The sequence below is a fragment of the Aequorivita sp. IT1183 genome (genome assembly GCF_058068265.1).
Map to the genome: position 1 here is coordinate 208,866 of NZ_JBYRHS010000002.1, position 115,343 is coordinate 324,208.

Genomic DNA, 115,343 nt, shown 5'->3' on the forward strand with positions numbered 1-115,343 from the left:
GCAAACAATTCGCCTTTAATTGTGGTTGATGGTATTCCATTAGATCAAAGAGGAGTACAAGGGGTTAGAAATCAACTTAACTCTATTAACCCTAACGAAATTGAAAACTTTGTTATTTTAAAGGATGCATCTGCTACTGCTATTTATGGTTCAAGAGCGTCAAACGGGGTAATCCTTATTACTACAAAATCTGGAAAAAAAGGAGCTCCTTTAAAGGTTGAATACGGCTTCCAATTTTCTGCAGACCAGATAACAGACCAAGTGTCTGTTTTTAACGCAGATGATTTTCGAAAATTAATTGCAGATAATCCTGCTCAAGATGCTACAAAATTAGGAAATAGCAATACAGATTGGCAAGATGAAATTTACAGAACTGCCAATGGCGGAATACATAACCTTACACTTTCACAAGGTTTCAAAAACTTTTCATATCGAGTAAATTATAACAATACCAATAAACAAGGTGTGTTGCTAACAGATTTATATACTCGTAACGCCATTACTTTAAATCTTGACGGTAGTTTGCTTGATAATAGTTTAAAATTGAGACTTACGTCCATCGGTAGTTTTGATGATAATACGTATGCAGATAATGGTGCAATTGGAGCAGCTACTAATTTTGACCCAACTCAGCCAATCTACGATGCAAACAGTCCATTTGATGGATACTTTGAATACACGCAACCAAATGGCGATCCAATTAAATTGGCTCCTAGAAACCCTGTGGCACTTTTGAAACAAAATCAAAATAAAGCGCGTAATAAAAGAAATATTTCAAACTTAAATGTTGATTATCGTTTTCCATTTTTGCCAGAACTTAGGTTTATTTCTAACGCAGGTTTTGATTATTCTGAAATTGATGGACAACAATATATACTCGGTACTTCAGCTTCTCAAGAATTCGGAACCTATAAAAACTTTTATACAGGTTTTAACCGAAATACCAATTTAGATTTACTCTTAAATTATAAGAATACTATTTCGGCAATTAGCACTGAATATGATTTAACCGGAGGGCATACCTATCAAGAATTCTATATTCAATCTGATAGACAACAAACAGAACAAGGAATTCTAGTAACAAGACCTACCGTTATTGACAGAAACAGTTTGGAGTCTTATTTTGGAAGAGCCAGTTTTAATATTCTAGATAAATACTTGATTTCTGCTAGCTACAGACGGGATGGTTCATCACGTTTTAGTGAAGACAATCGTTGGGGTAACTTTCCTGCCGTTTCTGTAGGTTGGAAAATTAATAACGAGAGCTTTATGAAAGACAGTAGCACGTTTTCCACTTTAAAGGTTCGCGGTGGTTATGGTATAACAGGTAATCAAGAAATTGGTCAGAATTATGGCTATCTTGGTATATATACCCCAGGTTTAAATTCTGCTAGTGTTCAATTTGGAGATGAATTTTACAATACACTTCGACCAGAAGAGTTTGATGAAAATTTGAAGTGGGAAGAAACTACACAATATAATGCAGGATTGGATTTTGGTTTTTTCAACGATAGATTAAATTTTAGTGTTGATGGTTATTACAAACAAACCAAAGATTTATTGGCACGTATTCCTACCGCTGCAGGATCTAATCTTTCAGACTTTTTAACCACCAATGTAGGTGAATTAGAAAGCCGTGGTCTTGAATTAGGTATTGATGTGGCACTAGTTAACTCAAAAACTTTTCAATGGGATGTAAATGCAAATGCTACCTTACAGGAAGTTGAAATAACAAAACTTAATTTGAGTGGCGACCCAGACTACTTTATTCCGCAAGGAACAATTAGTGGTGGGGTGGGTAATAAAATCCAACTTTGGAAACCGGGATATGATCCAACTACTTTTTTTGTTTTTCGTCAAGTTTATGACAATGCTGGAAACCCAATTGAAGGTGCTTACGTAGATGTAAATGGTGATAATCAAATTACAGAAGCAGACAAGCAAGCTTATAAAAAAGCAACTCCAGATGTTTATCTTGGATTTACATCTAGTATGAGTTATAAAAAGTTTGATTTTAGTTTTACTTTACGAAGTGGACTAGGAAACTATGTATACGACAACGTAAAATCAAGTACTGGATATTACAGAAAATTCTTTGAATCTGCTGGTAATGTATTTGAAAATGGTAGCACTAGTGTTCTTGATTCAAATTTTGACGATGCGCAGTACTTTTCAGATTATTATATTAAAAGAGCTGATTTCGTAAAAATGGATAATATTTCGATTGCATATACAATTCCATTCGAAAAAATAACATTAAGAACTACGGCAACAGTAACTAATGTTTTTACTATTACTGAATACGACGGCTTAGATCCTGAAATTTCTAGCGGGATAGATAATAACTTTTACCCAAGACCTCGTGGTTTTGTTCTTGGATTTAATTTCACATATTAATAAACAATAACTATGTACAACAATTTAAAAAAGGCTTTATTCTTCCTTTTTGCCGCACTTGTTTTTGTGTCTTGTAGCAAAAATTTAGATCTTGCCCCCGAAGATGGTAGAAATACGTCTGACAATGCTTTTAACGATCCCGCTTCCTATAAGGCTTTTCTAGCAAAAATATATGCTGGTCTTTCACTTAGCGGACAAGAAGGGCCTGCCGGCCAACCAGATTTGGAAGGTCTTGACGAAGGTTTTTCAAACTATGTTAGACTTTATTGGATGATGCAGGAGCTTACTACAGATGAAGCTGTAATGGGCTGGAACGACGGTACTATTCGTGACCTTCACGGACAAAACTGGACTTCTGGTAATGAATTCATCAGAACAATGTATGCTCGTATTGCGTATCAAGTTGCGCTCTGCAACGAATTTTTAAGACAGACAACTCCAGATTTATTAGACAGTCGAGGTGTGAGTAGCGAGTTACGCGCAGAGATTCAAACCTATAGAGCTGAAGCTCGTTTTATGAGAGCTTTAAGTTACTGGCACTTTATGGATCTTTACGGAAACCCACCATTTGTAACCGAAAACGATGCTGTTGGAGCCTTTTTACCTCCTCAAATTCAGCGGTCAGATTTGTTTAATTATGTAGAAACTGAACTTCTAGATATAGAAGCCAGCATGATTCCTGCAAAACAAAATGAATACGGAAGAGCAGATAGAGGTGCACTTTGGACATTATTGGCTAAAGTATATTTGAATTCTGAAGTCTACACAGGTAATGACCGTATGGTTGACGCTTTAACGTATTGCAACAAAGTTATTGGAGCTGGTTACAGTATTGCACCAATACCTTATGAAAATTTATTTTTAGCAGATAATAATAGTAATGGCGCCCAAGCCGAATCAATTTTTGTAGTTCCTTTTGATGGTCTTAGAACAAAATCGTTTGGAGGAATGACATTCCTAATACACGCTGCCGTGGGTGGCGATATGAATCCTGCTTTATTCGGCATTAATGGTGGATGGGCTGGAATTAGAACCACCTCTACCTTTGTAGAACAATTTCCTGGCGAAGAAAATTCTGCTGATGGCAGAGCTCGATTCTTTACAGAAAATCAATCTAAAGAAATAAACAACATTGCAAATTTTCAAGATGGCTATGCTGTTGAAAAATTCAAAAATGTAGATGTAAATGGCAATCCGGGATCAGATCCAAACGATCATCCAGATACAGATTTCACTATGTTCCGTTTGGCAGATGTTTACTTAATGTATGCTGAAGCAGTTATTAATGGTGGCGGTGGAAGCACTTCAACCGCGGTAGAATATATTAACCAACTTAGACTACGCGCATACGGAGATACTAGTGGAAACATTGGCGTATCTGACTTAACAATGAATTTTGTTTTAGCAGAAAGATCGAGAGAGCTTCACTGGGAAGCGCATAGAAGAACAGATCTTATTCGTTTCGACCAATTTTCAGATCACGGAGTATGGCCTTTTAAAGGAAATGTTCCTCAAGGAACAACAACTGGAGCTTTTCGTGACCTAATGCCCCTACCCGATACCGATTTAAGTGTTAACCCAAATTTAGTTCAAAATTCTGGCTATTAATTTATAAAATTTAAGAAATGAAAAAACTTTCAATATTTTTACTTTTAGGAATCACATTACTCTCAATAAGTTCTTGCGAAACGGAAGACGATGTGGTATTTGTGGCTCAAGAAACAGAAGGAGTTATTTTTACAAATAATGTGCTTTCAAAATATATACTAACCGAAGGAACTGCTACTAATATCGGTGAGCGTTTTACTTGGGAATCTTCAGATTTTGGCGAACCTACAAATGTTAGTTATGATTTTGAATGGTCTACAACCGTAGATTTCGAAATTTTTGAAACCGAAGGATCTACTACTGTTTCAGAATATGCAATTACTATTGGTGATATGTTAGGCTATGCAACTGCAATTGGTATGGATAACGACCCATTAACTGATAATCCAAACACAGGGACTGTATATGTACGTGTTCGTGCATATATTGGAGCTGGCGGGATGGAAAACTTTTCTAGTGTACAAGCTATCAATTTAGAATGGTCAGAAGCAACCGATGATCAAGGTCCAATGCTACCAATGATTGCTGTTCCTGGAAACCACCAAGGTTGGGATCCACCAACTGCACCTCATATGGCTGCTTCTGCAACAGGAGCGACAAATTATGAAGGTTTTGTCTGGTTAGATGGTGAGTACAAATTTTTGGCTCCAGACGCAGATGGTAACTTTATGTGGGGCAATACTGACTGGGGCGATGATGGTACATTTACAGGTGTTTTAGTTGAAACAGATGAATCAAACTGTACTTCACCTTCAGGATATTATTTGATGAAAGCGAATACCGCAGATTTAACTTACAATGCTACCTTAACTAACTGGGGCGTTATTGGTAACGCAACTCCAACAGGATGGGATAGCGATACAGATATGGTATACGATCAAGCCACTGGTCTATGGACTCTTATTCTTGAATTAACCGAGCAAGTGCCAACAGATAATGGTATGAAATTCCGCGCAAACGATGCATGGGATTTAAATATGGGTGACACTGGAGCTGACGGAAGCTTAGAGTTTGGTGGTGATAACATTGGTGTTCCTGCATCAGGTACTTACCTTATTACCTTAGATTTAAGCAACCCAAGACAATATACATACACTTTGGAGCTTCAATAGAAAAATCTAAACTTAAAAATCAGTGTTAATTTTGTTTTCTAAGTAAAAAAGGAGGGTGTATTAAAACCCCTCCTTTTTTAATTTAATATTTCTTGTTATGAAAAATATATTAGTTAGAATTTTACTGTTGTGTACTGCATTACAGGTAAATGCTCAAATTCAGAATGCGACTTTTTCAATAGATCCTTCATTTTTTGATTCTTCAGATCAAATTACCATAACGGTTTCAAACATAGATCCTGCATTATGGGGTGTAAACGATATCTATCTATGGGCTTGGTATTATGATCTTAACGACAACCAAGCTGGGGATTCGCCAACCAATGGAAGTTGGGACAATTCCAGTGAAAGTCAGAAATTCACGAATAACGGGAATGGAACATTCTCCTATACCCTTACCCCTGCTACGTTTTATGGAGACCCAGATATTGGACGCATAGGAATATTGGCAAAGGCCAAAAATGCAACTGATATTGGAAATGGAGAACGTAAAACTCAAGATTATTATGCTGAGGTTGGTACATTACAGGTTACTCTAAACAGTCCCGCACAACATAATACAATTGTAAATTCTGGAAGTTCTATTTCGGTTTCTGCAACTGCAAATATTGCTGCAAACTTTAATTTATTGGCTAATGGAACCTCCGTTTTCACACAAAATAACGTTACCAACTTCAACACCAATCGCACAATAAATCAAGATACTTTTTTTGAACTTATAGCTACGGACCCAGTTTCTGGTACGTCCGTAACCAAAACATTTAATGTAATCCTCACTCCAAATACCCAAACAGCTTCGGTACCAGCAGGGATGAAAGATGGTATAAATTTAAATCCAAACAATCCAGATGAAGCAACTTTGGTGCTTTATGCTCCAAACAAAAACTTTGTACACGTAATTGGAAATTTCAACAGTAATGATTGGAGACTTTCCAATACATTTCTTCTGAAAAAAGATGTTTCGCAAAATAGATTTTGGATCAAACTTACAGGCTTAAATACTGGCGATAACAACGTTCTTTTTCAATATGTAGTTGATGGTCAAATAACAATTGCAGACCCCTACTCTACGTATGTTTTAGATGAAAACGACGATGCGTATATTGATGAGGATACATTCCCCGATATTCCATCCTATCCATCCGGAAAAACTCAATTTGCAATAAGTTGGTTTAAAGTAAATGAAACGCCTTACAATTGGCAAATAAATGATTTTCAAAGACCTCCCCAAGACAATTTAGTAATCTATGAACTTCTAATTCGTGATTTCGACGAAGACCATAGCTACGATGCAATCATCAACAGACTTGACTATTTACAATTTATGGGAATAAACGCTATTGAGTTATTGCCTGTAAATGAATTTGACGGAAACATTAGCTGGGGCTATAACCCAGGTTTTCATATGGCTTCTGATAAATACTACGGAACAAAAAACCGTTTAAAAGCACTTGTTGATGCTTGTCATGCACGCGGAATTGCGGTAATTCTTGATGTTGTTTATAATCACGCAACTGGCCAAAACCCATATTATAGAATGTGGAACGATTGTAACGGATGTTATCAAGGTGCGGCAACGCCTGAAAATCCATTTTTTAATGTTACAGATCCAAATACGTCATTTCAATTTTTTAATGATATAGACCACGAATCTACTGCCACACAGCATTATATTGATCAATTGAACGAATATTGGTTAACTGAATTCAATATAGACGGATACAGATTCGACTTTACGAAAGGGTTTACAAACACCGTTGGCGATGGCGGTAGTTATGACGCTTCACGTATTGCAATATTAGAACGTATGTATAATCAAATTCGCGCCGTGGATCCTACTGCATACACCATTTTAGAACATTTTGCGCCCAATTCTGAAGAAACAGAACTCATTAACCATAGAGCCACGGGAGACCCCGATGAGCCGGGAATGATGGTGTGGAGCAATCATAATTACAATTATAATGAAGCCACTATGGGATATAACCAGAATTCAAATTTTTCTGGAATATCATATCAAAATCGAGGCTGGTCAACTCCTTCTGCAGTAGGATATATGGAAAGTCATGATGAAGAAAGATTAAATTTCAAAAATCTAGAATACGGAAACGGCAATGCCAATTACAATGTGAAAGATTTTGAAACCGCTATGGATCGTATGGAATTGGGCGGTGCTTTTTTCTTTACAGTACCGGGACCAAAAATGTTGTGGCAATTTGGAGAATTAGGATATGATTTTAGCATAAACTATTGCCAAAATGGAACCAATAATCCAGATTGTCGAGTAGATCCTAAGCCAATACCTTGGAATATCAATTATCACACAAATGCTGACCGAAACGATATAAGAGCTGTATGGGCCAAACTTATTCGGTTAAAAAAGGCAGAACCAATTTTTAGAAGCGCCGATTTTACAATGGATGTTTCAAACACAAACGGACTTAAAAAAATTCAAATTACTGATGCTTCTGCCACCGGAAGTGAAATTAAGTATATAACCGTTTTGGGTAACTTTAATATCATCCCACAAGATATTGTTCCTGCTTTTCAGGAAACCGGCAGTTGGTTTAATTTAATAGATGATTCAGAAATAACGGTTAACAATGTCAATACGCCAATTACGCTTCAGCCTGGAGAATACTTTGTTTATGCTAATGAATTTTCAGTTTTGTCTGTTCCAGAATTTTCTGTTGAAGAATTTTACACTTACCCCAACCCATCAAGTCATTCAATAAAATTTAATAAAGATATAGATGCATTTTCCATTTTTGATATTACAGGAAAATTAATTCTGCAAAAAGAGCTTTATAAAAAAGGCGACGAGATTAATGTGGAGCACTTTTCAAATGGCGTTTACATTATAAAAGCGAAGCATAATAATAGCTTATACCAATTAAAATTTATTAAAGATTAATGATTAAATATACGTGTTAGTACGTATAGCGTAGGAATTTATCCTGTCTTATATTTGAACTATAGAATTAGTGGATAATGCACAAGGCAATATTTTTTGTGGGGATAGAAAATATTCTTAGTGCACTTTAAAGTTTACTAAGTTAGGTTTGTTTTAGAATCCCAGCCAATAGGCTGGGATTCTTGTTTTTATCCAGTTTTGTTATTTTTTCAACATTATAAATTCGATGGAAGAATCGTTATAAACCTTGTGGGTTTGTTTTTTGAAATCTTCCTTTTTAGCTTCAAAAATATTAGGAACAAAGGTTTGCGGATTCAAATCTATCAACGGAAACCAAGTACTCTGCACTTGTATTTGAATTTTATGTCCCTTTTTAAATGTGTGATTAATGTCTTGAAGAGTTATGTTCACTTCAGTCTTTTCGTTTGGAATAAAAGGTTCCGGATTGCTAAAACTATTTCTAAATCGTCCGCGCATAACTTCACTTCTAACCATCATAAAATAGTTGCTCATTTTTAAGTATTCCTGCGTTTCTTGATAGTCTTCGGCATCGGCAGGAAAAACATCAATCACCTTTACAATCCAATCAGCATCGGTGCCCGTAGTTGCCACTTTTAATTTAGCGAGAATGGAACCGACCATGGTAATATCTTCGGTTAGAACTGGTGTTTCGTAAATTAACACATCTGGTCGGCGAGCAGCGAAGCGCTGATCATCCGTCATATATTTTCTGGGGGTGAACACCATTTTAATATCTTCGGAATAAGGTACAGGCTTCTTAGGGTCGCTGACGAATTCTTCAAATGAAATACTTTTATCAGCTTCGTTACTTAAACGCTGATCACTTTGAAGGAAAAAAGTCTTCTTTTCAGTGTTTTTGGGTGGCCATTCTTTATACGACTTCCATTGATTAGTTCCCGTTTCAAACATATAAGCTTCGGGTAAACTACTTTCTCCCTTTCCATTATCTTTTAAGAAATGATTGAAAAATTTCGTCTCAACATCACGTTGGTAATCGCGCGAAATATTATCGCCAAAATAGACATTCCCGATTGCTTGCCGTTCATTGGTTCGTGCCCAATCGCCGTGGCTCCAAGGACCAAAAACAATAGTATTATAATTTTTGCTATTCTTTTCTACAGCTTGATAACTGTTGAAAGGTCCATAAAGATCTTCCGCGTCAAACAGTCCGCCAACAAACATTACAGCGGGTTTAATGTCCTTTAAATGTTGAATGATGCCGCGTGACTTCCAAAATTCATCGTAGCTAGAATGTTCCTTTAACTGTTGCCAGAATACATTGTCTTCACCATAATATTTATCGAGATTGCTCAACGGACCAGCGTCCAAGAAAAACTGATATTGATCCTTTGTTCCCAACTCAGGAAAAGAGTACCACGATTGGTTTGTAGGTTCTGTTTTCTCATAACCAAACAATGCTGTGGCGCGCCAATAACTCAATAAATATGCACCATTGTGGTGAAAATCGTCAAAAAAGAAATCTCCAATAGCTGCTTGTGGAGAAACAGCTTTTAGTGCCGGATGCGAGTCTAATAACGAATAAGTTGCATAAAAACCAGGATAACTAGTGCCCCAAATTCCTACATTCCCGTTGTTGTTGGGGGTATTTTTTACCAACCAATCTATACTATCAAAAGTGTCGCTAGCTTCATCAATTTGCTTGCCTTTTTTATTCGGAATATACGCGCGCATATTATCATAAACCCCTTCGCTCATCCAGCGGCCACGCACATCTTGATACACAACAATATTACCTTCTTTCATCATAAATTCGTTTGGTGAAATTTTTGAACGAAATTGATCCTCGCTATAAGGCTGGCAACTGTAAGGCGTTCTTTGGAAAAGTATTGGATACTTTTTTGAAGTGTCTTTTGGTGAATAAATTACTGTGAAAAGTTTAACCCCATCACGCATTGTGATGGATGTTTCCGTTTTGTTGTAATTATCTTTTACAAAGCTTTCGTCCTGTGCAAACGAGAAAAAGCTGACAAAAAATAATAACGATAGTATCTTGAATGCTTTCATTGATTTTTTCCTTTTTTCTAATTTTTCTGATATGTTATTTTGAATATTTCCTTTGTGTCTTCCGTTACTTTAAATTGGTCGTCTATGCGGTGGCCAATTACCCAAACTATATTTTCACCACTTAAAAGAAGCCAGATTTTTTCTTTCTCTGTCAACGAAATTTTTTCATCTTTAAAAAATTTACTCAGCTTCTTTTTCCCTTTCATACCGAAAGGTTGAAAACTATCGCCACTCCTCCACTTTCTTAATTTTAATGGAAATTCTAACTTTTCCGCAGCGACGAAAATTAAGTTTTTTTCTGTTTCACCTATGTATTCTGAAGTTTCAATGGTCAATTTAATTGGTGAAGCTATTCCTTGTTTCGAAACCAAAATTTCTTCGGAAGTGTTTTCGTCGGTAATTTCGCTCAGCAATAATTCATCTCTATTTTTTAAAAGACGATGCGTTTTTGAAAAAACTTGCTTGCCCGTTTGTGCGTTCAGTAAATTTGAAACGTCTTCCCATTCCGTAAATCCGAAACCGTTTAAAAGCTCATAAAGCAATTCTTCCGGATGCGGCAATTCCTTCAATTTTTGAATGTTTATTTTATAGGCATCGGTTGCTTCGGAAACTACTAATTTATAGATCAAAGCCATATAATCTTCAATCAAATTTTGTGTAGCTTGCAAATTATGTTGTGTTCTCTGAAAATTTTTCAGCACCGAATCGTTCGATTCTTTAAATTGTGGCAAAACCTCTAAACGCAACTTATTTCGAAGATAATCTGCCTTTTTATTGCTGCTATCCTCGCGCCATTTCAATTTATTTTTCTCTGCATATTTCAAAATTTCAACACGAGAAAAATCAAGCAGCGGACGTATAACCTTATTGTTTTTCTTCGGAATTCCGGTAAGTCCTTTTATGCCTGTGCCTCGAGAAAGATTGATGAAAAAAGTTTCCAAATCATCGTCTAAATGGTGAGCGGTCAATAAATAATCGTATTTAAAATCTTTTAAAATTTCGGCAAACCAAGTGTAACGAAGGTCACGAGCCGCCATTTGAGTTGAAATTTTATGATCTTCAGCATATTTTTTCGTGTCGAAAGTTTCCACAAAAACTGGAATTTCTAATTGATTGGCTAAGCCTATTACAGACATTTCGTCGCCATCGCTTTCTTTTCCGCGCAGCGAAAAATTACAGTGCGCTAAAGCAATTTCAAAATTTATTTCTTTAATTAAATGCGTCAAAACCACACTGTCCAATCCACCGCTACAGGCGATGAGTAGTTTTTTTCCAACTAAAAAAGAAAAATTGGAGTCAATATTTTTTTTGAAGCGATTGAGCAATTGGTTGATGATTTACAATAAATTAATAATGATTCCCACAATAACAGCAATTCCGAAGCTTAGCAGCGTGCCAATAAGCACGTACTCTGTTTTTAGAGTTTCGTTATTTCCGTATCGTAAAATTGATTTTGCAGCTATTAAAAACCCAACCGCCGAATATTGCGAAACTAAGATAAGCGTGAGCGTTAAAATACGTTCCAAAATGCCAATTACCTTTCCGGCGTTCGGCATTTCATTATCGCTACTAACTTGTATTTCGGTGGATTTAAAAACTTCTTTTATAAAAATGTTTGCGGGTTTTAAACAAACAAGATATCCTGCAATAATCAACAAATATTTGAAACTGAGTGTAACAGAAATAGAAGGATTTATGCCGTGCCATTTATTGAATAATGTAACCACTATCGCGATGATTGCTAAATGAATGGCTTGATCTATAAAAAAAGTATAGCGCCCAAAATACTTGCTATTATTGAGATGCCGCTTAAAACCATCAAGCAAAAAGTGAGTTACGGCGATTACTGCCGCTGCCAAAACAAAACCAAATTGCAACGAAAACAACCACGCTAACGCAAAACAAGCCAATGCGTGCCAGTAGAGAAAAGGGCTTTTAAAGCCAATTGTATTTTTTTGTTTCGCTAGTTTATCGGTTTGAAAAAAATAGTCCAAACACAGATGTGCAATTAATTGGAGCAGCAATAATTCTTTTAATCCCATAGTTCTACTTTGAAATTATCATTTTAAAATAATTTACCGCTTCATCAATGGCGTTCCAGCCAACGCTTGTGGAATGCTGATTAACGGCAGATTGCCCTATGCCTAAGCGTTTGGCTATTTGTTCCTCTTGGTTGTTCATCAATTTTAGGTACAAAACTTCGCACTGCCTTGAGGTTGCTTTACTGAATAAAACATCGAGCAGTGCCAGTAAAGGTTGGAAATTTTTATTTAAATCTTCGTTTTTCGATGCAAAAAACAAGGTGTTTTTTATTACAATGCGTTCTTTATTATACGTTGTTTCGCCACTAATTTCTCGACCCGATAAGTAGATTGCTTCGCCGTCTATTATGCCTTCTTCGGGATTATAACGGCTTAATTCGCCATAACCGATTGCTAGCCGTATTCCGTGTATTTTGAATTGCTTTACGCGGTTATCTTCCTTTTTGTATTTTTTGGTATCAATGGGAATTGCCTTTACAAAACTTTTAATTGCCAGCGCTACTTGCAAGCCTTCCGAAGCATTTGGAACTACACATTCTAAATAATCGCCTTTTATAATGCGACCATAAACGTTGAATTCATCTTTCAAATCGTTGAGCAGCGTTTTCAAGTTTTCTTCAACAAATTTGCTGTCTTCAACGCTTAAACTTGTTGATGAAACGATATCTCCAGAAATAACCGAATAATTCATTACTTAAAAATTTATTCAAATATATAAATTTATTAGCGTTTAAACTAATAAAGTGTGTTTATTAGCTTAAAGACTAATAAAACTACTTTATAAGTTCACAAACTCATAAAGTAACATTTAGTACTTCTCGCATTGCTTTTGCTTTAAGCAAACATTCTTCGTATTCCTTTTCCGGAATAGAATTACTAGTGATAGCGCTACCTACGGAAAAGCTAACATATTTTTTTGAAGAATTATAGAGAATACTACGGATAACAACGTTGAAATCAAAATCCCCCGAAGGCGAAAAATAACCGATTGCTCCACTGTATAAACCGCGTTTGGAGTCTTCTATTTCTTCAATAATTTTCATTGCCGAAATTTTTGGAGCGCCCGTCATACTTCCCATTGGGTATGTATTTCTCAAAACCTCAACACTAGAAAAACCCTGTGGAACGGTACAACTAACTGTAGAAATCATTTGGTGCACTTGTTCAAAAGTATAAATTGTACAAAGTTCATCGACGGCAACAGTTCCTTTCTCTGCAATGCGCGAAAGATCGTTACGCACCAAATCTGTAATCATAATATTTTCACTGCGTTCTTTGGGGTCTTTGGCCAGTTGCTGCGCCATTTTCAAATCTTCCGCCACATTATCCAAACGCTTTGCTGTGCCCTTAATTGGTTGAGAAATTATAGTATTTCCAGTTCTTTTAATATATCGCTCTGGGGAAGCTGAAAGCGCAAAAAGATTGTTCAGTTTCAGAAAAACTGAAAAGGGCGGTTTTGAAATTTTATTAAGCTGAATAAAAGTTTCCAACGGGTTAATTTCAGCATCTTCAGAATAGAATTCCTGACAGACATTTGCTTCGTAAATATCGCCCCGTTTAATATGCCCAAGCACCTCCTCCACTTTCTGAATGTAATTATCTTTTGTGGTGCGGATACTTATTTTTACAGCCTTTGACGCTTCATCGTTTACAGGCTGTTGCATCATTTCAGAAATTGCTGACCAATCTTCTTCAATTTCATCGGCAACCATATTTAAATAGTGTATTTCAACACTATTTTCAGAAAATAGAAAAAGTTTTTTTGGTTGAAAAAAGTAAAGATCGGGAAAACCTAAACCATCAAAATTTTTGGAATGGAGCTTTTCTACGTCGTTTTTCAGATCGTAAGTAAGATATCCAAAAATCCAATCTGCGGTGGTTGTTTGATATTCCTTTAGCTCATCGAATGCATTGTGAAAATCGGTTTTAAGCGCTGTAAAAGCATCGACCGCCAAAATTGCTTGATAGGTTTCGTGCTTTTGCGAATAGTTATTACTATCCAGCCAAACAACCTCTTCAAACTGTTGTGCCCAACGGAGTATGCTTGTTTTAGCATCTTCGTTTAAAGAAAAAGAATATTTCTTTAGTGTGCGCATTATTGTTGAATTTGATGAGCAAAATTTTGAAGAACATCATTAAATCCAAGCAATAAAACTTCATTTGATATTGATTGAGTTTCTTCAGAAAAATTTTCTGAATACGAAGGAAAGCTGAAACTTTCAACGATTGTTGCACCAAATCTTGGTAGCACATTTTTAGTGTATTCTAAAGCGGACGCACCGCCGCGTTTTCCGTTGGAAGTACTCATTAATAAGATCTTTTTTCCTTCTAAAAATTTTCGATCTAGTCGCGACAACCAATCAATTACATTTTTAAAATAAGCTGAAACCATTCCATTGTGTTCGTTCACTGAAATAACTAATGCGTCGGCTTCTTTTATCTTATTATAAAGCATTTTTAAATCTACTGAATAGCCTCTTTCGCTTTCAATATCTTCACCAAACATTTGAAGATCGTAATCTGTTAGTTTAATTAATTCAACGGCGTGCCCAGCAATTTGTGATGACGCAAAACTGACTAATTTATGATTGATAGATTTACTACTGTTACTTCCTGCAAAGAATAATATTTTTTTCATCTGTCAAAGTTATTGAAAAGGGAGTTATGAAAAAACCCGCGCCAAATAAATTGACGCGGGCTTCTATAAAATTAAATAATTAAGAATTATTGCTTCACAATACGCTTCACAATACTCGTGTTTTCTGCGTTTATTTTCACAAAATACATTCCTGTTGCAAAACTTTCTAAAGTGAAATTAGTTTCCATTCCAGCTCCAGTTAAGTCTATGTTTTTAATAACTCTACCTTTTACATCTGTAATTATTACATTAATTAGCTGTGTGGTAGTTTTATTCAACAAGGTTAACTCACCTGTAGTTGGGTTTGGATATAATTGAATGTTATTGTAAAATTCATTATCTCCAAGTCCTAAAACTTCATCTACTGTAACTGTGAAAGTACAAACATCTTCATTACCAGCGCCGTCAGTTGCCGTCATTGTAATGATTGTAACACCAGCGCCAACCATTGTACCGGCAGCAGGAGCTTGCGAAATTGTAGGATCTGGACAGTTATCTGTTGCAGTAGCATCGCCTGTATAATCTGGCAATGTATATTGCTCACCTTCAACCACCTCAACAATAACGTCTGCTGGACAAGTAATTACAGGATCTTCAGTTTCTGCTATAACTTCTGCTATTGTACGTATTCCAGGACATCCAGACTCCAAATTAATGTCGCCATTAGGAGTTCCGAAATCTGCGGTCTCACAAGTTCCAGACCAGTCTGCTGTAGAATTTGTATCGCCAACTCTTCTAAATGAGCTTGCACCACATTCTGCAGTTAACGCAGCACCAACTCCAGTCCAATCTAGATCTGCAGCAGTAATGTTGAAACCATTGATTGTAACATTCAATAATGAAATTTCAACAGCGGAAAAATTCCAAAAAACAGAATCTACCACATTTCCGTTATCATCGATAATAATTATCCAACCTGATCCGGTATTGTCCCAAAATAAATTGTTACCCCAATATCCTGAACCGCTATCATCATTATAATCTACAACTGTATTAGCGCCCATATTACCCAATGTTTTAACAATTGTATTCATTGCATTAATATCTACATAAGGTTGATCACTTACGGCAACACTATAATCAGAATAGTCTGTTGCAATACCTACATTTTGTATTTCAAACCTGTCTGGCGTTTCTAAACTAATTTCTGAAATCACTAATTGCGACAATGGTCCGGGTGCTCTTTCTAATGCATATACATCAATAGAACCTGTTGGTGTAAAAGTATACGATGTACCTTCAAAAAGGAAGTTACCTCCAGTTGGAGCATCATACCATCTTATTACGTTCGCAGGATCGTCTAGCGTAGCTGTAACAGTTACTGGATCGCCAACGCAGAAATCTGTAACTCCTGTAGTAGTTGGTCCATTAGGGACTGCTAAAACCTCTATCGTGTCTGTTGCAGATGATGCTACTGAACAAGGTCCAGATGGCACATCATAAGAAATTGTGTGAACACCAACACCAGCTGCTGCTGGATCGAATGTGAAAGTAGATCCGTTTCCGTTATCTGTAACACCAGGTCCACTGTACTCACCTCCGCTTGGAGATCCACCACCTAAGTCTGTTAAAACTTCTGAAGATGCACAAACTTCTTCTAAAACAGATAATGTAGCTGTTTGTGAAGGAGTATCGAATGCTTGAGTTCCGTCACTTCTACTTGTAGAAAGACCTTGGCTAGCACTGTAACCTAAACCTCTTTTTGCAAATGCATCCCAAATTAAACATTCGTTTGCACCACCATAAAGCGCTTGATCTGCAGCTAAAATTGCGTTACGACCATCAACAAAACCAGGACTACAAGGCTGTAACTTCAAACCTTCAGTAACCAAGGCTAATGCTTGAATATTTCCAGCATCTAAATTTACATCTCCTGTAAAAGTGTAATAATCTGGACTAAAACCATGCTCGTCTATCAATGCCCAAGTTACTTCCCAAAGCATTGTTGCCCAAACGGAACCAACTCCGTGTGGTACAGCAGCAGTTTTTATAAAATCGTATGTTTGAGGGTTAACACCCATATCTGTATTGTATGGATAATCACGAATTCCTCCGCCACCTTGACCTTGACCAAATAAGTATGTTCCAACAGCTCTAGAGTCTGTTCCTAAATCGCCTGCTTCAATAGTTAAAATAACTCCAAAAAAGTCGCTCCATCCTTCACCCATTTGCTCTTGATTCTGCAAACATGATGAAGCTAAAGGGCCTCCTGTTAAACGATTTGAAATTCCATGACCATATTCGTGTAAGATTACTAAATTGTCGAAATCTCCATCTTTATCGCTACAAATGTACATTTGCATTGTTGGATTACCACCATCTGGAGGAGTTCCGAAGTTAGCGTTACAAGTTCCTGAACCATCTTGTGCTTCTGCATTTACAGAATCACTTCCTATGCCACCATTTCCGTAGTTATTTTCTTGAAAGTTTCCTCCCACTTCATCAAAACCAAATTGATACATAATGTCGTGAAAAACATTATTCATATAAAAAAGGTTTGTAATCGCTGCATCCTCATATTGATTCGCATTAGTATAAACTTGACTAAACGGATATCCAGTAAATTCTAAATTTGCACCTGCGTCTGGTTGGTAGCCTGAGTTATTTCCATCTTCGTAAGCATTTACGTTGTTACCACGAGTTTTAGTAAATTCTGCTCCAGCAACACCATTGGTATCATGCCATCCAAATGGAGAAGCAGTAGCATTTGCCGGTTGAACTTCAATAGTTCGTGCTCCGTAGTATGGGCTTTCAAGTGGTAAAGCAATTACTTCGTAACATTCTGTACACGCAGCAGCTTCTGCTACAAGCGCATTATAATTTGGAACATCGTACAAGTTTGCATTAAAGTTCATTTCTTTCACATCATTGCTATGATCGTGGTGCATTGCACAACTCACCATCCAGTTTGCCTGATTTACAATTGCCCCGGTATTAGCATCAACTCTTAAACTCCACCAATCTTGTTGGCTTTTTTCTTGTATTGAAATATCCCAAGTTAAAACCAATTCATTACTATCGGTTAAGGCATACATCAATTTTGCAGGAATAGGGCTTAAAGATATGCCGCCATTGCTCAACAAAGTTTCTTTAGCAACTCCCTTTGCACCTTCCAAAATTGAAAGTGAACCAGAAATTGAATAGTTTAAGTGGCTAGCAGCAGCTTGTACAGCTTGCGCGGCTGTAAGTGCTGGCGCGTTAGACCCTTTTAATTTTTGAGAAGTGTTTTTTATAAAACTACTATTCTTGGAAATTACCTTTCCATTGGACAATAGATGGATACTTGAATCAGTACCATAAATTTCAATTCCATAAAATAGTTGTCTGTAATAAACATGTTGAATTCCACTAGTGCTACTTACTGTTTCACTAGTTACTTGCCATGTAGTGTCTTGTGGTAATAAATCATTTTGCTCAACAAAATTACTCAATTGTTGATTGATCGCTCCTTTAGAGCTTTGTGCAACCATAGTGCCCGAAAAGACGAGCATAATTGCCAGGAATAGACTCTGGGTAACTTTTTTCATTTGTTTGTTTGGTTTAGATTAAAATTTAGACTTTTAGATGGTTAACTTCTGTAAAGCTATTAATTTAAAAAGTTTTCACAACTATTTCTTAATGTTCACACAAGTTTTAACATAATTAACCGTCAACTCAATTGTTAATGTTGGTCAGAACAGATTTAATGTAATTATTTATTTCTGTACTTTTACTTTCAAAAAATCAACGGTTCTATGGAACAACCAAATGATCTCATTATAGAGATGCAAAACGGAAGTGAAAAAGCCTTCTCTAGATTATACACTATGTACAGTGAAGCTATACAAGGTATAATCTATAGCATCGTGTTAGACGAAGAAACTGCGGAAGAACTCCTTCAAGATGTTTTTATAAAAGTGTGGAATAATGCAAGCTCGTATTCTGTAAATAAAGGAAGGTTTTTTACTTGGCTACTCAATATTGCACGAAATACTGCAATAGACGAAACGCGATCCAAAGCATTTAAAAACTCTAGAAAAAACCTAAGTACCTCAAACTTCGTAGATATATTGTCATCCTCTGATAGTTTAAACAGAATGACAAATTCAATAGGTATAAAAAAGTTTGTTGACGCGCTCAAGCCTGCCTGTGTAAAAATAATAGACCTCTTATATTTTAAGGGCTATACACAAGCCGAAGCCTCGAAAACACTAGATATACCTTTAGGAACAATAAAAACAAGAAACCGAACCTGTATCAATGATTTACGGGTGATGGTGTTAGGATAAAAAAATTATGAACCCCGAAGAAATTATAGCATCAGGAAAATTAGAAATGTACGTCTGCGGCGCATTGCCGGATGATGAAACATTGGAGGTTGAAGAAGCCATAAATACCTTTCCAGAGGTTAGGCACGAAATTGGACTCATTGAGAAATCATTATTGCACTTAGCAGAAACTGTTTCGCCACCCGTGCAAGCAATGACGTGGACTTCAATTTTAGATTCAATTAGAAAAACTGGCAATTCTGAAATTAATAAAGTTAGAACGCTTAACTGGCCTGCTATGACGGGTTGGGCTGCGGCAATTTTATTTATGGGCGGAATTATGTTTATGATGAAACAAACTAGTGATCTTAACAATTCACTTAGAGTATCTTCTACTGAAAATACGGTTTTACGCGAAGAAAATTCAAAAGCTCAAAGCCAACTCGCAAACAATACGGAAGTTCTTGAGGTTTTAAGATCTAAAGACTACCAAGCCTATACGCTTCCTGGGAACCAAGCTGTTGCTCCCGAAGCATTTGCCAAAGTATATCTAAACAAAAAAGATAACGTTGCATTTATAGATACCAAAGGTTTGCCAATACCGCCACGCGGAAAAGTCTACCAAGTATGGTCGCTTAAAATGGAACCACTTACACCTACGAGTGTGGGCTTAATTTCTGCTGAAAACGAAATAGGTGAAGGAATTTACAAATTTGTGAACTTCCCAGATCCAGAAGCTTTCGGAATAACATTAGAGCCTGAAGGTGGAAGCGAATCACCAACACTATCACAACTATATACTTTAGGAATGATAACCATTTAAGAAGTAATAACATAGTAAACTAAAAGCCTGCACGTATATAGTGCAGGCTTTTTTTTGTTTGAAAAAATATAGAATATTATTTTATAAGAATACAATTTCAATAAAGTTGAAAAAGGTTTTAAATGAAAAAGCGCCCGCAAATTGCGAACGCTTTAACTAACAAAAAAACTCTAAAACTGGATTAACCAGTTTTGTAAAACCTACCAATTTCGTGGTAGATAACCAACCTCTAACATATTTACGTAAATAACTAAAGTGTGGTTTTAATCTACCTATAGTTTCTCAATTTCCTTTGCATTCACAGGTCCTAATTCATAACTAGCACCTAATAATTCTTCTTTTAAAGGCGCTACTTTTTCTTCCTTTCCATTTGCTTTGAAAACCAATGCGGAATGAAAAAGAGCGTTTGGTTCTGAAGTTTTACCAGCTACGTTTTCCTCTATTGTTTTTAAAGCTGCTTCTTTTTGTCCAGCTTTTAATTGTGCATAAGCCAACAATTGATATGTTTCTGGAGTTGCACGATTTTTTACTTCAGTTTCAGCAAGCAATAATGCTTTTTCCGGCGCTGTCTCAGCATATAGATTTATTAAATATGTGTTGTACATTCCCCCATAATTAGGGTTTTCAGCGGCCTTAATAAATAGCTCTTTTTGTTTTTTGGCTTCGGAAGAGTTTCCTTCATATTCCGCCATTTCAGCTTTTAACAGATGGTAATCTGGCACTTTGTGGTTTACCATTACTGAATCTAAAATACGGTTTGCTTCTTCCGTGTTTTTTTCAAATGAATAAACCATCCAAGCAATTTGCTTTTTTACATAATGATTATCTGGTTCTAGCTCTAAAGATTTTAGATAACTATTGTAAGAATCTTCAAGCCGACCCGCGTGACCATAAAAATCGCCAATATTACTATATATCCATATTTTGTAACCTCTATTGTCTCGCTCTTCAGCAATTTGCTTAGCTTGTTCTAAATATTTAATAGCAGCGTCAAGATTGCCGTTATGATCGCTCCATTTTGCTAATCGAATTAAATAATTAAAATCTTTTGTGTTTTTTATTTTTCCCAACAGCGTGTCTGCTCTTTGGTAATTTCCTAATTCCATTGCCACATCAAAAAGCATCATTTCGGTCTCTTTATGATTGTCTGGATAGGTGTACGCACTGTCCAACAAAATTTGAGCTTCCTTAAAACGGTGTTGCGAAATGTAATTATGAGCCAAACTTCTTAAATAACTGTCTTTATTTCTGGCTGAAACTTCTAATGATTTCTTAATTAATTGTTCCGAAATTTTTAATTCTGAAATATCCCCCGTTACTCCAAAAAGCGCTGCGTGTATTCCAGACATTCTACTCATTTCCATTAAATGGGTGGAGTCGTTATTGAAACGTTGCTGCCAAAATTCAAAATCTTTTTCAATGGCATCTTTTGAAGGCGTGAATTCAGTACTTAAATATTGATTGTAATCTTTACTATCTGTGATGTGTTTTGGCTTTTCCTGACATCCAAAAAGAACCACAGCAACAGCTATTGCGAATAATTTTTTCATGACAAATTATATGTTTTTAGGTTGGTTACAGTTTCTGTTAAACCAAAAAAGAGAACCTCAACGGCTCTCTTTTTGAGTTTTGAATTATACCTTTTAAAAAGGTCCAGCCAAATATGGGAAGCTTGTAGAAAAAGCAACATCGTTTGTTGGCACTCCATCGCTGGTTAAACCAGGGTTTTCTGTTCCATCTGCACCACCAAAGATTAAAAGTAACGATACATCAATTACATCGTCGCTTAACGCTCTTCCTGTTAAAATTTCAGTTCCATTAAAGTAAGTGGTAACACCTGTTTGCGCTAACCAAAGTACATCATTAGAAAGTACAGTTGTAAAAACCTCTGCATTTAGGCCTAGTGCATTGCTAGTATAAGCAGGGTTTAAAGCCAATAATCTAGTTTCAAATTTAGTTTGGAAGGCTGCCTGCATTTGCGAAGGAACGGTAACGTTAAAAGCATCTTTAAAACCGGTTGTTCCAAATACTGTATTAATTCCTGGACGCCCCATTTGGTCTTCTTGCTTATAGGTTCCGCTAAAATCCAATGTTTGTCCGCAAGGTTCACAAGCTGTTCCACCGCAATCTATTTCTGTTTCGTCTCCGTTCAAAATTCCATCGGTACAAGTTTCTTGCGTAATTACATTGTCATCATCATCTGTACATTGCACAAAAAACAGTGAGGAAGTAATTACAGCAACAAGGGTTATATATTTATATGTTTTCATCTTTTTATATTTTAATAGTTAGCAATTTTTATTGTTTTCTTTTGGCTTCTACCCACACATTATACATAGGGGTTGATGATGCGAAAGGATTAACTCCAGCCGTTCCAGCAGGTAACATAGATTTTGGAAATTCTACTACAATACTCAAAACGTTTGTTCCCGCAAAAGTATCGGTTCCAGGATCGTCAAAGCTTGTTGCGGTTCCTGCAAGCACCGCATTATATTTATTAAAGTCAAAAAAGAAAGGATCTTCACGTGGTCCTGCAAAAAACTTCATTCCATCTTTTTCTGCTATTTGCACATCTTCTTTGGTAGAAATTTTTACACTTCTTCTTGTGGAAGTTGCAATGCTGCTTTCTAACCCAAGCATAGCAGGTTGAGAAGGACCGAAGAAATACATAGAATCGCCACGTTTAATTGCTTGAATTACTAAATCTTCTACTAAATCGTTATCTACATCTATATTAAATTCTAACAATACCGTTTCATCAAAAATTGCTTGATCGGTAGGTTGCCCAGGAGGCAATAAACCTTGAACATTAGCAGCAAATACAAAGTTGCTACTGTTCTCGCCCTGAAAGGCATAAAAGTCGGTAATATCTGCCGTAGTGCCTGCTACTGCGGGCGCGTCAATATGATCGGCGGATATTAAAAATATCGATAGAGCAGCTATTCCTAGCCCACCGATTACTGTAAAAAGTTTTGATTTTTTCATCTTTTTTGTTGGTTTATATTATTTATTTTTACTTGTTCGTTTATACTTACGTTTAAATGTAATTGCATGGTTTTTAAAGTTGCGTTAATCTTTTGTTAACGTCAAAAACAGTAGCTTTGAGGGCTCTAAAATAGTCAATAAATAAAAAGATGAACCCGTCTGCACCTGATTGGATTTTAAAATTTCTAAATCTTTTCGATAAGAATGATCTTGTAGCGCCTTTTCAAGACGACCATACATTCTATAATTCTTTAAAGGAAACAGGATTTATTTATGGAGTTTCTGTTTCGGCTGTGCCAAAAAAATCGCTTGGCAAATTAAAACTCACCAAAGAAGAGCTTACTAAAATTAATCTTTTCCACGCGTTATTATTTCAATTTCACCAAAAATATGATACTGCAACCAATAAAGAGGCTATAGATAGCATTCTTTTATTTTACGAACATCTTGAAAAAAAGAAGGCTGGATTCTTTAAAAAGTTTTCGCTTTCGCAAAGTCCGTCAAATAGGCTGGAACATATGCTCTCCACAAGATTGCAAGAAGCAAATACTTTGTTGAAGAAAAACACTGTTTCACTTTTAACATATTCGCTCCTATATTTAGATGTATTAGGCTATAAACAGTGGCTTATCGACGAGGCTTCTGCAAAAAATTATTACAAACAATTAGAGATTGCCGCACTTACAAGTTGTTTCTATACATTAAAATCGAAAAGCAAAAAGACAAAATACGACAAATTGTTAATAGACCTTTTTGAAACTTCTTCTGAATACATTATTGACGAAACAGATGGCGGAGTGGCTACATTTTTAGACAGTTTAAACTATTTAAAAAGCAGCGAAGATTCCTTAGAAAAAAATTATTTGTTGGATCTGTGTTGCCTTACCGTTTATGAAGATTTAAAGATGGACGAGGTGGAGCACCAGTTTTTGCAACAATTATTGGTTACGCTTAATCTTTCAAATAAAGAATTGCAAAATAGCCTTGTGGCACTAATTGACTTTTCAAAAAAATATACTGAAAAGATTCTGCTCTTTGAGTTTTCGCATCCTGTGAAGCAATTTTACAAACAATCCTCTTCAACAGTAAAACTTTTAATTATTCGAAATAAAGATCGCTTGGCGCGCGAACTGGAAGAAAGTGGCGAATTAGTGGTGCTTTTAGGACAATCAACTATTCGCGATTTATCGGCGGAAGAAAAATCGAAAGTGAGGGAGCAATTGCTAGATGTTTGTAAAACCATTCCATCGCTTACTATATTCCTGCTTCCAGGCGGCACGGTGCTTCTACCGCTTTTAGTAAAATTTATACCGAAGCTTTTACCGTCTTCATTTCAAGAAAATAGAATAGACAGATTCAGAAAAGAAGAATAACTTTATTCTAACCAGAGTTTAAAATCTTTCACGCGTTCGCGAGCAACAATAACTTCTTGCTCTTTATAACTGTTCAGTTTTAACTGTAGTCGTGAGTTTGTGTACGAAATTATATCTTTTATTGAATTGATATTTATATAGTATTTACGGCTAATACGGAAGAAAGTTGCGGGCGACAGTTCGTTCTCTAATTGCTCTAACGTAGTTTCTAAAAGATAATCGCGGCCGTCTACAGTGTGCGCGTACGTGCCTTTGTTTTCGGAATAAAAACATTCAATTTCATCAACCGAAATCATTTTTATGTGTTGCCCAATTTTAGTGGTAAAGCGTTTTTTATACTCGCGTTCCACAGGATTTACAAGCAATTTTTTAATATCGTCAAAATTGAATTGTACGTTTTTAGGGTTGGGCTTAAAGGTTTGGTATTTTTCAACGGCAGCTTGCAGTTCTTCTTCATCAATTGGTTTCAGCAAGTAGTCGATGCTATTGAGTTTGAAAGCTTGCAGCGCATATTCATCAAATGCCGTGGTGAAAATGATAGCGCTTTTCACTTCAACAGCGTCAAAAATTTCAAAAGAAAGTCCGTCGCTTAACTGAATGTCGAGAAAAATTAAATCGGGGTGCTCGTTATTCATAAACCATTCCACTGCTTCTTCTACGCTGTGCAGCATCTGGCTAACATTTACTTCCTGTTTTTCCAACATACGCTGAAGGTAACGCGCAGATGGTTTTTCGTCTTCAATAATTAAAACGTTCATTTTTTTAATAATTCTTTAATTTGAAATTTTCCTTTAAAATATAATTAATCCGCTTACTATATACTCTCACTGAGCACTGAAAGCTTTTTCTAATTATCTTCATCTAAAAATTGCTTCATCTTCTTTTCTTCCCAGCGTTTTAGAAAGTTAGATTCAAAATTCATCACAAAGAAAACATAAAGTCCGTGACACATCAGGCCAATGCCCCAAAAAAAGGTGCTTACATAATTGGTCCAATGCTCAAAATCTATTGCTCTATCGTTAAACACATTTGCTGAAATAAGTACTATTACAGTGTTTACAAGTATATAAACCACTAAATGACTGTAAAATGCCTTCAAGGTTTCCACTTTTTTCTTGGCCTTTAAATAGGCTAAACTCTTGTTAGTTTCCATTTTGGTCTAGGTTTTATTCTTCTTTTATAAATTTTTCAATTTGTGTTTTTTCCCAGTTTTTTATAAACTTCAATTTATATTGAAAGGCTTTTGAAGCGTGGAAAAGCAATCCGATTCCCCAAAATATTGGAACTATTAAAATATTCCAATCTATCCATTCAACAAAATTTTTATCGGTTGCTTCATTCTGAAAAAACTCCAGCACCTGCCCTCGCACAACGAATAACGCAATATTCACAACAATATTAACTAGCAAGTGTTGATAGAAACTTTTTATCGCTTGTACTTTTTTTCGAGCATTTTTCAATTTTATGTTTTCAGAAATCCCCATCTTAATCCCAATTGGTTTTACCGTTTTTTTCTTCATCTTCCATAAACTTCTTCATCTTTCTCTCCTCCCAGTTTTTCCCAATAAACGGCGTCCATTGAAAAGCCTTTACTGCTTGAAATAAAATACCAATTCCCCATCCAAATGCAGCCCATAAAAACCAGGGATTGCGCAGTCCATCTACATAATAATTTAGCCCAGCCAATGCGCTAATAAAAACTAAGTAAAGCATAAAGCTGGTGTAGAATTTTTTTATATCTGCAACCCGCTTTTTGGCTCTATAATATTTATTGTCGTTGTTTTCGGTTTCCATAATCGTTGTTTTTAAATACAGTATAAAAATACCTAGGATTGAATTGTTGAAAAAAATGAAGCTACTCAACTGTAAATCTATTAGGATGAACTGTAACCTAATTGTCTTTATCCATTAACTCGCGGATTTTGCGCTCTTCCCAGTCTTTTCCTAAAAAGGGATTGTAATTAAAAGTTTCGGCAGCGTGCCCCATTATACCCATACCCCATCCTGCAATCGGGAAAATCGCCCATGGAAAGCCTGCATTCGAAATATAATTTAAGTAAATAAAGACAGGAACGAAAACCAAATAAACCGCAAAGTGGAAATAAAATGCCTTCAACTTCTCTACCCGTTTTTTGGCCAGCTTATATTTTTTTTCTGAAATAAATATGTCTGATGTATTCATAACTTGAATGTTTTCACCCAAAATAGGAATTGCGATTTTGAACTCTTTTTGGTTCTCTTTAATAATTACAGGACGCTTAGTTAAGAGCGCGTATCTATCGCGAATGTTTCGTAAACCAACGCCAGTACTTTCCCTTAAAACCTGTTTTGGCTGGCTGTTATTTGTAACAACCAAATTGCCGTCTTCTTCTGAAATAGTTATGTAAAGTTTTTTGGAAGGCATAACCTGATTGTGCTTCACAGCATTTTCTAACAATAACTGAAGCGATAGCGGAACTACTTTTGCCTGCGGATTCTCTAATTTTTCGGGCATCGTAAAAACAATACTATCCTCAAACCGAACTGCCAACAACGACATATAGAGTTTTGCAAATTTAAGTTCCTCTTCCAATGTTACCAGTTCCTTAGTTTTTTGCTCCAAAACATAACGATATACTTTTGAAAGTGAAGTGGTAAAACGTGTTGCGGCTTCGGGATTTTCTTCAATCAAACTTGTAAGTACATTCAAACTATTAAAAAGAAAATGTGGATCTAATTGGTTTTTTAGCGCATCAAATTTTGCCGAGGCAGTTCCAGCAATTAACTTTTGCTCTGTAACAATTGATTGCTGTTTATTTCGGTAATAATAATATGTGTAAAAAATAGCGGTAACTACTATCGAAATGATAAACGATATGTAATAATACTGCATCTTTTCCGCAGCAATAAATTCTGAAAAACTTCGTCCTTCAGTTACAACTTCCGTGATTATGCGAATAAAAAAGATTCCTAAAAGGGTGACGAAAATTCCACCAAAAATTCCTTTTAAAAGATTCTTCGCCTTAAATACTTGATTCGGAAATCTTTTCAGCAAAAATCCGAAATAAGAAGCATTTGCCATGTAAAGCACAACGGAATACAGCTGGTTATAAAGAAACATTATAAGTATTTCTCTACCATCTGTAAACTCGTACCCGTTGGCATATTGAATTACTCCAAGCACAATAAACACAAGGGATCCAACAGAAAAGGCTTTGCCAAGATCTTTTAAAATTCGCATCAAAATAGTATTTTGTTAAACCACGAAATCACGAATAATTTTACAATTACATTCGTGAATTCGTGCTAAGATTTTTTATAAACAGCTTTCCGCTTGTACTTGCTTTGCGCGTTCTTCACCATAAGTTGGGTAAAATTCGCCCGCTGGTTTAAAAGTAACAAAAAGATCTATTGCGCGCTGAATGTCTTTACAATACGGCTCCAGAGACTGTCCAAAATATTTTGCGCTGCCCATATCCCATTCGGCTTTTGCTAATATAATCCTTGGATTGTCTGGCGCCAAAGCTAACGCTTTTGAGTAAAGCTCCGTTGCTTTCGGCGAATACGTCATCCCGTATTGTTGCCCGTCAAAAATAATCCAAGCTAAGTACAATTGCGCTTGCAACACTAGCAAATCTGGGTTTTCTTTAGAGATTGCTGTTGCGTCGTTAATAAAGTTTTGAGCTTTTCCAAGTTGGGCGGTAAGCTTGGTTTTATCTTTTTCAGTAAAGCTATTAATTACATTTATTTGCGCAACATAATACGGTGGCAACCAATTGTCGGGCTCAGCGGTGGCAATGCGTTCAAATACATTGGCGGCATCCCAAGATTTATCTTCCTGCCAAAGTTTAAATGCTTTTTGCATTCCCTGTTGGTATTTGGAAGGCATAGCTTCATTGTTTTCTGATGAATCAGTTTGCCCCTGCATTATAAAGGCTGTAAAAACAATTAGTAAATAAGTGACTACATTTTGCATGGTTTCTATTATTTAATGGTTACAAATATTATTGATTGATTGTTGTAATTGTTATTCTATTCAAATTTCCTTTAAAAAACCGATTCCGAAAAAACCTATAAACCCAACTGTTGATTTTGTGGATTGAATTGTGATTTACCCTTCGGTCATTGAGCGGAGCCGAAATGAGACAGCGTGGCTTCGGCTCCGCTCAGCCACCGTTATCCTTCAACGGCTAGCTGGCTTTACAAATTATCAAGTTGGTTATCCTTCCCATCATCACTAATAGTCCAGAAAAAGCCAACAAAAAAGAACTGGTCTGCGGCAGGTAATAATTCTCTTCGGGCAAAGTTTCCATTGGCATCTGCAGTATTTGCATATTGATAGCCGTTTATATTTTTAGTAGCTAGCACATTATTGACCGATACATAAAGAATTTGTTGCTGCGAAATTAAATACGCCCAGTTTAAGCTAACACTATTATAAGCGCTCGTTTTATTCTGAAGAAAGCCAGGTTTGTTTAAATCTGTGTACGTTCTTCCGCTGCCATATTGATAACTGAAACCTATTTGGCTTTTCCAATCGTTAATCCAATATTTTCCAACTACAGAAATATTATGTGTATTTACAAAGCTGGGTGTAGTTTTAATAGGGTAATTTCGGTATTTCCGCTCTGTGTCTAAATAGGAATAGCTCACCCAATAATCCACGTTTTTGATGGATTCATTATCGCGCCAAAATAAGTCTAAGCCTTGCGCATATCCATCGCCATCGTTAAAAAATGAAGTGTTTAAATCGGGGAATTCGTCATTATAAGTAACAAGATTGCCGTACTCTTTTCTATAAATTTCCGCACGGAAAATTCTGTTATTAGCTGAATATTGATAATTCATAATATAATGTTGGGTGTGCTGCGCTTCCAAATTATTTGAAAATTTCAACACATCGCTATCTGGCTGCTGAAAGAAATCGCCGTAAGCCAAAGAAAGCTGACTATTTTTTCCAGTTTTATAAGCAAAAGAGATTCTTGGCGAAACTGTAAATTCTTTAAACAATTCACTGTATTCACCACGGACACCTAGTTTAAGTGCGAGCTTTCGTGAGAAAATAATATCAGCTTCCGTAAATGCTGCCGAAATATTATTGTTGAAACCAAGCTCTGCAGCAAAATCGGGATCTTCATAATTTTCGTTGAAATCGGCTACAAACTGTTCCGCCCCAAAATTGAGAATAAAGCGATTGCTAAAGCGTTTTTTCAACTTCAATTTAAAGTGTGCGGAATTTTCAACATCTTTAATCGCAGCTTCGTCGATGCCAATTTTAGTATTTCCGAGCGTGTAACTTCCACCGCCAAAAATTGTCCAATTATTATCTAACACCTCAGTATAATTGGCGTTTGTATAGAAATTTTTATTGTTGAGTTTAAACCGTGTTCCTGCGGGGTTATTGATGTCTTCCTGCGTAAGTTCAAAATCTGAAGTATCAAAAGCACCGTAAATTTTTAAAAGCCCATCCCCTATTCTCTGACGATAAACAGCTTCTCCTGCAGCGGTTTCAAAAGGTTTATGCCAATCATTTCTATCTGGAAAAAGTGCTGTATATGGCGCTAAATTTATATAAGTTGCATTCACGCTCAAAGAGCTTTTTTCCCACTTTTTAGTATGTCCTAAACCGCCACCCACGGTCATTATTGCAATATCTGTCTTTTCCTGAGTTGGCTCGTCAATGGTGTTTAAAAGTAAAACCGAGGAAAGTGCTTGCCCGTATTCTGCAGAATATCCACCCGTTGAAAACGTAATGCCATCAAACAAAAACGGACTGTAACGTCCACGCGTGGGTACATTATTGGTAGTTGGCGAATAAGGGGTAAAAACGCGAATGCCGTCTATAAAAATTTGGGTTTCGCCCGCATCGCCACCTCGAACAAAAAGACGTCCGTCTTCGGCAACTGTAGTTGTGCCGGGAAGCGTTTGCAGTGCGCCTACAAAATCGCCCAAAGCGCTTGCCGTTGTAACAATATCTAAAGGTTTTAAAACCGAAATCTTACTATTATCACCCGCCGAAAAAGACCCAGCGGAAATAGTTACAGTTTCCAAAGAATTTACGTCTTCGCGAAGTTGAATTTTGAGATTCGTCATTTTTGAAACGTCTTCGGTAATTTTAGTTGCTTCAAACGAAACGTAGGATATCACTAAAGTTTGCGTTCCAGTTTCAGAAGTTTCAAAGGAAAAATTTCCGTTTTCTATTGAAGTGCTGCCATCGTAAGCGCCTTCCAAATAAACATTGGCGCCAACAATAGGTATTCCTTTATTGTCTAAAACCGTACCTGATACGGTGGTTTGTGCCAAAAGCAAACTTGGAAAAGCAATAAGTATAAAAATGATGACTGAAATTTTCATGGGTTGGTTGGTTTAATTTTCAGTTCAAAGGTGAAGTTTCAGCTTAACTTTTTAGAAAAAAACAAACTGAACTGTATAATATGAATCCCCAACTGTAGTAAAAATTTAAGATTCTCTATCAATAAAAGATTTCTGTAAATCGTATCTTCGGAAAAAAGTACTCATAAAATGACGGATTCAGAAAAAGTAGATGTTTTCATAGAAAAGCAAACACAGTGGAAGGAAAAGCTAAAGCAACTTCGGACGATTATTGTGAAAACAGAGCTTAAAGAAGAGGTGAAATGGGGCAAACCAACTTATACGCTTAATGGAAAATTGGTGGTGGCTATGGCAGATTTCAAAAACCACATGGCGCTTTGGTTTCATCAAGGGGTATTTTTGAAGGACCAACACAAAAAACTAGTGAATGCACAAGAAGGCGTTACTAAAGCCCTGCGACAATGGCGAATTGAAGTAGATGACGAAATAGATTCCATAATTGTTAAGGAATACGTTGAAGAAGCCATTGCAAACTCGAAGGCTGGAAAAGAGCTGAAGCCAACTCCTAAAAAAGATGTAATTATTCCGCCATTATTAAAACAAGCCTTTAATAATGATAATTCTTTAAAAGATCATTTTAAAAAACTAACGCCCGGTAGGCAGCGTGAATATGCGGGTTATATTGCTGAAGCTAAGCGCGAAGCTACGCAACAAAATAGATTAGAAAAGTGCATTCCTATGATAGAAAAAGGCATCGGACTTCACGACAAATACAAAAACTGCTAATGGCAATAAAACCGCATTTTGAAAGATACACCACCCGCCAGATTTGGTTTTACACGCGGCGTGCATTTTGGATTTTAGTGGCTTGGGTACTAATTTCTAATATTATGTTTTTTTATGAATTCATCACGCTAAAAAGCAATGGCGTATTGAGTTCCAGCTACGATATGTATTCAGCGATAATGGCAAATTTAATCGTTGCAATTTCCGCTGGGCTTATAGGCGGCATTGTAACGGTAAACTTAATGGAGCGCTGGTTGCGGCGTTTGGTTTTCTGGAAAGCACTACTCTATTTAATTATAGCCTACACATTTACAGCCTTTCTCGTTGGATCCTTCGGAGCTATTTATATTAAGAGTGAAGACTTGGGAATACCCTTTTACTCATTTGAAGTATTGCAGCAAACGTTTTATTTCTTCGGATCGTGGCTATTTATAAAGAATTATGTTATTTGGCTTTTTATCATTTTGGTAACGCTAATTGTTTTGATGGTGAACGATAAATACGGTCCAGGAGTTTTTCCCGATTATTTAATAGGTAGATATTTTAGACCCAAACACGAACGCCGTATTTTTATGTTTGCCGATATAAAAAATGCGACTGGCATTGCTGAAAGTTTGGGTGAAGAGAAATATTTTAATTTTCTGAAAGATTTCTTTAGACACATCGCCCCCGCAATTGTGCAAACCCGTGGTGAAGTTTATCAATACGTAGGTGACGAAGTTGTAGTTTCTTGGAAAATGAAATGGGGCCTAAAACACGGAAATGCGATTCAATGTTTTTATAGTATGAAAAAAATTATTGCCTATAAAGCACCTAAATATTTAAAACGATATGGTTATGTTCCCGAATTTAAAGTAGGTCTGCATTACGGTACTGTGATGGTGGGCGAAATTGGACAAATAAAACGGGACATCGCTTTTTCTGGCGATGTTTTAAACACAACTTCTCGCATTCAAGCTATGTGCAACGAACTAGACGTAGAAATTTTAGTCTCCAAACCATTTGCTGATATTGCCTATAAATTACCAAAAGGCGTTTCAAAAAAAGAAATGGGTAAAGAAAAACTTCGTGGCAAAAGCGAAGAAATTGAACTAGTTACTTATTTGAAAAACTAACGTTTTTTCAAATGTAAATACCCCGCAATAGATTTTAAATTTCCGATAATATATCTTAAAAAGTGGGAAATAAAAAGCTACTCCTCTCCTTTTGGGAGACCGGAAGGAGACTTTTTAAACGGGCGAATAATTAACCGCGCGGCTTTGTCGTAATTTATATAGCTATACGTCCAATTAAAGAATGTAATTACTCTATTTCTAAAACCTACCAAAAACCATAAGTGCACGAACATCCATAAAAACCAAGCTATAGCACCGCCAAAGTGCAAATTGCCAATATCTACCACTGCTTTATTTCTACCCACAGTGGCCATAGTCCCTTTATCAAAATACTTAAAAGGATCCATTGGCGAACCTTTTAACATTTTCCTGAAATTTTTCCCTAACTGCTTTCCTTGTTGGATGGCTGGCTGTGCAACCTGCGGATGTCCTCTTGGAAAATCTTCACTTTCCATTAAAGCAATATCGCCTAAAGCATATATATTTTCAAAGCCTTTTATTCTGTTGAATTCATCAACCCGATAACGATTTGCTTTTTCTACCAATGCTTCACCATTAATTCCTTTTATTGGCGCCCCAGTTACTCCCGCCGCCCAAATGAAAGTTGCGGTTTCAAATTTTTTACCGTCTTTAGTAGTTACCGTTTTTCCGTCGTAATCGCTTATAAAAGTTTCAAGATGAACCTGAACGCCAAGTTTTTCAAGGAATTGTTGCGCCTTTGCGGAGACTTTTTCACTCATTGGAGGCAAAACCCTGTTCTGTCCTTCAATAAGATGAACGAACATTTCTTCTTCTTCAAGTTCGGGATAATCGTGTTCAAGAATTCCTTTTCTGAATTCTGCCAAAGCTCCAGCCAATTCCACTCCTGTGGGGCCAGCACCGGCAATCACGAAATTCAATAAACGTTTTCTTTCAGTTTCATCTGAAGTAATATCTGCTTTTTCAATATTCTGAAGCATCAAACTACGAATATTCAACGCCTGCGGAACCGTCTTCATCGGCATACTATTTTCCGCAATACTTTCATTACCGAAGTAATTAGTACGCGTGCCAGTGGCAATTACCAAATAATCAAAATGCAAACTGCCAATAGAAGTGGCAATCGTGTTGTTGTTGGTATTTATATTTTCCACCTCTGCCATTCTAAAGTGAAAATCGATAGTACGTCTAAAAATCTTCCGAAGCGGATAAGCAATGGAATCTGGTTCTAATCCCGCCGTGGAAACTTGATACAGCAATGGTTGGAAGGTGTGGTAATTATGTCTATCAAAAAGAACGATTTGCACATTTTCTTTTTGAATCTTTTTTATGAAGGAAATACCAGCAAATCCACCACCTATAACAACTATTCGTGGACGGCCAGTTTCGGGAATATTCATTTGTTTTTTCTTTCTATAAAGTTACTCATACTAGCAATAGTTAGGGTATTTTTTAGGATTTTTGTAACATAGTACTTTAAGTATACACTAATCAATTACCAACAAAATTACCATTGAACAAAGAACTGGAACATAGTTTTGTAACCCAACTTGAGGAGAACCAAAACATTGTACATAAAATATGTAGGTTATACACAAACGACAGCGACGCCCACAACGATCTGTTTCAGGAAATAACCATACAGCTTTGGCGTGCATTCCCCAAATTTCGGGGCGATTCTAAGTTTAGTACGTGGATGTATCGCGTGGCGCTGAATACCGCGATTACGTTGTATAGAAAATCTAAGCGTACCATAAAAACGCAGGATTATGAAGGGGTTAGCTTTAAAATTTCTTCGGTACCGTATGATGATACCGCAGAGCAACAACTAAAACTGATGTATACTGCTGTAAAAGTTTTAAATGATATTGACAAAGCGCTTGTTTTTCTCTATTTGGAAGACAAAAACTATAAAGAAATTTCCGAAACTTTGGGTATAACCGAAGTCAATGCACGTGTAAAAATGAATAGGATAAAGGAGAAATTACGAACTATTTTAAATCCGTAACCCACTATGGATCAACTAGAATTATTAAAAAAACAATGGCAAAGCACGGAACAAGAGCTTCCGAAACTTTCTTATACCGATATTTATAAAATGCTATTAAAGAAATCTTCTTCCATAGTGAAGTGGATTTTTTATATAAGCATTGCCGAAATTATTTTCTGGACTGTGCTAGCTCTTTTCATTCCTGAATCCAGTAGAAAATTTACTGACGACATAGGTTTACATACAGTCTTAATTGCCATAAATGTTATAAACTATTCGGTTTTTGCGATTTTTATTTTTCTCTTTTATAGAAATTATCGAAAAATTTCAACCACAGATACCATCAAGGAATTGATGAAAAATATTCTGCAAACTCGTACCACTGTTAAGTATTTTGTCTTTTACAATATAACAGCTTCCATACTTTTAATAATTGGAATAAATATTTACTACTATCTAAATCAAGATATTGTTTTTCAATTTATGATTGAAGATTACGGGGTAGCAAAAATTTCACAAGAGAAGTTTATGAATATGTTTTTCCTTATTCAAATACTTTTTGGAATTGTTATGGTCGTGCTGATTTTGCTTTTTTACCGACTTGTTTACGGTATTCTGCTGAAAAGACTCAACAAAAATTATAAGGAATTAAAGAAAATAGAAGTTTAAAATAAGTTGGCAGTTGCAGTTTTCAGTAACGCCAATGCGAACTGCTTCTGAACTCTGAATACTATATTTAATATCTCCAGTGGCGCTCTTTGTTCAATTCTTCTTCGCTTTTCAATACTGCAGAAGGAATAACTTTTAAAAATGATGGATGTTGCTCTATTGCATATTCCAATTGTTCTACGATTTTCTCCATAGAATCATTTTCGTAATCTATTTCCAAAGGTGGTTTTATTTCCATGGTTTGAAGAATACCACGCTTTTTAATTCGGATTCCTTTTTTATCAAAAGATCTTCTGAAACCATCAATAACAATAGGTACAACTACAGGTTTATTCTTTTTAATAATATGCGCCGTTCCTCGTCTGATTGGTTTCCAAGGTTTCGTAGTTCCCTGTGGAAATGTGATAACCCAGCCATCATTTAATGCTTTGGTGATGTTACTTACATCACTCATTTTTACTTGCTTATTTATATCTTGGCCCTTCTCGCGCCAAGTACGTTCAATACTAACAGAACCTGCATAGGCTAGGATTTTTGGAAGTAAACCAGCTTTCATAGTTTCCTTTGCAGCAACAAAATAAATATTCAGTTTTGGACGCCATAAATAGCCCACGTTTTTAATACTGTCGTCTCTACCGCTTAGGCTAGCATTAAAGACGTGAAGCATTGCTGCCACATCTGCAAAATAGGTTTGGTGATTACTTACAAAAAGCACGTTAGTTTCGGGAAGCGATTTCAAAATCTCGCTTCCGTGAATTTGCAAATCGTTAAAACCTTTGAAACGTCTGTGGGTTAAAGCACCCGCAATCCGGATTAACCAGAGTTTTAAAAAAAGTGAATGCCCAAAAGGGTTTTTTTTGAAAAAAGTCATTTTCAGTGGTCAGTATTCAATGGTCAGTAATCAGTGGTATGTAGCCAGTTGTAGTACATTGTACTTTAACAAGCTCCGTAATTTTAATTCAGATATTTCAAACTATACATCATTCCTTCGGCATTATCCATTGCTAAATATTTAGTCAGGACAAATATACTAAAATATGCTTTTACAGTACCTTTTTAAGCAATTCTCGCACTTCGTTGAGCATCATAGCGGTAGCTCCCCAAACTATGTGTCCGTTCAGTTTAAAGGCTGGCACTTCAATGCTTGTAGCATATGATGTTGTCAGCGTTTGGGTAGTAATGTTTATATCGTTCATAAAATCGGTTAAAGTAACTTCTATTAAAGCTTCCACTTCTTCCTCCTGTGCAATAAATTTGGGCGTCTGTGCTGTGATGCCCAAAAATGGTTGCACAAAAAAATCACTCGGCGGAATATAAATTTCGGTAAGTTGTTTTAAAACTGAAATAGTATCTCGCGGCACCCCCACTTCTTCCTCCGTTTCGCGTAAAGCTGCATCTTGTATTGAAAGATCGCTTGTTTCAAGTTTTCCTCCTGGAAAACCCACTTGTGCAGAATGTACGCCTTTATACGTTTTACGAAGAATTAAAATTAATCGTGTTTCAAAATCATCTGCTGGATAAAAAAGTGACATAACTCCTGCCCTCTTTGCGGTATCTTTTTCGCGAGCAACCCGTTTCAATTCCTGCAAGCGTTCCATGGGTGCCATTTTAAATTGGACCGATTCGCCGGGCAGTTCCATTTTTGTTACTTTTACAATCCGTTTTTCAAAATCGCGAAAATCCATTTATGAGAAAGTTGTTTATTTATTGCTTCGGAATAGTTCTATTTTTTGGCAGCTGTGAAGATAAGAAAAAGCAGTTCGATGCCGATAACTATCGGAACGAAACTGAAAAGGATACTTCGGCTACACTGAGTAACCAAAAAATAGAAGCAGAAAAAATCGACGAACCAGAATATGCCCAAATCACGAATGAAAATGTAGTTTCATTTTTAACCGAATACGGCAAAAACAATCCTGAAACCAAGGTTTTAATCACTACCCGTTTTGGCGATATTGAAATAAAGCTTTACAAAGACACCCCGCTACACCGCGCAAATATTATCTATTTGGTAAAGCAACATTATTTTGAAGAAACCTTTTTCCATCGGGTAGTTCCAAATTTTATAATTCAAGTTGGTAATAGCGATCTGTCTTCAACGCAAAAGAAACGTGCGGAACTTGGGAAGGAATATTTGCTTCCTGCTGAAATAATTCCGGGACGAATCCACGAATACGGAACCGTTTCTGGCGCAAAAGAATACCGCGAAAACCCAGATCATAGAACCGCACCTTATGAATTTTTCATATTCCTTGGCCCAAAATCTTCAACAACGCATTTGAATGGAAAATACACCATCTTCGGAAAAGTGACCAAAGGAATGGATGTGGTGGAAGAAATTTCAAAAGTGAAAGCCGATGATGGGGATTGGCCGTTGCAGAATATTTATATTAGTGCAAAGGTTTTAGAATAAAACTATTCTTTTATAAATTTTCCAACTCATCCTTCCTATAAATACTCGGCAACGAAAGATTGAAAGTCACAGCCAGCAACCGAACAACAAATACAATTGAACCTGAAATAACAACTATAAAAGTTTCAGAAATTGGAGTAGCGTGCAACACAAAATAAGCAGTAGCGCCTAAAATACAGGCGGTGGCATAAATTTCTTTTCTGAAAATAATCGGAATTTCATTACAAAGTATATCACGGATTACACCTCCAAAACAGGCCGTTATCGTACCTAATGCAACACAAATTATAGGTTCAAATCCTGCGGCAATCCCTTTCTCTACCCCTACAATTGTATAAAGCGCAATCCCAATAGTATCAAACAAAAACAGTGATCGCCGAATGTAACCTAGTCTTTTTCTAATTATCACTGCAAAAACAGTGGAACCGAATATTACGTACACATATGTTAAGTCACGCATCCACGCTACATTAGCATCAATAAGTATATCGCGCAGAGTTCCGCCACCAACCGCTGTTACGAAGGCAATTATTAAAATACCGAAGGGGTCTAAGCGTTTGTTAAGCGCCATAAGCACTCCTGATATTGCAAAGGCGATTGTTCCGAGTATATCTATTATAAGTAATAACTTCACATGTTCTGGGTATAGTAGTTATAATCTTTTATAACTTTATCAATAAATTTCATTGGTGTTTCTTCTAGTTTTACTTCCATAACTGACGAAACCCGATATGCAAGTTTCAAAATTACATTATGATTTCCGTTATTTCGTGCTTCCACGAAAAGATTCTTAATAGTCTGTATTTCCGAATCGCTAAAAACTGTGACTTGTGGATAACTTGGTTCGTGATCTTCGGGAATATCCATTAAAATAGTTTGAGCAAAATTAACGATTTGCTTCTCAGTAATAACCGTTGTGGCGGCTGCAATATCTCCCACACGCTGCCCTTTTCCGTTCAATAAAATTGTTACAAGCGCCAAGCCACCAGCAGTAGCCGTAATATCTATTAATCTTATAAGCCATCGCAACATATAATTAGAAAATGCAGGCTTTGAGCCATCAGTTTTCACAACGCGTAACTTCAATAAGGCTTTGCCGGGACTTCTTCCGTTCCAAAGTGTTTCCCATATTAAATGGTACAGAAACAGCGGGAGACCAATGGTCATACCGACAATCATATAATAGTCATCAGATAAACTGACGTTAGAAAATAGCATAATCACTATAAAAACGTATAAACCCATAATTATACCGTCAACAAGATACGCAACAATGCGGTCTCCAACTCCTGCAACATTTTGAAGAATGTTTACATTTTGGGCGGTTTCTATTTGAAAATCATCCATTAAATATGTTCCTTTGGGCAAAAGTACTGCACAATATGCGCGAAGCCGCTTTTGCGAAGCAAAATAAGGATAAATGGTTAAAATTTGAAAGTGTTCTTCGGAATAATGTTCAAATGAATCCCGACGAACTTAGCGCACTCTATATTGAAGTAACCGATCATTTAAGCTACGCCCGCACTTTTTACCCCAATAGTAACACACTCAAGTATTTAAACGGAATTTCCGTTTTAGCGCATCAAAAAATTTATAAAACCAAGCGCGAATCGCGTACTAGGTTTATTACATTTTACACAAAAGAATTTCCGTTGTTTTTCTCGCAATACCATAAACAATTGCTTATTGTGTTTGTTGTATTTCTACTTTTCTCAATAATTGGAGCATATTCCGCTGCTACGGATGGCAATTTTGTAAGGCTTATTTTGGGCGATGGTTATGTAAATATGACTCTAGCAAACATTGAAAAAGGTGATCCAATGGCGGTTTACAAAGAGATGGGAGCGCTAAATATGTTTTTAGGCATAACTATTAATAATATGACGGTAGCGCTTTACGCCTTTGTTTACGGGTTGTTTTTAAGTCTTGGAACAATATATATCATTATGCGTAATGCAATAATGCTTGGCTCATTTCAGTATTTCTTTTATGACAAAGGATTGCTTTGGGAATCTGTAAGAACTATTTGGATTCACGGTACAATTGAAATTTCTGTAATTATTATAGCCGCTTGCGCAGGCTTGGTTTTAGGAAATAGCATCTTATTTCCGGGAACTTATACAAGATTGCAATCTTTTATTCGCGGCGCAAAAGATGGATTAAAAATTATGTTAAGCACGGTTCCATTTTTTATAATTGCTGGTTTCCTTGAAGGTTTTGTAACGCGCCACACCGAAATGCCGGATTGGCTAGCAATACTCATAATAAGTAGCTCGCTTTTTCTAATTTTATATTATTATGTTTTATACCCTTTAAAATTGAAAAGAAGAATTGAAGGAGTTTAGAGAAATAATAGAATCATCCTTTTTATCAATACAATCAACACAATTAAACAATAATGAACGAAACAATAAATTTTAAACAACAGCGCGAGCTGGGAACTATTCTAACAGATATTTTCAAATTCATCCGGTTAAACTGGAAATTACTTTTTGAAATGATACTTAAAATTGCCGGACCTGCACTCTTGGTAATGCTTGTTGCTTATGTTTTCTATATGCAATCCATCGTAGGTAGCGCCGGAATTTTAGAAAGCGTTGGTTCTATGTCTGGCTTTTCAAGCAATATGGTCTTGGCTTTTATAGTTTTATTGTTATCAGGATTAGTCTATTACGCTCTTTTAAACGGTGTGATTTTACACTTCATAAAATCGTACATAAAAAATAATGGCGTTGTTATAAAAGAAGAAGTTTACGAAGGCGTAAAAGACGATTTTTGGAAACTTATTGGCACAAGCTTTTTGGTGAGTCTTATCGTAGGTGTCGGTACTATGTTCTGTGTTATCCCAGGAATCTATTTTGGTGTAGTACTCTCAATTGCTTACGCAGTAGTTGTATTTAATAATAATGCAGCATCAGATTCTATCAGTACATGCTTCAACCTTATAAAGGGCGAATGGTGGATTACTTTCGCAACTTTTATAGTTGTTTTCTTGTTGTACTACTTTATTGCTATCATTTTTCAAATACCGCAGTATATTTATTTCTTTACCAACACGCTTACAATGACTCAAGAAGTTTCTGCAGATCCTTCTACTATGTTTGATTGGGTTTACATAACCCTCACAACAATTGGAATGGTTTTTCAATACCTTCTCTATTCAATTATCGTTATTAGTACTGCTTTTGTATATTTTAATCTGAATGAAAAGAAACACTTTACCGGCACCATGGAGACCATAGAATCTATTGGAAAACAGGAAGAATAATATGCGAAAATTGGGGTTTCTTTTTTACTTTTTGCTGTTGGTATGCTTTGCGCAATTCAAAGTATTTGCCCAAGATAGCATTGCTACACAGCCGAAAAAAGAAATTCTATACGATACGTCTGAAAATTTAAACCAACCCAATTTCAGCAAAGAAATCATTGGAGAATATAAAAAAGACAGCGCTTTCGATTATACCGAAAAACCGGTTGCCGAAAATTGGTGGTCGCAGTTTACAAACTGGATTTGGGAACTTTGGGTGAAATTCTGGCAATGGCTCGCAGGCGATTTTGAAGCGGGTGGCTTCATTTCATTTTTAGTTCACGTGCTGCCTTATATTTTTCTTATTGCCATTATAGGCTTTGTAATTTGGTTATTTTATAAACTGAATCCAGGTGCTACATTTTTTAAATCGAAAGAAAAACCTGGTGTGTTTTTTTCCGAAGAGGAAGAAATTATTAAAAGCAAAAACATTAAGAAATTAATTGACAAGGCATTGGCTAATAATGATTATAGGCTCGCAGTGCGCTATTATTATTTATTGATTCTGAAAAAACTGACAGATGCCGAACTTATAAATTATGAATTTGACAAAACCAATAGCGAGTATTTTACCGAAATATCTTCAGATAAATTAAATTCCGGATTCCGCAAAGTAACTACGCTGTACGACTATATTTGGTACGGAAGTTTTGCCGTTACCGAAACTGATTACAGAAAAGCCGAGCATACTTTTACTGCTTTGGAAAACCAAATACCAAAACCTCTTGACTAAGCTCCAAAAAATATTCCTCTTTGGTTTCCTGCTTGTGCTGGCTGGATTGGTATATATGGAAGCCAACAAACCACAACCCCTCAATTGGTTTCCCAGTTATAGCAAAGAAGATAAAATTCCGTTGGGAACTTATGTTCTGTTTGATTTGCTGAAAAATTCATTTGATGAAAAACTGGTTGAAAAAGAAATTCCTCCTTTTGAAGCTTTGCAGAACAGCGCTTTAAAAGGAACATACTTTTTTTTGAATAACTCATTAGATTTTGACAAAACAGAACTCGATTCACTTTTGGCTTGGGCCGAAAAAGGCAACACGGTATTTATTTCGGCAAATAATTTTGGCGATAAACTGCAGGACACTTTAAAGCTAGAAATAAGTACCGAAGTAAATGTTGAAAAAATAGGCACCGAACCGTTACTGAAACTGGTGAATAAAAAGTTCGATTCACAGAAACCATTTCATATAAAAAAGGATTTACCAGTTCGTTACTTTTCAGAAATAGATACGTTGACTCAAACCGTTTTAGGCGTTTCAGGAACATATATTAATACGCTAGAAATAAAAGAGCCACGTGTTAATTTTATAAAAGTACCTATGGGCAAAGGATGGTTTTTTCTTCATTTGCAGCCTGAGATTTTTTCGAATTACTTTCTTCTTTCCGAAGAAAACGCCCAGCATACCTCGCAAGTTCTTTCGTACATTAATGATGGTAGCACTGTGTATTGGGATAATTATTACAAATCTGGAAAGCGCGTAGATATTTCGCCATTGCGGGTATTGCTTAGCAACAAATATTTTAAGTGGGCATATTATTTTGTACTTATTGGGGTATTGCTTTTCATAATTTTTGAAGGACGAAGAAAACAACGAAGTATTCCAATCGTACAGCCGCTAACAAACAAAACCTACGAGTATACACGCACGATTGCCGGAATCTATCTTGATAAAAAAGAAAACCATTTAATTGCTGAAAAACAGATTGCCCTTTTTATGGAATTTATTCGAACCCGACTTAGGGTTCCGACAGAAAAGGTTAACGAACGATTTTATAAAGCGGTTGCGGAACGTAGTGGAAACACCCAAGAAGACACCCTAAAACTGTTTAATTTTATTGAAAAAGTGAACAATCAAAATAATACTTCCCAAGAGAAATTACTGAAATTATATAAAGAAATTAAAGAATTTAAAAAGAAGACCGATGGAAAATCCTGAAGAAAATAATGACGAGTTACACTTTAATAATCGCATTCCGCTGGATGAGCTGAAAACAGCGGTGGAGAGCATCAAAAAACAACTTTCTAAAATAATTATCGGACAGGAAGATTTTATTGAATTGCTTATCGTAAGCCTTTTGGCAAACGGCCACGTATTAATTGAAGGTGTTCCAGGAATTGCAAAAACTATTACTGCAAAGCTTTTCGCCAAAACGTTGAAAACAGATTTCAGTCGAATCCAGTTTACGCCAGATTTGATGCCGAGCGACGTTTTGGGAACTTCAGTACTGAATATGAAAACTTCAGATTTTGAATTTAAAAAAGGTCCAATTTTTTCGAACGTAATTCTAATTGATGAAATAAACCGAGCACCAGCAAAAACGCAGGCTGCACTGTTTGAAGTTATGGAAGAGCGCCAGATAACCATGGACGGAGAGCGACATATAATGGAATATCCTTTTATTGTTCTCGCCACACAAAACCCAGTAGATCAGGAAGGAACTTACGCGCTTCCGGAAGCACAATTAGACCGTTTTCTATTTAAAATAAAAGTGGGTTACCCCAGTTTGGAAGAAGAAATTACCATCTTAAAAACCCATCACGACCGTAAACAGGCAATTCCAGAAAACGCGATTGAAGGCGTTTTAACTCCTGAAGCGTTAAAAACCTTCCGTGCTCAAGTGCAAGAAGTGTTGATTGAGGATAAAATTTTCGCATATATTGCGCAGGTGGTTTATAAAACCCGAAATCATCCACATTTATTCTTGGGCGCTTCGCCTAGGGCGTCACTTGCAATTATGAATGCTTCAAAAGCATTTGCCGCGATTAACGGACGCGATTTTGTAACTCCAGACGATGTGAAAAAAACTTTGGCTCCTGTTTTAAGACACAGAATAATTCTTTCGCCAGAACGTGAAATGGAAGGCATGACACCAGAAACGGTAATCGACTTAATTAGCCAATCTATAGAAATACCTAGGTAAGTGATTAAATTTCTAAAATCCTTCTACTTAACGCCACGATTTTTTTACGTGATGGCAACGCTATCTGTATTATTTCTTTTTTCGTATTGGTGGCAGTGGCTTTTTGGAATTGTTTGGATTTTAGTTTTAGTTTTTGCGGTTTTCATTTTGTTTGAAATTACAATGGTTTTTAGCAAAAATGGCCTGGAAGGGCAACGTATTTTACCTGAAAAATTTTCGAACAGCGACAACAATTCTGTTTCTGTACAGCTAATAAATAGTTACCCATTTAAAATTGAAGTGGGCATTATTGACGAATTACCCGTACAATTTCAGAAAAGAGATTTTTTTAAAAGTATTTCAATTGTAGGTAAAAACAAAAACACATTCCAATACGAAGTGCGTCCTGTGGAACGCGGCGAGTACATATTCGGAAATTTAAATTGTTACGTTTCCACTGTAATTGGCGTTGTGCGAAGAAGATATACTTTCAACAATGAGCAGTTAGTAAAGGTTTATCCTTCCTTTATTCAAATGAAAAAATATGATTTTTTAGCCATCGACAACAGATTGTCTTTTCTTGGTTTGAAAAAAATAAGACGCATAGGTCACACGATGGAATTTGAGCAAATAAAGGAATATATAGCTGGTGACGACGTACGAACTATAAACTGGAAAGCCACTGGAAAACACGCTCGCTTGATGGTAAACCAATATCAAGATGAAAAAATGCAGCCGGTTTATTCCATCATCGATACGAGCCGCGTGATGAAAATGCCTTTTAATGGCTTGAAGTTACTGGATTACGCTTTAAATAGCGCTTTGGCTTTTTCAAACATTGCCCTAAAAAAAAATGACAAAGTGGGCTTGGTAGATTTTTCTAATATTCCTGGAAATTTTCTTCCTGCCAAGGCCAAGAAAACGTATTTAAACAATATTTTAGAAGCACTATATAATATAGACACCAAGTTTTTGGATGCGGATTATGGCATCTTGCAAGCATTGGTAAAAAGAAAAATAACACATCGAAGTCTTTTGATGCTTTATACCAATTTTGAACACATTTCAGCGCTTCATCGGCAATTGCCCTATTTGCAAGCGATTGCAAAAAAACATGTATTGGTCGTTATCTTTTTTGAAAATACTGAATTGAAAACTTTAACCAATACTGAAGCGAATAGTTTTTCAGAAATTGTAGACCAAACCATCGGACAACAATTCGAATTTGACAAAAAATTAATGGTTCGCGAACTTCAACAACGCGGCATACAAACTATTCTAACTTCACCCGAAGATCTTACTGTAAATACAATAAACAAGTATTTGGAGATTAAGGCAAGAGGCCAGATTTGATATTAGCTTGAAAATTTCGACTCTTCTTCCCTTAAGTTTTTCTTTTTTACTATAAGTTATATTGATGCAAAAGTTATCTTTGCATAAACAATATTTACAATGACGATCACTCAACTTAAGTATGTTTTGGCGGTAGCCGAACATCAAAATTTTACTAAAGCTGCTGAAAAGACCTTTGTTACACAGCCTACGCTAAGTATGCAAATTCAAAAATTAGAAGACGAGCTAGAAATACTTATTTTCGACAGAAGCAAAAAACCCATAGAACTTACAAGCGTTGGAAAGAAAATTGTGGAACAGGCGCGCAATATTGTGAATGAGTCGGAGCGCATGCAGGATGTTGTGGATCAAGAAAAAGGATTTATTGGTGGAACTTTTAAACTCGGTATAATTCCTACGGTAATGCCAACATTGCTTCCCATGTTTTTGAAGAATTTTTCTAATCGCTACCCAAAAGTACAATTGAAGATTGAAGAACTAAATACCGATGAAATAATCACGAAAATTAACGACGGTTATTTAGATGCTGCCATTGCCGCCACACCTTTAGAACACGATAAAATTAAAGAAAGACCTTTATATTACGAGCCATTCGTGGGTTATATTCCTAAAAGTCATCGTTTGGCTTCAAAGGAAAAATTAGAAGTGAGCGATTTGGATATTGACGACATTTTACTGCTGGAAGACGGTCATTGTTTCCGCGATGGAATAATAAATCTTTGCAAAGCGTCAAAGAATGCCAGCAGTGAAAAGTTTCAATTAGAAAGTGGCAGTTTTGAAACGCTTATAAAACTTTCTGATGAAGGTTTGGGAATGACGCTTCTGCCCTATTTACATACTTTGGATATAAATCCGGCACAAAACAAAAATCTGAGATACTTTAAAGAACCCTCACCTGCAAGGGAGGTTAGTTTAATATACAGCAAAAGTGAATTGAAGATGCAAATTATAAATGCGTTACACGATATTATTTCTGGTGTTATTCGTGGCGCCATTGCTTTTCAGGATGTGAAAATAATTAGCCCTGCTAAAAAGTAAAGGGTCGTCTTCGCCTAAAAAAACGCTAAACCCCATAAAAAAATCCCTCTGACAAATCAGAGGGGTTTTTTTATGGGTTTAGGTAGATTAGACATTGATTTAATTGTGGGTTCTGCTTAATAAGAGAATCAATCCACAGTTTAAGTTCCTCAATCTCGTAAGGAAGCAACCGTGTCATTGCTTTTTGTAACTCTTTACAGAACAAATTAACATCAAAGCTTACTTTTGCAAGTACAGCTTTGGTATAATCATACATTGCTCTTGCCATAGCTATTTAAAATTTAATTAGATTTTAGTGAAGTAGCTTTTTATAATAGGCGAAGATTTTAGTGTTATTGTGATTTAAATATAGCTATTATTATTGAGTTAAACTCTTTTAGTAGTGAATTTCAAGGTGTTAAAATTTCGTTAATTAAATAAAGCCAGCCCCAACTACTTATGCATAATGGCATTAAACTTTTTTAAGCTTCAATGTCCATTCAAACTCGAACGATGAAACTACATCGCCATCTGAGTTCTTTCCTATAGATTTCATGTTAATGGTTTGTCCCTCGCCAGTGGAAATTGCTTTTTTAATTGCATCATCTAATAACACTCCATCTGTACAATTAAATAGAATCCGTCCACGTGCTTTTTTTAGGAAAGTAGCACTGTTATTCGCTACTAGCATCGAAATGTTTTTATTGCTTTCCTTAATTTTCGCCATCACCATTGCTCCGGTGCTTAGTTCGGCAGCCATCCCTTGCACTGCCCAAAACATCGAATTAAAAGGGTTCTGATTTATCCAGCGGTGCTTTACCGTAGTTGTACATTCATTTTCTGAAATTGTTTTTACCCGCACTCCTGTAAAGTAAGCAGAAGGCAGTTTAAACAATAGGAAAGTGTTGATTTTACTTGGGCTGAGTTTCATTTCTATATATATATTCTACGAAGGTATTCAATAAATCAATACCCTCCTATTTGTTAAATAAATGTTAATTATAGTACTATGTGTTACATACTACTGTCTTTTAGACATATATTTGCATAAGAAAATAACAAGCAATGGAAACTACAGTAACAGAAAATCAGAAAAACACAAGTACATTTATTCACTTGTCTACCTTTTTAAAATATTTTTTCCCGTTTGCGAATTATATCGCGCCCATATTAATTTGGACATTCAATAAAGAAAAAGCATTTGTGGACGAACACGGTAAGCAGGCCATTAATTTTCAGTTGAGCACTTTAGTTTATACTATATTAATTGGCTTAATCTGCCTTCCGTTTATTATCATTTTTGCGACAGATTTTATTACACTTATTGAAACCATAGATCATAATTCGGGCGAATTTTCAATAAATAATATTCAGAATCTTTCTGGTTATATTTTATTATTCGGATTGGCAATATTACTGCTGTTGGCGCTCTTCATTTTTGAGCTTTACGCTGTAATTAATGCTACCATTCACGCTTCGCGCGGACAGTTGTATAAATATCCACTTTGTATACCATTTATAAAAACTAACCCTAAAAACCCTATTCAAAATGAGCACATTAGTTAGTTACCTATTGGCTGCCATTTTACAGTTTATAGGCGCAAGCATGCCCACGGAACAGGAAACTGTTAGCGTATTGTCTCATCAACAATGCGAAGAAACCACAAGCGCGCTTCCTTATTCATTCATCATCAATAACGAACAAGAGTTCAAAAAACAAGTAAACGAAAATTTATGAAAATCGAAAACACAAAAGCGCAGATGCGAAAAGGGGTTTTGGAGTTCTGCATCCTTTCCGTTTTAAAAGACGGCGAGGCTTATACTTCAGACATTCTTGAAACTCTAAAAGACGCAAAGATGCTTGTCGTGGAAGGTACAATCTATCCGCTGCTCACAAGGCTTAAAAACGCAGGATTGCTTTCCTACCGTTGGGAAGAATCTACCGGCGGACCACCACGCAAGTATTATGACCTTACCGAAACCGGCAAACTATTTTTAACAGAATTGAACGACACCTGGAGCGAATTGCAACAGGCCGTGAACATTGTAACCAGCGAAAAAAACACAAAATGAACAAGACAGTAAACATAAATTTGGCAGGCACTTCCTTTCATATAGACGAAGATGCCTTTGGGAAACTTTCGCGCTACCTAGACGCCATCAGAAAATCGCTAAAAAGCGCTGACGGAAGTGAAGAAATAATGCAGGACATTGAAGCCCGCATTGGCGAACTTTTTTCTGAAAAGATTGAAAGTCCAACGCAAGTTGTATCGCTGAATATTCTTGACCAAGTAATTGCAGTTATGGGACAGCCCGAAGACTACGAAGTAGACGACGAAATTTTCGAAGACGTTCCACCTTCATCTAAATCACGCTCAAAATCGAGTGGAAATTCTTCACATAAGCAACTTTTTAGAGATGTGGATAACAAGTATATCTCTGGTGTATCCTCTGGTTTAGGACACTATTTTGGCATCGATGCCATTTGGGTTCGACTTATTTGGATACTATTAATATTTGCAGGATTTGGTTCGCCAGTTCTAGTATATATTCTATTATGGGTGCTGGTTCCTCCAGCACTCACAACTTCAGACAAACTGAAAATGACTGGAGAGCCTGTGAATATTTCGAACATAGAACGAAAATTCAAAGAAGGTTTTGACAATGTTGCAGACCGCGTAAAAAACGTAGATTATGACAAATATGGTAATAAAATAAAATCGAGCACTTCTGGTTTTTTCGACAATTTGGGAAACGTAATTAAAACACTTTTTATGGTGTTTGCAAAATTTATCGGGGTATTAATAATTATCGTTTCACTTTCTACAATTATCGGGTTGGTAGTGGGATTTTTCACCTTTGGATCCATAGATTTCTGGGGTAATAATACAGTTTTAGACGACTTTGCAATGGTAGATGTTACTAATGTTCCAATTTGGTTATTAGCCTTATTAGGCCTATTCGCCATTGGAATTCCATTTTTTGCATTATTCGTTTTAGGACTAAAACTTCTAATTAGTAACCTGAAATCGATGAGCTCCACAGTAAAAATATTACTGATTGTAGTTTGGGCTTTATCTGTTATTGGCTTAGCCTTTTTGGGAATAAAGCAAGCTACTGAACAGGCGTACGACGGAAACTATATTGAAGAACAATCCCTCGCCGTTCGCAGCGGAGATACCTTGCGTATTGCTATGCATGCCGATAAACAATTTAGTTATGAAGTGCGCCGTGAAAGCGGACTTGAACTAAAATATAATGCAGAAGAAAAAAGAGTTATTTATTCAAGTAATATTATATTGAATATTAAATCTTCTAAAGATTCCATCGGTAAAATTGTAATTGAAAAAGCAGCCGAAGGAAACAACAATCTAGATGCTAAAAAACGCGCTCAAGCAATAGAATACACGTATTCTATTGAAAACAACACTTTGATGCTCGACGGATTTTTCATTACAGATACTTCAAATAAATTCCGCGATCAGCAAATTGAAATAACGGTTTATGTTCCTGTGGGAACCGTAATTTATTCCGAAGAAAATACGGCTTCGTATTATAGCTACAATTCAAATTTTAAGGAATTAAGTAATTGGGACAACGAGGCGCATTATTTCAGAATTCTAAAAAACCAAGTAACATGTCTGGATTGTAAAGAGATTATAGAAACCATTGAAACAACCGACACTTTGGAAACTATAAATACTCAAAAAGTTGTGGATACCACGCAAACTATTCAGAAAAACACTTGGGAAGAAAACGTGAATGCAGGTTTTGAAAATTAACAGACAAGTACTGAAAATTTACACAAAACAAAATATTGTTACCATCAACTAAAACCAAAAACTAAAACACATGAAAACAACAAGTTTTATAATCGCAATAACCGCAGCTATAATGTTCAACGCTTGCAACATTAATATTAATAATGGTGAAAAAGGCAACGGAAACGTAGTGACCGAGGAACGTGAAGTTACCGAAGATTTTACTGAAGTACGCGGAAGCGCTGGATTAGAGGTTTTCCTTACCCAAGGCGCCGAAAACAAAATTGTAGTTGAAGCAGATGAAAATTTACTTCAATATATAGAAACCGACATTAAAGGTGGAAAACTACATGTTACCACTTCAGAAAATATTGGACGTTCAGAATCGAAAAAGATATACGTTACTTTTAAAGAACTTAATAGTATTGAAGCCAGCAGTGGCGCAGAAGTAACGGGGAATTCCGTAATAAAAAGTCAGAATTTAAATCTTAAAAGCAGTAGCGGCGCAGAATTAAAAGTAGAAGTTTTTGCACAAGATTTAGTTGCAAAAAGCAGTAGTGGTTCAGATTTGGAAGTATCGGGAAAAGCTACTTCTTTAAATGCAGATGCCTCTAGCGGCAGTGAAATAAACGCAAAGAGACTTTTGGTTATCAATTGTAAAGCAGAAGCTTCCAGCGGTGCAGAAGTAACGGTTACTGTGAAGGAAAAATTAGAAACGAGCGCAAGCAGTGCTGGTGAAATTAACTATTACGGCAATCCAGTTTCAGTAAATTCAGATAAAAGTAATTCAGGAAGCGTGAACAAAATGTAAAGCTATCGACATTCTTTTTATTTTAAAATAGCTTCAGAATTGCCAAAAAGGCTTAACAGTTTCATAAAATACTGTTAGGCCTTTTATCATTTATAATAATTTTAAGAGGTTTTCATCGTTAATATTTCAACTTTATTGCAAACAAAAAAATTATGAAAAAAATAATCATATTATTAGCCATAGTTGTATTTGCATCTTGCAGTTCTGAAGATGATTCGGGGAATGCAAATAGCAGCGAGTTTCAACAAATTAACACGACATTGCCACAAGGCGAATGGATGATAAGTAAGTTAATAGATGGAAATTCAGATCACACTGCAGATTTTGAAAGCTTCGTGTTTAATTTTAATGAAGACGGAACCGTAACTGCCACAAACGATCTTTTTACTGAAAATGGAACGTGGGCTTATGATAATGCTTCTAGCGATATGGAAGAGTTAGTTTTGCAGTTTAGTGAAACTACCCCGTTTAACGAAATTAACGACGACTGGGAAATTGTATCTGTAAGCAATGCGAAAATTGAACTTTCAGACATTAGCGGAGGCGACGGCGATATTGAATTGTTGACGTTTACGAAAATCTAATTTAAATTATAGCCATTAAAAAAGCCGCTTCAATAGCGGCTTTTTTTTATCTGTATTTAGAACGTTTTAGGCAGTAACTTCAGTTTCTATAGTCGCAAGATAACGCTCAGCATCTAAAGCTGCCATACATCCTGTTCCTGCTGCAGTTACAGCTTGACGATACTCTTTATCTTGAACATCTCCACTAGCAAAAACTCCAGGCATATTAGTTTTGGTAGATTTACCTTTTGTAATAAGGTAACCTGTATCATCCATGTCTAACTGACCTTTAAATATTTCAGTATTCGGTTTATGACCAATGGCTATAAATAAACCAGTTATTTCAATTTCTTTCTTTTCGCCGGTTTCGTTGTTAACCATTCTTAGGCCTTCAACCACCGTATCTCCCAAAACCTCATCAACTTCGGTGTTGTAAAGTACTTCTAAGTTTTTGGTGTTATTTACACGGTGTTGCATCGCTTTTGAAGCTTTCATAAAATCTTTACGCACCAGCATAGTAACTTTGCGGCAAATGTTTGAAAGATAGGTAGCCTCTTCTGCAGCGGTATCACCTGCTCCAACGATTGCTACATCCTGATTTTTATAGAAAAAACCATCACAAACTGCACAGGCAGATACTCCACCTCCACGTAATTTTTGTTCGCTAGGAAGTCCCAAATATTTTGCAGTGGCACCTGTTGAAATAATAACTGTTTCAGCTTCTATTTGGGTGCTGTTATCTACAGTCACTTTATGAATTCCACCTACAACATCACTGAATTCAACGTTAGTTACCATTCCAAATCTCACTTCGGTTCCAAAACGTTCTGCTTGTTGTTGAAGTTGCACCATCATTGTTGGGCCATCAATTCCTTCAGGGTAGCCTGGAAAATTGTCAACTTCAGTAGTAGTGGTTAATTGCCCTCCAGGCTCCATTCCTGTGTACATAACAGGTTTTAAATCTGCTCGTGCAGCATAAATGGCAGCAGTATATCCCGCTGGTCCTGAACCAATAATAAGGCATTTTATTCTTTCAATAGTTTCGCTCATAATATGTTTTTCAGTAGTTTTTTCGAAGGGTAAAAATAACAACTTTCAAAAGAATGCCATTCTAAAAGTTATGAAGATTTACTATCGATGTATTAATATTAATTATTTGGTCGATTATTTTGAAATAAGCCAGCGCCCACACGGTTTTTCATAAAATTCAAAATCACAGCATACTAGCAACACGTGTTGAAAATGGAAAATATATTTGAAATTGAACCATTCCAAAATATTCCACCATTACCTTAAAGGGTACTTGCAAAGCATTAATATTTGACTATTTTTGCCGTTCTAAATTTTAATCTCGAAGGCTTTCGAAATTGAATTTTAAAACTCGGGATGTAGCGCAGCCTGGTAGCGTACACGTCTGGGGGGCGTGGGGTCGCAAGTTCAAATCTTGTCATCCCGACTTAACGAAAAATGATCTAGCTTAACTAGGTCATTTTTTATTTTCGGAAACGTCAAAAGCGTGTTTTTGAAAGTGGACGGAATAAAAAATGAGAACGCGACAGGCGTTCATTTTACATTTGCACTAAGGGTTTATTAAGATTCTGTAAATCTTGTCATCCCGACATTATTAAAGAAGACATCTTAAATGGTGTCTTCTTTTTTTTTGGGGGTAGTTTTTCTCAATATTAAAAAGCCTCCATTTAAAAAATGAAGGCTTTAGATTGAATTAAAATAAGGCATAGCATTCAATGCTATTCTTCCTCTTGCCAATTTTCTCCCCTGCGGGTTGGATCTTGATTTTTCTGATTTTCATTTGGATTGTTTCTGTTACCAACTCCCGGGTTTTGATTCTGCTGTAATTGCTGATCTCTTTGATTGTTGGGAGTGTTTTGACTTTGCTGATTATTCCCTTGACGACCTTGTTCAACTTGGGGATTTCTTTCATTTGAATTTTCCATAACAATAAGATTTAGAATTATTTTTTTTTGTTCTATAAAGCTAATGAGGTTTTAGTACAGGTAAATATCTTATAACAAATTCTTTAGAATCATTTAGTGATAATTTAACTGTAACAATTAAAATGAAATTTTTTCTGGTTTCAAAAATTTTGTCGCCTAAAACTGAAATTTGTTAAAGTATTTTAAAGGTAAATACTAGCTATTATTCTTCTTACTAATTTTATTTCACTAATAAAAAAACTACAATATGAAAAACTTAGAAGAATTATTCGAACACCAATTAAAGGATCTTTACAGCGCTGAAGATCAATTAACAAAGGCATTACCTAAAATGGTTAAAAATGCGAAAGACGCCAAATTAAAAAAGGCCTTTGAAGATCACTTAGAAGAAACCAATGAACACAAGAAGCGCATAGAAGAAATCTGCGATGAATTAGACATCGATCCAAAAGGCGAAACTTGTAAAGCAATGAAAGGCCTAATTAAGGAAGCAGAAGATTTTCTTGATGAAGTTAAAGACGAAGACGTAAAAAACGCTGGAATGATCGCCGAGGCGCAACGCGTAGAGCATTATGAAATTTCAGGTTACGGTACCGCGGTTCGTTATGCAAAGGAATTGGGTCATGATTCCATCGCTAAAAAACTTCAAAAAACGTTGGATGAGGAATATAATGCCGACAAGAAGTTAAACGATTTGGCAGAAAAACGCCTTAACAGCAAAGCTAAGTAATGTATTTAAGTGCAATTGAAAAGCCCGTTTTATAGCGGGCTTTTTTTAAATAGAAAATTGGATAGCGTAATGGGAATATCAGATTTATCAATTTTCTGAAACAATGAAGTGAATAAACTAAAACATAAAAAATTAATAATCATTTAAAACAAAGATTATGGGAAATACACAAGATGGTTTTGGTAAAAAAAGAGATCACAACCAATACGGAGAAGTAGAAAAAGAGAAAGCTGAAAAGAAGAAAGGGCAACACATTCCAGATTCAAAAGGGAAAAAAGCCAATACCAAAAAGGACGAATAAAGTTCTAGCTGACATTTATCATTTTACACTAGAGGCTCAAAAAGTACTTTTGTATGCTCAATTAAAAAGGCATGCAAAGTACTTTAGTTTCAAAATATAACGTAGCTGGTCCACGATACACTAGCTATCCCACAGTTCCCTATTGGAAAAATGATGACTTCTCCCTTAAAGAGTGGAAAAAAGGAATCATTAAAAGCTTTTCTGAAAGTAATTCCGAAGAAGGCATCAGTCTTTACATCCACCTCCCTTTCTGCGAAAGCCTTTGTACATTTTGTGGTTGCAACAAACGCATTACCAAAAACCACAATGTTGAAACGCCCTATTTAGAATCTGTTTTAAACGAATGGCGACTTTATTTAGAATTATTTCCTCAACGACCAATTATAAAAGAATTGCACCTTGGCGGCGGAACACCAACATTTTTTTCAGCCGAAAATTTAAAATTGCTTCTCAAGGGAATTTTTAGAGATGCAACTATTGCCGAAAATCCTTCCTTCAGTTTTGAAGGTCATCCCAATAATACTTCCGAAGCGCATCTTCAAACACTTTTTGACTGTGGATTTACTAGGGTAAGCTACGGTGTTCAGGATTATAATCCAACCGTTCAAGTTGCAATTCACAGGCTTCAACCGTTTGTAAATGTGAAACGCGTTACTGAAAAAGCCCGTGAAATTGGCTACACTTCTGTGGGACACGACATTATTTTTGGTCTTCCTTTTCAGAAAAAAGAACACATTATTTATACTATTGAAAAAACCAAAGAGCTAATGCCAGATCGCATTGCTTTCTACAGCTACGCTCATGTGCCGTGGATAAAAGGAAACGGGCAACGCGGTTTTAAAGATGAAGATTTACCCAGCGCAACCGAAAAACGTGAGATGTATGAAACGGGCAAGAAAATGCTGGAGGAAGCCGGATATATTGAGATTGGCATGGATCACTTTGCTCTAAAAACCGATAGCCTTTTCAAAGCGATGGAGGGTAAAATTCTGCACCGCAACTTTATGGGTTATACCGATAGCAAAACACAATTAATGCTCGGGCTTGGGGTTTCTGCCATTGGCGACAGCTGGTATAGTTTTGGGCAAAATGTAAAAAATGTAGAGGAATACCAAGAATTGGTAAGCCAAAATATCATCCCAGTTTATCGCGGCCATATTTTAAACGAAGAAGATTTACTGATACGAAAACACATTTTGAATATGATGTGCAAATTGGAAACTTCTTGGGAAGAAGAATCGCTTCAATTTAAAGAATTGCCCGATGTTCTCGAAAAAATTAGGGAAATGGAAGATGATGGTTTGATAGAAATCACTTCCGAAAAACTTCAAATTACAGAAAAAGGGCGTCCGTATGTGCGCAATATTTGTATGGCTTTCGATTTACTTTTACAACGCAACCAACCAGAAACCCAACTGTTTTCTATGACGGTTTAAATTGCGCGTTAATCGGTCTACAAGTTTTTAAAAAACTTTTCTAAAGTTGATAAAGGTCATATTTACTTTCACTCATAAATAAGATTTTTGTATCTGAAATCAATTTAAAGATGAACTTTCTAAAAACTACTTTTTCATTAATTATATTTTTCACAGTCACTTCTTCCTTTTCACAATTTACAGTGGATGCAGAGCTCAGACCAAGGTTTGAATTTAGGCACGGTTACAAAACACTTTTCCCAGATGATGCAGATCCTGCTGCATTTGTGTCGCAACGCACACGCCTTAATTTTGGGTTTAAAACTGAAAAACTTCATTTCTATTTAAGTCCGCAAGATGTACGTGTTTGGGGCGATGTACCACAATTGAACGTTGCAGACGAAAACGGATTTTCGCTTCACCAAGCTTGGGGTGAAATTCCTTTAACGCCAGATTTATTTTTGAAAATAGGAAGACAAGAAATAGTTTACGACGATTCGCGTTTCCTCGGGAATGTAGATTGGGCACAGCAGGGTCGAAGTCATGATGCTGCAGTTTTAAAGTACGAGTCAAATGCTATTAAATTGCACCTTGGCGCTGCTTATAATCAAAATAAAGAAGCCTTGACGGGAAACGTTTTAACCACAAACACATACAAAAGCCTTCAATATATATGGCTTCATAAAGACTGGAAAAAGCTGAATGCAAGTTTTCTGTTTTTGAATAATGGACTGCAATATATTGATGAAATTGAAGAGTCAAATAATGAAACACGTTACAGCCAAACCGCCGGAATTCATTTAAAAGCGAATGTAGCTAAGTTCAATTTTGCTTCAAATATGTATTATCAATTTGGGACAGACGTTGGTAATAATGACCTTAATGCTTACCTCCTATCGCTTGAAGCAAAATACGATGTAACCGAAAAACTAAATATTGGTTTAGGTGGCGAATTACAAAGTGGAAATGATAACGGTGCTTCTGCGAACGGGGAAAATAATGCTTTTAACCCACTCTATGGAACCAACCACAAGTTCAATGGGTATATGGATTATTTCTACGTTGGTAATCACCTCAGCAATGTGGGATTAATTGATGGGTATGCGAATATTAAGTATGCTTTCAACAAAAAATCTAGTCTTCAAGCTACCTTCCATCAATTTTTTGCCGCCGCGGAAATGATAAACGAAACTTCAAATAAGCTGGGGTTCGAAGTAGATTTAGTAACTTCACTGAAAATGAGTGAGTTTACTGGGATTCAGGCCGGATATTCACAATTTTTTGCTTCAAAAGGAATTGAAACTATCAAGAATAATTTCGATGGAAATTCCAATAGCTGGGCGTGGATAATGGTGACGATTGATCCCGTATTATTTACTTGGCAGAATCAAAATACAGAAATAAATTAAAGCTTAAAACATCTAAATAACTAACCAATAAAATCCAACCCATGAAAACAAACTTTAAAAAATTAGTCGTTACCAAAGTGCTCGTCGGCATAGGAGCTATGGTCTTACTAACTAGCTGCGTAAATGATCAGTCTGATAAAAAATATAAAGACACCGTAGATATTCCTGTAAATCAAGAAATGATTGCAGAACTTACTTCACCACCATTTGTTCCAACCCCTGTTGGAAAACGTATGGCGAAAAAATTGATTGTAGATCTTGAAATTCAAGAACGTGAAGGTGAAATGACAAGTGGCGTAAAATATGTTTATTGGACATTTGGCGGTACCGTTCCTGGAAGTTTTATACGTACCCGCGTGGGCGACGAGGTAGAATTTCACCTTAAAAATCACCCAGATAACAAGTTGCCTCACAACATTGACCTTCACGCTGTGAATGGTCCAGGAGGTGGAGCAGAATCTTCTTTTGTTGCTCCAGGACACGAAAAAGTTTTTTCTTTTAAAGTACTTAATCCTGGATTGTATGTTTACCATTGTGCTACCGCACCAGTGGGAATGCATATTGCAAACGGAATGTACGGTCTAATTTTAGTTGAGCCAGAAGGTGGTTTGGAGCCCGTTGATAAAGAATATTACGTAATGCAAGGCGATTTCTATACAGAAGGTAAATATGGCGAACGCGGCATGCAAGCATTCGATATGCAGAAAGCAATTAATGAAACCCCAGATTATGTGGTATTTAACGGCCATGTTGGTGCTATGACAGGAGATAATGCATTAACTGCAAAAGTGGGCGAGAAAATACGTCTCTTTGTAGGTAATGGTGGTCCAGGTCTTGTTTCATCCTTCCATGTTATTGGAGAAATTTTTGACAAAGTTCATGTTGAAGGAGGCGATCTAATAAACACTAACGTACAGACTACGTTGATACCTGCTGGTGGAGCAGCAATCGTAGAATTCCGTGTGGATGTTCCCGGAACATTTATAATTGTTGACCACTCCATCTTTAGAGCTTTTAACAAAGGTGCTTTGGCAATGTTGAAAGTAGAAGGTGAAGAAAATAAAACTATTTATTCTGGCGAAATACGCGACGGAATCTACCTGCCTGAAGGTGGCGTAATACAATCTATGCCAACGGGTGGCGCAAAGGTTATAAAAGAAGAAGCAAAAGCTTTAAGTTTTGAAGATCAAATGGCTTTCGGTAAAGACAAATATATGGCAACTTGTGTTGCTTGTCACCAAGCAAACGGGCAAGGAATTGAAGGTGCTTTCCCTCCTTTGGCAAAATCAGATTACTTAAATGCCGATATTAATCGCGCAATCGATATTATATTACACGGTAAAACTGGAGAAATTACAGTAAACGGTAAAAAATACAATAGTGTTATGACCGCTCAGGCATTAAGTGATGAGGATGTTTCAAGTGTATTGACGTACGTTTATAACAGCTGGGGAAACTCCAAAAAAGAAGTTACTGCTGAAATGGTGAAAGCCGTTAGAAACAAATAAATTGATCAAATTGAAGATTTATAGCACCGCCCTTATCGTATTCCTTTCATTATTTTTTGAAATTAATGCTCAAAATAGTGAAATGGCAATGGTAAAAGGCGGTGTTTATTTACCGCTTTACGGCGCCGAAGGAAAACTAATAAAAATTGAGCCTTTCCAAATGGATGTGTTTCCAGTTACAAATACAGATTACTTAAAATTTGTACAGGAAAACCCAGAATGGAAAAAAAGCAATATTAAGGCCTTATTTGCTGATAAAAGCTATTTAACCAAATGGAAGGATGATGGTACTTTTATAGGCCTGCCAAATGCTCCAGCAACAAATGTTTCTTGGTTTGCTGCCAAAAAATACTGCGAGTGTCAAGGCAAACGGCTACCTACCATGGACGAATGGGAGTTTGCAGCAATGGCAAATGAAGATGTTCCCGATGCAAGAAAAATAGAAAAATACAATCAGTATATTTTAGGTTGGTATGAAACACCAAGAACGTACAATAATCCTATTGGTGAAACCTTTATGAATTATTGGGGCATTTATGACCTTCACGGTTTGGTTTGGGAATGGACGTTAGATTTTAATTCGGTGTTAATTTCGGGAGAATCTCGAAAAGACGTTGATAAAGATTCAAACCTTTTCTGCGGAAGCGCGGCAATTGGCGCATCAGATTTAATGAACTATGCTGCTTTTATGCGGTATGCCTTTAGAGGAAGTATGAAAGCGCGTTATTCTTCCCAAAATCTAGGATTTCGATGTGCGAAAGATGTTGAAAATTAAAAAAAGTAAAGATGAAAAATTATAAATATATAGTAATAATGCTCGCTTTAGGAGCATTAATTTCCTGTAATAATTCAACAGAAAAAAAAACGGATATTACTGAAACCGCAAAAGTAAAAAAAGGTGAAGGTGAAAGCATTCCCGAAATGTCTATCTACAATCTTCCCTCCAATTGGACCAATCAAAACGGCGAACAGATTGAATTAAAGAGTCTGCAAGGGAAAGTGGTGGTTATGGTTATGATTTACACAACTTGTAAAGCTGCCTGCCCGCGTTTAGTAGCCGATATGCGTAACATTGAAAAACAGGTGCCGGATGACAAAAAGGACGATGTGCAATATGTTTTTGTGAGCATTGATCCAGAAACCGATACGCCTGAAAGACTAAAAGCATTTGCTAAGGAAAACGAAATGGAGGCTGATAAATGGCTCTTTTTACGAGGAACCGAAAGCGATACCCGCGAATTTGCCGCCGTTCTTGCTGTTAATTACAAACAAATTTCACCAATGGATTTTTCGCATTCAAACATTATAAGTGTTTTTGACCAAAATGGCGAAATGGCGCATCAACAGGAAGGTTTAGGTGTAGATAACAAAGAGACTGTGCAAGCCATTGTTGATTTGGCGAAGTAATTTATTTTATGAAATAGAGTAGAGAGCAGAGAAAGTGAAAAACACTCACCACTAATCTAGCTTCTATGATTTAATCTTTTTCCTTTTCCACTTATAAATCAATTTTTTCCTTTTCCGACGATTCGTATAGTGAAGAATCAAACCTACCACAATAGCCAATACCACAATTAAAATTACGCCTGCAACTAAGCCGCTCGTAAAATCTGACCAAAATGTAGAATGTAAAAACATCATCGGTTTCAGGTTAAATTGCTTTTGTGGAATTGGTTAATAGTTAATCGAAACTACTTAAAAAAATGCTAGACTGCACAAAACAGTTGGATATTTTAGAATTTTTCATTTTCAGAAGAGGAAATGTCATCGTCATTCTTCTTTTTGCCTCCCATAACAAAGCTAATTACAATTGCGGTAAGCGCAATACATAATATAGCAAAGAAAATAATAATGGCGGTGCCCATACCCCAATTGGCCAGTGGTAAAATTAAATTTATCATAGTCATTATATTTTTTGGTTATTAATTAATTCATTTTCTGATACGGTGGGTTGGCAATTATAATTTGCATCCACAGATTCGGTCATTGGTTTAGGCGAAATATATGGAATTCCCAAGCCTAGGCCGCGAACTATAAAAAGACACGCAATAACTACTATAAGCACCGGAATTGCACGACGAATACGCTGACGCACTTGCCCATTCAAAAAGTTACCCAGGTAAATTGCTGAAGTCATTAACGGGATAGTTCCCATCCCGAATACTGCCATATATAAACTTCCTTGCAAAGCATTGCCCGAAGCTATCGCCCCAAAAACAGCCATATATACAAGACCGCACGGCAAAAAACCGTTTAGAAAACCAATGGTCAGGAATGTATCGGGCGTTTTCTTTTTAAGTTCCTTTCCCAGTGCCGACTTCACTTTTGAAACTATTTTATAAATAGGTTTGGAAAAATTATATCTATTGAAAGTTCGTTGCGGAATAAAGATTACCAAAAGCATTAAAACGCCAATTGCAATTGAAAGCTGTTGCTGAAAGCCGAATAAATTAAGGCTTTTTCCAACTAATCCGAAAATCAATCCAATAATGCTATAAGCCAATATTCTTCCGAAATGATACAGAAAAATCTGCCCTATTTTCTTAACATTATTATTTCGATCTACTGGAAGCAGAAAGGCAATGGGTCCGCACATCCCTACGCAGTGGAAGCTACCCAATAATCCGATTATGAGTGCGGTGTATAACATTTATTTAATTTTCAATACGCAATTTTCAATTTCCCTTGGGAAGTTATTTGGTATAAACTATTTCATTTTTATACAAATAATCTTCTCCTTCATAGCGCCATTGCACAATTGTATTCCAACGACCAGATACCAAGCGATTGTCTGGTATGAGTATGTTTTTAGCAGACAGTTGCAGCGGCAGTTGAAAATCGAGCTTTTTATCTGAAGGTCTATAAAGGCGAACCGTACCCGTAATTTTTGAGTAGTCTAGATTTTCAGGAAAAGTTAGCATCCATCCAGCTTCAGTTCTTTCACCAGAAATAGATCCGCTTAAGTTATTCGAATTCTGTTCGTCGTCTATTTCCGTTTGATAGACCATTTCTTTTTTATAGTATTCTTCGGTTACCAAATCGTAATCGTACTTTTTTTCGGTACTGATTTTTATAACGAAAAACATAATAAAACCAATGAAAAGCACCAATACAATCGCTAATCCTGTTCCCCAATTCATTTTCATCGTGATATTCTTTAGTGTTATATTTTATACTTTATTTCTGCTTGCAATTCAAGTTTATATTGACACGAGTTTAATTATAACTCCGCGGTCCCAAAAATGTAACGCTGGTTGTTTCAATTAATAAATCGCCACTAAATACTTGAATAACCGCTCTATTTTTATCGCCACTAAGGACCGCATTATTGATTTCAATAAAGAGCGTTCCTTCTGCTAAATCTTGTGCTGGAACTAAAATTTCTCCTTGTTTTACAGTATGTATTGTCCCTTTTGGAGATTTCAACTTAAAGTGAATTTTTTCAATATCTTTTGTAGTTTTGTTCAGCAATTTATAAGTGAAAACATTACTTATCATATTGTCTGCTTTGTGCTCATAAAGTTGGCCTGGAAGCCTAAGTATATTTGCTTCCACATCACTTCTCAAAAACAATAATCCAGAAAGAACACCAATTAAAATTACTAAAACAGCGGTATAACCTTTCAGTCGTGGCGTAAATTTGAAGGGCGCTTTTTTCTCTATATTTTCTTCACTTGCATAGCGAATTAATCCCTTCGGCAAGTTCACGGCTTCCATAATACTATCGCATTCGTCGATACAGGCAGTACAGTTTACACATTCTAACTGTGTTCCGTTGCGAATATCAATTCCTGTTGGGCAAACATTTACACATTGAAAACAATCAATACAATCTCCTTTTCCGGAAGCTTCGCGATCTTCGTTTTTCTTAAATTTTGCGCGTCCCTCTTCCTTCTCGCCTCTTTTATGATCGTAGGCAACAACGATAGATTTATTATCGAGTAATACGCCTTGTAATCTGCCATAAGGGCAAGCTATAATACAAACCTGCTCGCGGAACCATGCAAAGATAAAATAGAAAACACTTGTAAAAATCAGTAATGAAATCAATGTACTTATATGATCTGAAGGGCCTTCAAAAACGTATTGTATTAAGCGGTCGCTTCCTATAAAATAAGCTAAAAACACATTGGCAATTAAAAACGAAATGATAAAGAAAATGAACCATTTTAGAACCCGTTTTTTAATCTTATCGGCATTCCAGTCTTGCTTTGCCAAACGCATTTGCGCACCTCTATCGCCATCAATCCAATATTCAATTCTTCTGAAAACCATTTCCATAAAAATGGTTTGCGGACAAATCCATCCACAGAAAATTCTTCCAAATGCAGCCGTAAATAGTAAAATAAATACGACCCCGATAACCATCATAATCACGAACAAATAGAAGTCCTGCGGCCAAAATGGAAATCCAAAAATATTGAAACGGCGCTCCAATACATTGAAGAGCAAAAATTGATTACCATTAATTTTAATAAACGGAGCAGCAAATAAACAGGCTAGCAAAAAATAGCTTACGTATTTTCTGTACTGATACAATTTACCTGAAGGTTTCTTGGGGTAAACCCAAGCTCTTTTGCCTTCATCGTTTATAGTACCAATACTATCTCTGAAACGTTCGTTTTCTGGAGTGTCCAATTTTTAAGTTATTTTGATGTTAGATTTGAAATGTTATGGATTTCTAGAATACAACTATAGCATATTGAATTGTTTTATTCGGCAGCTGCGGTTTCTTCACTCCATAAATCTCCTTCGGGTTCTTTACCGTCTGCAGGGTTGGTTCCGTGTAAGGATATAACATAACTGGCCACTTGTGCCATTTCACTTGGTTTCAAGTCAGATTTCCAAGCAATCATCCCTTTTCCGGCACGGCCACCTTCACTTATTGTATGGAAAATATTTTTAATACCGCCACCCAAAATCCAATTGTCGTCTGTTAGGTTTGGACCAATTCCTCCACCTCCAGAATCTTTATGACAAGCTATGCAATTCTCGGTATATATAGTTTTACCAGCAGCTAGATCAGCAGCATCTGTTAGCAATTCAACAGATTCAGCGTCTATTAAATCCTTATTCTTTTTTTTGAATTCAGCGATTGCGATTTCCGCTACCACAACTTCTGTTTCATATTCGTCAATCTGGCTAGGACCGTCAAAAACTTCATAGTAAACAAAATAAACGACCGCAAATACAATGGTAAAGTAGAATAAGTACGTCCACCAAGGCGGAAGATCATTATCGAGTTCGCGGATGCCATCGTAATTATGGTCTAGTACAATTTCCTGTTCTTGAGCCATAGGCTTGGCACCAAGCATATCTTTATACTTTCTTTTATACCATCCAAAACGGTTTTGTTCGCGCAGTTGGGCTGCTGATAAAAAACGTTGTTTAGCTTCATCGTCTAGCCCTGTAAAAAGAACTCTTTGCAATGCCGCGACAACTATTTCTAAAGCAATGGCGAAAAATAAAACCATTCCCAAAACTGCCCAAATAATTGGATATTTTAGTATTGCCCAACCATCTGCCGAATCAATTGAAATTTCCAGTAGAAAAAAGGCAAGGACCATAAAGCCAATAACCCTTAAAAATGATGCTGTGGTTTTCATTTGTAGATAATATTAGTTTGGTTAGTGAAAGATGAAATGCTCAAATAAGCCATCTTCTTAAATTTTAAATATGTGAATAAGCATTTCATAACGTTTCTTCGTTTTGGTTGATAGTATCGTCTTCCAATGGAATATTGCTCACTTCACTTATATGATCCTTTTTTGCAGTGACTACCCAATAAAAAAGCCCGACAAAAAAGAAGAAAAATATTAAAAGTGATATCATTGGATATATTTGAACATTGTCTATGTTCTCTAGGTTTCCTTTTATAAACTTTAACATAACTATTCGTTTTTGGCTGAAGTATCTTCAGCGGTTTTTACTTTTATATCAGTTCCTAATCGTTGTAAATAGGCAATAACAGCAACTATTTCACGATCCTTCATTTCTATAAATTCTTCACCGTTTTCTTTAGCGTATTTCTTGCTAGCTTCGTAAGTGGTTACAAAATCTGGATCGCTATAAAGGTTTTTCTCAATTTTTGTTCCTTGCTCATCCATCCATTGCTGCGCATTTGCTATTTCTTCTTCGGTATAAGGAACCCCAAGTGTAACCATAGCATTCATTTTAGCTTCGGTGTCAGATTTGTCTAATTCTGAATTTATCAACCAGCTATAAGACGGCATTATAGAACCTGACGATGTGCTCTGTGGATCGTACATATGGTTTAAGTGCCAGTTATCTGAATACTTTCCACCAATACGATGCAGGTCTGGACCAGTACGTTTACTTCCCCATAAAAATGGGTGGTCGTACACATATTCACCAGATTTTGAATATTCACCATAGCGCTCTACCTCGCTTCTAAACGGTCTTACCATTTGTGAGTGGCAACCCACGCAGCCTTCACGTATGTAAATATCACGTCCTTCCAATTCTAGTGGCGTATATGGTTTCACATTTGAAATTATAGGCACATAATCATCAACCATCAACGATGGAATAATCTGTACCATACCACCAATTAAAATGGCTATAGTAGCATAAATTGTCAATTTAATAGGGCGACGCTCTAACCATGTGTGGTAGCCTTCGCCTGTTGTTTGTTTTCTGGTAACTGGTGCAAGTGGCGCTGCTTCGGCCAATTCATCTGTAACTTTACTACCTCTTCTCGCCGTCATTACAATATTATAAAGCAAGATAAATCCTCCTGTAATGTAAAGCGTTCCACCAATGGCGCGCATCCAATACATTGGCATAATTTGGGTAACTGTTTCAAGGAAGTTACCATACGTTAGCGTTCCATCTGGGTTAAACTGGTTCCACATAGAAGCTTGCATAAATCCTGCAACGTACATTGGCAGAGCATACATAATGATACCTAAAGTACCTATCCAGAAATGCGCATTGGCGAGTTTAATGGAATATAATTTTGTTTTGAAAAGTCGCGGCACCATCCAATAAATCATACCGAAAGTCAAGAAACCGTTCCAAGCAAGGGCGCCTACGTGTACGTGGGCAATAATCCAATCGCTAAAGTGAGCAATTGCATTTACGTTTTTAAGTGAAAGCATTGGGCCTTCAAAAGTTGCCATCCCGTAACCGGTAATTGCGACAACCATAAATTTTAAAACTGGATCAACCCTAACTTTATCCCAAGCTCCACGAAGGGTTAAAAGTCCGTTTATCATACCACCCCATGATGGTGCTAAAAGCATTATTGAAAAAGCAACCCCTAAGTTCTGCGCCCATTCTGGAAGTGCAGAATATAGCAAGTGGTGAGGTCCTGCCCAGATATAAATAAAGATTAAAGACCAAAAGTGAACAATAGATAGTCGGTAGGAATATACCGGTCTGTTGGCAGCTTTCGGTACAAAATAATACATCAACCCTAGAAAAGGTGTAGTTAAGAAAAACGCTACCGCATTATGCCCGTACCACCACTGCACCAGCGCATCCTGTACGCCAGCATACATTGAATAACTTTTTAAAGCAGTTACTGGAATTGCCATACTGTTTACAATATGCAATACAGCAACTGTAACCCAAGTTCCTAAATAGAACCACAATGCTACGTATAAATGACGCTGGCGTCTTTTTACCATCGTCATTATTAAGTTAACACCAAATGCTACCCAAATTATTGCAATTGCAATATCAAAAGGCCATTCTAACTCGGCGTATTCTTTTGAAGTAGAATAACCTAACGGAAGTGTAATTGCAGCTCCAACAATTATTGCCTGCCAGCCCCAAAAATTTAGATTACTCATAAAATCACTCCACATACGTGCTTTTAGCAATCGTTGCGAAGAATAATAAACTCCGGCAAAGATGGCATTACCTACAAATGCAAAAATAACTGCATTGGTGTGTAATGGTCTTAAACGCCCAAAGCTGAGCCAAGAAATACCTTCCGTCATATTCGGAAACAAAAACATAAAGGCCAGCAAAAGGCCGACGCTCATACCAATGAGTCCCCAAAAAATGGTGGCATTGACGAATTTTTTGACAATTTGATTGTCGTAGTAAAACTGTTCTGTTTGCATAGTTTTAAAAAAATTATTCCTGCACCTCGGTGGCTTCTGTACGAAGTGGAGTTGCAGGTTCGGTTTCTGGATTGGTTTTAGTTTCTTTTAAATTTTTAGTCTTGTGCGATATATCATCTTTTACTAATTCATCTTCAAAAAGCATACGCACAGAAGGGGTATAAGTATCATCGTATTGGCCACTTCTTACTGAAAAAATAAAGAGCGCAAAAAAGATGAGCGCCACACAAACGCTGATTGCCAATAACATATAAATTATGTTCATACTTAAAAATTATATTCAAAAATATTGCTGCAAACGTCCTTAAAATATGACATTCGTCAATTTTGCTTATTTATATTGGTTCTTAATCTCTTGCCAATAAACTGTGTGGCAATAGTTGTAAAAATCACGATACTGATGGAACTCAAAGGCATCAAAATTGCCGCCACTACAGGACGTAAATGCCCAGTAATTGCAAACGATAATCCAATTAAATTATAGACAAGAGAAAATAAAAATGCCCACTTAATAATCTGCACGCCACTTTTGGCAAGATTTAAGTAATCGCCAATTTTGTTGAATTGCGAAGCATCCAAAATACCGTCGCAAGCGGGTGAAAAAACATTCGTATTTTCTGAAATCACAAAACCCACATTGCTTTGTTTTAAAGCGCCAGCGTCATTAAGCCCATCGCCAATCATTAAAACCTGTTTTCCGCTTTGCTGAAGTGTTTTTATGAAATTAAGCTTGTTATCTGGCTTTTGGTTAAAATAGAGCTTTGTGCCTTTGGGAAGCATTGTTTCCAGCCGCTCTCGCTCGCCTTCATTGTCGCCCGAAAGCACAATTACTTCTTTGTCATTTCCAAGTTGTGAAAAAAGTTCAGAAATGTTATTTCTGTATTCACTATTAAAAACATAACAACCCTTGTAAACCTGATTAGCACTGATGTGAACAGTGGTTTTATTTTTTAATTCGGAAGTATTTTCATTGTAAAATCCTACAAACTCGTACGATCCAACTTTTATAGAATTATCATTTGAAGTTGCAGAAATTCCCTTTCCTATTTCTTCTTCAAATTCATCTAAAGTTTGAATGTTATTCTTGTCTAAAATACTGTAAAGAGAGCGACTCAACGGATGGCTGGAAGCACGAAGCGTGCTAGTTAACAGTTGTTTTTCTTCTGCAGAAAGCGCTAAACCTTCATAAGTTATAATGTTTTTTTGATTGGTTGTTAGCGTTCCAGTTTTGTCAAAAACAATGGTGTCTAGCTTCGCCATTTGTTCAATTACGGAAGCTTCTTTTAAATACAATTTTTCTCTTCCGAAGATTCGTAGCACATTGCCCAAAGTAAAAGGCGCAGCCAATGCAATAGCGCACGGACAGGCAACAATCAGAACCGAAGTAAAAACATTAAATGCTTTTGAAGGATCGAACATTAACCAAAAAATGGTGGAAATAAAAGCGATTGAAAGCAGCACCATGGTAAACCGTTTGCTAATGCTATCTGTAATAGACTCGAAAATTCCTATGTTGTCTTTGCTGAAAACATCGTTGCTCCAAAGTTGCGTTAAATAGCTCTGCGCAACGGGTTTCAATACTTCGACTTCCAAAATACCGGCTTGCTGTTTGCCGCCGGCAAAAAGTTTATCGCCACTTTTTTTGGTAATTGGCTCCGCTTCGCCCGTAACAAAACTGTAATCTATTAGCGCGTTTCCTTTTATTAAAATAGCGTCTACGGGAATAATTTCGTTATTGCGAATAAGTAGCCGATCACCTTTTTTAACGGTGAAAACTTCAGCTTGCTCCTCTACGGTTTTTCCTTCGGTATTTTTGAAAAGTCGCGTAACTGCAATTGGAAAATACGATTTGTAATCGCGTTCAAAAGAAAGGTAACTGTAGGTTTTCTGCTGAAAAAATTTCCCCAGCAATAAAAAGAAAACCAAACCTGAGAGACTGTCAAAGAAGCCCGTACCCAAATCGAACACAATGTCTATGGTGCTTCTTATAAAAAGAACAGCGATCCCCAAAGCGATGGGAACATCGATGTTTAGTATTTTTGAACGAAGCCCTTTGTATGCCGAAGTGAAATACCCACTACCCGAATAAAAAACAACAGGAAGTGAAAAAGCAAACATCAACCATCGAAAAAACGGTTTAAACTGATCCAGCCAAAATTCGGAATGTTCAAAATATTCGGGAAATGAAAGAAACATTATGTTTCCAAAGGCAAAGCCCGCAACGCCTAATTTGTAGGTTAAGCTTCGGTTTATGTATTTTTCCTTTCGCTCAGAATCATCCAGTGAAATATAGGGCTCATACCCTATTCTGCTTAAAAGAATCACTAAATTTTTAAGGGAATTTTCTTCAGCCGTAAAAGTAACTCGCAGCGTTTTTTCGGGAAAATTTACTTGTGAAGTTTTAACGGCAGGATTGAGTTTGTTCAGATTTTCAAGAATCCAAATACAACTGCTACAGTGAATTGACGGTATTAAAAACGAAACAATTTGTGTGCTTCCGTCATTGAATTCCAGCAATTTTTCAACTATAGCTTCATTATCCAGAAAATCGTACTTACCTGCAATTTCTTTGGGAGAAATTCCTGGTGTTTTTTCAATATCGTAATAATAGCTTAGGTCGTTGTTGTGGAGAATTTCAAAAACAGTTTTGCAACCATGGCAGCAGAAGGATTTTTCCTCATGCTTAATTTCAACATCCAAACATGGATCACCACAATGGAAACAATTTACCATTAATCTAAAAGTTGCTCGTTATACCTGCAGCAAAGGTCGCAACGCTTTTAGTTTTGTAAAATGACAATTATCAGCTTTAAAAGGCTATTTAGGCACTTTTAAGAAATAAATATTTTTGAGAAATAAAATTCCCACGGCTATTGGAAATGCACAACTTAGAATTGTGAGCAGTAAATAATAATCTTGAAAAAAAGGAAGGCCTAACCATAGCGCCGTAGCTTTATAAAAAATAAGTAATTCTGTAGTTATAAAGGCGAAAATGAAAATCGAAATGAAGGTTTTGGGAAGTTTTACCAGTTTAAAATATTCAAGAAAAGCGAGCATTGATGTAATTACAATTCCCAAGAAAACCACGTGCAGATAACCAATTACAAAATCTTTTAGTTGAAAAGCCAAGTTAGCGAAATATGGAAAAGCTGAAAAAAGTTGCATAAAAAGTTTTACAATCATAAGTGCTCCGGCGATTTTCAGAAGAAAAAAAGCATTCGTGCTAAATGACTTTTTTATAACTGAAAAGTGACTTTTAAGCAACAAATACAATTCGTAAAAAGCCAAAAGTTGAACCACTGCTCCAGCCAATCCGAGTATATAAATTGCTACAGGCGGTATAAACCAAAGGAATGAAAGAAAGACCGTAAAAAACACCCCAAAATTTAGAAGCAAGTAAAATGATTTCAATTTTTCGGGTTTGAATTGAATTCCCTTTTCTTCTAAAACATAAAATAATATACCCAAAAGAGCTATTATAAACCAACCGTTATACTGAAAGTGCAGGTAGAAATAAATGGACGATTTGTACCAAATGGATTCCGCGCCTAAAGTTGCCATAACGCCACCAATAGCCCACGGTCCGATGCTAGAAATAACTAAATACCATAGTGCAGTTTTTACTAATTTCCACGAAAATCTATTTTTAAAATGCTCGGGAATATACTTAATAGCGAACCATAAAAACCAATAAGTAGCGAACAGAAAAAGTGTAGAAAAAATAATGGAAAACAGTGCGTAGCCTTGAATTGGAAAGCTAATTAACATTCCTAAAATGCAGAAATTGGTAAAAACGAAAATACGTTTGTACAATTTCGGTTTTTGTGCTTCGGCTAGAAATAATTGGTAAATCAAGATTGTTAATCCTAAATAAATCCAACCCAATAATGCGGTGTGCGAATGTGCATGAAGAATAAATTTATAATTGAGTGGAATAGGAATTACGAAAAAAAACCGCAGCAGTAAGCCCATAAGCGCCACCACCAAAAAATACGAGAGGGCAATGGCAATATGTTTTCTTAAATCCATCAAAGTTTAAAATTAAAATAACAGTCCAGAAATTCGATATTATAACTCCCCTTTTTGCCAAACTTCCGAACTGTCAATAAAATCAATTTTAGGTATATCCAGAATCAAGCTTGGATACAATCGTTGACGGTTTTAGTTTTTCTTCAATTTCTTTTCCAAAATCAATGCCTTCGGAAAAAGAATATTATTTTCTAAATGCACGTGCTGATGCAAGTCTTGTTCAAATTCGTCAAGCTTTGCGTAGAATGCACGGTATGTATTACACGCTCCTTGTGGAGGTGTGTAATCTTTGCTTAATTTAGCAATTCTACGTAATATTTCGCCAGCTTCTTCGTGTTCGGCTTCCATCATTTTTATTGGATTTTCAACAGATCCAAAATGAATTGCAGGAACTTCAGTGCCATCACGTTCTGCTTTTACAAGTTTTTTAATGAAAGGGAAAAGTATCAATTCTTCCTTTTTCATATGGGCAGACAACTCCTGAACAACTTTGGTTACAAGAGATTCTATCTCTGCAAGTTCGGTATAATGATGTCCGTGAACTTGGTTTACACGTTTAGCATATTGCAAAAGCAATGGGTTGTTTTCTTCCACATAATTGTGGTGCACATTAATTATATGGTCTGTTAAGAAATCGATTTTCCAACTGTTGAAATCATAGGCACGATCTTGAATGGTGTCTAAACTTAACAGCTCTGCTTCCAAAATAGATGGATCAATCTTTGCTTTTTCGCAGGCTTTTTTAATACTAACGCCGCCCCCACAGCAAAAATCTATTCCGTGTTTTTTGAAAATATGTGCGGCTTTTATGTTTTCAGTAACGACATCGGCTACCGTTTTTTCTTGAAGTGTTGTCATGGTCTTAAAAGTTTTAATGAATATTTATTGAGACAAATTTCAGTATAAATACAGCGGCAAAATATGACCTAAATCATAAAAGGATAATTCTATCTTAAATAAATTTTTATCAATAGGTTTTCTGAAAAATATCTCAAAAAGCAATGTGGTTTTTTGAAAGTGAATTAATTAATTCTCCCAGAAAAGGTCGTGGTATACGGCTTGCGTTTCTTTTTCTATATGGATTTCAGTAATTTTTGCAAGTTGCTCGTCTGTTGCTAATTTTTGAATTTCATTAAAAAGAATACGTTCTTCAAACCGAATATGTGCTTCTAATTCCTCTTCTAATTGATGCAAAGATTTATCTGGGTCTTTGGTATCATGAAACAATCGTTTAATCCTGCGGTGCTCTTTTAGGGCGCGTTCTATTAATTCATTGTTCGCTTCCATTATAGGGAAAATATATAATTCCTCATCCTTAAAATGAGGCTCTATTTCGTTTTTAAAAAACCATTTTGCATATTCCTGTAAACGTTTCGTTTCAATATTTTTACTAAAACCTTTGCGCAACTTCCAACTAAATAACAGTCCAAAATGGTGTTGTCTGCTCAACGGTTGCAAAGCTATATGACGTTTAATAGGTTTTTTTTTCTCCATAAATTTACGGGTTTTCTATATATTTTATTCGTTTGCCGCCACATTCTGAACAGCGTTCAATGATTCTTTTTTTATTTTTAAATCCGTCAACGTGCTCCAGCATAAACTTCCCAACTTTCACGTGTTTATCGCGATGGTTTTTTACATCAATCTGTTTATCCTTCGGCATCTCGCGGGTTTTTGCATCGTACTCTTGATAGCCCCAACAAAATGAACAATTTTTAATGCCCATTTCTTCTGCGAGCTCTTCTTTTGGCCTTTTCTGAAAAAATTCAAGAAAACGATTAATATAGCTCATTTAAGTTAGATTAAAAAAGGATCATTAGTTTTAAAAGACTTGATGACATAAGACCTAATATTATAACTACGTCCCGATATATTTTCGTCTTAGCTCAAGTTTAATAATTAAGCATTTCTTATAAAATTATTATTCCGGTGCCTTCGGGTTAAGCGGTCTAACCGTCATTTCGCTTATCAACATATTATCTGGCGTTTTCAAAATGTGCAATAATGTTGCGGCAATATCTGCGGCTTGAAGCATATTTAGATGCGATTGTATTCCTGAACTTTTAAAAAATTCAGTATCGATGGAACCGGGATTTAGACAGGTAACTTTAATATTATCGCCTCTTAATTCTTTAAAAAGTGCTTCACTAAAACCGCTAATACCATATTTGGTGGCCGAATAGGCGGCACCTTCAGCGCGAGTGGTAATTCCGAGAATTGAACCAATATTCACGATATGTGTGCTTTCGCTATTTTTCTTCATAAGCTTAACAACATCTGAAGTGATGTTATACATGCCGTTTAAATTGGTATTTATCATTTTATACCATTCTTCTGAAGGCATTTCGTCAATTTTTCCGAAGGACCCTGTTCCCGCATTATTGACCAAAATATCGGGAGATTTTACTTCGGAGAAAGTTTCAGTAAACCATTTTTTTACAGCTACTTCATCTGAAATATCTAGCTTAACGGGAATGAATTTATTTCCTATATCTGTTTGAAGTTCTTTAAGTGAATTCATATTTCTTGCAATACCGAAAACGGTTGCGCCAGCTGCTACCAATACTTTTGAAATAGCCGCTCCTAGCCCACTGCTGGCTCCAGTAACGATTGCAATTTTATTTGAAATATTCATCTTTTTTTATTCGTATAAATTTAAAAGAAATCATTCTAAGGATTATAACTTCCCGGCTCTACTCTAAAACTAATCGCCAAACGATTCCAACCATTAATTGCAATAATAGCCATCGTAAGCGCCAAATGTTCCTTTTCATTAAAGTGTTTTTAAACTTCTTCATAGAGCGAATCGGGTACGTCATTTTCAGAAATTAAAGTTAGAGATTCGGTCCAAGCTAATGCAGCTCGCTCTCTTTCTGTATAAAATGATGTTTCTCGCCACGCAGATAAAGCATAAAGTCGCTGTTCGGTCTCGCCCGCTTTTCGCGCATCTTTAGAATGCATGTCTATACAATACGCACAGCCATTAATTTGTGAAGCACGCAGTTTCACAAGTTCATAAAGACTGCGTTCAAGGTTAGAAGTTGAAACGTATTTTTCAAGTTCCAACATTCCTTTTATGGCTTTTGGATCAGTTGCATAATAATCTAATCTTTTATTTGACATCTTATGTTTCTTTGAAGTTATTCTGAAAAAATTAAAACTCCTCTTTTACAATTTTATCGGCAGGCACTTTTAGATTAATTAATTGCTTTTCAACAGCATCCATCATTGGTGGCGGGCCGCACAAATAAAAATAGGAACTTAAAGATCCGCTATTGTTTTTGATAAAATCTTCGGAAATCTGTCCGAAAGCATATTCTTCAGTTTTTTCTTTTGAAAGAATATTTATGAAATTTTCGCCGAGCATCTTCGTAAATTCTTCCTTTAGAATAATATCTTCTGTGGCTTTGTTCGCAAAAATGAGTTTGTTGGATCCTAATTTTTTCTTTTTAGATAAATCTCGAAAAATAGAAATAAAGGGAGTTATTCCTGCGCCACCGGCGATAAAAGTTCCATCGCCTTTGTATTCTATAGCACCGAAAATATCGTTTACAATTAAGCTATCGCCCTTTTTTAAACTGAGTAATTCATTGGTAACGCCCTTATGTTCGGGGTATGTTTTTATGGTGAATTCTAAAAAATTATCCTGTGGCAAGCAAGTAAATGTGAACGGTCTGCCCTCATTTTGCCAACCTTGTTTATCAATAAAAATCTCGGTGGCTTGCCCGGGAGAAAAGTCGTCTCCAAAAGGTTTTTCTGTAACAATCTGCAATACGTCGTGCGTAAGGTGCTTGATCGATTTTATTTTAACAGGTTCATTTTTCATAATAATAAGTTTTGATAAGTAATAATTATTTTCGCTTTATAACATATTAAAGCACTCAATTTCATCATGCTAAATGTCAACAAGTTCTAGCCACTTCGACAAAATAATTACAACGTTTTACTCATTAAGACAAACATTTCAATTTCACCATTTGGGCCACTTTATTTTATTTACTGCGTTTCTCCATTTCTTCCATTGCAATTGTAGCGTGTGCGTAGGCGGCTCCTGCGCGCATTTCTGAGGCTACCCAAATTGCTTCCATAATTTCTTCTTTGCTGGCGCTTTTGCGCATGGCTTGTGGCGTATGAGCACGGATGCAATACGGGCACTGCGTAACGTGAGCTACTGCAACGGCAATAAGTTGCTTCGTTTTTTCATCTAGCGCGCCAGCCTGAAAAACTGTTTTACTAAAATTTCGCCAGGCTTCGATATTCTTTGGAGCGAGGGCAGCTTTTTTTTCTGCTAATTCGCGGGTTGTGTTTGGGAACATAGCTGTGTTTTCCATAATTCAACTTTTCAAATTATAAATATTTAAACGACATTTTCGTGAGCACTCTCTTGATTTACAAATTCAATTTCTGAAGTACTTTCCATAATTGCTATTGCATGAAAATCTGTCATTATTTTTAGGCTGTGTTCCACCATTGCAGGAATAATAAAAGTAGAATCTTGCAAAAGTGAATGTTCTCCATCAGTCATTTTTAGAATTGCTTCCCCTTTCAAAACAACAATTACCACTTCTTTTGTACTATGATGACGTGGCATTTCCATTCCAGCTTTAGCCGTTATATTAAGTGTTTTGAATACTTCGCCATTAATAAGTGGGGTCATTTCGGGTTTATTTGAATTTTTCATAATTTGTCAATTTTATTTTACATTCGCTTTCTATCCAAAAATTGTTTCATCAGAAGAAAGATTTATACAATTCTGGACTCCAATACATAATAATATAGAACAATCCAAAACCGAAGAAAGCAATCAGCAAAGCCCAGACCCAGGCGGGAATAGCTTTTGGTGTTTCGGAACCTTTAATAACGAAGAAATCATTCGTTTCACTTCCGTAGGCATTGATGATTAGTGGAACTTGGGTGTCTACGGTTTCATTTTCCTTTAACCCCACTACCGAAATTGCAGGGCCGTTACGCACCACAAAGGGAATTTCGCGAATACCTTCAATACCATTCGATGATTTAGCCACGATTTTTAAAATGTGTTTGCCATCGGGGATTTTGGTGGTGTCCAAAACAACTTTTACAGGAGGTGCAAAAGACGCAAATGGTTTTGGGGCTTCGTCCAAAAATACTTTTATAATTCTGTTGTCTTCCATAATTTAAAATCCTTCATTTTTAACTATGTTCTTTATATGGTCTGGACTGTTTTCTTGGGGTCTTATTAAATATTTTAGACTTAATATTAAGGTTGCAACGACAATTATTATCCCTCCCCAAATAATTATGTAATCGATTGTTCCCGAAGGGCCCTGCCCGTGGGTTATATTTTCGAAACCAGCGGGTTGATTTTTTTTACATAAATCGCAAGCCCAGCTTAGCTGATTTCCCAATAAAAACAAGACCGCAAAAACTGATAGTATCCTTTTCATCTTTTATTGATTTAATTCGTTCATTACAAAATCTCTAATTTTCTTCACATCCTCTTCCTTCACGGCGGACGCATTATTACCCCAACTGCTGCGCTCATGTGTTGTGATAGCTGCAATTTCTGCGTCGGTTAACAAATCTCCGAATGCTTGCATTACTCCATAATTAGGACGTGCATCATAGCCTTGAAGAACGATTTTAATGAGCATTTCAGGATCTTCATTAGTTACGATTTTACTTCCTGCCAAGGGCGGAAATGCGCCAGCTATACCCTTCCCATTTTCTTGGTGACAAGCCGCGCATGTTTGCGTAAATAAGTTAGCACCATCAAGACCAGCACTTGCTTTATCGCCACTTTCGCCTTCTGTTTGAGTTTTTCTCAATGCTGGAATAAAATCATTCACATTTCCTCCAGGTAGTTCTATTTGTTTTAAGGATTTTAAATATTCCATTAAATTCAACGCATCTTCGGTGGCAACCACTTTTGTTCCAGGTTTGTTAAAATATTCTTTTGGAACCGCAATAGTTCTATCATCTTTGCTAACCAAGGTACTATCTACTTCCTTAAATAACCAAGGGTAGGATGGCATTACAGATTCAGACATTACTGCCCTCGGATTGTACAAATGTAGCAAATGCCAATCTTCACTTGGTTGGCGTTTCCCAATATTTGTAAGATCTGGTCCTGTTCGTTCACTTCCTAAAAGCGAAGGAGATTGTCGCCATACATCCAGTCTTTGTTTGCTGAAATAATAATCTGATGGAATTGACGGACGACTTCCCCATACATTATCCATTTCAATATTTCGAACCTGTTGGGTGTGGCAGGCCATACAGTTTTCAGAAACATAGATTTGCAGCCCTTTTTGCTCGTTGGCTGTTAAAGGTTTTTGGTCTGGAATAGGTTCTGTTTCCTGCATTTGGTATGCGGGAAGTATTGCTACCATTATACTCAATGCTATAAATACAACTCCTGCAGTGAGTACTAAATTTTTATGATCTTTGTGAAAATTGAGCATTTTTAATTGTATTAAAGAGTTATTTCTTCTACTTGACCCGCCTTAACTTCGGTTGTCACTTTCCGATATCCTTTTACCATATAATAGAAATTATACACAAAAACCAGATGCGAAAGAAACATCAGCGAACCGCCAATAGCACGCCATACCCAAAAGGGTTTCATAAGAATGACCGATTCAATAAATGCTTCGCCTTCTATCCAGCTAAGTCCTTTATAAGTTCCTCCTGCCATTAGTGAAATCATATAGGCAAAAAGCCCAAGAAATGCCGTCCAAAAATGTGCGCCAACCAAAACCTGCGGAGGTTCTTTTCCTGTTAATTTTGGAAGAATTGCATAAATGGAAGCCCATAAAAAGAAGGCTATAATGCCATACATCGTCATATGGCTATGGGCTACGTTAAAATCGGTAAAGTGCCACACGAAATTCGTAAAACGGAACGCTTGTACACTTCCTTGCATTGAACCCACGAAGTAAAATATCGTCCCCACCAGAAAGAAAGGCAATACATAACTTTTGGTAATATGGCTCCAACTACCCCGCATTGTCATTAAGAAGTTCGTTGTTCCGGCAATAACAGGAATCGCCATTCCTGCACTAAAAACAATTGCCACTGTTTGTAGCCACCATGGCAACGGACTAAATACAAAATGGTGTGTTCCAATCATAGTGTAAAAAAGCATCTGAGTCCAAAATGCAAGTACACCCAAGGAGTAAGAATATATTGGTTTATTTAAAGAGGAAGGCAAATAGTAATAAACCAAACCCAGCGTAAAGGTCATAAACCACATTCCCACCCCTTGATGCATATAATAACCTTGGATTACGGTTTCGCCTAAACCATCTTGGTAAAATGGTAAATAGGCAATAACTGTTAGAACAATAGTCCAAATTAAAGAAGCGAGGATAAACCAGTTTGATATATAAATTTCGGAAATTTTACGATTTGATACCGTTTTATAGAAATTGAAAAATGTAATTATTAAGGCGATGGCGAAGAGAAGCATTATTGGCCAAATATATTCGCGATACTCCCCGCCTCCATTATTTATACCTGCCATTAGGCTCAAGCTTCCCAAGACAATGGTCGCATTTATGAGCCACCATCCCCACCATGCCAATTTTTGACTGTGAATTACGGTGTTGGATGTTCGGACAATTACAAAGTAACCCAACCCAATCATTGCAAGCGAGGACCATCCCCAAAATACCATATTAGTATGCACCGGACGCAACCTTCCAAAAGATAGCCACGATTGATGGTCCATTTCTGGCCATAGAAATTTCATTCCCAAATACTGGCCAATTAGTGTTCCCAAAACCAACCAAAGAGCTGCTGCACCTATATAATAAATTACAATTTTTTTTAAGGCTTCAGGGGTTTCAATCCCTAATGTTGTTTTCTTCTTTTCATCAAAAAAAGCGTTGTTCGGTTTGTTATCTATATAATATAATAGCCCATTCTCGTCTACTGCTTCATTTTCTCCACCTAACTCTCTACCCGATAATTTATAGTTTAGTGCAGCCTTTCTTTTTTCAAGAATAGAATCGATTTCACCTTCGTCCATTGCAATTAGTTCGTCGTCAAAAGCCAATTTATTTTTATCGTGTTGCTTTCGTTTCAGCGTGTCTATATAGGCATTCAATTTTACTAACAGAATTATTACTGCAACCACCATAACAATGGCTATCAACACGAAAGTGCCAATTATACCAGGGCTAGATAGCCAGTTTTCTGTTGAAATACTACTATTTTGCGATATCGATAATTGTGGAATCCACCCTAGAATCAATAGTACTATCCAATTCTTGTTTCTCATTTGTGCCAGATATTTGCTTTTTGTTTATAATTTATTATTTTCTGACAAAACTATCAGAAATAGGTCTAAATTTTTTTTATCGCTTCAAAAATGACATCCCAACATCTAGTCCGTTTGCCAATTCATGAAGACTTGTATTTTCTAACATTATTCTAAGATTATTTCTAATATCAACAAACTTGTTGTGCATTGGGCACGGTTCTCGAGCATCACAACGGTCAAAGCCAAGAGCACAACCTACATAAATTGAATCGCCATCGATGGCTGATACAATATCGCTCAATTTAATAGTTTCGGCACTACCCGTTAGAATTTCGAAACCTCCGGTAGGGCCTTTTAAGGATGATAAAATATTCTGCTTTGCCAATTGATGCAAAATTTTGGCAGTAAATGCCTCAGGAGAGTCAATGCTTGAAGCTATCTCTTTTAAACTAACGCGATTGGACAATGCCGACTGCGATGCTATATACACCGAAGCCTTTATTCCATATTGGCATGCTTTTGAAAACATATGTTGAAATTAATTCTACAAAGGTATGCAAAATCCTATTTCTGATAAAATTATCAGAAATAAAAAGTCCAAATTTAATTTTCAGGAAAGTTTTAGTTGAAATGAATTTGATTATTAAATTTTCAAAAAGGTCTGCCCTTCTTCCAGATTATTGGCAAGATCCATAACCAATGTGTTTTCACACATCGCTTTCAATCCGTCTCTTACAACCATAAACTGATCGTGAACAGGACATGGATGTGAAGCCGAACATTCGCCCAAACCCAAACCGCAGCCATTAAAAATTTTATCGCCATCAATAATGGCAACAATATGCGATAGTTTTAAGGTGGAATTTTTTTCTAAATAAAATCCGCCATTTGGTCCTTTTTTGGATAAGATTATTCCTTCACGAGCAAGTTGCTGACAAACTTTTGCAGTAAAAGGTTCGGGTGAATCTACAGCTTTAGCTATTTCTGTAATATTGGGACGCAAATCTTTTTGAGATTGTTTGGCGATAAAAAGAACAGCCCTAATGCCATATTCACAGGCTTTTGAAAACATAATTAATATTTTTCTTCAAAAGTATATAATAACAAGCGTAGTCAAGGATAAAATTGTCTTAAAAAAATCTCGCAATTTCAAGGCGAGTTTAATTATGAAATCTTCTTTTCGCCTCACGTTCCAAAGCCTCCCGATGATCGGGATGCGCGATAGAAATAAGTGCCTTTGCACGCTGCTCTAATCCTTTTCCGAAGAGATTCACAACTCCGTATTCCGTTACAACATAATGAACGTGAGCCCTTGTAGTTGTTACACTGGCTCCTTCTTTCAAAAACGGCGTGATTTTAGAAATGCCTTTATTGGTAATAGAAGGCATTGCAATAATAGGCTTCCCTCCTTCTGAAAGTGAAGCGCCACGAATAAAATCCATTTGCCCACCAACACCAGAATATTGGTACATTCCAATACTATCTGCACAAACTTGGCCTGTTAAATCTATTTCAATTGCACTGTTAATAGCCGTTACTTTGGGGTTTCGGCGAATTATTGCTGTGTCATTTGTATAAGATGCTTCTTTGAAATGTACAATAGGGTTGTCGTCTATAAAATCGTATAATTTCTTCGTTCCCATTGCGAAACAAGTAACAATTTTACCCATTTTTATAACCTTATCCTCGCCAGTAATAATCCCCTTTTCAACCAAAGGAAGGATTCCATCGCTGAACATTTCGGTGTGAATTCCCAGTCTTTTATGATCGTGCAAATTATGAAGCACTGCATTCGGAATATTCCCGATACCCATTTGCAGTGTTGCGCCATCTTCAACCAATTCAGCAACATTACGCCCTATAATAGCTTCAACAGCAGATGGTTCCCCAATAATTGAAGCATAAATTGTGGTATTTATTTCCACTCCAAAATCTATATTATTTATATGAATAATACCATCACCATGAGTTCTAGGAACATTTGGATTTATGAGTGCAACAACACGTTTTGCAGTTTGAATAGCGGGCAAAGCAATATCTACCGAGACACCCAACGAACAATAACCGTGTTTGTCTGGCGTAGAAACTTGAATGAAAGCAACGTCCAACGGAAGAATATTTCTTTTAAAAAGCCAATGGATTTCGCTTAAGAAAACAGGAATATAATCGCCGTGAATAGTATTTACACCTTTGCGAACATTATCGCCCACAAAACAACTGGAAAGGTGAAAAGCGTCGGTATACGGCGCTTGCGTATATAATGCCTCCCCGTGGGTGTGGATTTGGATTATCTCTACATTTTCTAATTCGCGATATCTTTCACATAAAGTGTCTATCAACAAATTGGGCGTCATTGCAGCGCCCTGAAAAAATACGCGATTATTAGATTTTACTATAGATACAGCCTCATGGGCAGAAACAATTTGCATGGTTATTTATTTTACCGCAAAGATTGAGAATCTATTATGTTATCGAAATGATATCGGTCACATTTTTTGGGGAAATTGACGGTTTGAATCAGGACGTTTGGAATCAGGACGATACGCCGTTAATTCGACGATATTTGTACCGAATCTAAAACATCATTCACAATAGAAACACCTTTGTCATTATTGTACCAAACCTGTAAAATTTCTTTAAAAGCATCGTCAATTTTTCCGTGTTGGGTTTTGTAATCGGTTACCAATTTTGTGGCTGCTTTGGAACGCGGACCGAAGGTTTCAATTACATCAAAATTTTCATCGACCTTAATTACAATAGGAATTGATTGCGAGCCATTGGTTAAAAATTGATCCATCAATTCTGGGTTTTCATCGCGAAGCACAATTTTTAAATCTATGTTTTCTGAAAGTTGTGCAATCTTATTCAAATACGGAAGCGTTTGCGCTGCATCGCCACACCAAGGTTCACTGATTATAAGCCAAGTTTGTTTCTCCGAAATATTGTTGAAAACCTCCAATGCTTCCTCAGAAATTACAGCGGTTTTGTCCAATCTTTTCGTGCGACTGAAATTCAATTTTGTGTAATTTATTTTTTCTGGAGTTTGTTCGCCAGTGGTTCTGTCTTCTTCTACCAATTGTTTAAAAAGCAAATTATACTGTGCATAATCCATTGCCTTTTTAATTGAATTTTCTATCAACGTCTTCATATTGTTCTTTTTAAAATTTCTTTATTATAATTTTCGTTATAAAATCCGCCACGGTTTTCTGTTCGTTTTAAGGATTGTTGAATAATTAAATGCGCCACATTTACCATATTCCGAAGCTGCGAAAGTGCTGTGTTCAGTTTATGTTTTTGATACAATGCTTCAATTTCAAAATATAACTTTTCGAGTTGAAAAGAAGCTTCTTTTAAATCGCTATTATTTCGAACAACGCCAGCAAATCTTCGCATTAAAATTTGTAATTCCGTCGTTTTATGTTGAATAATTTCAGAACCCTGCAACATATTCGTACCAGAATCATCCCAATCTGGAATGGTGGTAGTCGGTCGCAAAGGTAAGTTCTTACCGATGTATTTAAAAATACGGTCTGCATAAACTAAAGCCTCTAATAATGAATTTGAAGCGAGGCGATTAGCACCGTGTAAGCCAGTATGCGAACACTCGCCACAAGCAAAAAGATTTCTCAGCGATGTTTTCCCGTCTTTGTCCACCACTACTCCACCACACAAATAATGCGCTGCTGGTACGACGGGAATCCACTCTTTTGCAATGTTTATGTTATTCTGTAAACAGGTTTCAAATATATTCGGGAAATGAACTTTGAAATCGTCTATATCGAGATGTGTACAATCCAAATAAACACAATCATTCCCAGATTTTTTCATCTCGGAATCTATGGCGCGTGAAACAATATCTCGTGAAGCCAATTCGGCCCGATGGTCATAATTCAACATAAAGCGTTCGCCATTTTTATTCCGAAGAAACGCTCCAAACCCACGTACCGCTTCCGAAATTAAAAAGGAAGCGCCGTTTTTTCCATCATAAAATGCTGTGGGGTGAAACTGGATAAATTCCATATTTTCAATTCTCGCTTTCCCCCGATACGCCATTGCAATGCCATCGCCCGTTGCAACTGCGGGATTGGTTGTGTGACCATAAACTTGGCCCATTCCGCCAGAAGCTAATGTCGTACAATCTGCTTTTATTGTGAAAATACTTCCCGAAATTTGATTCAAAACATAGGCGCCGTAACAGGAGAGTACTTTCGGTTTTTCTTCAGAAAATTGATGCTCCGTAATTAAATCTATCGCGAAATGATGCGGAAGCATTGTAATATTTTCCAATTGGTTGGCGCGTTCCAAAAGTGCGCGCTCAATTTCGTTGCCCGTGGTGTCTTTATGATGAATCACCCTAAATTTTGAATGCCCTCCTTCCCTACCCAAAGTGAGTTCACCATCGGCATCGGTGTCAAAGTTGGCGCCCCATTCCATCAATTCTTTCAGTCTTTTTGGACCTTCTTTAATTACCATTTCCACAACAGCTTTGTCGCAAAGTCCGTCGCCGGCAATCAGTGTATCTTCTATGTGTTTTTGAAAAGAATCTTCTTTTAAATCGAAAACCGCCGCTACGCCTCCTTGCGCATATTTGGTGTTCGATTCAGACTGGTGGGCTTTGGTTACCACTGTGATTTTTTTCTTAGGAAATACTGCCGCAAGTTTCACGGCGAGTGTTAAACCCGCAGCTCCCGAACCAATAATTAAGAAATTTGTTTCCCTCATTATTTCGATAATTCAAGCATTCGCTCAATTGGCAGAATGGCTTTTTTTCGTATTTCTTCAGAAACTTCTATTTGCGGATATTCATTCTTCAAGCAATCGTATAGTTTTTGCAAAGTGTTCATTTTCATAAAAGCACATTCGCTGCAGGCGCAAGTATTGTCTTCCTCCGCTGGAGCAGGAATTAGCACGGCTTGAGGCACTTCTTGTTGCATTTTATGAAGAATTCCAGCCTCAGTTGCAACTATAAATTTTTCTAAAGGATGTTTTTTTACATAATCAATCATTCCCGCAGTTGAACCAACATAAGTAGCCGTTTCCAAAATATGACTTTCACTTTCAGGGTGCGCAATGATTTTTGAACCTGGGTTTTCTTTGTAAAGTTTCAGAAGTTTATCCATTGAAAAGGCTTCGTGCACAATACAAGCGCCATCCCAAAGCAGGATTTTTCTTCCAGTTTTCTTCTGAATATATTTCCCTAAATTTTTATCTGGCGCAAAAATAATCGGCACCTCTTTCGGGACAGAATTCACTATTTTTTCGGCATTGGAAGAGGTGCAAATAATATCGCTTAAAGCTTTTACTTCTGCGGAACAATTAACGTAAGTAATGACCACGTGGTCTGGATGTGCATCCACTAATTTCTTGAAAGCATCCGCCGGACAAGAATCTGCCAGAGAGCAACCCGCCATTAAATCTGGCAACAAAACCTTTTTCGTTGGATTCAATATTTTGGCCGTTTCTGCCATAAAAGAAACTCCTGCAAAAACGATGATATCTGCATCGGTTTCAGCCGCTTTTTGTGAAAGCCCTAAACTGTCACCCACATAATCTGCCACTTCCTGAATTGCGGGCACTTGATAATAATGCGCGAGAATAACAGCGTTTTTTTGTTTTTTCAGTTCAGTAATCTTTTGATGTAAATCCATCGGTTTTATGATTTAATTTTTTGAAGAAATGCTTTGAAAATAGGTGCAGCCACAATTAAAAGTGAAACGAAAATGGTAATTCCAAAAACGAAAAATGAAATGTAATATGGAATTAGGGAATCCTGCATTTCAGAAAACGATCCCACTTTTGAAACGTACATCCAATAACTACGTTTGGCTCCAGCAATTATGAGGGAAACAAAAAATATAAACAGTGAAATATTTAAAGAATAGAAGCCTCGCTTCACCCACTTTTTATCGGTTTTAAAATCTGGGTACAGCTGATGCACGATGTAAAATAAAGCGGAAAATAAAATTGTGGTGTTAATGCCAATCGTGGTTCCCATTGAATGTGCCACCGTAATATGCGTTCCGTGCGTAAAGAAATTGATGGCTGGAATTGAAAACAATAAAGCGAGAATAATATTGACGAAAATCCAAAAATCTGTAGCTAACAAAAATCTGTAAGCCATCGGGTTATTCTCCTTTTCAATCTTTAAAACTGAGCTTTTCCAATTGTAAATAATCGACGCTAAAACAATCCATTCCGTCATACTTATTCCGTAAGCAACGTAGCGAATCCAAGGTTGTGTGGGCAATAAATAAGTGTGGTGCGCCCAGCCAAACATTAAATTTGTAAGCCCTAAAAAGTAAAAGAAAAACGCTACTTTATTTGTAGCCACATTGCTGTCCTTCTTTATTTTGGACATTAAATAGATTGAAATACCATAAACCAGCATATTCCACGAGCCAGTGAAGGAGCCGGTAGATTTCCACTGCACGGCAAAATCTTTGATGAAATTCAACCTAAAAAAATCGAACAGCCAAAAGTGCGCTTCCATTAAATGGTAACACATAAAGACGATTCCCGTGCCCCACATCCAGTAATATACGGGCCAGCCTTTTACGTTTTTATAAAGTGTTTTGAAGTAATTAATTCCGAATAGTATCCACCCCAATAAAATAGGAATTATTAAAATGGAGGTAAAGGCGAAGTATTCTCTGCCCTCTGTATAATCGAACGCAAACGAAATGTAGATTGCGATACCAGTAAGCAGGAAAGTTATGAAATGTAATTTGACCAACAAAGGCGAAAAAAGCTTGAATTTTTCAACATAAGTCAAGAAAAAATAGATACTTCCCGATGCAGAAAGTACAATCCATGAAATTACTGAAGTAACGTGAAATGGTCGAAGTTTAGAAAAAGGAACGTATTCCTTTATAAATTCGGGCATTAAATATTGAAAAGAAGCCGTCATTCCGAAGAACATTCCCAAAAAAAGCGCAACCAGTGCGAAAAGAAGAAAATAAATAGGGGCTTTACTTTTCATTTTTATATATAATTTCAACCCAACCTGTAGCTTCAATCTTGGCGTTGTAGTTTGGGTAAATGCCAGTTTCATCTACCCGTTTTAAGTATTCCACCAAAGCATCTTTTTCACTTTCAGAAAAATTAAACTGCGGCATACTCTTAACACCGCTGTTTAAAAATGCTTTTACATAAAGTGGCCCCTTATTTTCATCAGAATAAACATTTGTAAGATCCGGCCCCAAATACCCACCTAAACCATATAATTGATGGCAAGACCAGCAACGGTTACTTTGGAATAATTGCTGACCTATCACCGCTTTTGGCGATAGTTTTTCGACTGCTACGTAACCATCTGTGTTGTAAATAATATAATTGTAAACGCTAAAAAGGCTAATCAAAATTGCGATTGCTAAAAAGTAGGGCTTTGAATTAGGGATCATTTCTAGGTGCTAAAATTGGTGTAAAAATATTTCAACAAAACTGATTTGAATATGATTAATGTCATATTCAGATAAATTTATCCTATTAAAAAAAGCTTCGGTAAATTTCAAAATTTATACCTAGCCAGATATGATTTTAATCATAGCCCTTCTTCCCCATAAACTTTACATTTAGAGCTTATTATCTATGATTATGGTGAATAAACAATTGCTTAAACCCGAGAGTATTGTAGTAATTGGTGCCTCTAACGACACCAAAAAGCCTGGGGGCAATATGCTGAAAAATATAATCTCGGGAGGTTTTACAGGGAAACTGAGCGTTGTAAACCCGAAAGAAGAAAAAGTCCAAGGCATTAAAAGTTATGCTTCCGTTGAAGAAATTCCTGAAACAGATTTTGCAATTCTCGCAATTGCGGCAAAATATTGTCCAGCGACGATTAAAACCTTGGCTGAAGAAAAAAATACCAAAGCTTTTATAATAATTTCCGCAGGTTTTGGGGAAGGCGATGAACAAGGAAAACTATGGGAACAAGAAATTACAGATACCGTAAATAGTGTGAATGGCTGTTTGATTGGCCCAAATTGCATCGGTGTAATTACCAAACATTTTAAAGGAGTTTTTACAGCGCCTGTTCCTCCATTTAATCCAAAAGGTTGCGACCTTATTTCTGGTTCCGGTGCGACCGCAGTTTTTATTATGGAAGCCGGAATGCCGTTGGGCGTTACGTTTGCGAATGTATTTTCTACAGGAAATGCAGCGCAAACCACAGTTGAAGATATTCTGGAATATATGGATATTCACTTCAATCCAGAAACCGATCCACTAATAAAACTTCTTTATTTGGAAACTATTTCCAACCCTAAAAAACTCTTGAAACACGCTTCATCGCTTATTAAAAAAGGAGCTAAAATAGCGGCTATAAAAGCAGGAAGCACTGCGGAAGGCAGCCGTGCCGCAACTTCGCATACTGGTGCAATTGCGAGTAGCGATATGACGGTACGGGCACTGTTCCACAAAGCTGGAATTGTGTATTGCAGCAGTAGAGAGCAATTACTGAGCGTAGCAGCCATTTTCAATTATAAAAAATTAAAAGGAAAAAATATCGGCATTATAACTCACGCGGGTGGCTCGGCGGTTATGCTTGCAGATCAACTTTCCAAGGGCGGACTTAAAGTTCCCGAAATTTCAGGACCAGATGCTGAAAAGTTAAAATCTTTTCTTTATCCCGGTTCTTCAGTTGCCAATCCAATAGATTTTTTAGCGACGGGAACTGCAGAACAGTTGGGTATTATCATCGATTATTGCGAACATAAATTCGACAATATAGATGCCATGGTCGTGGTTTTTGGAAGTGCTGGCTTGTTCGATGTTGAAAATGTTTACAACGTTTTAAGCGTAAAACTGGAAATCTGCAACAAACCAATTTTCCCAGTCTTGCCTTCAGTTGTAAATGCACAGCGGGAAATTCAATCGTTTTTAAAGAAAGGGCATATTCATTTTCCAGATGAAGTGGTTTTGGGGAAAGCTTTGGCACAAGTTTATAATACGCCCGAACCACAATCGCAGAAAATTTCACTCCCAAAAATTGACGTTGAAAAAATTAGAACTGTAATAGATTCTGCTTCCGAAGGATATCTTTCGCCCGAACAAACTGTCGATTTATTAGATGCTGCGGGAATTCCTCGAGTTCATGAAATAGTTGAAAATTCAAAAGAAAAACTACTGCAAGCTATGGGAACGATGGATTTCCCTGTCGTTATGAAAGTTGTTGGCCCGCTTCATAAATCGGATGCACAAGGCGTGGTTTTAAATATTGCCAATAAAGACGAAGCCGCCGAAACTTTTGATATGCTGATGAAAATCGATTCCGCCACAGCGGTAATGGTACAACCACAATTAGTGGGACTGGAACTGTTTGTAGGTGTTATAAAAGAACCTGGTTTCAACCACACTATTCTTTGCGGATTGGGTGGAATTTTCATCGAAGTGCTCAACGATGTTTCGGCAAGATTAAGCCCAATTTCTAAAAATGAAGCTGAAAAAATGGTACAGTCGCTCAGAGGGTATAAACTGATCAAAGGTGCCAGAGGACAAAAGGGTGCAAACGAAGAAATTTTTATAAAAATTATTCAACGACTTTCTGCATTGGTAGAAGCGGCACCAGAAATTATTGAAATGGATATCAATCCACTAATTGGCACACAACGAGCGATTACCGCTGTAGATGCGCGGATTCGGATTGGTTAAATAACGAAATTAATATAAAATTAGTAATAACTAAAAAATAGAAAAAGATGAAAGCACTAGTTTATTATGGCGATCATAATATCGCGTTAGAAGAAAGACCAAAACCAACAATCATTAAGCCAACAGATGTAATTGTGAAGGTTTTAAAAACAACCATTTGTGGTACAGATTTAGGTATTTACAAAGGCAAAAACCCTGAAATTGAAAGCGGGCGTATTCTTGGTCACGAAGGTGTTGGTATTATTGAAGAAATTGGAGACAGTGTTTCTCAGTTTAAAAAGGGAGATAAAGTTATAATTTCGTGCATTACCTCTTGTGGTTCCTGCGAATATTGCAAAAAACAATTGTATTCACATTGTAAAGATGGTGGGTGGATTTTAGGCTATATGATAGACGGCGTACAAGCGGAATATGTAAGAATTCCTCATGCTGATAATAGCCTGCACAAAATCCCTGAAAATATTGATGATGATATAGCTGTTTTATTAAGCGATATCCTGCCTACGGGGCACGAAATAGGCGTGCAATACGGAAATGTAAAACCCGGAGACGACATTGCTATAGTTGGTTCTGGCCCAGTTGGTATGTCTGTACTTTTAACGGCTCAGTTTTACTCTCCCGCTAAAATAATAATGATTGATTTAGATGACAACAGACTTAAGCTAGCCAAAGAATTAGGCGCAACACACACAATTAATTCTGGAACTGAAAATGTAGAAGAGGCCGTTAAAAAAATAGTTGGCGAAGAAGGTGTTGATGTGGCTATTGAAGCTGTTGGAATTCCGGAAACTTGGAATATTTGCCAAAATATTATAAAACCAGGAGCTCATATTGCCAATGTAGGCGTACACGGCAAAAAGGTAGATTTTGAAATTCAAAAACTGTGGATAAAAAATCTTACTATTACTACGGGTCTTGTTAACACAAACACTACCCCAATGTTATTAAAAGCGGTTTCTGCAAATAATATGGATTTAAAGAAAATGATTACCCATCATTTCCCGCTTTCAGAACTGGAGCATGCGTACAAAGTGTTCTTAAATGGTGCTGAAGAAAAAGCAATGAAGATTATTATTAATAATGATTAATTATTGCCTGTTGGCACCTATTGTACTTTTATATAGAAACCCTGAGCTGAAGCTCGGGGTTTTTTGTAAACCTTAATTTTTTTGAGGATTTTTTATTAGTAATTACCACAAAACGCTGAAAAACGGTACTTGAGATACTGCGAAAATAGCTGGATTTATTTATATTTGGTAGGCGGTCTGCAATTGCGGATTTATAAAATACATAAGTCATAACTTTGAGGACCTGCCGTATAAAAGAACATTACCACACATTTGAGAAAAACGCAATTTCATATAATAATCCTACTTTTTTGCATCATAATTAGTTGCAAAAAAACTTCAACGCCGAATGAATATCTGAACGTATTGAAAATTGAACAATCTGAATATCAACCTGATAAAAAACAACTCGTGAATTTAACTAAATTAAGGCGTGATTCTGTTCGGACTTCATCAAAAACACCAGAAGGAAAATCTTTAGAAATTTATATTGACACAATTTTTTATAATCATGACAACAAAATTGTTTTCCTTTCAATTACAAAAAAGGAGAATCCATTCGCACTGAACAACGACGGAATTACATACTCTGGCGAATGTTATATTGGAACTAAAAATAAGGAATCTAAAAAGATAAAAATACTCGACCAACTGAAATACGGTTCGACTTCTGCCGATAATGACGGATTTGAGAAAGTGCAAAAATCAAATCGGAATATCTATCTGACAGAAATGGAATTTATTGATAGTCGATTTAACATAAATGACAATCGATTTTGGACAAGTAATGTCTGGAATGGAAAATAAAAAACGTGTGGCAACATCGTGTAAAAATAATTGCTTGGTTCTAGCCTACTTGGATGTATGTATTTGAAATTGTCCGTGACGAACCAATATTTGCTTATACACGAAACGTGGGGCGTTAAAAATCAACCCAATGAACAAATTATTAACCCTTCCAAAGTATGTAATAATATTTGGAGTACCGCTTTTAATAATTGGATTGATGGTATTTATCTCGAAGGCGTCAATTTTTGCTTCTAATGCAAATAGCTTGTCAATTGCAATCACATTCGATTTATTACTCACAATGCCTTTTTTGTATTTTTTGCTAATTAGAAAAACCAATATTCCAAATACAACGGTCATTCCTTTTATAATAATTGGTGTTGTTGTCTCTTCATTGATACTTCCGAATGAAAATCAATTTTACTTAAATATTTTCAAGATTTGGATACTTCCAATTGTTGAACTAGCTATTCTCTCCTTTGTGATTTTTAAAGTTAGAAAAGGAATTAAACATTATAAATCTAGTAAAAAGGAATCGTTTGACTTTTTTACAACATTGAAAGATACTTGTTTTGAAATACTTCCAAAAGGTGCTGTAATTCCAGTAGTAACGGAAATTGCAGTTTTCTATTACGGCTTCATTTATTGGAAAAAAAGAAAATTAAAAAGCAATGAATTTACCTACCATAAAGACAGCGGAACTATAACAGTGTTGATTGCGATTCTCTTTATAGTTGGAGTTGAAACAGCCATATTGCATATTTTACTTATAAAATGGAGCAATACTGCTGCTTTGGTTTTGACTTTTTTGAGCCTATATTCTGGAATACAAATTTTTGGGTTTTTAAAATCAATGCTTAAAAGACCAATTTCAATTGAGAATGACCGTTTGTATCTTCGATATGGAATTATGACTGAATCTACAATTGATATAAAAAATATCGAGTCGATTGAACTTTCTTCAAAAGATTTTGAAGTCAATAATGATTCAAAAAAACTATCCATTTTGGGAACATTAGAGAGTCATAATATCATTATTCACCTAAAGGAAGAAAACACGCTAATTGGGCTTTATGGTGTAAAAAAGAAATACAAAAACTTAGCTATATACGTGGACGATAAGGTTGAATTTGTAAATCGAATAAATAACGCCTTACACAATGATAATCGTTCCGCAACTCCATAATTTTTATAAAACGAACCAAGATACGCCGCTGTACGTGGTTTCGTTTTTTGTTTAGACTTGAAATCAAACAAACTTTTAATCCTTGTCTAAGCAAAGTTTCCTAAATCGCCCAAACAACAGAAAGCAGCAAACCCAAAAACCCAACGAGTAATACTTTCCAAAAGACATTCGCCTTTTTTAATTCCATAAAGAAAAAAGCAACGCCAATAAATTTCAGAAATGCCAAGCCTAGAATAATTATGGCGACATATTTCAGATCGAGATTAGCTAAAACGGCGGTTAATATCGTAAGCGCTATTAAAAATATCCAAGTAATATTAAAACTTCTTTCCATCTTTAAAACAGTAAATAAATTATTGGGAAAAGCAACAGCCAAATCAAATCGCACATATGCCAAAAAGTAGCTCCAGATTCGAAATCTTCAATTTTTAGGGTTTCAGGTTTTTTACGGAGCGTTCTTGCCGATAGTGCCAAAATTACGATTCCCACAAGTACGTGAATCACGTGAAATAGGGTAAGCATCCAGTAATACCCAAAGAAATCATTATAGCCAATGGTAAGTCCAGCTTCTACTTTTTCGTAATATTCCACGCTTTTTAAAGCAAGAAACAGAAAACCGCCAAGCATAGTTAGATTTAAAAATAATCTGCTTTTACTGAAATTTCCTTTCTTCAGAAAATGTACAGATTGCGCCATACACCAACCACTACTAAGGAGAAAAACAGTGTTGATTGCACCGAAAGCAGTATTTAAATGCAAACGCGACTCGTGAAAAAGCTCTGGTTCAGCCCTTGCGTTAAATGCCATAAAAACCAAGGCAATTCCGAAAGTAACGAGTTCGAGGTAAATAACGATCCACATCAATATTCCGCCCGGCGGATAAAAAACATTTTTATAATCTATTTTAAGAGTATTGGCCATATCAACTTTGGTGTTTTATTTTGTCGTAAAGTTTTACCAGCGACTGCAGCAATTCCACTGGCGTTGTTAGTATTTGGAAATGATTTTGCCCAAACATTTGTGGTAAATAGTATTTCGCCTCTCCTTCAATCGCCAAGGCATACGAATTTATCTTGCGTTGGTTCAATTCACGAAGCGCCTGTTTTACGTCGTTGATGCCGTATTTGCCTTCGTATTTATCGTAATCGTTGGGTTTACCATCTGAAATAAGGATAACCCATTTGTTTTTTGTGTCGCGCTTTTCCAGCAAAGCGCCCGAATGTCTAAGCGCGGTTCCAATACGTGTGTAACCACTTGGCTGCAATGCGCCTACTTTGTGTTTTGCTTTTTGCCAAGGTTCATCAAAATCTTTTAAACTTAGATAGGTACTGTGATTTCTGGTTTTGGAGAAAAAACCTGCAATTGAAAAATCTACATTGAATTCTTCGAGAATTTCCCCAAAAATGATGGAAACCTGCTTTTCAACGTCAATCACTCTGTTGCCATCTGCATAGCCATCGCTGGACAAACTGCTGTCTAAAAGCATTAATATTGAAAGATCTTTTTCCTTTTTCCGGTTGGAGAGATAAATATTTTCCGAAGGTGTGTGCCCCGTGTGAACGTCTACATACAAATCTGTTAAGGCGTCGAGATCAAATTCCTCGCCTTGCACTTGGCGGCGTTGCTGCCGGTATTTATTGTTTACTGAAGTTAGCATTTTCCGCAAACCCATTAAGGTTGAAGCGTGTTCGTGGAGCGTGTTTTTGTAATATGCTGTATCAATTTCGGTTTCTGACTTTGGATATAGTTTGCAAAAATCGGGTTTATAAGCTCGTTTTGAATAATCCCATTCGTCGTATAAAACGTGAGGATCGTTGTTTTCAATTTCGGCACTTTCAGAAATTGTGGTATTTTCAATAAATTCTGCTTGATAAATAGAATGTGTAGGATCGTCAACCCGCACAGTATGTTTCATATTTAAATCTTCAAGCGCATTTGCGTGATCGTCTAATTCATCATCGCCATCAAAATCGCGCCAGCCGCCCTCCCACTCTTCGGCGGTTTCAGCCTTTTCAAAATTGTGGGTGAGCATATAATCTTCCTGCGCTTTTTTATCAACTTCAATAGATTTTATTTCTTCCACTGCATTGGCTTTCAGAATAGTATTTATTTCCTGTTCGATGGCAGTTTTTACTTTTTCTGAAATATTCTGAAGCACTTTTTTCTTTGGCACTTCGGGAGAATTCTCCATCCATTTTCCATAAATAAAAGAATAATCCACTGGATTTTTTTCCGAAGCATCCTTTTCAAAAGCAAGTTTTAATTCAGAATAAATACCTTCCGTTCCTGGGAATTGTAGAAACATTTCCTTTAGGATTTTTTTGGAATTTTCAATTGAAATTTGCTGCGCTTCTTCTAAAGTATGTTCCTCACCCAATTCATAATTAAGCTGAAAACTTTTCTGAATTGAAAGGTATAGCGTTCTAAAAATATAGAAGCCTAGATTTTCATCCTCTGTTTCAAATTCTGTAAAGCGTTCGGGTAAAAAGAAGTTATTGTTTTTGTAACCGCCTTCGCGTTCGGCTTCAAAAATTTCTATGGGATTACCAGTAACGGCGCGAGCTACCAGAGTAAGCCGTGGTTTTATTTCGGACAACTTAACGGTGTGCGCTATTGCTTCCTTCGCATTTTTTTTTCTGCGTTTTAGGAATTTTGCAACCTTTGAAAAGATAAACTCATCGGGTTCGAACATGGCTTTGGATTAAATCATCAAATCGCACAAATCTGTGAGGGCTTGGGTTATTTCAAGATCGTCTGTTAAGGGTTCAACTATCGCTACTTTCACAGATAGACGTTTTGGCAAGCCGCTATTTATAAGCATTGCGGCATCGACCAACAAACGTGTTGAAACAGTTTCTGTCAATCCCAATTCGGTGAGATTCCTGATTTTGTGAGCTATATTCACTAGTTTTTTTGAAGTGTCGTGATCTAAACCCGTTTCATTTTCTACTATTTCAGTTTCGTCCTTCGCACTGGGATACTGAAAGGAAAGTGCCACAAATCGTTGCCGTGTGGAAGGTTTCAGCTCCTTAAATCCTTTTTGATAGCCTGGATTAAAGGAAGCGACCAACATAAAATCTGGATGCGCTTTCACTGTTATTCCAAGTTTGTCTATATAAAGTTCCTTTCTATGATCGGTAAGTGAATGTATTGCAACTACTACGTCTGGGCGCGCTTCGGCAATTTCATCTAAATAGAGGATAGCGCCTTCTTTTACGGCCTTTGTAAGCGGTCCATCAACCCAAATAGTTTCGGCACCTTTAATAATATAGCGGCCAATAAGATCTGTGGAAGAGGTTTCTTCATGGCAGGAAACCGTAATTAATGACTGGTTGAATTGATGCGCCATAAAATCTACAAAACGCGTTTTTCCTGTGCCTGTGGGGCCTTTCAAAAGTATTGGCAATTTATTTTTATAGGCGTGTTCAAAAACCTCAACTTCCCGATGAATAGGTTTGTAGAAGGGAATACTTCTTTTTTCTGAAACTTCTTCCAAAGCCATTTTAATGGTATCTGTGGTTGGCATAATTCTTTATTTTAAATTAGTCGTGTCCGACTAAGATGTAAGACCGCTTCGCTGAAAGACGTAAGACATAAGACTTGATTCTTTCTAGGAAGACAATAAGGTTAAATTGATTAAGCATACGTTTTAGTTGTTAAATCTCAATAGTGATTTGACTGAACAGAATTTTGTAATATTTTAATTAGACACACATGATTTTAATTTCAAACGAAAAAACAAAAGGCCTAAACTCGGTTCTTTTAGAGGAAATATTTTCAGTTTTAATGAAGTTATACTTCCCTCAATTTTAGGTATAAGAGCGTAACCTAATTCAGACCTTTATACTGTTTTAATTAGTCGTTTTCAATAATTTCTAAGGCTTCGTCTGTTGGACGGCCGTGTTTAAAAAAGTCTATTATATACATAACTATTCCGATGGCAAATAGACTTGCGCAAAGTAATAATACCACGAAATGGATACTTACTTCTTTTTGTACTGCCATAAATTCCAGGCCGTATTTTCTTTCCAGATATACTTGTGCAACGCCTGCTACTCCAAAGGCCATCGTCATCCCGATCATCCCGATATTGGTAGTCCAAAAGGCTATGCGCCCGCGAGCTCCGTCGTATAATTTACGTCCTGTCATATTTGGTAAACTGTAACTTATAATTGCAAAAACAATCATTGCGTAGGCACCCCAAAAAGCTAAGTGAGCGTGCATTGCGGTTACCAATGTTCCGTGAGTGTATAAGTTAGTTTGTGGCAAAGTGTGTGCGAAACCTAATAATCCTGCGCCAACAAAAGAAACTATAGCAGCGCCAAGCGTCCAGAATAAGGCAATTTTATTGGGGTGTTTCTTTTCACCTTTACGATACATATTTACTGCGAAAAGCGCCATCGCTAAGAAAGCCAGAGGTTCTAGTGCAGAGAAAATTCCACCTACTATTAACCAAATTTTATTTACTCCTATATAGTAATAATGGTGACCCGTACCAAGAACTCCCGAAAGGAAAGTAAGCCCCACAATTACATAAAGCCATTTTTCAATAACCTCGCGGTCCACGCCTGTAAGTTTAATTAATAGGAAGGCAAGAATACCACCCATAATAAGTTCCCAAACACCTTCAACCCAAAGGTGAACAACCCACCAGCGGAAAAAACTATCTGTTACTTGGCTGTCAAACGGTAACATTCCGGGTATATAGAGTAATGCTGCAAACACTAGCCCCATTGTAAGAACTAAGGACGTTGTAGTTTTTCTTTTTCCTTTAAAAAGTGTTAACAGTATGAGCGCTAAAAACAGTAATACGTTGGCCACAACTAGGTAATCTAATTGATGTGGAATTTCCAAAAACTTTCGTCCTTCCCATACATTGAAGTGAAAACCAATAATAGCGGCAACGCCTACCAATGCAAGGGAAATCAATTGAACGTAAGCTAGTTTTACGCTTACAAGTTCGCGTTGTGCTTCTTCGGGAATAATGTAGTAAGCGGCTCCCATAAAACCAGAGAGCAACCAAACCACAAGTAAGTTTGTATGAACGGCGCGTGCGGTGTTAAAGGGTATAAATTCGTGCAAGCCGTCCATTCCGATGCGTGCAAAACCCATAATAAATCCGTAAACTATTTGGAGTGTTAGGAGCAGCATCGAGAGGGCAAAAAACCAATATGCTACTTTTTGAGATTTATATTTCATAATACTAATTTTCTGATTGGTTATTAAGTAGTTGTTTGTCTTTTGCTAATGGCGATACAATTCGCTCGAAGCCGTTTAGGTCTATTTCGCCTATCCAATTAAAGAAGGCAATAACGTCATCTGCTTCTTCGGAAGTAAAGCCATAGGCGACCATTTTACGGCCGTTTGGTTCCCACGGAACGGGAGACATAAGGATTGCTTTAATGAGGCCTTCACCTCTTCGTTCAACAACTTTTGTAAGTTCGGGCGCATAATAGGCACCTTCGCCAAGAATGGTATGGCAGCCCATACAGTTGTTTTGTTCCCAGATAACTTTTCCTCGCACTACTTGAGGTGTAATGTTTTCATAGTTGGTTTGATCTTGCCCATCACTGAAGGAATAAATGGTAAGACCAATAAAAATCAAAAAGGTTACGAACGTCCCTATCAGGAAAAATGCCCGCGCTTGTTGTTTGGATAGCATATTGGTTGGTTTTAAATTATGTATTTAAGACTTTTTAATCTTAATAGCAAATTAAAAACAAACAGTGAAAATTTAATATGACGGTTATCATATTAAGTGAAGTTTTTAAAAGTGCTTATATTAACTTGCAGCTAATACACTTAAGAATACGGATAACCGAACTGATTGAATTTTATAATAGAACTTTTTTGGTAAATTGCGAAAATATAATAGCTGTAATTAAAATGAACATCCTCAAAGCATTCTTATTTACTGCTCTTTTGATTGGTCTCGAACTCATTATAAGTTTTTCCATTGGATATTTAATTGACACAGGTAATTTCGACTTAAGCTCTATAAGACACTATATTGGTATTATTGGAATAGTTCCTTACGTTCTTTCATTTTCAATTATCTTATTCCTAATTTTTAAAATGAAATTACAATGGAAGAAAGGAATTGAAAAAGTAAAAAACATTGAAGGTAATATTATTATATATCTATTTATTTTAAGTGTAGGGCTCTTCTTTTATGACAGACCATCTTTTGATTTCACAAGAATATTAGATACAATCAATAATGTTTCAATTGAGCCATACGTACAGAAAGAATGGAATATTATAACATTGTTCTATAAGTCAATTTCTGTCCTAATTGTCGCACCAATTTTTGAGGAACTATTTTTTCGAAAATATATGTTCGTCGAACTAAAAAAAAAACATTCACACAACATATCGATTCTGATTTCAAGTATTTGCTTTGCATTAATCCATCTTCCTAGTTATAGAAATCTAATTCCAACTTTTCTTTTCGGTGTTTTTTGTTGTATAATTTATACAAAAACAAGGAATATTATTTACCCAATATTTTTGCACTTCCTTTTAAATCTAACTTGGATAATTTCAATTACGTACGGAGAAAAATACTATCAATGGATATTTGGACTACAGTTTAATATAATTTATTGGAGTATGGTTATTTCTGGGATTGTAGTTGTAATATTTGGATTAAGAAAAATAAATAAAGCTAAAATTGATAACCGTTGCACAACCTCATAGTTTTTAAAACCCGAACTCATATAAGCCGCTATAAGCGGCTTTATTTTTTGTTAAGGCTTGAATAATGTACTATATTCAAAACCCCTACCCAATCTCCAACTGATCCTCCCGTACCCGCAATATCTCCACTCTAGCAACCTCCAAATCCTTTTCAAATTGCGTCTTATTGCCTAAAATGTAATTTGCCGCTAAGTCGTGGTAATGCGCAATGCCATCCAGAAGATTATTACTGAATTTTTCCCAAGATTTAAAATCGCGTGTAGATGGCGAAGTAGCGCGTTCTATTTCCTTTTTTAGGATATCTATATAAAGTCTGAGCTCCGTTACAAATAGTGATGCTCGATTGGGGTTTTGTACAATATCTTTTCGACCATAAATATGATCGGTCATTTCGCGAAGACTGGTGGTTTTTGAGAAATTTACAATGTTCGGCCCCGGGCAAATAGTTACGGCTGTTAGTTTTTTCAAAAAAGGAACCTCATAACTTGCAGGTCCCGCATTGCTCAAACCTATGCAAAGACATTCTTTACTTAGCACATCGTCTACTTGCATATCGTATTCTTGTTTGGAGATATCTAAGGTTTTTAACTGCTCCAATTTTAGTTTTTGATATTTGGTGGAAGCAGTACAAATAGGTGTTTTAGTGAATTCCGTATTCGATTCCAACAACTTTTCGGTACACGGGCTTCCGGGTTTGTTTTTATTAATTCTTCCTAAGCGCTCTTTTTCTGCAGTGGTACCTTTTAAGTAATTAAATTCAACTCCCAGCGGCGAGGCTTTGCTTCGCACCACATCGTTTTCTTTGGAATTCGCCAATAGTTGCAATGTGTTTTTATCTACCGTTGTGGCTTCCGGACATAGTAAAAACGGAGTGCCCCAACCAGTGCCGTCTACTTCATAATAATCTTGTAGTAATTTGTCTTCTTCGCTGGTTCCTATCCCGCCCTGAACTGTTATTCTTATTGGGTGCGGTTTGTCGAAGCCAGACTTTCCTTTTGCTGTAATCGCGGGATTATAAAGTTCAAAAAGGCTATCCTGCAATTCCTGCTTTTTCTCTTTAAATTCTTGAAGAATTGGTCCCATTAGCAAACCTTGAGTTGCAAAAACGTGTCCGCCACAATTTAGGCCAGATTCAATTCTAAATTCGCTAACCCAGATTCCTTTTTTCGCCAAATATTTTCCTTGAATTAATGCGGAACGGTAATCGCTCACTTTAATAATTACTTTTTTACGAAAACCGCCCAATTCATACGCATCAAAAGCTGAAAAGCCTTCCATATAGTTATAAAGACGCGGATTCATTCCTGCGGAAAGAACCACGGAAGAATTGCTTAATTCACAGTCTGCATAGCCTTTTAAAGCCGTAACGGCATCAGAACCATTCTCTATGGGTTGTTTGTTTTTATCTAATTGTTCCTTGTCTACCTTGGTCATAATATTGACTTCGATGGAACCGGGAACAAGACTTTCACGCAACAATTTTTCAGCAATTTCTATTTCTGTGGCATCCGAAAGTGAAAACCATTCGTGATATTTTTCCTTCAGCAGACTACTGTCTGGAAGCATTTCAAAATATTTTGCGATATCTGAACCCGTTTCAAAAGCAGAAGTTTTCAGTTTCTCCATTTTGGAAGTCACGATGCGCTGCATCAAATTTAGGTAGTCTGTTATGCGCCGTGCCCGAGAATCTTCTTCCTTTGGGGAAATAGGCACATAGGTCTCGTTATTTTGCTGGTAGTAATATTTCCGCATTACTTCTATTAAATTGTCTTCAATAATGGAAAGTGTAGAATTTATTCCAAAATGAGCAACTTTTATAGGCGAATCTATTGTGAAAGCGATTCCCATTACGGGAATATGAAAACTGTGCGGGCTTGTAATCTGCATTTGAATGGAATTTAGATTGAAAAGCCGTAAAGGAAAGAAAACTAATAGCCCTATTTTATGACGGAAATCATAAATAATACTTTTTGCTCTTTAAAGTGAATTTGTAATGTTTTTCGAAAACTTTAAATTATTGAATAACAAAATAGAAGATTATTGATGGAGATACTGTGAGTTGGTTTTTATGTTATATTTGGAGGTAGACTATTAAAGATATGATGTATATAAATATTAAAAAGATATTTATATACATGTTGGCAACGCCGAAAGAATTAACTTTACGAAAATTAGAAACTTAATGTCAAAAACCAATCAGCTTATATTACTTCTAGATTCTCTAGATAAAAAAGAATTCGATAAAATTGTAAAAATATATTTACAAAAAGAATACGGATTTAAAAAAGTTGTTTTTACTGATGGTAAAGATGATGTTGGTCTTGACATAAGAGTATTTGATTTTGAAGGACAAAATATCCAGTATCAATTAACTGTACAAAAGTCAAAAAGTCAAAGTGAAATGTACTCCTTTACTAAAAAGGTTATTGAAGATGTTGAAAAAGCAAAAATTAATGTTTCTGAATTTGACTCAAAAGACAAATTAATATTCTTTTATTCCAAAAAATTAACAAATAAAAAAATTAGAACTTTACAAGGAACTGCGTTTAAGGAGCATTCAATCAATCTTGAAATTATAGATGCAAATCGTATCGCTGAAGAAGCTGAGAATATAATTGAAATTCAGTCGGAACTTTATAAAATTAATGAATTAGACAAATTTAAAGTTGACAATAGTTCTTTTGACAATAATCTACTTTATGATCTCTTATCATTTGGAAAACCTACGGAGTTTAAAACACAGATTATTGATTCATTTGTGTTGCAACTTTTTTTTAAAGGCGAAAATCTTGGCAAAGATGAAGTAAAAGAAGCTTGTGAAAATCAATTTCAAGTAAAGGAAAATAACGTGTTTTACGATAAATTATTAAATAGATTTTTGTCCGAAAAAAGAATTAAAAAAGACAAATCTCAAGGGAGTTATAGTTTGACAATTGAGGAAAAAAATAGATTGGATTCGAGAAACAAAGAATTTGAATTAGAAAAAAAATTGTTCATTCAAAACATTAATGACATTCTTATCAAATATAATCAAGAACAAGAAATTGACAATTATATTATCCAACTAAAACAACTATATATAGATAATTTCAATTCAGATTTATCTGATGCTTTAAAAAATGACGAGGAATACCACATATTTAGTATTTGTAGAGAATTCCTTAAATTCATTGAAAGTAAACTTAAAAGCAAAAGTAAATCTAAAGAATTATCCAAGGAACTTTTAAAATTTTGTATCGATAACAAATTCGTGCAAAAAATTGCTGCTAGTAAAGTTTATTGTAGTAGAATAGACAATACACGTCTTGAAACATATCTAAATAACAAAAAGAAAATATTTATTGATACAGCTGTTGGTTTAAATAGTCTGTGTTATTACTATAATCCTAAATTAGAGTATAAAAACTACTTTTATAGAGCTACAAAAAATTTAATTGAGTTTGCAAAAAGTGAAAATATCAAACTCTATATTTCTGAAAGATATATTTGGGAGATGCAAAATCATATAAATGACGCATTTAATTTAATCCCTTTTACACTAATACCTCAGTTTGAAAACCTTGGCTCATCACGAAATATCTTCTATAATTTTTATTATTTCTTAAAGACTTCGGATAATATTGGCGGCGATATCGGTTTTAGAGATTTTCTTGAAAAATTTGGATTTAAAGAACGGAGTGGCTATAAGTCATTTCATTCTATAATTCTCAATTCACTTTCTCAAATTCAAATTGAAGAACAGAGAATAGAAAAGGAATATGACATTGAAGAAGCCAATAAAATATTTGGCGATTCATTACTAAAACTTTATAAACAAAAATCAAATTTTACCCGAAATAATGATAGTATCATGTTGGAATACCTTGCTGATGATGATGTGCAAACCCATCCTCTAGAACCTGTTTTCCTTACTTGGGATAGAACCTTTTTTGAAACTCACGTTGCTTATAATAAAAAATTTCCTAATTCTCAAGATTGGTTAATGCTATCGCCTAACAAATTGGTTGATGTATATAGTATCTTAAAATTTTCGATAAACTCTGAAACAGTTACGGAAAATTTATTAGCATTAATTTCAGATGATATAATTCAAAACACTTATTCTCTTGTTGACACCTTATCAATTATTTTAAACCCAAATGATGACGTAGGTTTAGAATACACAACGAGATTATCTGAGATAAGAGAATCAGAAATTAATAAATTAAATTCAGAAGATGTAACGAGACCTGAAAATTTTGAAGGAGAAGCTGTAATTGATGATATATTCTTTAAACTAACATCACATTATAAAGATTCTGAAAGTAAACTAAATGATTTTAAAAACTTATTTACTCAAAAAGACTATATGGATAAAGTAATAAAATTATTAGTTCAAACAATAGCAGATTTTTATAAAAATAAATTTTTGGATAATAATATCGTCTCTGAATTTGACAAATTAATAGAAACTGCGAATAAAGAAGAATAAAAGTACAGTTGGCAACCCAGTGTTTAAGTTCTGGCTTGGCTATTATCTAATGGTAAATCTTACGTATTTCTCAAAGTCAGTTTTTATTTGGAAAGATTTGTGCCGTAACACGCCACAGTTCAAATACATAAACGTTATCCCCTTTAAAAATCTTTCCGCTTAGCAATTCTCCAAATAAAGAAAGTAGGTAATAATACCCAAACGAACAGCATTCCCAAGGAGATTAACAAGCCGAAACTTGTACCAAAGAATTTTTGGAAAACTGCGCCGGTATAGCCCAAAAGTGCTGAAATGTCAAGTTTTAAAAGTATCAATACGCGCGATAAATCTATTGGGTTTAACATTGTAGCCAGCAACGAAAATTTATCTAACGGATATTCTTCAAAATACAGTAACGACATTAAAAAGATACCGTCATAAATTACCGCCAAAAAGAGCCAAAGCAGAATGGCGTAACCAAAACCTTTGATTTTATTTTCGTTGGAAAGTGCAATCACAAAAGCCAGTGCCGTAAAAATAAAGGTGAGAAAAGCACCAGTTACCAGTAAAAGTGAGAAATCCCAAATGGCACTACTATTAAAAACTCCGTAAAAAATAAATGGTAAGCCTAAACCAATAATCAAACTCATTGTTAAGGAAGTTGCGACCCCGAAATATTGCCCCAAAAAAATGGAACTTCGTTTTACGGGTTGTGCTAAGAGCAGTTCGGTGAATTCGCGGGAATTGTAATAATACATTACCCCAAAAATGGTTCCGATTAATGGCACTAATATGATGATAACATTCATCAATGTTATTACTGCTTTTGAAAGGTCGTTGTTTAAAAACAAAAGCACAACGCCAAGCAATAAATAGAATAGAAAATAGACGTAGCTCCAACGGCTGCGCATTAAATCGTAAAAACTGTATTTTAATATCTTAAGCATAACTTGCGGATAAAATGGAGGCTATTGCGTGTTCAAAATCGGGTTGTTCGGTCTTAGATTTCAGTTCGGGAATAGTGCCTTTGAAGTAAATTTTCCCTTCCAAAAGGAAAACAATTTCATCTGCAATTTCTTCCACAAAACTCAAAATATGCGAGGTTACGAGAATGGTTTTTCCTTTTTCTTTTTCGGAAAAGATTAAATTCTTTAACCGTAAATGTGAAATTGGATCTAAGCCACTCGTGGGTTCATCGAGGATTATCAATGGGCTGTCAAACATAAAAGCAAGCACTAAATTCACCTTTTGTTTTGTTCCCCCAGAAAGGTTTACCAATCTTTTATTCAAGAATGGTTGCAACTTAAAAAGCTCTATTAGCTCTTCGTCCTTAGTTGCTTCGGAAGCTCTTAAGTCTTTGATCATATCAATGAGCTCATTCACTTTCAAGTTTCCGGGAAAGTTGGCTATTTGCGGCAGATAATCGATCTTTTCGCGGTATTTAAAATTATTCTTTAATGATTTCTCATTGATGAAAATTTCACCCGAATCTGGCAATACCATCCCGAGAATAGCCTTTATAAGCGTGGTTTTTCCTGAACCGTTTGGTCCGAGAATCGAGAAAATACCGCCTTCTTTTATGGAAAGATCGATGCCCTGAAGCACTTCATTCCTTCCAAATTTTTTATATAAATCCTTAATTTCTATCATGGCGTATAAGTTTCATTCTTGGATTTTCATCCATCAAGTCGTCTGGGGTAAATACTGGGGAAACCTTTTCAGAAAAATCTATAATATCTATAAACAGACTTCGCATTAAAATTATGGTTTCTGGAGTGCGGTTCACTATATATGAAAAGAGCTTTACAGGACGGTAAGCTACATCGCCAATTCCGTTTTTGTCTAGGTCGTAACCCGTGTAAGTACTCCAATAATTATTGTTGAATTTATTGTCGTTGATACGTCCCTTATACGAAATATCGAATGAGTTGTATAAAAAGTTATTATCTATAATGTGGTTTTCGTAGCAGGCACCTTTCACCTTTATTGCATACCCATTGTTTGTAAAATCGTTGTTGGAGTAGTCCAAACGGTTGCTGCCTTCAACAGTTATACCCACCGTATTTTCGAAAAATAAATTGTTTTTAATATTGGCGTCGTTTACTTCTTTCAACAGTAAACCATAAGCTGCGGTACCCCAGTTTTTCTTAATAACATTGTTTTCAACTTCCATAAATTTTGAAAACATTAATGCAATTCCGGCGCCGTTGGTTTCAAAAACATTGTTGATTACATAATTATTATTGCTAAACATAAAATGAAGCCCGTAACGCACATTGTTTTTACTTAAATTATCTTGGATGGTTATATTGTCTGAAAATTCGAGGTATATACCATCGCGAACATTTTGCACGTCGTTGCCACGAACTTCCACATTTTTACAATACCAAAGATGAATAGCGTTTCCTGAATTGAATTCGGTTACAGCTTCTCCCCTCACTTTGTTGTTTAGTACTTTTCCGTGACTGGCTTTTTGAAGATAAATGCCGAAGAAAAGTTTTTCGAGCTCTAAATTTTGAATGGTGAAACCAGAGCTGTTCACCACGCGAACCGAAGCGTAATCTGTGGTATAACTCAGTCCTACATTAATAATCTTAAAGCCATCGAGCGTAACATTATCTGCGCCGATGGTGATTATTTCTCCTTTCTTTTCGCCATCAATAGTGGGAAGGTTTTCACCAATAAGAGTGATGCCTTTGTTAATTTTTATATTGGCTTCTTTGTAAATGCCTTTTTTTACCAAAACAGTATCGCCTTCTTCAGCTTGAAGAACAGCTTCCTGAATTGATTTTACAGGGCAGGTAGCACAAACCGTAATGGTTTTTGACCACACGTTTGTAATGGACAACAAGCCAATTAAGAGGAATAATATATAGAATTTGTTTTTCAAAATGGAGTTTAATTATTCAATACGAAGTCATTCTCTTGCGAGTAGATTTAAAAAAATTGAAGATACAGAATTTAAAGAAGTTTCAAGAATTTTGAAATTTTTGAAAATCGGTTAGATTTCGAGTTTAATAAAAAAGACTTCAGCAAATTTTGGAGGCTGTTTAGCTATTCTGAAACTGCCGAAGCCATTTTTCAATTTTATAATTTTAAATAATCTTGGAGTTCTTCCCAAGTGTAAATCTTACCCGTAAATTTTTCTTGTGCTTTTTGTCCCGCTTCTGCGTTTTGAAAAGCCGAAAGGTTTGCTCCCATTGGGCTTTGTAGTTTTTCACTAACCAAATATGAAGCTTTTGTAGCATCAATCAACTCACCTGGCTGGTGAAAATCTGCTGCTAAATAGTGCGTCATTTCTGTACTTTTAAACTCATCCTGTAACGAATGAACCATACATTCAATGGCATCATATTTATAAGATTTGCCCTTTGCTGTCACCACTTGTGAGGCGTGCTGTCTATCTACTATAGTCATATTGCAATAATGACAAGCATCTGAGCCGTAATTAATGGGCTGTGGGTTTACATTGCAGGCTGCAAACAAAACTGAAACAAGTAATAATTGTATGATTTTCATAATTTCAAAAATTTAAAGGTTTACCCCTTTCGTCTTAATAAAACGTTATCAACGTTTTATTAAAAACACCTTCCCCATAAAAAGGGGAAGGAGCTTAATTTAGGCTTTAATTTTTTTATATTCTTTTTTTCCAACAAAGAAGGCAACAACGGTAAGCATCATTCCAAAGAATATCATATAAGCTCCGGTTCCTGGCCATGAATCAACATCAAAATTCAACATTTTTTGATAGCCTATTAGCGGTGGTTTATACGTCATTGGGGTGCCGTCAAGGTTTTCTAATTTCATAATAGCTTTTGGGTCAAGATCAGTTCCGTAATCTAGTAGCCATAGGTTAAAATCGTACATTCCCATTATTCCGAGAACAGACATTAACACAAACCAGCCAAGAAACCATTTGTAACTTACTTTGCCAAAGAAACCTAGAATTCCGATAATCACTCCAAGCGCCACCATTAAACCAATCACTTTTGGAAATACACTAAACTCCCACATATCTTCCACTTTAGGTATTGTTTTCATCCCAATATAATGGTTAAGCCCGTCTATGTTTTGAATGTCAAATTCTTCAACGCCTTGTATTCCTTCAATATAAATATCCATTCCCAGCGGGTCTGGATATTGGGGTGCACCGAGCATAATATTCCACAATGGGAATTTAAAAAGGCCCAATAGTAGCAAGGAGCCAATTATCATTATAATTCCTGCTTTTTTCATTTTATATGAGATTTGAGATGTGAGACTTGAGATACTAGAAATATATGTTTAAGAGTTTAGGTCTCACTTCTAAAGTCTAAAATCTAACGTTTTTAATAAAGACGGGGGAAATCAACAACCCCCGTCTCTAATGAAAATACTATCCATCACTAATCCAGTATTTTCACAACTAAAAACATCTTATTAATCTTCGCCTAGACCCCAAGACAATTCGATTTTCGAATCTGCTGGGCTTACACGTACATATCCTTGCATTTCTTGGTGAAGTGCAGAACAGAAATCTGTACAATAGAATGGCCATACTCCTACTTGCTTTGGCTCCCAAAGTAAAGTCTCTGTAGCTCCTGGCATAATAAGCAATTCAGCATTATTAGCACCAATTACTGCGAAACCGTGTGGTACATCAAAGTCTTGTTCGTGGTTTGTAATGTGGAAGTAAACTTTGTCTCCTACTTTTACGCCTTCAATGTTATCTGGGTTAAAGTGGCTACGGATCATATTCATATAAATATGAACATCTTTCCCATTGCGCTCTACTCTAACATCGCTGTCTTGAAGAACGGCATACTTGTGTTTGTTTTCAGCAAGTTTAAAGATCTTTCTAGATTTTGGCGCAACCAATTCCGCAGGAATAGCAGCTGCATAGTGAGGCTCACCAATGGTTGGGAAATCTAACAACAGTTCCATTTTATCGCCAGTAATATCGAATAACTGAGCAGACTGTGTAAGTTCCGGACCTGTTGGTAAGTATCTGTCTTTTGTAATCTTGTTTAGGGCTACAAAGTATTTACCGAATGGCTTACGTGAGTTTCCTCCGGGAATCATACCGTGACCTACAGAGTAAAACACTGGCTGACGATCTAAAACTTCCCAAGTTCCTACTTTCCATTTTACAACTTCTGAAGAGATAAAGAATGTAGTATACGCATTTCCTTTTCCGTCAAATTCTGTATGAAGTGGTCCTAAACCTGGTTGTTTAACAACACCAGCAAGAATATCCTCAAATTTCAAGATTGGAATTCCGTAAGCTTCTCCGTCAAATTTCTTGTTTTTAATAGCATCAAGCATTTTGGTGAAACTGTGAACAGTTAAATCTGCTGAAAGTTTTCCGTTACCGATGATGTATTCACCTGTTGGGTCTACGTCACAACCGTGTGGAGATTTTGGAGTGGGTAAGAAATATACAGCTCCCGGAACATCCATTGGGTTCACTGTAAGAACTTCTTTTATCATAGTAGAAGTAGCAGTATGAGTGTCTTCATCTAAAATGTTATGTGCGTAATTAGCAGGAACTTTTGTTCCGCCACCGTTGTTTACGTACTCTTCTATTACTTTCCAGTTTACTGCAGCAATAAAATCTTTATCGTTTTGTGAAGCGTTAACTTCTAAAAGCGTGTGGGCTTCTTCAGTATTATAGGTGGTAAAGAAGAACCATCCGTGACTTTTATCGCGTCCAGGGTGAGAAAGGTCGTAGTTAAATCCTGGCATCATTAGCTGGAATTTAATCCCCATTCTTCCTGTTTCTTGATCAACTTTAATGAAAGTTAAAGCTCCTTTAAAGTTCCCTTTGTAGTCCTTAATAGACATATCTTTCTGTGGAACCGGTACAGAGAAACGAGTTCCCGCTACCACATACTCGGTATTTTCAGTAATAAAAGATGAACTGTGGTTACCTGCACTGTTTGGAATTTCAATAATTTCTTCAGTTTTGAAGCTTTCCAAACCAATACGTGCAATTCTAGGCGTGTTATTACCATTAATAAATATCCAACGCCCATCTAAAACACCGTTTGTTTGTGAAATATCTGGGTGGTGAGAATCGTCCCAAGGCACAAAGCCGTAAGATGTGTTTAGCATCGGTTTTGTTTCTTCAGAATATCCCCAACCATTTTCTGGGTTTTGTGAGAATACCGGAAGAACTTTAAGAAGACGTCCTGAAGGCAAACCGTAAACAGCTAACTGCCCACTAAATCCACCCGACATAAATGCATACATTTCGTCGTGATCGCCTGGAGCTACATATACTCTCTCTGCAGCGTTGGTTGCAAGACCACCTTGGCCTTTGCTTCCTTTTCTGTCATTTCCATTATTACAGCCAACTAATGCAGTAGCGATAACAAGAAAAAATAAAATATTAATTGATTTTTTCATTATTTTATTATTTAAATTAAAATGATTTATAATTAGTTAGCTGGCAATATTACTTTATCTACTACGTGAACAATTCCATTTCCTGCAGGTACGCTTGCTAAAATTTTAGCGCCGCCAACAAATACATCGTCTCCGTTTACTTCTACTGTGGCATCTTCACCACTTGCTTGCCCTACTCTTTTGAATTTTTTCAAAAAATCTTTTGAATAGTTACCTGGCGTTACGTGATGTTTAAGAATGTAAGCTAACTTTTCTTTGTTTTCTGGCTTCAACAATTCTTCTACAGTTCCGGCTGGCAAGGCATCAAATGCCGCATTTGTGGGTGCAAAGACCATTAATGGCCCCGCATTAACTAGAGAGTTTTCCAATCCCGCTGCTTGCACGGCTGCTACCAAGGTGGTATGGTCTGGTGACCCAATTGCAATCTGAAGCAAGTTTGGTGCTGACTCATCATCTTCAATAAACGCCTGTCCTTGGTTACTAGAAGAGACATCGCTTTTAGTGGAACTCTCTGCAGTAGCTCCAGTTTCGGTAGTTGTTTCATTTTTACAAGCTGAAAACAGAAGTAATGCAGTTGAAACAAAGAGAAGTTTAAGGATTGTTTTCATTTTCGGTTTGGTTTTAAACCCTTGCAGAAATAGGTTTTCTGCAAGGGTGGTTTGGTTGTTTAAGTATATTATAGGGTTCTAAAATATTCCAATACTTGTCTGGCTTCTTCCTCGGTAAGGTGTTGATTAGCCATTGGGGAGCCGTTAAATTCCATCAAAAGTGCTTTTGCAAGCGGATCTTTTTGTGTCATTTCTTCAGGGTTTAAGATCATATTCATAATCCATTCTGGCGTACGTCTTTCCATAATTCCTGTTGGTGCCGGACCAATAAACTTCTTGTCTGGTTTGTGGCAAGCCATACATTTTGTTTTGTACACTTCCATTCCCTTTGCAGCCATTGCCTTATCAATCGTGGCACTGATTTCTACACTTTTAATTGGTCCAACTCCTTTGTTGGTAAGGTCGATAGTTTCCGAAGGTTTAGTAGTAGCTGCTGGCTCTTCATTTGTTGTTTCAGTAGCAACTGGCTTTTGACCAATTTGAATATCGTTGCTTTTCTTTTCTTCTTTTCCGCCACAACCAATCAAGGTTACGATTGCAATTGCAGCTAGTGATTTCATTATATTTTTCATAGTAGTTAAAGTTAATTTACAGGACAAAATTAACGGTAGAGTACAAGATAGAATATGATTTTGGTCATATAAAAGAGTTTTTTATCCTTAAACTATGAATAATGAAAGCATTGAAATTTTTAATGTAAGGCATTGATAGATAGGCGCTAATAATGCTTTCCAAACATCTGTGGAGATTTAAAATAAAAAAGCCGTCTAGTTAAAGACAGCTTTTTTTAATAATTAAAATTCACTAAAATTAAAAGTGCATTTTCCCGATTAGTTTAATTAATTCGGGCAAATTAGATGTTTCGTTTCGTCTACCGCCATTCCTCCTGTAACATTTAAAAAAGTAAACCAACCATAACGGTTACCGCCTATTTCGGTTGCAATTACATCTAGTGCAGCGCTACGTGTTTCGGTAAAAACAACAGTACCATTTGCATCGAGCAAGTTAAGATCTACCGCCAGAACCCCTCCATTATCATAAAAATAATGCTGAAGCGTATACCATCCCGCTACTGTTACTTCATAATGATTAAGGCTTTCAAGGTCTTCGCGTGGCGCAAAATTAGTATTATTACTACCAGCCACAAGTAATTTACCCGTAGAGGCATCTTTATTTACGTGAAAGATAAAATCTCGCTGGTGACTGTTATCAAACCCATTTGCCGCAACGGAGTAATCGAAACCTTGAGAGGTTCCCCAGCTAGGGTCTAGATATACATCAACCTCGGCCATCCATGAACCTGGCCAAACGGCACTATAACCTTCAAAACGTGTAAATGGTGCAGAAGTGGCGTCTCCTTCAAAAATAGCGTGATTGAATCCTTCAGAAGAAGCGATTCCATTTGTTCCTGAAGAAACTCGTGTTACCTGTCCGTACCAACTATCATCTGAATCTAACCAGCCACTGGCATCGGTATGGAAGCCTTGGTAAAATTCCATAGAACAGCCGTCATTACAGCTGCCTAGATAATCGCCGTGTGCCAAATGCGCATTTACCGCATTAGCGCTAACGCTCATAGTTTTCCACTTCTTATTAGATTTATGACAGATTGTTACCTTGTGTCCCTTTGAAGCATCTAGATTGTTCTCAATTGTCAAGCTGCGGCTTTCTTCTTGCATTTCATCGAGTGAAGATTTTTCGCAAGAAAATGATAGTACAGCAACGATGGCTATACCTCCTAATAAATAACATAGTTTTTTCATAATAATATATTTAGAGATTAGTTAGTAAAAAAAAGACTAATTGCCTTTTATCGTGAAAAAATGAAGTTAAAACAAACTATCCAAAAAGTCAAAATTTTTCGCCCAGACGGCATATTAATCGTTATACTACTTAAGCACAAGTATTTACATGTATTGAATTTACTATTCAACCTCAAGCTATTATGATAAAAATCATTTTAAAACTAACTCTTAAAAAGTACTTTTGAGAAAATTTAAGACTATGAAAAACATTCTTTTACCAACAGATTTTTCAAAAAATTCAAAGAATGCTATAAAATTCGCAATGCAGTTTTTCGCAGGTGAAACCTGTACGTTTCATATTCTTAATTCGCAAAAACCATCGGGTTACTTAACTGCCGAAGTGATTGCAAGTGCGCCCGGAAATTCAGTTTATGAAGGGATTTTAAACGACAATAAAAAGCAACTAGAAAAAACCATTCAGTACTGTGAGTCACTTTCTGAAAAGGAAAATTTCACCTTTATACCAAAAATTGATTTTGATTCTATTATTGATGCGGCAAATCAAGCTGTAGAACTTAATAATATTGAACTCATTATTATGGGTACCAACGGAGCTACAGGCGCAGGAGAAGTTGTTTTTGGAAGTAACACAATAAAAATTATTCGAAACGTAAATTGTCCCGTTATTGCCGTACCCGAAGGCTATACTTTTGAAAAAATAAACTCAGTATTACTTTCCATTAATTACGAATATGATGTTACGGGTAAAGCAATGGAAATTCTTGTGGAAATAGTGAAAAAGCACCAAGCATCACTAAAAATTCTAGAAATATTAGAAGAAAAAATTGAACTCGCATCCAAAAAAAGTGATCTAAATGAACTTTTTGAGGATATTAAAATTGAACGTTATTGCGTTAAAAATCTTCCAGCTCCAATGGCTATAAATGCTTTTGAGCAGTTAATTCCTGTTCAGCTTCACGCTATGTTTGTGGAGCGTAAGAGTTTTCTGGATCGCTTCGTATTTGGATCGGACACTTCTACGATTAGCTACGGTTCAACGATACCACTTTTAGTACTTCACGAATAAGTTAATATAGAAGTTATTTTATAATTAAAAGGCTGTTCTTTTTTAGCGTGTGCACGAGTGTTTTTACATAATCACGGATAGTAGATGCAGTTCCGGGCGGATCTACAATATTAATTTTTGCACGCCAAATTAAATCACGATCCTTCCCCGGACATAAACAATACAAAGAGGTTTCAGTGTTATAAACGGCATAATCTTCCGAAAATCCGTTATTGTAAATAGGTCTGTTTTCACTATAATACGCACTAAAAGTCTCAAAAGATTTTGTAATATTTCGGTAAGATTGAGCAATTGTAACCTTGTTTTCCTGCCCCGTTACTTTCGAAAAAAGAACCGCATCAAAACCTGCTTTTAATAGCTGTTCTTCTAGATTTGCCAAATTTTCTTCAGATTGACTGATTTCTACTGCAGGCATTTCAAAATAATCTACACTTCGTACAGCAATTACATTTTCATCCACCAAAGCTTTCACCAAACTGTATTCAAACTGCCGCTGCATGTCGATATCTGGGGTTAATCCCACCACCAATACTTTATTGGCTTGAAAATTTGGACTTTCCGCATTAATATATTCATCCACCAATCGACTGGAAGAACAGCTGGAAAGTATGAGTGCGAAAAGCAAAAGAGTAAATAATCTTTTCATTAAGTTTTAATTTTTAAGAACTTTCCTATTAAAGGCATCTGTAAATATACGCTTCTCATGGGCAAATCTTAATGTGAATATAAAAGATGAACTAAACCTAAGCGTTTTCAGCAATCTCAAAGGTGATATTTATCAGTTACTGACGTCTGTATTTGAAATTAAACTGGAATAATATTTATGTGAAGATAATTTAATTATCTTTGTTAACCAAATGGTTAAACCATAAAGTTGAAGAATGGCAAAGACGAATAAAAATAAAGACACTGAAGGGCAAATTTTGAACGCAGCCGAAAGCGTATTCCAAAAAAAAGGGATGGATGGTGCACGAATGCAGGAAATAGCAGACGCAGCAGGCATCAATAAAGCGATGCTGCACTACTATTATCGCAGCAAACAATTGCTTTTTGAAGCTGTTTTTAGCAATGCTTTTTCACTTTTAGCGCCGCAATTAAACAAGATTTTGAACGATGATTCCTCGATTGAGGAAAAGGTGAAAAATTTCACTAGCAATTATATATCCTTTATATCAAAGCATCCATATATCCCCAATTTCATTATCCAAGAATTAAATAGGAACCCAAAGTTTTTTGAAAAAATACAGCAGAATGCAGCCTTTCCAACGCTTGAAAAATTCAATAATCAGGTAAAATCAGAAGTGGAAAAAGGCCTTTTGAAACCTATTGAAGGCGAACAACTATTCATTAATATTATCTCTCTGAATATTTTTCCTTTCGTTGCAACTCCATTAATAAAAGGGTTTTTAAAAATTGACGACAAGGGTTTCAAACAATTAATGGAACACCGAAAAGTAGCAGTTTCTGATTTTATAATCAATTCCATAAAAAAGTAAAAATGAAAAGACTAATCTTCATATTATTCAGTCTTGCCCCACTACTCTCAAACGCACAGCAAGTTTTGACCTTGGAAGAATGTTACGTCTTGGCTGAAAAAAATTATCCGTTGGCGAAACAAACCGCACTGATAGAAGAAAAAACAAACTCTGAAATTAAAGTTTTAGAAAAGGAGAGGCTTCCCAAATTAGATTTTAACGCCCAGGCTACGTACCAATCTGACGTTATTGAATTTCCTTTACAAATACCAAATTCGAATATTGAACCACCCAACAAAGACCAATATCGCGCAACGCTGGACGCAAACCAGTTAATTTATAACGGCGGAAACATTGCGGCAAACTCACGATTGAAAACTGCAGAATTAGCAGCGCAACAGCAACAAATTGCCGTTAATCTTTACACTTTAAAATCGCGGATTAACCAATATTATTTCAGCGTTATACTTTTTCAGGAACAGGCAAAATTGCTTCATTCTAAAATGGAACAACTCGATGAACGCCTTAAAGAGGCAAATGTTGGGGTAAAATACGGGGCAGCGCTCCCCGCTTCCGCACAGATTCTGAAAGCCGAGAAACTTAAATTAGATCAACAACTTTCGCAGATTAATTTTGATCGAGAAAAAGCATTGAAAAACCTTTCATTACTTATTTCACAGAATTTAGATAACAATACTACTTTATCCAATCCCGATATTTTAGCCACTTATAATACTGATTCACAACGTCCGGAGATTGAGCTTTTTGAGCTGCAACAAACGCAATTGGAAACTTCAAAAGAAGTGATTTCTAAAAGCACTTTCCCAAAGTTATTAGGTTTTGCGCAAGCTGGCTACGGCAATCCGGGATTAAATATGCTGGACAATTCATTTCAAGATTTCTATGTTGTTGGGTTAAAACTCAACTGGAATATTATGGATTGGGGGAAAACGAAGGAGAAAAAACAGGCGGTCGATATTTCAAAAGAAATAGTTACTACCGAAAAAGAAACGTTTTTGTTGAACAACCAAATGCAACAAAAAGAAGCCGAAAGTGATATTAATAAATATGAATCAATGCTTCAAAAAGACGCCGAAATAATAGCGCTGCGCGAGCAAGTTTTGCAAGCAACAACTTCGCAATTGCGAAATGGCGTTATCACTTCTTCAGAATATATTACGGAACTCAACAATCTATACGAAGCGAAAATTAATGAGCAGTTGCACAAAATACAAGTGTCGCTCGCAAAGGCGAATTATAAAGTAATTAAAGGCGAATAAAACGATGACCACGAATACACGAATATTATATAATTTTTATGCGAAAACCTGCTAACAGGTTTTCGAAAG

General features: G+C 36.2%; 114 protein-coding genes and 1 tRNA gene (1 of these 115 only partly in view). 42 read left to right on the plus strand and 73 right to left on the minus strand.

Annotated features, from left to right (window positions below; translation table 11 throughout):
* The 4 genes from AC3RVF_RS03720 to AC3RVF_RS03735 form a co-directional block, all read left to right on the plus strand.
* Positions 1-2,397: the 3' portion of a SusC/RagA family TonB-linked outer membrane protein gene (locus tag AC3RVF_RS03720; protein ID WP_489691053.1), read on the plus strand. The gene continues 516 nt to the left of window position 1, outside the view; only the last 2,397 of its 2,913 coding nucleotides appear in the window; the start codon falls outside the window, past its left edge; its stop codon occupies positions 2,395-2,397.
* Positions 2,398-2,409: 12 nt separating this feature from the next.
* The gene (locus AC3RVF_RS03725; RefSeq protein WP_489692796.1) at positions 2,410-4,005 is read left to right on the plus strand and encodes a RagB/SusD family nutrient uptake outer membrane protein; all 1,596 of its coding nucleotides are present in this window, start codon (positions 2,410-2,412) and stop codon (positions 4,003-4,005) included.
* 17 nt (positions 4,006-4,022) lie between these two features.
* Positions 4,023-5,117 carry a SusE domain-containing protein gene (locus AC3RVF_RS03730; RefSeq protein WP_489691051.1) on the plus strand — a complete coding sequence of 365 codons (1,095 nt, stop codon included), beginning with the start codon at positions 4,023-4,025 and terminating at the stop codon, positions 5,115-5,117.
* Between the two features lie 97 nt (positions 5,118-5,214).
* On the plus strand, positions 5,215-8,031 hold the full coding sequence (locus AC3RVF_RS03735; RefSeq protein ID WP_489691050.1) for an alpha-amylase family glycosyl hydrolase: 2,817 nt from the start codon (positions 5,215-5,217) through the stop codon (positions 8,029-8,031).
* 201 nt (positions 8,032-8,232) lie between these two features.
* Here the strand turns inward: AC3RVF_RS03735 and AC3RVF_RS03740 are convergent, their stop codons facing one another.
* The 7 genes from AC3RVF_RS03740 to AC3RVF_RS03770 form a co-directional block, all read right to left on the minus strand.
* On the minus strand, positions 8,233-10,077 hold the full coding sequence (locus AC3RVF_RS03740) for a CocE/NonD family hydrolase (protein ID WP_489692797.1): 1,845 nt from the start codon (positions 10,075-10,077) through the stop codon (positions 8,233-8,235).
* 17 nt (positions 10,078-10,094) lie between these two features.
* On the minus strand, positions 10,095-11,402 hold the full coding sequence (gene tilS, locus AC3RVF_RS03745; RefSeq protein ID WP_489691048.1) for a tRNA lysidine(34) synthetase TilS: 1,308 nt from the start codon (positions 11,400-11,402) through the stop codon (positions 10,095-10,097).
* 12 nt (positions 11,403-11,414) lie between these two features.
* Complete coding sequence (locus AC3RVF_RS03750) at positions 11,415-12,119, minus strand: DUF3307 domain-containing protein (protein ID WP_489692798.1); 705 nt, start codon at positions 12,117-12,119, stop codon at positions 11,415-11,417.
* A gap of 4 nt (positions 12,120-12,123) precedes the next feature.
* The gene (locus AC3RVF_RS03755) at positions 12,124-12,810 is read right to left on the minus strand and encodes a fumarate hydratase (protein WP_489691046.1); all 687 of its coding nucleotides are present in this window, start codon (positions 12,808-12,810) and stop codon (positions 12,124-12,126) included.
* A 103-nt stretch (positions 12,811-12,913) separates the two neighbouring features.
* Positions 12,914-14,215 (minus strand): aminodeoxychorismate synthase component I, encoded by a 1,302-nt coding sequence (gene pabB / locus AC3RVF_RS03760; protein WP_489692799.1) that lies wholly within the window; start codon positions 14,213-14,215, stop codon positions 12,914-12,916.
* Positions 14,215-14,757 (minus strand): NADPH-dependent FMN reductase, encoded by a 543-nt coding sequence (locus AC3RVF_RS03765; RefSeq protein WP_489691044.1) that lies wholly within the window; start codon positions 14,755-14,757, stop codon positions 14,215-14,217. Before AC3RVF_RS03765 ends, pabB begins: the two co-directional genes overlap by 1 nt.
* Positions 14,758-14,843: 86 nt before the next feature.
* Positions 14,844-18,284 carry a M36 family metallopeptidase gene (locus AC3RVF_RS03770; RefSeq protein WP_489692800.1) on the minus strand — a complete coding sequence of 1,147 codons (3,441 nt, stop codon included), beginning with the start codon at positions 18,282-18,284 and terminating at the stop codon, positions 14,844-14,846.
* Positions 18,285-18,491: 207 nt separating this feature from the next.
* Here AC3RVF_RS03770 and AC3RVF_RS03775 point away from each other — a divergent pair, with 207 nt between their 5' ends.
* Positions 18,492-19,025 carry an RNA polymerase sigma factor gene (locus tag AC3RVF_RS03775; protein ID WP_489691042.1) on the plus strand — a complete coding sequence of 178 codons (534 nt, stop codon included), beginning with the start codon at positions 18,492-18,494 and terminating at the stop codon, positions 19,023-19,025.
* A gap of 7 nt (positions 19,026-19,032) precedes the next feature.
* A complete protein-coding gene (locus tag AC3RVF_RS03780; protein ID WP_489692801.1) occupies positions 19,033-19,827 on the plus strand; it encodes an anti-sigma factor in 795 nt (264 codons plus the stop codon).
* A 272-nt stretch (positions 19,828-20,099) separates the two neighbouring features.
* Here AC3RVF_RS03780 and AC3RVF_RS03785 read toward each other — a convergent pair whose 3' ends face one another.
* From AC3RVF_RS03785 to AC3RVF_RS03795, 3 genes are all read right to left on the minus strand, one after another.
* On the minus strand, positions 20,100-21,377 hold the full coding sequence (locus tag AC3RVF_RS03785) for a tetratricopeptide repeat protein (protein WP_489691040.1): 1,278 nt from the start codon (positions 21,375-21,377) through the stop codon (positions 20,100-20,102).
* Between the two features lie 93 nt (positions 21,378-21,470).
* A complete protein-coding gene (locus tag AC3RVF_RS03790; RefSeq protein ID WP_489691039.1) occupies positions 21,471-22,097 on the minus strand; it encodes a DUF4331 family protein in 627 nt (208 codons plus the stop codon).
* 28 nt (positions 22,098-22,125) lie between these two features.
* A complete protein-coding gene (locus AC3RVF_RS03795; protein WP_489691038.1) occupies positions 22,126-22,812 on the minus strand; it encodes a DUF4331 family protein in 687 nt (228 codons plus the stop codon).
* A gap of 149 nt (positions 22,813-22,961) precedes the next feature.
* Here AC3RVF_RS03795 and AC3RVF_RS03800 point away from each other — a divergent pair, with 149 nt between their 5' ends.
* Positions 22,962-24,185, plus strand: a complete 1,224-nt coding sequence (locus AC3RVF_RS03800) for an LETM1-related biofilm-associated protein (protein ID WP_489692802.1) — start codon at positions 22,962-22,964, stop codon at positions 24,183-24,185.
* 2 nt (positions 24,186-24,187) lie between these two features.
* Here the strand turns inward: AC3RVF_RS03800 and AC3RVF_RS03805 are convergent, their stop codons facing one another.
* The 7 genes from AC3RVF_RS03805 to AC3RVF_RS03835 form a co-directional block, all read right to left on the minus strand.
* A complete protein-coding gene (locus AC3RVF_RS03805) occupies positions 24,188-24,943 on the minus strand; it encodes a LytR/AlgR family response regulator transcription factor (protein ID WP_489691036.1) in 756 nt (251 codons plus the stop codon).
* An 89-nt stretch (positions 24,944-25,032) separates the two neighbouring features.
* Positions 25,033-25,338 carry a 2TM domain-containing protein gene (locus AC3RVF_RS03810; protein WP_489691035.1) on the minus strand — a complete coding sequence of 102 codons (306 nt, stop codon included), beginning with the start codon at positions 25,336-25,338 and terminating at the stop codon, positions 25,033-25,035.
* 13 nt (positions 25,339-25,351) lie between these two features.
* A complete protein-coding gene (locus tag AC3RVF_RS03815) occupies positions 25,352-25,705 on the minus strand; it encodes a 2TM domain-containing protein (protein WP_489692803.1) in 354 nt (117 codons plus the stop codon).
* The gene (locus AC3RVF_RS03820; protein ID WP_489691033.1) at positions 25,671-25,979 is read right to left on the minus strand and encodes a 2TM domain-containing protein; all 309 of its coding nucleotides are present in this window, start codon (positions 25,977-25,979) and stop codon (positions 25,671-25,673) included. The genes AC3RVF_RS03815 and AC3RVF_RS03820 overlap by 35 nt, the downstream gene beginning before the upstream one ends.
* Positions 25,980-26,076: 97 nt before the next feature.
* Positions 26,077-27,405 carry a 2TM domain-containing protein gene (locus AC3RVF_RS03825; protein WP_489691032.1) on the minus strand — a complete coding sequence of 443 codons (1,329 nt, stop codon included), beginning with the start codon at positions 27,403-27,405 and terminating at the stop codon, positions 26,077-26,079.
* 75 nt (positions 27,406-27,480) lie between these two features.
* Positions 27,481-28,140, minus strand: coding sequence for a tetratricopeptide repeat protein (locus AC3RVF_RS03830; protein WP_489691031.1), 660 nt, complete (start codon positions 28,138-28,140; stop codon positions 27,481-27,483).
* 224 nt (positions 28,141-28,364) lie between these two features.
* Complete coding sequence (locus AC3RVF_RS03835; RefSeq protein WP_489691030.1) at positions 28,365-30,518, minus strand: TonB-dependent receptor; 2,154 nt, start codon at positions 30,516-30,518, stop codon at positions 28,365-28,367.
* A 168-nt stretch (positions 30,519-30,686) separates the two neighbouring features.
* Between AC3RVF_RS03835 and AC3RVF_RS03840 the strand changes: the two genes are divergently transcribed.
* Positions 30,687-31,283, plus strand: a complete 597-nt coding sequence (locus tag AC3RVF_RS03840; RefSeq protein ID WP_489691029.1) for a YdeI/OmpD-associated family protein — start codon at positions 30,687-30,689, stop codon at positions 31,281-31,283.
* On the plus strand, positions 31,283-32,398 hold the full coding sequence (locus AC3RVF_RS03845; protein ID WP_489691028.1) for an adenylate/guanylate cyclase domain-containing protein: 1,116 nt from the start codon (positions 31,283-31,285) through the stop codon (positions 32,396-32,398). The genes AC3RVF_RS03840 and AC3RVF_RS03845 overlap by 1 nt, the downstream gene beginning before the upstream one ends.
* Before the next feature lie 77 nt (positions 32,399-32,475).
* On the opposite strand, the gene AC3RVF_RS03850 is transcribed toward AC3RVF_RS03845, so the two are convergent.
* Positions 32,476-33,777 carry an NAD(P)/FAD-dependent oxidoreductase gene (locus AC3RVF_RS03850; RefSeq protein ID WP_489691027.1) on the minus strand — a complete coding sequence of 434 codons (1,302 nt, stop codon included), beginning with the start codon at positions 33,775-33,777 and terminating at the stop codon, positions 32,476-32,478.
* 113 nt (positions 33,778-33,890) lie between these two features.
* Between AC3RVF_RS03850 and AC3RVF_RS03855 the strand changes: the two genes are divergently transcribed.
* Positions 33,891-34,385, plus strand: a complete 495-nt coding sequence (locus tag AC3RVF_RS03855; protein WP_489691026.1) for an RNA polymerase sigma factor — start codon at positions 33,891-33,893, stop codon at positions 34,383-34,385.
* A gap of 6 nt (positions 34,386-34,391) precedes the next feature.
* Positions 34,392-35,036: a DUF8845 family protein gene (locus tag AC3RVF_RS03860; protein ID WP_489692804.1), complete on the plus strand. Its 645-nt coding sequence runs from the start codon at positions 34,392-34,394 to the stop codon at positions 35,034-35,036.
* 67 nt (positions 35,037-35,103) lie between these two features.
* Here AC3RVF_RS03860 and AC3RVF_RS03865 read toward each other — a convergent pair whose 3' ends face one another.
* Both AC3RVF_RS03865 and AC3RVF_RS03870 read right to left on the minus strand, forming a co-directional pair.
* Positions 35,104-35,907 (minus strand): lysophospholipid acyltransferase family protein, encoded by an 804-nt coding sequence (locus tag AC3RVF_RS03865; RefSeq protein WP_489691024.1) that lies wholly within the window; start codon positions 35,905-35,907, stop codon positions 35,104-35,106.
* 172 nt (positions 35,908-36,079) lie between these two features.
* Complete coding sequence (locus AC3RVF_RS03870) at positions 36,080-36,721, minus strand: NUDIX hydrolase (RefSeq protein WP_489692805.1); 642 nt, start codon at positions 36,719-36,721, stop codon at positions 36,080-36,082.
* A 2-nt stretch (positions 36,722-36,723) separates the two neighbouring features.
* Between AC3RVF_RS03870 and AC3RVF_RS03875 the strand changes: the two genes are divergently transcribed.
* Positions 36,724-37,449 carry a peptidylprolyl isomerase gene (locus AC3RVF_RS03875; protein WP_489692806.1) on the plus strand — a complete coding sequence of 242 codons (726 nt, stop codon included), beginning with the start codon at positions 36,724-36,726 and terminating at the stop codon, positions 37,447-37,449.
* Positions 37,450-37,459: 10 nt separating this feature from the next.
* On the opposite strand, the gene AC3RVF_RS03880 is transcribed toward AC3RVF_RS03875, so the two are convergent.
* Both AC3RVF_RS03880 and AC3RVF_RS03885 read right to left on the minus strand, forming a co-directional pair.
* Positions 37,460-38,083, minus strand: a complete 624-nt coding sequence (locus AC3RVF_RS03880; RefSeq protein WP_489691021.1) for a trimeric intracellular cation channel family protein — start codon at positions 38,081-38,083, stop codon at positions 37,460-37,462.
* Complete coding sequence (locus tag AC3RVF_RS03885) at positions 38,080-38,796, minus strand: RDD family protein (protein WP_489691020.1); 717 nt, start codon at positions 38,794-38,796, stop codon at positions 38,080-38,082. Before AC3RVF_RS03885 ends, AC3RVF_RS03880 begins: the two co-directional genes overlap by 4 nt.
* 35 nt (positions 38,797-38,831) lie before the next feature.
* Between AC3RVF_RS03885 and AC3RVF_RS03890 the strand changes: the two genes are divergently transcribed.
* From AC3RVF_RS03890 to AC3RVF_RS03920, 7 genes are all read left to right on the plus strand, one after another.
* Positions 38,832-39,794, plus strand: a complete 963-nt coding sequence (locus AC3RVF_RS03890) for a stage II sporulation protein M (RefSeq protein ID WP_489691209.1) — start codon at positions 38,832-38,834, stop codon at positions 39,792-39,794.
* A 53-nt stretch (positions 39,795-39,847) separates the two neighbouring features.
* On the plus strand, positions 39,848-40,717 hold the full coding sequence (locus AC3RVF_RS03895) for a hypothetical protein (RefSeq protein WP_489691019.1): 870 nt from the start codon (positions 39,848-39,850) through the stop codon (positions 40,715-40,717).
* A gap of 1 nt (position 40,718) precedes the next feature.
* Positions 40,719-41,489 (plus strand): DUF4129 domain-containing protein, encoded by a 771-nt coding sequence (locus tag AC3RVF_RS03900; RefSeq protein ID WP_489692807.1) that lies wholly within the window; start codon positions 40,719-40,721, stop codon positions 41,487-41,489.
* On the plus strand, positions 41,482-42,699 hold the full coding sequence (locus AC3RVF_RS03905; RefSeq protein WP_489692808.1) for a DUF4350 domain-containing protein: 1,218 nt from the start codon (positions 41,482-41,484) through the stop codon (positions 42,697-42,699). The genes AC3RVF_RS03900 and AC3RVF_RS03905 overlap by 8 nt, the downstream gene beginning before the upstream one ends.
* Positions 42,686-43,684, plus strand: coding sequence for an AAA family ATPase (locus AC3RVF_RS03910; protein ID WP_489691016.1), 999 nt, complete (start codon positions 42,686-42,688; stop codon positions 43,682-43,684). The genes AC3RVF_RS03905 and AC3RVF_RS03910 overlap by 14 nt, the downstream gene beginning before the upstream one ends.
* On the plus strand, positions 43,685-45,016 hold the full coding sequence (locus AC3RVF_RS03915) for a DUF58 domain-containing protein (protein WP_489692809.1): 1,332 nt from the start codon (positions 43,685-43,687) through the stop codon (positions 45,014-45,016).
* 99 nt (positions 45,017-45,115) lie between these two features.
* Positions 45,116-46,054 carry a LysR family transcriptional regulator gene (locus AC3RVF_RS03920; protein WP_489691014.1) on the plus strand — a complete coding sequence of 313 codons (939 nt, stop codon included), beginning with the start codon at positions 45,116-45,118 and terminating at the stop codon, positions 46,052-46,054.
* 70 nt (positions 46,055-46,124) lie between these two features.
* Here AC3RVF_RS03920 and AC3RVF_RS03925 read toward each other — a convergent pair whose 3' ends face one another.
* Positions 46,125-46,322 carry a hypothetical protein gene (locus AC3RVF_RS03925; protein WP_489691013.1) on the minus strand — a complete coding sequence of 66 codons (198 nt, stop codon included), beginning with the start codon at positions 46,320-46,322 and terminating at the stop codon, positions 46,125-46,127.
* A gap of 183 nt (positions 46,323-46,505) precedes the next feature.
* Positions 46,506-46,964, minus strand: a complete 459-nt coding sequence (locus AC3RVF_RS03930) for a DUF4442 domain-containing protein (RefSeq protein WP_489692810.1) — start codon at positions 46,962-46,964, stop codon at positions 46,506-46,508.
* A 134-nt stretch (positions 46,965-47,098) separates the two neighbouring features.
* Between AC3RVF_RS03930 and AC3RVF_RS03935 the strand changes: the two genes are divergently transcribed.
* The 6 genes from AC3RVF_RS03935 to AC3RVF_RS03960 all read left to right on the plus strand — a co-directional run bounded on the left by AC3RVF_RS03935 (position 47,099) and on the right by AC3RVF_RS03960 (position 51,189).
* Entirely contained in the window at positions 47,099-47,599 is a 501-nt protein-coding gene (locus tag AC3RVF_RS03935; protein WP_489691011.1) for a DUF4870 domain-containing protein, read from the plus strand.
* The gene (locus AC3RVF_RS03940; RefSeq protein WP_489691010.1) at positions 47,583-47,771 is read left to right on the plus strand and encodes a hypothetical protein; all 189 of its coding nucleotides are present in this window, start codon (positions 47,583-47,585) and stop codon (positions 47,769-47,771) included. The genes AC3RVF_RS03935 and AC3RVF_RS03940 overlap by 17 nt, the downstream gene beginning before the upstream one ends.
* The gene (locus tag AC3RVF_RS03945; protein WP_489692811.1) at positions 47,768-48,106 is read left to right on the plus strand and encodes a PadR family transcriptional regulator; all 339 of its coding nucleotides are present in this window, start codon (positions 47,768-47,770) and stop codon (positions 48,104-48,106) included. The genes AC3RVF_RS03940 and AC3RVF_RS03945 overlap by 4 nt, the downstream gene beginning before the upstream one ends.
* The gene (locus AC3RVF_RS03950; protein WP_489692812.1) at positions 48,103-49,815 is read left to right on the plus strand and encodes a PspC domain-containing protein; all 1,713 of its coding nucleotides are present in this window, start codon (positions 48,103-48,105) and stop codon (positions 49,813-49,815) included. The genes AC3RVF_RS03945 and AC3RVF_RS03950 overlap by 4 nt, the downstream gene beginning before the upstream one ends.
* A 70-nt stretch (positions 49,816-49,885) precedes the next feature.
* Positions 49,886-50,605: a head GIN domain-containing protein gene (locus AC3RVF_RS03955; RefSeq protein ID WP_489692813.1), complete on the plus strand. Its 720-nt coding sequence runs from the start codon at positions 49,886-49,888 to the stop codon at positions 50,603-50,605.
* Positions 50,606-50,757: 152 nt separating this feature from the next.
* The gene (locus AC3RVF_RS03960; protein WP_489691006.1) at positions 50,758-51,189 is read left to right on the plus strand and encodes a hypothetical protein; all 432 of its coding nucleotides are present in this window, start codon (positions 50,758-50,760) and stop codon (positions 51,187-51,189) included.
* Between the two features lie 66 nt (positions 51,190-51,255).
* Here AC3RVF_RS03960 and trxB read toward each other — a convergent pair whose 3' ends face one another.
* Complete coding sequence (gene trxB, locus AC3RVF_RS03965) at positions 51,256-52,218, minus strand: thioredoxin-disulfide reductase (protein WP_489691005.1); 963 nt, start codon at positions 52,216-52,218, stop codon at positions 51,256-51,258.
* Between the two features lie 332 nt (positions 52,219-52,550).
* Between trxB and AC3RVF_RS03970 the strand changes: the two genes are divergently transcribed.
* Positions 52,551-52,624: transfer RNA gene (locus tag AC3RVF_RS03970), tRNA-Pro, on the plus strand.
* A gap of 292 nt (positions 52,625-52,916) precedes the next feature.
* Here the strand turns inward: AC3RVF_RS03970 and AC3RVF_RS03975 are convergent.
* Positions 52,917-53,123: a hypothetical protein gene (locus AC3RVF_RS03975; protein WP_489691004.1), complete on the minus strand. Its 207-nt coding sequence runs from the start codon at positions 53,121-53,123 to the stop codon at positions 52,917-52,919.
* Between the two features lie 247 nt (positions 53,124-53,370).
* Between AC3RVF_RS03975 and AC3RVF_RS03980 the strand changes: the two genes are divergently transcribed.
* From AC3RVF_RS03980 to AC3RVF_RS04010, 7 genes are all read left to right on the plus strand, one after another.
* Entirely contained in the window at positions 53,371-53,853 is a 483-nt protein-coding gene (locus tag AC3RVF_RS03980) for a YciE/YciF ferroxidase family protein (protein ID WP_489691003.1), read from the plus strand.
* A gap of 157 nt (positions 53,854-54,010) precedes the next feature.
* On the plus strand, positions 54,011-54,154 hold the full coding sequence (locus AC3RVF_RS03985; protein ID WP_489692814.1) for a hypothetical protein: 144 nt from the start codon (positions 54,011-54,013) through the stop codon (positions 54,152-54,154).
* A gap of 71 nt (positions 54,155-54,225) precedes the next feature.
* The gene (gene hemN / locus AC3RVF_RS03990; RefSeq protein WP_489692815.1) at positions 54,226-55,590 is read left to right on the plus strand and encodes an oxygen-independent coproporphyrinogen III oxidase; all 1,365 of its coding nucleotides are present in this window, start codon (positions 54,226-54,228) and stop codon (positions 55,588-55,590) included.
* A gap of 110 nt (positions 55,591-55,700) precedes the next feature.
* Positions 55,701-56,978, plus strand: coding sequence for an alginate export family protein (locus AC3RVF_RS03995; protein WP_489692816.1), 1,278 nt, complete (start codon positions 55,701-55,703; stop codon positions 56,976-56,978).
* Between the two features lie 41 nt (positions 56,979-57,019).
* Entirely contained in the window at positions 57,020-58,486 is a 1,467-nt protein-coding gene (gene nirK, locus AC3RVF_RS04000) for a copper-containing nitrite reductase (protein ID WP_489690999.1), read from the plus strand.
* Positions 58,487-58,496: 10 nt separating this feature from the next.
* Positions 58,497-59,261, plus strand: coding sequence for a formylglycine-generating enzyme family protein (locus AC3RVF_RS04005; RefSeq protein ID WP_489690998.1), 765 nt, complete (start codon positions 58,497-58,499; stop codon positions 59,259-59,261).
* A gap of 11 nt (positions 59,262-59,272) precedes the next feature.
* Positions 59,273-59,893: an SCO family protein gene (locus AC3RVF_RS04010; protein ID WP_489690997.1), complete on the plus strand. Its 621-nt coding sequence runs from the start codon at positions 59,273-59,275 to the stop codon at positions 59,891-59,893.
* A gap of 326 nt (positions 59,894-60,219) precedes the next feature.
* Here the strand turns inward: AC3RVF_RS04010 and AC3RVF_RS04015 are convergent, their stop codons facing one another.
* From AC3RVF_RS04015 to AC3RVF_RS04160, 30 genes are all read right to left on the minus strand, one after another.
* Positions 60,220-60,387, minus strand: coding sequence for a hypothetical protein (locus AC3RVF_RS04015; protein WP_489690996.1), 168 nt, complete (start codon positions 60,385-60,387; stop codon positions 60,220-60,222).
* Between the two features lie 5 nt (positions 60,388-60,392).
* The gene (locus AC3RVF_RS04020) at positions 60,393-61,136 is read right to left on the minus strand and encodes a sulfite exporter TauE/SafE family protein (protein ID WP_489692817.1); all 744 of its coding nucleotides are present in this window, start codon (positions 61,134-61,136) and stop codon (positions 60,393-60,395) included.
* A gap of 43 nt (positions 61,137-61,179) precedes the next feature.
* Complete coding sequence (locus tag AC3RVF_RS04025; protein WP_489692818.1) at positions 61,180-61,632, minus strand: FixH family protein; 453 nt, start codon at positions 61,630-61,632, stop codon at positions 61,180-61,182.
* Between the two features lie 70 nt (positions 61,633-61,702).
* The gene (gene ccoG, locus AC3RVF_RS04030; RefSeq protein WP_489692819.1) at positions 61,703-63,124 is read right to left on the minus strand and encodes a cytochrome c oxidase accessory protein CcoG; all 1,422 of its coding nucleotides are present in this window, start codon (positions 63,122-63,124) and stop codon (positions 61,703-61,705) included.
* Between the two features lie 74 nt (positions 63,125-63,198).
* Positions 63,199-64,092, minus strand: coding sequence for a cbb3-type cytochrome c oxidase N-terminal domain-containing protein (locus AC3RVF_RS04035; RefSeq protein ID WP_489692820.1), 894 nt, complete (start codon positions 64,090-64,092; stop codon positions 63,199-63,201).
* 85 nt (positions 64,093-64,177) lie between these two features.
* Entirely contained in the window at positions 64,178-64,375 is a 198-nt protein-coding gene (locus AC3RVF_RS04040) for a CcoQ/FixQ family Cbb3-type cytochrome c oxidase assembly chaperone (protein ID WP_489690991.1), read from the minus strand.
* Positions 64,376-64,377: 2 nt separating this feature from the next.
* Positions 64,378-66,579, minus strand: a complete 2,202-nt coding sequence (gene ccoN, locus AC3RVF_RS04045) for a cytochrome-c oxidase, cbb3-type subunit I (protein ID WP_489692821.1) — start codon at positions 66,577-66,579, stop codon at positions 64,378-64,380.
* Between the two features lie 13 nt (positions 66,580-66,592).
* The gene (ccoS, locus tag AC3RVF_RS04050) at positions 66,593-66,844 is read right to left on the minus strand and encodes a cbb3-type cytochrome oxidase assembly protein CcoS (RefSeq protein ID WP_489690989.1); all 252 of its coding nucleotides are present in this window, start codon (positions 66,842-66,844) and stop codon (positions 66,593-66,595) included.
* Positions 66,845-66,900: 56 nt separating this feature from the next.
* A complete protein-coding gene (locus AC3RVF_RS04055) occupies positions 66,901-69,312 on the minus strand; it encodes a heavy metal translocating P-type ATPase (protein ID WP_489692822.1) in 2,412 nt (803 codons plus the stop codon).
* A gap of 84 nt (positions 69,313-69,396) precedes the next feature.
* The gene (locus AC3RVF_RS04060; RefSeq protein ID WP_489690987.1) at positions 69,397-70,608 is read right to left on the minus strand and encodes a hypothetical protein; all 1,212 of its coding nucleotides are present in this window, start codon (positions 70,606-70,608) and stop codon (positions 69,397-69,399) included.
* Between the two features lie 132 nt (positions 70,609-70,740).
* The gene (gene ric / locus AC3RVF_RS04065; RefSeq protein WP_489690986.1) at positions 70,741-71,466 is read right to left on the minus strand and encodes an iron-sulfur cluster repair di-iron protein; all 726 of its coding nucleotides are present in this window, start codon (positions 71,464-71,466) and stop codon (positions 70,741-70,743) included.
* 168 nt (positions 71,467-71,634) lie between these two features.
* Positions 71,635-72,102 carry a hemerythrin domain-containing protein gene (locus tag AC3RVF_RS04070; RefSeq protein ID WP_489690985.1) on the minus strand — a complete coding sequence of 156 codons (468 nt, stop codon included), beginning with the start codon at positions 72,100-72,102 and terminating at the stop codon, positions 71,635-71,637.
* A 4-nt stretch (positions 72,103-72,106) separates the two neighbouring features.
* Entirely contained in the window at positions 72,107-72,400 is a 294-nt protein-coding gene (locus tag AC3RVF_RS04075; protein ID WP_489690984.1) for a hypothetical protein, read from the minus strand.
* A gap of 129 nt (positions 72,401-72,529) precedes the next feature.
* The gene (locus tag AC3RVF_RS04080; RefSeq protein WP_489690983.1) at positions 72,530-73,243 is read right to left on the minus strand and encodes an SDR family oxidoreductase; all 714 of its coding nucleotides are present in this window, start codon (positions 73,241-73,243) and stop codon (positions 72,530-72,532) included.
* Between the two features lie 149 nt (positions 73,244-73,392).
* A complete protein-coding gene (locus AC3RVF_RS04085; protein ID WP_489690982.1) occupies positions 73,393-73,731 on the minus strand; it encodes a carboxymuconolactone decarboxylase family protein in 339 nt (112 codons plus the stop codon).
* Positions 73,732-73,762: 31 nt separating this feature from the next.
* The gene (locus AC3RVF_RS04090) at positions 73,763-74,434 is read right to left on the minus strand and encodes a ferredoxin reductase domain-containing protein (RefSeq protein WP_489690981.1); all 672 of its coding nucleotides are present in this window, start codon (positions 74,432-74,434) and stop codon (positions 73,763-73,765) included.
* Positions 74,435-74,600: 166 nt separating this feature from the next.
* Entirely contained in the window at positions 74,601-74,939 is a 339-nt protein-coding gene (locus AC3RVF_RS04095; RefSeq protein ID WP_489690980.1) for a carboxymuconolactone decarboxylase family protein, read from the minus strand.
* Between the two features lie 26 nt (positions 74,940-74,965).
* Positions 74,966-75,289 carry a cupin domain-containing protein gene (locus AC3RVF_RS04100; RefSeq protein WP_489690979.1) on the minus strand — a complete coding sequence of 108 codons (324 nt, stop codon included), beginning with the start codon at positions 75,287-75,289 and terminating at the stop codon, positions 74,966-74,968.
* A 49-nt stretch (positions 75,290-75,338) separates the two neighbouring features.
* Positions 75,339-75,761: a cytochrome C gene (locus AC3RVF_RS04105; protein ID WP_489690978.1), complete on the minus strand. Its 423-nt coding sequence runs from the start codon at positions 75,759-75,761 to the stop codon at positions 75,339-75,341.
* Between the two features lie 3 nt (positions 75,762-75,764).
* A complete protein-coding gene (locus AC3RVF_RS04110) occupies positions 75,765-76,034 on the minus strand; it encodes a hypothetical protein (protein WP_489690977.1) in 270 nt (89 codons plus the stop codon).
* A 3-nt stretch (positions 76,035-76,037) separates the two neighbouring features.
* Positions 76,038-77,051: a cbb3-type cytochrome c oxidase subunit II gene (locus tag AC3RVF_RS04115; protein ID WP_489690976.1), complete on the minus strand. Its 1,014-nt coding sequence runs from the start codon at positions 77,049-77,051 to the stop codon at positions 76,038-76,040.
* Between the two features lie 11 nt (positions 77,052-77,062).
* The gene (locus tag AC3RVF_RS04120; protein ID WP_489690975.1) at positions 77,063-78,871 is read right to left on the minus strand and encodes a cbb3-type cytochrome c oxidase subunit I; all 1,809 of its coding nucleotides are present in this window, start codon (positions 78,869-78,871) and stop codon (positions 77,063-77,065) included.
* Between the two features lie 76 nt (positions 78,872-78,947).
* Positions 78,948-79,382 carry an RrF2 family transcriptional regulator gene (locus AC3RVF_RS04125; RefSeq protein WP_489690974.1) on the minus strand — a complete coding sequence of 145 codons (435 nt, stop codon included), beginning with the start codon at positions 79,380-79,382 and terminating at the stop codon, positions 78,948-78,950.
* 114 nt (positions 79,383-79,496) lie between these two features.
* On the minus strand, positions 79,497-79,925 hold the full coding sequence (locus AC3RVF_RS04130; protein ID WP_489690973.1) for an RrF2 family transcriptional regulator: 429 nt from the start codon (positions 79,923-79,925) through the stop codon (positions 79,497-79,499).
* Between the two features lie 88 nt (positions 79,926-80,013).
* Entirely contained in the window at positions 80,014-81,282 is a 1,269-nt protein-coding gene (locus AC3RVF_RS04135) for an acetyl-CoA hydrolase/transferase family protein (RefSeq protein WP_489690972.1), read from the minus strand.
* A gap of 119 nt (positions 81,283-81,401) precedes the next feature.
* A complete protein-coding gene (locus AC3RVF_RS04140) occupies positions 81,402-82,001 on the minus strand; it encodes a thioredoxin family protein (protein ID WP_489690971.1) in 600 nt (199 codons plus the stop codon).
* The gene (gene nadB / locus AC3RVF_RS04145) at positions 81,998-83,575 is read right to left on the minus strand and encodes an L-aspartate oxidase (protein ID WP_489692823.1); all 1,578 of its coding nucleotides are present in this window, start codon (positions 83,573-83,575) and stop codon (positions 81,998-82,000) included. The genes AC3RVF_RS04140 and nadB overlap by 4 nt, the downstream gene beginning before the upstream one ends.
* The gene (gene nadA / locus AC3RVF_RS04150) at positions 83,575-84,501 is read right to left on the minus strand and encodes a quinolinate synthase NadA (RefSeq protein ID WP_489690969.1); all 927 of its coding nucleotides are present in this window, start codon (positions 84,499-84,501) and stop codon (positions 83,575-83,577) included. Before nadA ends, nadB begins: the two co-directional genes overlap by 1 nt.
* Before the next feature lie 5 nt (positions 84,502-84,506).
* Positions 84,507-85,832, minus strand: a complete 1,326-nt coding sequence (locus AC3RVF_RS04155; protein WP_489692824.1) for a cbb3-type cytochrome c oxidase subunit I — start codon at positions 85,830-85,832, stop codon at positions 84,507-84,509.
* Positions 85,822-86,253: a c-type cytochrome gene (locus tag AC3RVF_RS04160; protein WP_489690967.1), complete on the minus strand. Its 432-nt coding sequence runs from the start codon at positions 86,251-86,253 to the stop codon at positions 85,822-85,824. The genes AC3RVF_RS04155 and AC3RVF_RS04160 overlap by 11 nt, the downstream gene beginning before the upstream one ends.
* Before the next feature lie 193 nt (positions 86,254-86,446).
* Between AC3RVF_RS04160 and AC3RVF_RS04165 the strand changes: the two genes are divergently transcribed.
* The 4 genes from AC3RVF_RS04165 to AC3RVF_RS04180 all read left to right on the plus strand — a co-directional run bounded on the left by AC3RVF_RS04165 (position 86,447) and on the right by AC3RVF_RS04180 (position 91,543).
* Positions 86,447-88,501 carry an acetate--CoA ligase family protein gene (locus tag AC3RVF_RS04165; protein WP_489692825.1) on the plus strand — a complete coding sequence of 685 codons (2,055 nt, stop codon included), beginning with the start codon at positions 86,447-86,449 and terminating at the stop codon, positions 88,499-88,501.
* Positions 88,502-88,548: 47 nt separating this feature from the next.
* A complete protein-coding gene (locus tag AC3RVF_RS04170) occupies positions 88,549-89,589 on the plus strand; it encodes a zinc-dependent alcohol dehydrogenase family protein (protein WP_489692826.1) in 1,041 nt (346 codons plus the stop codon).
* A gap of 345 nt (positions 89,590-89,934) precedes the next feature.
* Positions 89,935-90,375, plus strand: a complete 441-nt coding sequence (locus AC3RVF_RS04175; RefSeq protein WP_489692827.1) for a hypothetical protein — start codon at positions 89,935-89,937, stop codon at positions 90,373-90,375.
* A gap of 130 nt (positions 90,376-90,505) precedes the next feature.
* Positions 90,506-91,543 carry a hypothetical protein gene (locus AC3RVF_RS04180; protein ID WP_489692828.1) on the plus strand — a complete coding sequence of 346 codons (1,038 nt, stop codon included), beginning with the start codon at positions 90,506-90,508 and terminating at the stop codon, positions 91,541-91,543.
* A gap of 100 nt (positions 91,544-91,643) precedes the next feature.
* Here AC3RVF_RS04180 and AC3RVF_RS04185 read toward each other — a convergent pair whose 3' ends face one another.
* The 6 genes from AC3RVF_RS04185 to AC3RVF_RS04210 form a co-directional block, all read right to left on the minus strand.
* On the minus strand, positions 91,644-91,877 hold the full coding sequence (locus tag AC3RVF_RS04185; RefSeq protein ID WP_489692829.1) for a cytochrome C oxidase subunit IV family protein: 234 nt from the start codon (positions 91,875-91,877) through the stop codon (positions 91,644-91,646).
* Positions 91,878-91,879: 2 nt separating this feature from the next.
* On the minus strand, positions 91,880-92,464 hold the full coding sequence (locus tag AC3RVF_RS04190; RefSeq protein ID WP_489690963.1) for a cytochrome c oxidase subunit 3: 585 nt from the start codon (positions 92,462-92,464) through the stop codon (positions 91,880-91,882).
* Between the two features lies 1 nt (position 92,465).
* Positions 92,466-94,235 carry a nitric oxide reductase activation protein NorD gene (locus AC3RVF_RS04195; RefSeq protein ID WP_489692830.1) on the minus strand — a complete coding sequence of 590 codons (1,770 nt, stop codon included), beginning with the start codon at positions 94,233-94,235 and terminating at the stop codon, positions 92,466-92,468.
* Between the two features lie 9 nt (positions 94,236-94,244).
* Positions 94,245-95,069, minus strand: a complete 825-nt coding sequence (locus AC3RVF_RS04200; RefSeq protein WP_489692831.1) for a CbbQ/NirQ/NorQ/GpvN family protein — start codon at positions 95,067-95,069, stop codon at positions 94,245-94,247.
* A gap of 329 nt (positions 95,070-95,398) precedes the next feature.
* Complete coding sequence (locus AC3RVF_RS04205) at positions 95,399-96,742, minus strand: cbb3-type cytochrome c oxidase subunit I (RefSeq protein ID WP_489690960.1); 1,344 nt, start codon at positions 96,740-96,742, stop codon at positions 95,399-95,401.
* A 4-nt stretch (positions 96,743-96,746) separates the two neighbouring features.
* Positions 96,747-97,205: a c-type cytochrome gene (locus AC3RVF_RS04210; protein ID WP_489690959.1), complete on the minus strand. Its 459-nt coding sequence runs from the start codon at positions 97,203-97,205 to the stop codon at positions 96,747-96,749.
* Between the two features lie 413 nt (positions 97,206-97,618).
* Between AC3RVF_RS04210 and AC3RVF_RS04215 the strand changes: the two genes are divergently transcribed.
* Positions 97,619-98,242, plus strand: a complete 624-nt coding sequence (locus tag AC3RVF_RS04215; RefSeq protein WP_489692963.1) for a CPBP family intramembrane glutamic endopeptidase — start codon at positions 97,619-97,621, stop codon at positions 98,240-98,242.
* Between the two features lie 84 nt (positions 98,243-98,326).
* Here the strand turns inward: AC3RVF_RS04215 and AC3RVF_RS04220 are convergent, their stop codons facing one another.
* Complete coding sequence (locus AC3RVF_RS04220; RefSeq protein WP_489692832.1) at positions 98,327-100,129, minus strand: hypothetical protein; 1,803 nt, start codon at positions 100,127-100,129, stop codon at positions 98,327-98,329.
* Positions 100,130-100,424: 295 nt separating this feature from the next.
* On the opposite strand from AC3RVF_RS04220, the gene AC3RVF_RS04225 reads away from it, so the two are divergent.
* A complete protein-coding gene (locus tag AC3RVF_RS04225) occupies positions 100,425-102,713 on the plus strand; it encodes a hypothetical protein (protein ID WP_489692833.1) in 2,289 nt (762 codons plus the stop codon).
* A gap of 143 nt (positions 102,714-102,856) precedes the next feature.
* Here the strand turns inward: AC3RVF_RS04225 and AC3RVF_RS04230 are convergent, their stop codons facing one another.
* The 9 genes from AC3RVF_RS04230 to AC3RVF_RS04270 all read right to left on the minus strand — a co-directional run bounded on the left by AC3RVF_RS04230 (position 102,857) and on the right by AC3RVF_RS04270 (position 111,450).
* Positions 102,857-103,639 carry an ABC transporter permease gene (locus AC3RVF_RS04230; RefSeq protein ID WP_489692834.1) on the minus strand — a complete coding sequence of 261 codons (783 nt, stop codon included), beginning with the start codon at positions 103,637-103,639 and terminating at the stop codon, positions 102,857-102,859.
* The gene (locus AC3RVF_RS04235; RefSeq protein WP_489690953.1) at positions 103,632-104,342 is read right to left on the minus strand and encodes an ABC transporter ATP-binding protein; all 711 of its coding nucleotides are present in this window, start codon (positions 104,340-104,342) and stop codon (positions 103,632-103,634) included. Before AC3RVF_RS04235 ends, AC3RVF_RS04230 begins: the two co-directional genes overlap by 8 nt.
* Entirely contained in the window at positions 104,329-105,582 is a 1,254-nt protein-coding gene (locus AC3RVF_RS04240) for a nitrous oxide reductase family maturation protein NosD (protein ID WP_489690952.1), read from the minus strand. Before AC3RVF_RS04240 ends, AC3RVF_RS04235 begins: the two co-directional genes overlap by 14 nt.
* A gap of 197 nt (positions 105,583-105,779) precedes the next feature.
* Positions 105,780-106,211 carry a nitrous oxide reductase accessory protein NosL gene (locus tag AC3RVF_RS04245; protein ID WP_489690951.1) on the minus strand — a complete coding sequence of 144 codons (432 nt, stop codon included), beginning with the start codon at positions 106,209-106,211 and terminating at the stop codon, positions 105,780-105,782.
* A 99-nt stretch (positions 106,212-106,310) separates the two neighbouring features.
* Positions 106,311-106,928 carry a hypothetical protein gene (locus AC3RVF_RS04250; protein WP_489690950.1) on the minus strand — a complete coding sequence of 206 codons (618 nt, stop codon included), beginning with the start codon at positions 106,926-106,928 and terminating at the stop codon, positions 106,311-106,313.
* Positions 106,929-107,111: 183 nt separating this feature from the next.
* Positions 107,112-109,079: a Sec-dependent nitrous-oxide reductase gene (gene nosZ / locus AC3RVF_RS04255; RefSeq protein ID WP_489692835.1), complete on the minus strand. Its 1,968-nt coding sequence runs from the start codon at positions 109,077-109,079 to the stop codon at positions 107,112-107,114.
* Between the two features lie 32 nt (positions 109,080-109,111).
* A complete protein-coding gene (locus AC3RVF_RS04260; RefSeq protein ID WP_489690948.1) occupies positions 109,112-109,687 on the minus strand; it encodes a fasciclin domain-containing protein in 576 nt (191 codons plus the stop codon).
* Positions 109,688-109,755: 68 nt separating this feature from the next.
* Positions 109,756-110,259, minus strand: a complete 504-nt coding sequence (locus tag AC3RVF_RS04265; protein WP_489690947.1) for a c-type cytochrome — start codon at positions 110,257-110,259, stop codon at positions 109,756-109,758.
* A gap of 267 nt (positions 110,260-110,526) precedes the next feature.
* The gene (locus tag AC3RVF_RS04270) at positions 110,527-111,450 is read right to left on the minus strand and encodes a hypothetical protein (RefSeq protein WP_489692836.1); all 924 of its coding nucleotides are present in this window, start codon (positions 111,448-111,450) and stop codon (positions 110,527-110,529) included.
* 241 nt (positions 111,451-111,691) lie between these two features.
* Between AC3RVF_RS04270 and AC3RVF_RS04275 the strand changes: the two genes are divergently transcribed.
* Positions 111,692-112,519: a universal stress protein gene (locus tag AC3RVF_RS04275; protein ID WP_489690945.1), complete on the plus strand. Its 828-nt coding sequence runs from the start codon at positions 111,692-111,694 to the stop codon at positions 112,517-112,519.
* Positions 112,520-112,532: 13 nt separating this feature from the next.
* Here the strand turns inward: AC3RVF_RS04275 and AC3RVF_RS04280 are convergent, their stop codons facing one another.
* Positions 112,533-113,165 carry a putative periplasmic lipoprotein gene (locus AC3RVF_RS04280; RefSeq protein ID WP_489690944.1) on the minus strand — a complete coding sequence of 211 codons (633 nt, stop codon included), beginning with the start codon at positions 113,163-113,165 and terminating at the stop codon, positions 112,533-112,535.
* A gap of 235 nt (positions 113,166-113,400) precedes the next feature.
* Between AC3RVF_RS04280 and AC3RVF_RS04285 the strand changes: the two genes are divergently transcribed.
* Complete coding sequence (locus AC3RVF_RS04285) at positions 113,401-114,015, plus strand: TetR/AcrR family transcriptional regulator (protein WP_489692837.1); 615 nt, start codon at positions 113,401-113,403, stop codon at positions 114,013-114,015.
* A 2-nt stretch (positions 114,016-114,017) separates the two neighbouring features.
* On the plus strand, positions 114,018-115,274 hold the full coding sequence (locus AC3RVF_RS04290) for a TolC family protein (RefSeq protein WP_489692838.1): 1,257 nt from the start codon (positions 114,018-114,020) through the stop codon (positions 115,272-115,274).
* Positions 115,275-115,343: the final 69 nt, after the last annotated feature.

Excerpts from the sequence above, each read along its gene's own strand:
- AC3RVF_RS04115 (WP_489690976.1), bottom strand. The coding sequence starts at position 77,051 with ATGCTCAATTTTCACAAAGATCATAAAAATTTAGTACTCACTGCAGGA.
- AC3RVF_RS04290 (WP_489692838.1), top strand. The coding sequence starts at position 114,018 with ATGAAAAGACTAATCTTCATATTATTCAGTCTTGCCCCACTACTCTCA.
- nosZ (WP_489692835.1), bottom strand. The coding sequence starts at position 109,079 with ATGAAAAAATCAATTAATATTTTATTTTTTCTTGTTATCGCTACTGCA.
- AC3RVF_RS04025 (WP_489692818.1), bottom strand. The coding sequence starts at position 61,632 with ATGAAAATGAATTGGGGAACAGGATTAGCGATTGTATTGGTGCTTTTC.
- AC3RVF_RS04020 (WP_489692817.1), bottom strand. The coding sequence starts at position 61,136 with ATGTTATACACCGCACTCATAATCGGATTATTGGGTAGCTTCCACTGC.
- AC3RVF_RS03955 (WP_489692813.1), top strand. The coding sequence starts at position 49,886 with ATGAAAACAACAAGTTTTATAATCGCAATAACCGCAGCTATAATGTTC.
- AC3RVF_RS03875 (WP_489692806.1), top strand. The coding sequence starts at position 36,724 with ATGAGAAAGTTGTTTATTTATTGCTTCGGAATAGTTCTATTTTTTGGC.
- AC3RVF_RS03980 (WP_489691003.1), top strand. The coding sequence starts at position 53,371 with ATGAAAAACTTAGAAGAATTATTCGAACACCAATTAAAGGATCTTTAC.
- AC3RVF_RS04275 (WP_489690945.1), top strand. The coding sequence starts at position 111,692 with ATGAAAAACATTCTTTTACCAACAGATTTTTCAAAAAATTCAAAGAAT.
- AC3RVF_RS04155 (WP_489692824.1), bottom strand. The coding sequence starts at position 85,832 with ATGAAAAGTAAAGCCCCTATTTATTTTCTTCTTTTCGCACTGGTTGCG.
- AC3RVF_RS03735 (WP_489691050.1), top strand. The coding sequence starts at position 5,215 with ATGAAAAATATATTAGTTAGAATTTTACTGTTGTGTACTGCATTACAG.
- AC3RVF_RS04165 (WP_489692825.1), top strand. The coding sequence starts at position 86,447 with ATGGTGAATAAACAATTGCTTAAACCCGAGAGTATTGTAGTAATTGGT.
- AC3RVF_RS04260 (WP_489690948.1), bottom strand. The coding sequence starts at position 109,687 with ATGAAAACAATCCTTAAACTTCTCTTTGTTTCAACTGCATTACTTCTG.
- AC3RVF_RS04040 (WP_489690991.1), bottom strand. The coding sequence starts at position 64,375 with ATGTTAAAGTTTATAAAAGGAAACCTAGAGAACATAGACAATGTTCAA.
- AC3RVF_RS04265 (WP_489690947.1), bottom strand. The coding sequence starts at position 110,259 with ATGAAAAATATAATGAAATCACTAGCTGCAATTGCAATCGTAACCTTG.
- AC3RVF_RS04285 (WP_489692837.1), top strand. The coding sequence starts at position 113,401 with ATGGCAAAGACGAATAAAAATAAAGACACTGAAGGGCAAATTTTGAAC.
- AC3RVF_RS03800 (WP_489692802.1), top strand. The coding sequence starts at position 22,962 with ATGAACCCGTCTGCACCTGATTGGATTTTAAAATTTCTAAATCTTTTC.
- AC3RVF_RS04185 (WP_489692829.1), bottom strand. The coding sequence starts at position 91,877 with ATGGAAAGAAGTTTTAATATTACTTGGATATTTTTAATAGCGCTTACG.
- AC3RVF_RS04250 (WP_489690950.1), bottom strand. The coding sequence starts at position 106,928 with ATGAAAAAAGCAGGAATTATAATGATAATTGGCTCCTTGCTACTATTG.
- AC3RVF_RS04160 (WP_489690967.1), bottom strand. The coding sequence starts at position 86,253 with ATGATCCCTAATTCAAAGCCCTACTTTTTAGCAATCGCAATTTTGATT.
- trxB (WP_489691005.1), bottom strand. The coding sequence starts at position 52,218 with ATGAGCGAAACTATTGAAAGAATAAAATGCCTTATTATTGGTTCAGGA.
- AC3RVF_RS04190 (WP_489690963.1), bottom strand. The coding sequence starts at position 92,464 with ATGGCCAATACTCTTAAAATAGATTATAAAAATGTTTTTTATCCGCCG.
- AC3RVF_RS04060 (WP_489690987.1), bottom strand. The coding sequence starts at position 70,608 with ATGGATTTAAGAAAACATATTGCCATTGCCCTCTCGTATTTTTTGGTG.
- AC3RVF_RS03975 (WP_489691004.1), bottom strand. The coding sequence starts at position 53,123 with ATGGAAAATTCAAATGAAAGAAATCCCCAAGTTGAACAAGGTCGTCAA.
- hemN (WP_489692815.1), top strand. The coding sequence starts at position 54,226 with ATGCAAAGTACTTTAGTTTCAAAATATAACGTAGCTGGTCCACGATAC.
- nirK (WP_489690999.1), top strand. The coding sequence starts at position 57,020 with ATGAAAACAAACTTTAAAAAATTAGTCGTTACCAAAGTGCTCGTCGGC.
- AC3RVF_RS04280 (WP_489690944.1), bottom strand. The coding sequence starts at position 113,165 with ATGAAAAGATTATTTACTCTTTTGCTTTTCGCACTCATACTTTCCAGC.
- AC3RVF_RS03930 (WP_489692810.1), bottom strand. The coding sequence starts at position 46,964 with ATGAAACTCAGCCCAAGTAAAATCAACACTTTCCTATTGTTTAAACTG.
- AC3RVF_RS04130 (WP_489690973.1), bottom strand. The coding sequence starts at position 79,925 with ATGTTTTCAAAAGCCTGTGAATATGGCATTAGGGCTGTTCTTTTTATC.
- AC3RVF_RS04085 (WP_489690982.1), bottom strand. The coding sequence starts at position 73,731 with ATGTCAAATAAAAGATTAGATTATTATGCAACTGATCCAAAAGCCATA.
- AC3RVF_RS04110 (WP_489690977.1), bottom strand. The coding sequence starts at position 76,034 with ATGAAAAGGATACTATCAGTTTTTGCGGTCTTGTTTTTATTGGGAAAT.
- AC3RVF_RS03890 (WP_489691209.1), top strand. The coding sequence starts at position 38,832 with ATGCGCGAAGCCGCTTTTGCGAAGCAAAATAAGGATAAATGGTTAAAA.
- AC3RVF_RS03740 (WP_489692797.1), bottom strand. The coding sequence starts at position 10,077 with ATGAAAGCATTCAAGATACTATCGTTATTATTTTTTGTCAGCTTTTTC.
- AC3RVF_RS03895 (WP_489691019.1), top strand. The coding sequence starts at position 39,848 with ATGAACGAAACAATAAATTTTAAACAACAGCGCGAGCTGGGAACTATT.
- AC3RVF_RS04220 (WP_489692832.1), bottom strand. The coding sequence starts at position 100,129 with ATGCAGATTACAAGCCCGCACAGTTTTCATATTCCCGTAATGGGAATC.
- AC3RVF_RS03815 (WP_489692803.1), bottom strand. The coding sequence starts at position 25,705 with ATGAAGAAAAAAACGGTAAAACCAATTGGGATTAAGATGGGGATTTCT.
- AC3RVF_RS03750 (WP_489692798.1), bottom strand. The coding sequence starts at position 12,119 with ATGGGATTAAAAGAATTATTGCTGCTCCAATTAATTGCACATCTGTGT.
- AC3RVF_RS03830 (WP_489691031.1), bottom strand. The coding sequence starts at position 28,140 with ATGCAAAATGTAGTCACTTATTTACTAATTGTTTTTACAGCCTTTATA.
- AC3RVF_RS03790 (WP_489691039.1), bottom strand. The coding sequence starts at position 22,097 with ATGAAAACATATAAATATATAACCCTTGTTGCTGTAATTACTTCCTCA.
- AC3RVF_RS03775 (WP_489691042.1), top strand. The coding sequence starts at position 18,492 with ATGGAACAACCAAATGATCTCATTATAGAGATGCAAAACGGAAGTGAA.
- AC3RVF_RS04075 (WP_489690984.1), bottom strand. The coding sequence starts at position 72,400 with ATGAGCTATATTAATCGTTTTCTTGAATTTTTTCAGAAAAGGCCAAAA.
- AC3RVF_RS03820 (WP_489691033.1), bottom strand. The coding sequence starts at position 25,979 with ATGGAAACCGAAAACAACGACAATAAATATTATAGAGCCAAAAAGCGG.
- AC3RVF_RS04070 (WP_489690985.1), bottom strand. The coding sequence starts at position 72,102 with ATGGAGAAAAAAAAACCTATTAAACGTCATATAGCTTTGCAACCGTTG.
- AC3RVF_RS04010 (WP_489690997.1), top strand. The coding sequence starts at position 59,273 with ATGAAAAATTATAAATATATAGTAATAATGCTCGCTTTAGGAGCATTA.
- ccoN (WP_489692821.1), bottom strand. The coding sequence starts at position 66,579 with ATGCAAACAGAACAGTTTTACTACGACAATCAAATTGTCAAAAAATTC.
- AC3RVF_RS03900 (WP_489692807.1), top strand. The coding sequence starts at position 40,719 with ATGCGAAAATTGGGGTTTCTTTTTTACTTTTTGCTGTTGGTATGCTTT.
- ccoS (WP_489690989.1), bottom strand. The coding sequence starts at position 66,844 with ATGAACATAATTTATATGTTATTGGCAATCAGCGTTTGTGTGGCGCTC.
- AC3RVF_RS04120 (WP_489690975.1), bottom strand. The coding sequence starts at position 78,871 with ATGAGAAACAAGAATTGGATAGTACTATTGATTCTAGGGTGGATTCCA.
- AC3RVF_RS04245 (WP_489690951.1), bottom strand. The coding sequence starts at position 106,211 with ATGAAAATCATACAATTATTACTTGTTTCAGTTTTGTTTGCAGCCTGC.
- AC3RVF_RS03765 (WP_489691044.1), bottom strand. The coding sequence starts at position 14,757 with ATGAAAAAAATATTATTCTTTGCAGGAAGTAACAGTAGTAAATCTATC.
- AC3RVF_RS04095 (WP_489690980.1), bottom strand. The coding sequence starts at position 74,939 with ATGGAAAACACAGCTATGTTCCCAAACACAACCCGCGAATTAGCAGAA.
- AC3RVF_RS03910 (WP_489691016.1), top strand. The coding sequence starts at position 42,686 with ATGGAAAATCCTGAAGAAAATAATGACGAGTTACACTTTAATAATCGC.
- AC3RVF_RS03920 (WP_489691014.1), top strand. The coding sequence starts at position 45,116 with ATGACGATCACTCAACTTAAGTATGTTTTGGCGGTAGCCGAACATCAA.
- ric (WP_489690986.1), bottom strand. The coding sequence starts at position 71,466 with ATGACAACACTTCAAGAAAAAACGGTAGCCGATGTCGTTACTGAAAAC.
- AC3RVF_RS04035 (WP_489692820.1), bottom strand. The coding sequence starts at position 64,092 with ATGAAAACCACAGCATCATTTTTAAGGGTTATTGGCTTTATGGTCCTT.
- AC3RVF_RS04235 (WP_489690953.1), bottom strand. The coding sequence starts at position 104,342 with ATGATAGAAATTAAGGATTTATATAAAAAATTTGGAAGGAATGAAGTG.
- AC3RVF_RS04200 (WP_489692831.1), bottom strand. The coding sequence starts at position 95,069 with ATGCCAACCACAGATACCATTAAAATGGCTTTGGAAGAAGTTTCAGAA.
- AC3RVF_RS03985 (WP_489692814.1), top strand. The coding sequence starts at position 54,011 with ATGGGAAATACACAAGATGGTTTTGGTAAAAAAAGAGATCACAACCAA.
- AC3RVF_RS03925 (WP_489691013.1), bottom strand. The coding sequence starts at position 46,322 with ATGGCAAGAGCAATGTATGATTATACCAAAGCTGTACTTGCAAAAGTA.
- AC3RVF_RS03770 (WP_489692800.1), bottom strand. The coding sequence starts at position 18,284 with ATGAAAAAAGTTACCCAGAGTCTATTCCTGGCAATTATGCTCGTCTTT.
- AC3RVF_RS03950 (WP_489692812.1), top strand. The coding sequence starts at position 48,103 with ATGAACAAGACAGTAAACATAAATTTGGCAGGCACTTCCTTTCATATA.
- AC3RVF_RS03850 (WP_489691027.1), bottom strand. The coding sequence starts at position 33,777 with ATGAATATTCCCGAAACTGGCCGTCCACGAATAGTTGTTATAGGTGGT.
- AC3RVF_RS03885 (WP_489691020.1), bottom strand. The coding sequence starts at position 38,796 with ATGGATGATTTTCAAATAGAAACCGCCCAAAATGTAAACATTCTTCAA.
- AC3RVF_RS04215 (WP_489692963.1), top strand. The coding sequence starts at position 97,619 with ATGAAATTACAATGGAAGAAAGGAATTGAAAAAGTAAAAAACATTGAA.
- AC3RVF_RS03995 (WP_489692816.1), top strand. The coding sequence starts at position 55,701 with ATGAACTTTCTAAAAACTACTTTTTCATTAATTATATTTTTCACAGTC.
- AC3RVF_RS04100 (WP_489690979.1), bottom strand. The coding sequence starts at position 75,289 with ATGAAAAATTCAAATAAACCCGAAATGACCCCACTTATTAATGGCGAA.
- AC3RVF_RS04205 (WP_489690960.1), bottom strand. The coding sequence starts at position 96,742 with ATGAAATATAAATCTCAAAAAGTAGCATATTGGTTTTTTGCCCTCTCG.
- nadA (WP_489690969.1), bottom strand. The coding sequence starts at position 84,501 with ATGGATTTACATCAAAAGATTACTGAACTGAAAAAACAAAAAAACGCT.
- AC3RVF_RS03825 (WP_489691032.1), bottom strand. The coding sequence starts at position 27,405 with ATGCGAATTTTAAAAGATCTTGGCAAAGCCTTTTCTGTTGGATCCCTT.
- AC3RVF_RS04195 (WP_489692830.1), bottom strand. The coding sequence starts at position 94,235 with ATGTTCGAACCCGATGAGTTTATCTTTTCAAAGGTTGCAAAATTCCTA.
- AC3RVF_RS03935 (WP_489691011.1), top strand. The coding sequence starts at position 47,099 with ATGGAAACTACAGTAACAGAAAATCAGAAAAACACAAGTACATTTATT.
- AC3RVF_RS03845 (WP_489691028.1), top strand. The coding sequence starts at position 31,283 with ATGGCAATAAAACCGCATTTTGAAAGATACACCACCCGCCAGATTTGG.
- AC3RVF_RS03870 (WP_489692805.1), bottom strand. The coding sequence starts at position 36,721 with ATGGATTTTCGCGATTTTGAAAAACGGATTGTAAAAGTAACAAAAATG.
- AC3RVF_RS04125 (WP_489690974.1), bottom strand. The coding sequence starts at position 79,382 with ATGTTTTCAAAAGCATGCCAATATGGAATAAAGGCTTCGGTGTATATA.
- AC3RVF_RS03755 (WP_489691046.1), bottom strand. The coding sequence starts at position 12,810 with ATGAATTATTCGGTTATTTCTGGAGATATCGTTTCATCAACAAGTTTA.
- AC3RVF_RS03795 (WP_489691038.1), bottom strand. The coding sequence starts at position 22,812 with ATGAAAAAATCAAAACTTTTTACAGTAATCGGTGGGCTAGGAATAGCT.
- AC3RVF_RS03810 (WP_489691035.1), bottom strand. The coding sequence starts at position 25,338 with ATGGAAACTAACAAGAGTTTAGCCTATTTAAAGGCCAAGAAAAAAGTG.
- AC3RVF_RS03860 (WP_489692804.1), top strand. The coding sequence starts at position 34,392 with ATGGATCAACTAGAATTATTAAAAAAACAATGGCAAAGCACGGAACAA.
- AC3RVF_RS03865 (WP_489691024.1), bottom strand. The coding sequence starts at position 35,907 with ATGACTTTTTTCAAAAAAAACCCTTTTGGGCATTCACTTTTTTTAAAA.
- AC3RVF_RS04225 (WP_489692833.1), top strand. The coding sequence starts at position 100,425 with ATGTCAAAAACCAATCAGCTTATATTACTTCTAGATTCTCTAGATAAA.
- AC3RVF_RS04135 (WP_489690972.1), bottom strand. The coding sequence starts at position 81,282 with ATGCAAATTGTTTCTGCCCATGAGGCTGTATCTATAGTAAAATCTAAT.
- AC3RVF_RS04180 (WP_489692828.1), top strand. The coding sequence starts at position 90,506 with ATGAACAAATTATTAACCCTTCCAAAGTATGTAATAATATTTGGAGTA.
- AC3RVF_RS04230 (WP_489692834.1), bottom strand. The coding sequence starts at position 103,639 with ATGCTTAAGATATTAAAATACAGTTTTTACGATTTAATGCGCAGCCGT.
- AC3RVF_RS04210 (WP_489690959.1), bottom strand. The coding sequence starts at position 97,205 with ATGCTATCCAAACAACAAGCGCGGGCATTTTTCCTGATAGGGACGTTC.
- nadB (WP_489692823.1), bottom strand. The coding sequence starts at position 83,575 with ATGAGGGAAACAAATTTCTTAATTATTGGTTCGGGAGCTGCGGGTTTA.
- AC3RVF_RS03780 (WP_489692801.1), top strand. The coding sequence starts at position 19,033 with ATGAACCCCGAAGAAATTATAGCATCAGGAAAATTAGAAATGTACGTC.
- AC3RVF_RS04015 (WP_489690996.1), bottom strand. The coding sequence starts at position 60,387 with ATGATAAATTTAATTTTACCACTGGCCAATTGGGGTATGGGCACCGCC.
- AC3RVF_RS03725 (WP_489692796.1), top strand. The coding sequence starts at position 2,410 with ATGTACAACAATTTAAAAAAGGCTTTATTCTTCCTTTTTGCCGCACTT.
- AC3RVF_RS04270 (WP_489692836.1), bottom strand. The coding sequence starts at position 111,450 with ATGAAAAAACTATGTTATTTATTAGGAGGTATAGCCATCGTTGCTGTA.
- pabB (WP_489692799.1), bottom strand. The coding sequence starts at position 14,215 with ATGCGCACACTAAAGAAATATTCTTTTTCTTTAAACGAAGATGCTAAA.
- AC3RVF_RS03730 (WP_489691051.1), top strand. The coding sequence starts at position 4,023 with ATGAAAAAACTTTCAATATTTTTACTTTTAGGAATCACATTACTCTCA.
- AC3RVF_RS03840 (WP_489691029.1), top strand. The coding sequence starts at position 30,687 with ATGACGGATTCAGAAAAAGTAGATGTTTTCATAGAAAAGCAAACACAG.
- AC3RVF_RS03960 (WP_489691006.1), top strand. The coding sequence starts at position 50,758 with ATGAAAAAAATAATCATATTATTAGCCATAGTTGTATTTGCATCTTGC.
- AC3RVF_RS03835 (WP_489691030.1), bottom strand. The coding sequence starts at position 30,518 with ATGAAAATTTCAGTCATCATTTTTATACTTATTGCTTTTCCAAGTTTG.
- AC3RVF_RS04170 (WP_489692826.1), top strand. The coding sequence starts at position 88,549 with ATGAAAGCACTAGTTTATTATGGCGATCATAATATCGCGTTAGAAGAA.
- AC3RVF_RS04080 (WP_489690983.1), bottom strand. The coding sequence starts at position 73,243 with ATGAATATTTCAAATAAAATTGCAATCGTTACTGGAGCCAGCAGTGGG.
- AC3RVF_RS04090 (WP_489690981.1), bottom strand. The coding sequence starts at position 74,434 with ATGAAAAATGAACCTGTTAAAATAAAATCGATCAAGCACCTTACGCAC.
- AC3RVF_RS03945 (WP_489692811.1), top strand. The coding sequence starts at position 47,768 with ATGAAAATCGAAAACACAAAAGCGCAGATGCGAAAAGGGGTTTTGGAG.
- AC3RVF_RS03785 (WP_489691040.1), bottom strand. The coding sequence starts at position 21,377 with ATGAAAAAATTATTCGCAATAGCTGTTGCTGTGGTTCTTTTTGGATGT.
- AC3RVF_RS04055 (WP_489692822.1), bottom strand. The coding sequence starts at position 69,312 with ATGGTAAATTGTTTCCATTGTGGTGATCCATGTTTGGATGTTGAAATT.
- AC3RVF_RS04140 (WP_489690971.1), bottom strand. The coding sequence starts at position 82,001 with ATGAAGACGTTGATAGAAAATTCAATTAAAAAGGCAATGGATTATGCA.
- AC3RVF_RS03940 (WP_489691010.1), top strand. The coding sequence starts at position 47,583 with ATGAGCACATTAGTTAGTTACCTATTGGCTGCCATTTTACAGTTTATA.
- AC3RVF_RS04105 (WP_489690978.1), bottom strand. The coding sequence starts at position 75,761 with ATGGAAGACAACAGAATTATAAAAGTATTTTTGGACGAAGCCCCAAAA.
- AC3RVF_RS03805 (WP_489691036.1), bottom strand. The coding sequence starts at position 24,943 with ATGAACGTTTTAATTATTGAAGACGAAAAACCATCTGCGCGTTACCTT.